The organism is Streptomyces sp. NRRL WC-3742, assembly GCF_000720635.1.
Lineage (GTDB): Bacteria > Actinomycetota > Actinomycetes > Streptomycetales > Streptomycetaceae > Kitasatospora.
Genome location: NZ_JOCF01000008.1, coordinates 1 through 114,712 on the forward strand (window position 1 = coordinate 1; position 114,712 = coordinate 114,712).

Below are 114,712 nucleotides of genomic sequence, written 5' to 3' on the forward strand. Positions count from 1 at the left end.
ACGGACGGCACCCTGCACCTCCAGACCCTGGTCGCCGGAAAGGTCTACGAGGACCAGCGCAACACCGACGGCACCTGGACCGGAGCCAACCTCCTCGACAACAACGGCCACATCACCGCCATCTCCGCCGGTGGCGTAACCGGCTGAACACCCTGCCGGCACGGGCCGGGTCCGTCGGCGATCGTCGACGGACCCGGCCCTGGGGTGCCCGGGAAGCTACTGGCCGACGCGGCCGCCGACGCATTCCCGCAGCAGGTCGGCGTGGCCGCAGTGGCGGGCGTACTCCTCGATCCGATTGCACCAGCAACTCGCGGACGGCGATCTCCCTGGCCGACGTACGCGCCGAGGCTGGTGGGACTCCAGCACGGCGTCCGTGGCGGCCTGTTGGTGCGCGAGGACGGCGAACACCTCGTCCACCACGGCCTGTTCGACGACGGCCTGGTAGACGTCCGCTGTCCCTCTTACCGTAGATCTTGGGCAGTTCCTCGCCATCGGTGATCCAGGTGCGCCACTGACGCTCGGCCTCGGCGAGATGCGGACCTGGCCGAGCAGGGGCATCGTCGACGGCGACACCGAGCGGGGCCAGCTTTTCGGGACTCAGACCCTCGCACCTGAGCGCCTGTTCGGCTCGCGGCGCGAAGTCGCCGTGGACTACCGCATCGCCGAGAGCGAGCGGGAGTTGAGCCGCACCACAATCCGCAGACTTCTGGCACCGCCCGTGCACCGGAGCGACCGCGGCCCAGGCAAGGGACACCGGTCAGGCTGCTGCCTGCCAGGCGGTGTAGCCGCCGATGAGGTCGTAAACGTTCCGGTGGCCGAGGTGGCGCAGGAGGCTGGCGGCGATGGAGGAGCGCACGCCGCCAGCGCAGTGGAGGACGAGGGGGCGGTCGGTGGGCAACTCGGTGTGGCGGGTGAGGAGTTCGGCGAGGGGGAGGTGGAGAGAGCCGGGGACGGCGCCGTTCTCGCGTTCGGCGGCGCCGCGGACGTCGACGACCAGCGGCGGGCGGCTGCCGGCGAGTTCGGTGCGCAGGGTGTGGACGGTCAAGCGGGCGCTGTGGCGCACGAGTTCGGGGTGGGCGAGGAGGAGGGTCTCGGGGTCGTCGAGGTGGCCGGTGACGCGGTCGAAGCCGATGCGGGCGAGGCGGGTGACGAGTTCGGCGCCGCGTCCGTCCGGGGCGATGACGAGGATCTCGCGGTCGGGGGTGACGACGGTGCCGGCCTGTTCGGCGAAGCGGCCGTCGGCGGCGACGTTGAGGGAGGCGTCGAGGTGGCCGGCGGCGAAGTCGAGCGGGTCGCGGCCGTCCAGGACGACGGCGCCCTCGGCGCGGCGGCGCAGGAAGTCGGTGGCGGTGAGGGCGCGGACGGCGGCGGGGTCGAAGAGGTCGCGGTCGCGGCGGTTGAGGTCGGCGTCGTAGCCGAAGTAGCCGGGCGCGGAGGGCTGGCCGGCGGTGACGAGGTCGACGAAGGCGTCCTCGTCCATGGGGGCACAGGCGTAGTTGGTGGCGCGCTCGCGGCCGATGGTGGACTGGCGGTCGGTGGAGAGGTTCTTGCCGCACGCGGAGCCGGCGCCGTGGGCGGGGAAGACGAGGGTCTCGTCGGGCAGGGCCATCAGCTTGCGGTGGACGCTGTCGTAGAGCATCGCGCCGAGTTCGGCGGCGGTGACGCCGACGGAGGCGAGCAGGTCGGGGCGGCCGACGTCGCCGATGAACAGCGCGTCGCCGGTGAGGACCCCGTACGGGACGGCGTCGTCGGGCTGCTCGTAGACCAGGATGCTGATCGACTCGGGGGTGTGCCCGGGGGTTTCCATGATCTGGAGGGTGACGTCCCCGAGTTCGATGCGCTCCCCGTCCGCGAGCTTGCGGATCGGGTACTCGGTCTCGGCGCGGCGCCCGTACCCGATCCACGCACCGGTCCGGTCGGCGAGTTCGAGGTGGCCGGCGAGGAAGTCCGCGTGGAAGTGGGTGTTGATGACCGCCTCGACGGTGAAGCCGTGCGCCTCGGCCTCGGCGACGTACTCGTCCACGTCCCGTCGCGGGTCGACGACGACGGCGCGGCCGGTGCGCTCGTCGGCGATCAGGTAGGAGGCATGGGAGAGGCAGTCGAGGTAGTACTGGTTGAAGATCACGGGGGTTTCTCCTGGTTGAGGTTCGAATAGTTGGGGCTTGACAACGAGGCCACGCATACAAATATACCCCTAGGGGTATTTCTTCCAGCGGAAGCATCCTTGGGCCCGACCTGCCGACAGGACGCTCCGGCTGCCCTATCACGCGGCGGCGGTCCGACCGAACCGCTCTTCCCCTCCGACACTCGGGCTCCGCAGATCCACCCGATCCCCAGGAGAAGCCCATGCCCGAGCAGTTCATGGACGTCAAGCAGACCGCCCAGTACCTGAACATGTCCGTCGCCTGGGTCTACCGGGAAGCGCAGCAGGTAGGACTTGTTCCCTACCGCTTCGGCAACGGTCGGAACGCGAAGCTTCAGTTCAAGGTCTCAGAGGTGCAGGCATGGGTGCGACAGCAGCGCCTGTCCTGCCGGTAAGTCCTTCGCCGCCCGTGAGGGGCCCGCTCGGAGGAGCGGGCCCCTCACGGGTTCACGCAGCCAGGCCGAGGTCAAGCAGCTGCGCCGCACGACTGATCGAGCCGGGCATGAGGTGACGGTAGATCTTGAAGGTGATCTCGATGTTGCGGTGCCCCATCCACTCCGCGACGTCGGTGATCGGGATGCCGCTGCCGAGGCAGTTCGACGCGAAGAAGTGACGCAAGCCGTAGAGGACCATGCCCTCCGGAATGTCGATCTGTCCACGGGCTTTGATCCTCTGCCACTGGTTCTGGATGATGTGGTGCGGTATGGCCCGGCCGATGTCCTTGGGGTCGCGCAGGAGGTAGCCGTCCACGGTGCCGTACGTCTCCGCGTACCGCTCGATGGCGTGCTTGGTTCGCGTCGGCAGCGGTACGTCGCGGTACTCGCCGACCTTTCGGTGCTTCAGGCGCGCGTAGGTCTTGGTCACCACGTTGACTTGCTCGGAGACGCGATAGACGTCGTCGGCCACGATGTTGTTGACGTTGACGGCGTACGCCTCGCCGTTGCGCAGGCCACAGCCGCTCATGAGCTCGGCAACCAGGCCGAAGGCATCGTCGCCGGCATTCCGGATCTCCTGTAGTTGACCGATAGAGGGGATCACCACCCGCTCCGGGTCGTACTGGGGAGGCTGGACACCGTCGAACGGGCTGTCCTCGTAGAGCCCGAGCTTGTGCGCATCCAGCAGGATCGTCTTCAGCCTGACGAACGCGTTGGTCTGGGCGGCCAGACCAACACCGTTCCGCTCCATGGTCGCGACGAAGGCTTCCACGACCTTGTGGTCGAACGTGCCCATGCGACGACTGCCGAAGGCGGGGAGGAGATGGTTCTGCAGGATGGAGTCGATGTTCCGCAGCGAGGTCGGGCTCTGGTGACGCTGGCCCTTGAGCCACTCGGCGGTGTAGGCCGAGAACGCCATCCCGCCGTACTGCTTGATGCGGTCCGCCTTGCGCTGACTCTGCGGTGAGTTCTTCCGCGCGTGGTAGACCTCGGCGAGGCGGGCCTTGGCCTTCTCCTGGTTGACGAAGCCGGACTCCTCGGTCTGCCGTCCAGCCGCGTTGCGGTACCTGATCTTGTACTCGTGTGGGCACCTGCTCCATCGGGACTCCGGGTGCTCGCACTCCTTGAAGAAGCTGCCCATGCCGCGGGTGAGGACTGTGGTCGCCATCTGTGCTGTGCCTCCGGGGGCCTTGCTGACGTTTTGCTGACCCCGGATGGTCGATCATGGCCCTGAGCTGGGGAGAACCCCCGAACTCGTGATAACTGGGCGAAGTACACGGGGAACCCTCCTGGTCGGCGCCGGGCGCCGCAACGCGGTCTTGATACCCCCCTCGGTATGTCGACCAGCATAGGGCCTGCACGGTCGATACGGGTGGGGGTATCGCGGAACGATTTCGATAATACCCCCGGGGGTACTATGGTGGCCGTCGAAGGGGGGATCGGCCGCTGAGCCGGACGTCGTCGTCCGGCCGCTTCGCACCACCGGAGAGACGCCCATGCACCCGCTGCCGCCCGCCGCTTCCCGCTGTCCCGATCCCGGGCACCTCATATGACCGCGCTGATCCTGGCCCTGATCGCCGGGGCCGTGGTCGGCCTCGCGCTCGGCGGGCTCGGTGGCGGCGGCAGCATGCTCGCCGTGCCCGCGCTCGTCTACCTGCTCGGGTTCACCCCCGCGACGGCCACCACCGCGAGCCTGGTGATCGTCGCCGCCACCTCGCTGACGGGCCTGCTCGCCCACGCCCGCGCGGGCCGGGTCCGCTGGCGCACCGGCGCGCTGTTCGCCGCCGCCGGGCTGCCCGCCGCGGCCGCCGCCGGGGCGCTGTCCGCGCACCTGCCGGGAGCGCTGCTGACCGGGGCGTTCGCCGTCCTGGCGGCGCTCGCGGCCTGGCGGATGCTGGCGCCTTCCGCGCCCAGGGAACGCGGCGCCGCCGGAACCGAGGGAGCCGCGCCGACCGGACGGGCGACCGCCGCGGGCGCCGGGCTCGGCGCCGTCACCGGGCTGCTCGGCGTCGGCGGCGGCTTCCTCGCCGTGCCCGCGCTGGTCTCCGTACTCGCGTTCACCATGGCCGAGGCGGTCGGCACCAGCCTGCTGGTGATCTCCGCCAACTCCTTCGCCGCCCTGCTCCCCCGCCTCGGCGCCACCGGGGCGATCGACTGGGCGGTGGCCGCGCCGTTCACCGGCGCCGCGATCCTCGGCGCCTGGGACGGCAAGCGGCTCGCCGACCGCCTCAACGGCCGCACCCTCCAACGGGCTTTCGCCGTCGCCCTGTTGGGCGTCGCCGCACTGATGCTCGTCACCACCTTCCTCTGACCTCCCCCTGCCCCCGTCGCGAAAGGCTTCCCCTCCCATGACCACGCCGCTGACCGTCGAGCAGCTCCACCCCCGCCTCGAGCAGCTCACCCTCATCGACGTCCGCTCCCCCGGCGAGTACGCGGCCGGGCACATCCCCGGCGCCCTGAACATCCCCCTCGACCAGCTCGACCGCGCCCTGCCCGCCCTCCTCCGGGCCGCCGAGCACGGCGAGATCGCCGTCGCCTGCGCCTCCGGCAACCGCTCGAGCGCCGCCTGCGGCCGGCTCGAGGCCGCCGGCATCACCACCTTCGACCTCACCGGCGGCACCACCGCCTGGGCCGGCTCCGGCCGCCCGCTGAACCGCCCGGCCGGCGGGCGCCCGGTGTGGGCGATGGACCGCCAGGTGCGGATGACGGCCGGCTCGCTCGTCCTCCTCGGCCTCCTCGCGGACCTCGCCCTGCCGGGCGCCCGCTGGTTCTCCGCCGCGATCGGCGCGGGCCTGGTGTTCTCGGCCGCCACCAACTCCTGCGCGATGGCCAGGGCCCTGAGCCTCCTGCCCTACAACCGCCCCCGCCCCGACGCCCCCACCCTCGACGACACCCTCGCCACCCTCCCGGGCGCGGCCCGCTGACCCAGCCGTCCCGGGCCCTGCGTCGGGCGGGGCCCGGGACGGGTGCGCGGGCGGGCACAACGTCGACCACTCCCCACCGTCACCGTCGTTCGCCGCCTACGCGGACGTGGTCTCGACGATCGTCCCCTGACCGACCTCGGCCGCGGGGGACGCCGGCTCCCGCAGACCCCGGAACAGCAGCCAGCTCAGCACTGGCATGGCCACCAGCGGCAGCAGCGCCGTACGCAGCGAGGTCGCGTCCGCCAGGGCGCCGATCGCCGGACTGGCCAGACCGCCGACGGAGACGGTCAGCCCGAGGGTGACGCCGCTCGCCGTCCCGATCCGCGAGGGCAGGTAGTCCTGCCCCAGCGTGACCTGCAGCGAGAACGGCACGTACAGGCCCGCCGAGGTCAGCGCCACGAACACGTACACCGCCGGGCCCGGCACCAGCAGCAGCCCCGCCACGGACACCGCCGCGACCAGGTACGACCACCGGGCCGCCGCGACCCGCCCCCAGCGGTCGGCCAGCGCGCCGCCCAGCACCGAGCCCACCGCGCCGCCCGCGTACAGCACCACCAGCGCCGCCGTCCCGGCCGAGGACGAGGAGCCCCCGCCCAGGCGCTCGGTGACGAACAGGGCCAGGAACGTGCTCAGCCCGGTGAACGCGATCGAGCGGAACACCACGGCCAGCGACAGCCGGACGAACGCGCGCACGTCGTCCCGCCCCGCCGCCGCTCCGGCTCCCGCGCCCGGCGCACCCGGCTGCCCCAGCGAGCGCAGCACCGGCAGGCAGAGCAGGGCCCCGGCGAGGGCCGGCAGCACCAGCAGCGGCGTCCCCCGCAGGCCCCCGCCCACCGCGACCACCGCCGAGACCAGCAGCGGCGCCGCCGCGAAGCCCAGGTTGCCACCCAGCGAGAACCAGGCCATCCCCCGGTGCCCGCCGCCCGCGACCGCCCTCGCCACCCGCGCCGACTCCGGGTGGTACGCGGCCACCCCGATCCCGGACAGCGCCACGCAGGCCAGCGTGAGCCCGTACGAGTCGCCGACCCCGCTCAGCGCCATGCCGACGCCGGACAGCAGGGTGCTGACGGGCAGCAGCCAGGGCAGCGGCCGCCGGTCGGTCACCACGCCGAAGAGCGGCTGGGCGACGGAGGAGAGCAGCGAGGCGGCGAGGACCACCCCCGACACAGCGGCGTAGCCGTAGCCGCGCTCGGCGACCAGGAAGGGGACGAGGGCGGCGACGGCGCCCTGGTAGACGTCGACGCAGGCGTGGCCCACGGACATCAGCGGAATCCGGTGCCGGGTCTGTCGGACCGGACGGGCCTGTCGAACCTGTCGTGTCTGTCGTGTCTCTCGAATCTGCACGCCGCCATGCTCGGGGCCGCGCCGAGTGTCGGGCTTCCGATAATCTGCCTGGCGATGCCGATTTACCGCCACACGGCCGTCCGCCACGAACCCGTCGCCCCGACCCGCGCCCAGCGGCTCGCGCCCGGGACCGGGATCGACGCCCACCGGCACGAGGACCACCAGATCGCCTACGCCGCGCGGGGCGTGCTCGCGATCACCACCGACGCCGGCTCTTGGGTCGCGCCGGGCAACCGTGCCATCTGGGTCCCGGCGGGGACGGTCCACGCCCACCAGGCGCACGGCACCCTCGAGCTGCACCTCGTCGGGCTGCCCGCCGCCGAGAACCCGCTGGGCCTCGACCGGCCGACCGTCCTCGCCGTGGGCCCGCTGCTGCGCGAGCTGATCGTCGCCTACACCCACGCGCCCGAGGACGACTCCCCCGAGCGCGCCCGGCTGCGCGCCGTGCTCCTCGACCAGCTGCGGGCCTCCCCGCAGCAGCCCCTCCACCTGCCGACGCCCTCGGCCCCGCTGCTCCGGTCCGTCTGCGCCCTGCTGCACGCCGACCCGGCGGACCACCGCACCCTCGCCGAACTCGGCCGCACGGTCGGGGCCGGCGAGCGCACACTGTCGCGACTGTTCCGCACCGACCTCGGGATGACGTTCCCGCAGTGGCGCACCCAGCTGCGGCTGCACCACGCGCTGGTCCTGCTCGCCGAGGGCGAGCCGGTGACGGCCGTCGCCCACCGCTGCGGCTGGGCCTCGGCCAGCGCGTTCATCGACGTCTTCCGCCGCACCTTCGGCCACACGCCCGGGCACCGCGCGGACCGCTCGGACCGCTGACGAGGGCGCCACTGACGAGGGCACCGCCGACGATCGTCCCGCGCACCCGGGCCGGCGCCACGAGCGGCACTCCGGCCCCGCGCGACCCGGAAACCACTCCCGTTGTCGGCGGCAGGTGGCAGGCTGGGGGCATGTGCGGCCGCTTCGTCTCCACGACCACGCCCCAGGACCTCGTCTCGCTGCTCGGTGAGCTGCGATGGGACGCGGCCGAGACCCTCGCGCCCAGCTGGAACGTGGCGCCCACCGACCCGGTGCCCGCCGTGCTGGAGCGCGTCGACCCGTCGACCGGTGAGCTGGTGCGCCGGCTGCGGCCGCTGCGCTGGGGCCTGGTCCCGTCCTGGTCGAAGGACCGCTCCGGCGCCGCCCGGATGATCAACGCCCGCTCGGAGACGGTCGACACCAAGCCCGCCTTCCGCCGGGCCTTCACCGCCCGGCGCTGCGTCGTCCCGGCGGACGGCTACTTCGAGTGGCGCGAGGTCCCCGCCGAGGCGGGCCGCAAGAAGTACAAGCAGCCCTACTTCCTCAGCACCGACGGCCTTCTCCTGATGGCCGGCCTCTACGAGTTCTGGCGCGACGCGACCCTCCCCGAGGACGACCCGCTGGCCTGGCTCGCCACCACCACGATCATCACCACGGACGCCACCGACAGCGCCGGTCGCGTCCACGACCGGATGCCGCTGACCGTCGCCCCGGACGACCTCGACGACTGGCTCTCCCCCGCCCACACCGACCCGGTTGAGCTGCGCCACCTGCTCCGCCGCCCGGCCGGGGGTGACCTCCGGGTGCGCGCCGTCTCACCCGCCGTCAACAGCGTCCGCAACAACGGCCCCGAACTGCTCGAGGACGCCCCGGACCCCCTGGGCCTGGCCGACTGAACCGTGCCGTCGAGCGGCTGAGCCGGTCACACCCCGGGGGCCGGGCGGCCACCGGCTCAGCGCTGCCGGATGGTGGCGAAGCCGCAGACCGGATTGCAGAGGGTGACGATCCCGCTGTAGCGGTGGGTGGTGCGGCCGTGGGTGACGCTGTGGACGGTCAGGTTCTCGCGCAGCGTCGGCTGGTGGCAGCGCGGGCAGGCGGCCTCGATGGGCTTGCCCCAGGGGCGCTTCGGGTCCAGCTTGGTGTAGGCGACCCCCATGAAGACGACCATCAGGCCGGCCGTGCCGAAGCCGATGTAGCGCCAGACCTCGCTCGAGGACTCCCGACGGTCGATCATCTCCGAGTACGAGTAGCTGCCTCCGCCGCTCCTGGAGATGATCCGGCAGACGTTCTGGTGGGTCATCGTCTTGCCGTCGCAGGTGGGCGGGGTGTCCGGGTCCGGGCTTCCGATCACCAGGGCGACGAAGAGGCCGACCGCGGCGATCACCCCGAGCACGATGATCGTGGTGACGCGGCTGCGTCCGCTGTTGCGATGGTCGCGCTGCTTGACCGCCAGGTCGATCACGGTCTGGGTCATGTTCCCGCTGCTGTTCGTCACGCGTTTCCCCCGAAGTTCGGTCGTCCGGGCCCGAATGCTCCCATCCGTCAAGAAAGTTGACAAGAAATCAACACCCACACGAACCGATCGTCCCCGAAGCGGTCGTTCGCGGGAAGGTCGTTCGCAGCACGATCGCTCGCGGCGCGACTCACCGAGCGGCAGCCGCCGCCGAGGCCAGGAAGTCCGCCGCGCCGCGCGGATCGAGGAACCACTCCCCGAGGTCGGTCGGATCGTCGAAGGCGTTGGCGAAGCGGTCGGCCACGGCCTGGATCCGGCCGCCCGCGCCGAGGATCTCCAGGACGTGCGGGGGCGGGGGCGCGAGCATCGCGTTGGTCCAGGCGGTGGACGGGCCGGCGGCGGTGTCCCAGTACCGGTCGAAGGAAGCCTGCATGAAGTCCCGGTCGAAGGGCTTCTCTCCGTGGGCGAGGATCGCCGCCAGGTAGACGGCCGCGCACTTGGCCGCGTTGTTGGCCCCCTGGCCGGTGATCGGGTCGTTGGTGACGACCACGTCCGCGACACCCAACACCGCTCCTCCGCCCGGCAGTTCGCCGACCGGTCGACGCACCACCGGGGTGAAGCGCCCGGCCAGGGTGGCACCGGCGTCGGTGAGTTCGACCCCGCCCCGGGCGCGCTCGTACTCCCACGGGACGTACCTGCGCATCAACTCCAGTGTCACCCGCAGGTGTTCGGCCGGGTCGCGCAGCCCGTCGAAGGCGTCGGCGGGGCCACCGGGCAGGGCCTCCCAGAACAGGATGTCGCACGGGCCCTCGGCGGTCAGCCCCGGGAGGACGAAGAAGTCCCCGATGCCGGGCACCAGGTTGCAGTTCGCGGCCCGCGCCTCCTGCCCGGCGCGCGGGCCGAGCCCGTGCACGTAGGCCGCCGCCAGCGCGCGCTGCGGCCGGTCGTACGGACAGCGCTCCTCGTCGCGCGCGAACAGCGACCTGAGCTCGCCCTTCCCGGTGGCGACGAGCACCAGGTCGTACGAGCTCGCCAGGTGCGCCACGTCCCCGGCACCCACCGGCTGGACGAGGACGCGGCCGCCCCGGTCGGAGAAGGTCTCCAGCCAGGCGGGCATCTTCAGGCGCTGGTCGACGGACTGCGCGGGGCTGCGCAGCCGCCCCAGCCAGTCGATCGCCGGAGCCCCGGCGCCGGACGCACCGGACGCCTCGGGCGGCCCTGCGACGGACACGCCGACGCCCGTGATCTGCGGCGCCTCCTCCGACCAGAAGTCCAGCCCGAGCGCGCGTTCGGTGCGCATCGCGGTGGCGAACATGCACTGGGTGGAGAGCACCCTGCCCCTGCGCACGGCCTCCGGTGAACGGTCGGTCATCACGGTCACGTCGTACCCGTGATGCTGGAGCCCGAGGGCCAGTTGGAGACCGGCCTGCCCGGCACCGACGATCAGAATCCTGCGCATCGTCCCCGCTTTCCTGGTTGTCCGCCCCGGCTCTCCGAGGCGGGCCCGCCATGCCAGTGGACTGGATACCAGCCCCGGCAGGCCGCGTCCACCGGTACACCCGGTCCCGCGGCGCGCGCCCGCGCCCCCGCGCCGGTCCCCTCCCCCGACGCGCCGTCCCGCCTCGTCGGCACGGTCGGAACGGTCGGGACGAGGACCGGGCCTCTCAGTCGGTGACCAGGCGCGGTCCGGCGGCGCTCTGCCCGGCCGGGGCGCCCGAAGGTCGCGGGCGGACGGCGACCGGGCCGCCGCCATCCAAGCGCCCGGCCCACCACAAGTCGAGGACTGCACGGGCGCCGTGGCGTGTCGGGGTCGACCGGCGGCCCGAGGGCGTGCACGTCATTGCCGCGCACGCCGCCAAGGGTGCTCAGGCACCGGCCGGTACGAGGGTGCGCGCCAGCCGGTGCAGGGCGCGCTCGGAGTCGGAGTCGGGCTCGGCCGTGTAGACGGGGATCAGCAGGTCCGGGTAGTCCGCGAGGTTCAGCACCGACACCGACAGCCGCAGCGGCCCGCCGGCCCTCGGGCAGAGCAGCTGCAGTGTCGCATGGCGGTCCTCCTGCACCACGTGCTCGCTCCAGAGCCGCCTGAACTCCGGGCTGTGCTCCCGCAGTTCGGCGATCTCCTGCGCGAGCGCCGCGTCGCGCGGCCGCTTGCCGACCTCGCTGCGCAGCAGGCCGACGGTCTCGCGCGCCTTGCCCTCCCAGTCGACGTAGAGCCGCCGCACCCGCGGGTCGGTGAACACGAGCCGGCCGATGGTGCGTTCCTCGGGACTCAGCCGCCCGAAGTCGAGGAAGACGGCGGTCGCGAGCCGGTTCCAGGCGAGGATCGCGCCGCCGGCGCCGACCACGTAGGCGGGGGTGAGGGCCATCGAGTCCAGCACCGACTGCAGGCCCCGCCATCGCTCCTGCGGAAGACCGGTGTCCTCGGCGTCGGAGGGCCGCGCGAGGGTGCGCAGGTAGCGGCGCTCCCCCGCGCTGAGCCGCAGGGCGTCGGCGACCGCGTCGAGGACGCCGTCGGAGACGCAGGAGGCCCGTCCGCGCTCCAGCCGGGTGTAGTGCTCCACGCTCATCGCCGCGAGGCCCGCGACCTCCTCCCGGCGCAGTCCCCTGACCTTGCGGACGCCGTGCACGGGGAGCCCGACCTCCTCGGGGCGCAGCCTGGCGCGCCGGGACATCAGGAAGTCGCGGAGGGTTTCGACCTGATCCATGCCCACGATTGTTTCCGCACCGTCGACCACGGTCCATACCTCCCGGGAAGGACCACCCCTCATCTCCAGGTCAGATCCCGACCTGTCTGACACTCCGTCATCAGGATGATGCTCGTTGCCGAAGCGCCGCCGGCGGCCCGTACCCCTGGACCGGCCGCCGGCGGTTTCACGTCCGTCACCCGCCCCGCTCGGGCCCGGGTGAAAGGCCCCCGTAAAAGCCCTGTCCCACCGGCCCGCCCGCGCGCATACTGTGCTGCGCGGCTCGCCGCCCGCGCGACAGGGCCAGTCCGGTCCCGGCGGGGCTGCGCCGCGTACGGGGGAGGCCGAACGACCATGGCAGCGCTCGTGATCGTCGTCGTGCTGGTGCTGTTCCTGCTGTCCACCGGGGTGAGGGTGGTGCAGCAGTACGAGCGGGGCGTGGTGTTCCGGCTCGGCCGGGTGCGCGGGAAGGTCCGCGAGCCGGGGATCACCCTGCTGGTGCCGGTGATCGACAGGATGCGCAAGGTGAACGTCCAGGTCATCACCATGCCGGTGCCGGCGCAGGAGGGCATCACCAAGGACAACGTCTCGGTGAGCGTCGACGCGGTGCTCTACTTCCGGGTGAACGACCCGATCCGGGCCACCGTGGACGTGCAGAACTACAGCTTCGCGATGCTGCAGGTCGCCCAGACCTCGCTGCGCTCGATCATCGGCAAGAGCGAGCTGGACGACCTGCTCTCCGGCCGGGAGAACCTCCACCAGGGCCTGGAGGTGATGTTGGAGAGCCCGGCGACCGGCTGGGGCGTGCACATCGACCGGGTGGAGATCAAGGACGTCAGTCTGCCGGACTCGATGAAGCGCTCGATGGCCCGCCAGGCCGAGGCCGACCGGGAGCGCCGGGCCCGGATCATCACCGCGGACGGCGAGTTCCAGGCCGCCTCGAAGCTCGCCGAGGCGGCGACGAGGATGGCCGAGACCCCGGCGGCGATGCAGTTGCGGCTGCTCCAGACGGTGGTGGAGGTGGCGGCGGAGAAGAACTCCACGCTGGTGCTGCCGTTCCCGGTGGAGCTGCTGCGCTTCTTCGAGGCCGCGGCCACCCGCGTCACGGACGGCGCGGCCGGGGGCGCCACCGCGGACACCGCCGACCCGCGTCCGTAAAGCCCCCACTCCATAGGCCCTCTCTATGGCCCCATAGACCGGTGCCCCCTACACCCCCGCCCGTCCTCCGGGTTTGCTGCGCAGGTATAGTCCATTACCCGTTGCGCCAGCCCGGAGGACCGTTCACATGCACCGCCCGATCAGGGTCGCGATCGTCGGAGCCGGCCCCGCCGGCATCTACGCCGCCGACGCCCTGCTGAAGTCCGACGCCGCCCAGAACCCCGGGGTCTCGATCGACCTCTTCGAGCGGATGCCCGCGCCCTTCGGCCTGATCCGCTACGGCGTCGCGCCCGACCACCCCCGGATCAAGGGCATCGTGACGGCCCTGCACCAGGTGATCGACAAGCCCCAGGTCCGCCTCTTCGGCAACGTCGACTACCCGACCGACCTCGCCCTGGACGACCTCCACCGCTTCTACGACGCCGTGGTGTTCTCCACCGGCGCGATGGCCGACCGCGCCCTCGGCATCCCCGGCATCGAACTGGACGGCTCCTACGGCGCCGCCGACTTCGTCTCCTGGTACGACGGCCACCCGGACGTGCCGCGCACCTGGCCGCTGGAGGCCGAGAAGGTCGCCGTCCTCGGCGTCGGCAACGTCGCCCTGGACGTCGCCCGCGTGCTCGCCAAGACCGCCGACGAGCTGCTTCCCACCGAGATCCCGCCGAACGTGTACGAGGGCCTCAAGGCCAACCGTGCCGTCGAGGTGCACGTCTTCGGCCGCCGCGGCCCGGCGCAGGCCAAGTTCAGCCCGATGGAGCTGCGCGAGCTGGACCACTCGCCGAACATCGAGGTGATCGTCAACCCCGAGGACATCGAGTACGACGACGGCTCGATCGCCGAGCGCCGCGCGGTCAAGCACGTCGACCTGGTCGCCTCGACCATCGAGAACTGGGCGATCCGCGACGTCGGCGACCGCCCGCACCGCGTCCACCTGCACTTCTTCGAGTCCCCGACCGAGGTGCTGGGCGAGGACGGCAAGGTCGTGGGCCTGCGTACCGAGCGCACCGAGCTGGACGGCACCGGCAACGTGCGCGGCACCGGCCGCTTCACCGACTGGGACGTGCAGTCCGTCTACCGGGCGGTCGGCTACTACTCGGACGAGCTGCCGAAGCTCCCCTTCGACCCGATCTCGGGCACCGTCCCGCACGAGGCCGGCCGCGTCCTGGACGGCGACGGCTCGCACCGCGCCGCCACCTACGTCACCGGCTGGATCAAGCGCGGCCCGGTCGGCCTGATCGGCCACACCAAGGGCGACGCCAACGAGACGGTCGCCTGCCTGCTCGACGACCACGCGCAGGGCCGCCTGCCCGGCGCCGTCGAGCCGGACCCGGCCGCCGTCGAGGAGCACCTGCGCGCCCAGGGCGTGCGGTTCACCACCTGGGACGGCTGGAAGCTGCTCGACGCCCACGAGCGCGCCCTCGGCGCGGCCGAGGACCGCGAGCGGGTCAAGGTCGTCGAGCGCGAGGAGATGCTGCGCCACAGCGGCGCCTGAGCACCCGATTCATCGCTGGGGCCCGGCTCCGAGGAGGAGCCGGGCCTCAGCGGTACCCGACGCTCAGGGCCGGACGACGGGCAGCAGCACCTCGTCCACGATCGCCTCGGGGTCGACGCCCTCGGTGTCCCCGCCGCACATCTTGATCCGGTAGAGCATCAGCGCCGGAACCAGGTCGACGACCAGCGGCGTCACCGCGCCGGAGCGGACCTCACCGCGCGCGGCGCCGCGCTCCAGCACCTCGGCGACCATCGCGGTGGTCGGCTGGACCACCCGCTCCAGCACGATCTCGAGGAAGGCGTGCGCCCGCCGCTGGTCCAGCTCGCCCATGATCGCGCGCACGGCCGCGCCGACCTCGCTGACCATCGCGGCGCGCAGCCTCTCCACCACCTCCAGCAGGTCGGCCCGCAGCTCCCCGGTGTCCGGGGCCGGCCCGGCGGGCGGCAGACTGGCGCGCAGCGCGTCCCGGACCAGTTCCTCCTTGCTGGACCAGCGGCGGTACAGCGCCGCCTTGCCGGTCTGCGCGGCGGAGGCGACGCCCTCCATGGTCAACCGCGCGTACCCGTCGGCGGTGAGCTGCCCGAGGACCGCCTCGTAGATGGCGCTCTCCAGCGCCTCGCCGCGCCGCCGCAGCGGGGCCCCGGCCGCCGGTCCGCACACGGTGCCGGTCTCTGCGGTCATGCTGCGCACCTTCCTCCGTCCCCGCCCCGCTCCCCCGGGGCACTGTGGATGTCACTGACATCCTCCCACCCCTGGTGGGAGGGGGTTCCCGGCTCACGCCACCCGATCGCCCCACGCACGCCGGAGACGCGGCGGATCGCGCGCGCCGCGCGTCCCCGCGACCACCACCCGCCGCGCGGTACCGCCCTGCCCGAGCAGCGCCCGGTGGTGGACGGTGCAACGCGGGCAGTTGCGGCAGGCATCGGGGTTCCGCCGCCATCCCACCGGGTCCGGCCGGGTGGCCGCGCGGGGCGGGGCGGGTTTGCATGGAGTGGCCCCGCCCCAGCGATCCGGAGGTCGAGCCGTGTACGAGATGTGGGCCGAGCACGACCCGGCGGTGTCCCCGCCGGCCGTGGTGTGGCACGTGGTGGCAAAGGACGACGCGTCCTCGTCCCTGTGCGGGCGGTTCCTGGAACCGTCCCAGCGGGTGATGCCGAGCCTGGACGCCCCGGCGGCCGGAACTCCCGACCGCTACTGCGATCCCTGCCTGCTCACCGTCCGTTCCGCGATCGCGGCGACCTCCCGCTGACGGCCCGCAGGCCGTACGCGCCCGCGCCGAGCGCGATCACCGCCGCGCCGGCGGCCACCGAGGCCACCGGCAGGGAGGCGGCCAGCGCCGCGCAGCCGACCAGCCCGACGGCGGGCACCGCGAGCGGCGGGCGCCCCTCCTGCTTCGGCAGCGTCCAGGCGGAGGCGTTGGCGACGGCGTAGTACGTCAGCACGCCGAAGGAGGAGAACCCGATCGCCCCGCGCAGGTCGGCCGTGGCCGCCGCGAGAGCGACCACCGCGCCGATCGCGATCTCCGCGCGGCGGGGCACCTGGCTGCGCGGGTGGACGGCGGCGAGGCCGCGCGGCAGATGGCCGTCACGGGCCATGGCGAGGGTGGTCCGGGAGACCCCGAGGATCAGGGCGAGCAGCGAGCCGAGCGCCGCCAGCGCCGCGCCGACCCGGACGACGGGCGCCAGCCACCCGGCCCCCGCCGCCCGTACCGCGTCGACCAACGGCGCTGCGGCGGTGGCGAGTTGGGTGGGTCCGAGGACGCTCAGCACGGCGACGGCGACCAGCACGTAGACGGCGAGCGCGATGCCCAGGGCGGTCGGGATCGCGCGCGGGATGGTGCGGGCCGGGTCGCGGACCTCCTCCCCGAGGGTGGCGATCCGGGCGTACCCGGCGAAGGCGAAGAACAGCAGCCCGGCCGCCCGCAGGACGCCCTGGGCGGTGGCGTCGCCGCCGAGGTCGAGCCGGGCCGGGTCGGCGGCGCCGGAGGTGAGGGCCGCGACGACGACGGCGGCCAGCACCGCCAGGACGACGGCGACGATCACCCGGGTCAGGGCCGCCGACTTCTGCACGCCCGCGCAGTTGACGGCGGTGAGCGCCACCACGGCGGCCACCGCCACGGCATGGGCCTGGCCGGGCCAGACGTAGCCGCCGACCGTGAGCGCCATCGCCGCGCAGGAGGCGGTCTTGCCGACCACGAACCCCCATCCCGCGAGGTGGCCCCAGAACGGCCCGAGCCGCTCGCGCCCGTACACGTACGTCCCGCCGGACTGCGGGTAGCGGGCGGCCAGTCGCGCCGAGGAGGTGGCGTTGCAGTACGCCACCACGGCGGCCAGGGCCAGCCCGAGCAGCAGCCCTGAGCCGGCGGCGCCGGCGGCGGGGGCGAGGGCGGCGAAGATCCCGGCGCCGATCATCGAGCCGAGCCCGATCACCACGGCGTCGAAGAGCCCCAGTCGGCGTTGCAGCCCGGGTTCCGCCGGTCGGCCCACGATTCACTCCCGTGCTCTGTCGGTGCAGCCTGTGCAGCCGGTGCAGTCCGTGCGCTCCGTGCACAGTCACTGCCGTCACTGCGGTCCGCGCAGGTGACGGGGCACCGTACCTCAGTCGGGTGACGGGCCGGTGGGCGGCGCGGGCCAGGCGCTCAGCAGGGCGTCGAGGCCGTCGATGATGCGCGCCCAGGAGTCGTCGGCGCTGCGCACGGTGTGGGAGAAGCCGCCGGAGCCCTCCAGCGTGGCGTAGCCGTGGAAGGTGCTGCCGAGCAGGCGGACGGCGTCGGTCTCGTCGGGTTCGCCGAGGTGGTAGCCGCGCAGGAGGGCCCTGGTCATCTGCGCGTGCCGGACGCCCGCGCTGGCCAGGGCGGTCTCGGTGTCCAGCGGGAGCTGCGCGGCGGCGTAGCGGCCGGGGTGCTCGCGGGCGTAGCGGCGGTAGGCGTCGGCGAAGGCGGCCAGGGCGTCCCGTCCGGCGCGCCCGGCGAGAGCGTCGGCGACGCGGTCGGCGAGTTCCTCCAGGGCGAGCAGGGCGATCCTGGTCTTTAGGTCCTGCGAGTTCCTGACGTGCGAGTAGAGGCTCGCGTCCTTGACCCCGAAGCGGCGGGCGAGCGCCGAGACGGTCACCTTGTCGAAGCCGACCTCGTCGGCCAGTTCCGCGCCGGCCCGGACGAGACGCTCCGTGTTGAGTCCTGCGCGTGCCATGCCGTCCTTCCCCGCTCCTCGATCTCCTAGGGCAAATATACATTTGCCTAGGTCTCCTAGGTAATTTACGTTGCCTCCTATGAAGCCGTTGACCGAAAAAGAGATCCGCGCCGCCTTCGTGAACTGTTCCAAGGGTGAGGCGTCGCGACTGAACGTCCCCCGCGACCTGCCCGAACTCCCCTGGGAGGACCTGGACTTCCTCGGGTGGCGGGATCCCCAGGCCCCCGACCGCGCCTACTTCGCGGTCGAGCTCGACGGGCGCCTGGTCGCCGTGACGCTGCGCTCCACCGCCGCCGCCTCCTGGCAGGCCCGCCGCAGCATCTGCTCCCTCTGCGTCACCCCGCAGACCGGCAACGTCGCCCTGCTGGTCGCCCCGCGCGCGGGGCAGGCCGGGAAGCAGGGCAACTCGGTGGGCGCCTACATGTGCGCCGACCTGGCCTGCTCCCTGTACATCCGGGGCAGGAAGGACAACGGGACCCGCTTCCACGAGTCCCTGACCGAGGAGGAGAAGGTCGAGCGCCTGCTCGGCAACCTCGCGGAGTTCGTCGGCAAGGTCACCGCGTAGACGCGGCAGTGGCGCCGCTGGAGGCGGCGCCACTGGTGTTCCGTGTGAGGTTGTTCAGCCGGTCGTCAGCTGTGGCGTCCCGGTCGGCGGTAGGCCATCACGCAGATGAGCAGACCGCCGAGGATCGCCAGCGCCCCGAAGGCCAGGAGCAGCGGGCCGTTGGTGCTGCTGCCGGTGTCCGGCAGCGCGGGGCTGCTCGATCCGGACGGCGTGCTCGGGGTGGTCGGCGGGGTCGGCGGGGTCGGCGGGGTCGGCGACGGGGAGACGGACGGCGAGTTCGACGGCGACGGGGACCCGCTCGGGCTGGGGGAGTTACTCGGCGACGGCGAGGGGGACGGCGACGGAGAGGGAGACGGAGACGGGGAGGGCGAGGTGTTCGGCAGGATCACACCCATGTCCAGGTCCAGGTACCGCTGCCCCCCGCTCAGCGTGACGCTCTGCGTGAGCCCGGTCCCCGGGTCCGCGTCCGAGTCCTTCGTCGGGTCCGTCCCGGCGCCGCGCTTGGTGACGGTCGCCCCCTTCGGCAGCGTCGCCAGGTCGAACTTCACCTGGTACGTCCCGTCCGGCAGGTTGTCGAACAGGTAGTGCCCACCGGCGTCCGTCACCGTGGTGACCGGCTTGCCGTCCTTGTCGCGCACGGGCTGCCCGTTGCCGTCCAGCAGGTTGACCGTGACGCCGGCGATCCCGGTGTCGCCGGGCTTCTGGACGCCGGACTCGTCCTTGTCCCACCAGACGAAGTCGCCGAGCGCGTTGTTGGTCGGGGTCGTCCGCTTGACGGAGACGCCGACCTTGGGCGGCTCGGCGGGCAGCAGCTGGCGGCCGGAGCCGTCGGTGGCGGTGAAGGCGAAGCTGTTCCAGGCGTAGTCGCCCTCGGGCGCGTCGTAGGAGGCGACCATCGGCCAGGTCAGGGTGAAGGACTCACCCGGGGCCATGCTGCCGGGGCGGTGGATGCGGAACCAGGTGGCCGTGCCGGGGCCGGGGAAGCTGCTGCTCCAGGCGGCGCCCGCGTTGCAGCCGGTGCGGTCGACGATCACCGTCTCGACGCAGGGGTTGGGGTCGGTGGTGTACTCGATGACCACGGTCGGGTCGCTGGCGGTGATCGGCTGGCTCAGCGAGGGCGCCCAGGCGCTGCCGCGCTTGGCGTCCTGGGTGAGGACGTAGTTGTCGCCCGGGGTGGGCAGCTTGTCGTAGGCGATGAACTGGGTGACCGGGTCCGGCGAGTCGTTGCGCACGGTCATGCGCCAGGAGGTCTGGCCGCCGGGGGTGGCGGTGCCGATGGTGACGTAGTCGGCGTCGAGGTCGCCCTTGACCTCCTTGTACGAGCGCAGCACGGCGGGCGCGTCGACCTGGATCTTGGACGAGGCGTGGCACATCAGCTCGCTGGTGTCGCCGTTGCCGTTGAGGTCGAGCACGTCCGGCGTGCTGCCGCTGTCGGAGCCGGAGAACATGCAGGACACCGGGTGGGTGGGCTGGTCGACCGTGACGTAGATGTCGTTGGTCAGCTCACCGGCGCGGATGCTGCTGGCGACCTGGACGTCGAAGAGCATCCGGTAGGCCAGCTGGTCGTGCAGGTACATCATGTCGGGAGCGCCGGCGGGCCACTCCATCCGGAGGATCTGGCGGCCGTCCGGACCGGGCTTCACCGTGATCGAGCTGGGCGCCTTGGCGTCCGGGTAGTTCGGGTCCGGGCGGGCGGAGCCGTCGATGTAGACGACGCCGACCGGGAGCACGTCGTAGAGGACGAGCGGGCGCTCGAGGTCGCGGGCGCTGCGGTTGTACGGGATGACCTGGAAGGTGGCCTTGCCGCCGGGGGCGGACAGCTCACCGGCGACGGTGGTCTTGGCGGCGCCGAGGTTGGTGGCCTGGGTGATGGTCGTGGAGGCGCAGGCGTTGGCGGAGGCGCTGTTGGAGCCGTCGCTGGCGGTGGTGTCCACGCAGTTGGTCAGCGGGGCCGGGGCCGGGCGGCCGTCGTGGCCGGGGGTGGCGACCTGGGTGACGATCTGGACGGCGTTGCCGGGGCTCCAGCCGGTGGGGATGGGCCCGTTCCAGGTGAACCTCAGGCCGTCCAGCCAGCGCCCGGCGGGGATGCCCAGCTCGTCGTTGGCCGGGACGCTCGCGCCCTGGACGAAGGTGACGCGGCGGGCGGCGGAGCCGTTGAAGGGGCTGGCGGGGGTGAAGGTCTGCCAGGTGGGGTCGCCGTTGAGGCGGTACTGCAGGGTGAGCTGGATGCTGGTCGGGTTCCAGGGCTCCAGCTGGATCGACTGCGGGTAGATCCAGTTGTAGACGCCGTCCGTGCTCCCGGCGCCGGGGTCGGTGATGGTCAGGCTGGTGGCCGGGCCGGCGGTGTTGGTGGCGGAGAGGCTGAGCGAGTTGAGGTCGCCGTTGGTGGTGTTCTCGCGCCAGGTCTTGCTGGCGGTCACCACGACGCCGGTCGCCGGCGGGCGGAACTGCCCGGTGGTGGTGGAGGCGCTGTCGAGCTTGCGCTCGGCCTCGGTCAGCGGCGCACCGAGCAGGTCGACGTGGTTGTCGGAGGTGGTGCCGTCGGGGAAGTCGGCCGCGGGGTAGTTGACGACCAGCGCGCCGGGCAGGCGGCAGCCGCCGCGCCCGTTGCCGGAGGTGAAGGCCCCGATGTCGAAGCCCCAGGTGTTGGGCCCGGGCGGGACCTTGGACCAGCCCGGCGAGCGGCTGGTGTCGACGACGGCGCCCGGCGGCAGGGTGTCGAGGAGGCGGCTGGTGTCGAGGTCGACGTTGGGCACGTTGTCGGTGGCGCAGGCGCTGAACTGGTAGGTGACGGTGCGTCCGTCGCTGCTGGTGGTCTGGATGCCCTTGGTCACCGTGTACTGCGGCTGCACGGCCGCCTTGGTGTCGGCGCTGGAGGACTGCGTCGGCTCGTTGGTGGCCGACATGGTCGCCGAGTTGGTGGAGGTCGCGCCGTTGGGGGTGGAGAAGTTCGGGTACTTCATCGCCACCGTGATGGTGGCGGTGGTGCCCGGGCTCAGGTTCTTGAGCTTGATGTCCATCGTGCCGCCCGTCGCCCCGGCGGCGGGCACGGTGGAGGCGGCCTCGTCCACGGTGGACGGGTCCGGGGTCCAGCCGAGGAACTGCATGTTCGGCGGGAGGGTGTCGAGGATGTTCCCGTTGGTGCACTCGGTCATCGAGCAGGTGTACTTCAGGGTGTAGGTGACGGTCTCTCCCGGAGAGGCGGTCGCCTTGTCCACGGATTTGGTGAAGGAGATCGCCGCTTGTGCCGGAGGCGCCAGCACGCTGCTGCTCAGCAGCGAGCCGGCCACCAGGGCCAGCACACCGGCGATCCTCCCGGTCCGGAATCGAAGTCGCATGGGCGAAGTCCACCCGACCGCGCATCAGACATTTGTACGCCACCAGCATGAATCGTCGAAGTTCATCCCTTTGGAGCAGTTTGTCCGCTTGGCGACCAGAGCCGGAAGGCGAGGTTCCAGCCACCTGACGCTGCGTTCAAGTCGCTTGTACGACCGGTCATTTCATAACCCCCTCTCCACCAAAACCCCACATGCCAGACTGACCGTCGCCCTGAGAGGGGCACGCGAAAGTCCAACGCCGCCCCGGGCCGACAGAGGCACCGGAGGCCGGCGTCCAGGCTCGTGGAAGGGGAACAGTGGCGCCTCAGGAATCCCTGCTCAAGACGTACGGGGACCGCTCCTACCGGCACGTGACGATGGCCCGGCACCAGGGCACGACCATCGCGTTCGCGATGGACTCCGCCCGCCGGATCGTCTACTCCGTGCTGGACCTGTCCAGCCAGCAGAAGAAGGGCGACGTCGACGCCGCGTACTGGAGCGAGAACCCGGCCGAGGTGGCCTTCCCCCGGGAGATCGCCGAGGTGGGCTACGCCGCCGTCGGGACGACGGCGATGCCGACGGTCAAGCGCGGCGGGGCCGAGGCGGGCTCCGACGAACGGCCGCTGCCCGCCGAGATCGACCCGTTCCTGTCCACGACGGCACGGCTGACGGCCGACGCCCCGTTCCACGTGGTCTCGGACGGCACGTACGTGCTGGTGCTGCGCCAGTCCATCAGCGGGACGGACCCCGGCGCGGTGTACAAGCTCACCGACCGTGGCTCCTCGGGCGACGCGGGCCGCACCGACTACCAGCTCGACGGCACCAAGAAGATCCCGCTGGTGCACAACACCCTGCTGTGCGACCGGTTCCTGCTCGTCGACGGCAAGCTCAAGCCCGTCCTCGAGGTGCGCTTCAAGCGCAGCCGACACGCCACCAACCCCGAGTCGGCCAAGGACAGCCTGGGTACCGAGGACATGGAGGGCCGCCCGTTCCACGAGCCGACCCAGGAGCTGTCCTTCGTCCGGAACCTGACCCGGGGCCGCTTCGCCGCCGTACTCGTGCCGACCGCGATCAGCAACGTGCAGCGATGGCAGCTCTTCGCGCACAACGACGCCACCGGCCGGGTCGACTGCTTCAACATCGAACAGGGTGCCCAGGGCCTGTTCAACATCCAGGGCACCCGCTTCTACACCAGCCCGGACGCGACCTACCGGGACGCGGTGTTCGAGCGCAGCCCGGGCACCTGTCCGTTCACCGGGCGCGAGCTGGTCCCGGTGACGGGCACCGAGGGATTCGCGGAGACGGCGCTGCGACTGACCGGCGCCGACCCGTACGTCGACCTGGGGGATCCGGCGGCGCTGCGCTTCGCGGGCGGGGCCTACTCGATCGAGGCATGGATCAAGCCGACCTCCCGCTACGGCCCGGTGCTCGGCCGCGACGGGGAGTACCGGCTGGCCGTGGACACCACCGGTGCGGTGACCCTCACCCACACCGGGGCGCCCTCCCCGCTGACCTCCACCGAGACCGTCCCCACCGACGTGTACACCCACATCGCCGCCACCTTCGACGGGAAGACGGCCAAGCTGTACGTCAACGGCAAGCCGGCCGGCAGCGGCGCGCTGCCGTTCACGGCGGCCACCGGCGCGAACACCCTGATCGGCAAGGACGGCGCGGGCGACCACTTCGACGGCGACCTCGACGAGCTCCGGATCTGGAACCGGGTGCGCTCGGAGGCCGAGCTCGGCGACAGCATGAACCACCGGCTGATCGGCAACGATCCCGGCCTGGTGGCCTACTACCGCTTCGACGAGGGCTCGGGCACCACCGCCTACGACCAGACGGACAACGCGCTGCACGGCACGCTCAAGGGCGGCGTGGAATGGACGGGCTCGGACGCCTCTGTCGGCGACCACCCGGGGGTGCGGCGCGACAGCTTCACCCTCGACGGGCGCACGGTCGAGTCCGGCATGTCGGCCGTGCTATACCACCAGCAGGAGAACGTGGTCGCCGGGTACCGCCCCGACCCCAAGCCCGCCAAGCGGCAGGCCCGGGTGATGCTGGCCTTCGTCGCCAAGGACGCCCAGGGCCCGTCCACGGCCGCCCTGGACTTCGCCGTCGGCCGCGACGGCCGGCTGGCCCAGGCCCCGGACGTGCTCGCCCCGACCTCGCTCAAGCGGCCGGTGAAGGGGCAGGACTCGGAGCAGCTCAGCGTCCTGCAGCAGACGATCAAGCGGCTGGAGCCGGAGATCGCCGACCTGCGGCAAAAGATCGCCCAGCTGGCCGGCGCTGCCGGCAAGGCGGACGAGTACGAGGCGGAAGAGGCCCGGAGGAAGCCGGACTTCGACGCCCTGGAGCGGAGCTACCTCGCCGAGAAGGACCTCCCGGGCGCCTACGCCTACAACCTGAGGCTCAAAACCGATCGTGTGATGCCGAACGGCTACCGGGCGCGGTGGCTGTTCTTAGCCGGAACCACCGGAAGCACCGGCGTCGCGATCTTCGCCGAGGACAAGGGCGACCAGCCGAACAAGACGGTCTGGCGGTTGGAGCCCGTCAGCAGCCGACCGGAGGACAGCTCCTACTTCCGGGTGGTCGCCGAGGCGACCAAGCAGGAGCTGCACGTCGACGGCGACTCGACGGCGGAGAACGCCCGGGTGAACCTGCTCAAGCCCGAGCTGAACAACCCTGCTTCGCAGTTCCAGCTGGTCACCACCAACAACGACGTCACCGTCACGCGCGAGATCCGCCTCGTCAACCGGAAGAGCCGGCTCGCGATCGGCTCGCCCTCCGCGGTCACGAACCCCACCGTGTGCCAGTCGAGCGAGTGCCTCACGGCGGAGTCGGGTCTGCTCATCCTGGTGAACCTCGGCATGCGGTCGGGGCTGGACAAGCAGTACCTCCCGCAGAAGGCGGAGATGGACGAGCTGCGCCGCAAGCTCCAGGAGGCGCGCACGGCCAAGGATCGCACCAACGAGCTGACCCGCGCGCTCACCGCCAGGCAGGCGGAACTGCAGGACGCCCAGAGCAAGTTGGCCGCCCTGACGAACGCGGCGCAGGGCGACGACGACCTGACGCTGGCCATGCCGCTGCTCGCGGTGGACGCCACCGGCCTGAGCCTGTCCGGCTGCCTGCTCGACTTCGCCCAGGGCACCGACCGGCCGGCGCTGATGGACAGCGGCACCGGCAACCTCGTGCTGTACTTCCGCGGGCTCAACGGGCAGTTCTTCGCCGTGTACTACGACACCGGCGTCATCCGCGGCACCCGGACGCTGGCCGGGGACGGCGGCACGCTCGCCTTCCTCGCCCGCGACCCCGCCGTCACCCTGGACAACTGCACCATCCGGATCGGCGACGGCGACGCCCCCGACCGGTGCGACCTGACCGTCACCGTCGGGACGGTCACCGAGACCTGGAAGTCCCTGCCGCGCAAGACCGACCAGCTGGCGGCCGCACTGGCCGGGAACCCCGGACGGCCGGTCACGGTCGGCGCGGTCGCGAAGGTGACAGGCAGCACGGTGGAGTTCACCTCCGCCACCACCGTCCGCGTCCCGGCCCGGGCCCACCTGCTCATCGGCAGCACCAACTACGCCGCGTCCGCCGAGGCCCCGGTCGGCTCCAAGAGCCTCACCCTCACCGCGGCGGGCACCGCGATCAAGCCCGGCGACAAGGTCAGCCTCGTCGTCTATGACTGGGGCCAGGCACAGTCCAGCCGCCCCGGGGTCCTGCTGTCCGGCGGGTCCCGGCTGATCGGGCTGACTCCGGGCGGGGTCGAATCCGTCCCCAACGGCACCGCCAAGGCGTCCGTCGCCGGTCGCGGCTGCCGCTGGCGGGCCGAAATGCCCGGCCGTGCCTTCCAGTTCGACGGCAAGGACCAGTACCTGACGCTGCCCGCCGCCAAGTACCCGGCCGTCACCCCGGTCGGCGACCTCAGCCTGGAGGCGTGGGTCAACCCCGCGGCCGGGCAGGGCCGGCTCGTCCACGGCCGGACGGACGGGGCGAGCTACTCCCTGGCGCTCGCCGCCGCCGGCCTCCCGGTGTGGCAGTTCCTCGGCAACTCCAAGGTCGAGCTGACCGGTTCGCTCGACCTGTCGAACCGCGACTTCACCGTCGAGCTGTGGGCCAAGCGGGACAACATCCGCGGCGTCCGGGAGCCGCTGCTGACCCATGGCGCCCTGGACGGCCAGAAGGACCGGACGCTCTGCCTGTACTTCGAGCCCGACAACACCTTCGGCTTCGCGCTGTACAGTGACGACCTGACCACCACTCAGGCGTACTCGGACCTGGAGTGGCACCACTGGGCCGCGGTGTACAGGAACGCCACCCGCGAGCAGATCCTGTACCGGGACGGCGTCGAGGTCGCCCGCCGCACCGCCACGGGGGCCTACACCGGCAGCGGGCCGCTGGTCCTGGGCCATCAGCAGTTCTCCGGCACCTCCCTCTACGGCCAGATCGACGAGGTCCGCGTCTTCGACCGGGTCCGCACCCCGCAGGAGATCCTCGCCCAGCGGTTCCAGCGGCTGGGCGGCCTGGAGCCCGGGCTGATAGGCCACTGGAACTTCGAGGGGTCGAACGACACGGCCTCGCCGATCAAGGGCTACCAGGTGGTCGCCCGGGTGGGCAACCAGGTGATGCGGTCGGCCGAGCGCTTCCCGTGCAACGAGTGGGGCCACGTCGCCGCGACCTTCACCCAGTCCTGGGCGGTGCGCCCGGAGGGCGGCGAGGGCCTGTCGGTGGCGTCGCAGGACTCGCTGAACATCCTGGAGGACCTCACCATCGAGGCGTTCGTCCAGATCGAGCAGCTGGGCAAACCCGCGGTCCTGGTCTCCAAGGGATCGGTGGTCGACGGCGGCCGGGACGGCGTCCCGTACCAGCTGAGCGTCCTGGCCGACGGCCGGCTGGAGTTCGCCTTCGCCGACGCCGGCGGCAAGGCCACGCGCTTCACCTCCACCGAGACCGTGACCCTGGGCGCCTTCCACCGGGTGACCGTGGTGAGGCAGCGCCAGCCCGACACCGCCGGCAACATCAAGGGGGGCGAGGCCGGCCCAGCCACGCAGGACGTCCGCATCTACCTGTACCTCGACGGCAAGCTGGTCCTCACCACCCTGTGGGGCGGGGCCACTTCGCAGGCCAACACCAGCCCGGTGGAGATGGGCCGGGGGCTGCGTGGCGTCCTGGGCGAGGTGCGGCTGTGGAACACCGCGCGCACCGCACCCCAGCTCGGGCTGCCCGTCGGCCCGCGCGACAAGGGTCTCCTGGCCTGCTGGCCCTTCAACGAGAACGCCGGAAACGTCACCCTCGACCTCGGCGGCTCCTTCCCGGCGAAGCTGCGGGGCGCCCGCTGGACCCGCGACCCCGACCCGAGGGCCAGCATCCTGCGGCTCTACCGCAACGGCGACCCGCTGTCCGAGGGCACGGCGACCGCCCAGGACCGCGACGCCTCGGGCGACCACCAACTCACCCTGGGCGCCCGCCTGGTGGGCGGCAAGCCGACGGAGCTGCTGACCGGCACCCTGGAGGAGGTACGGATCTGGCGCGCCGTCCGCACCCGGGAGCAGATCTCGGACAACCTGTTCACCCGCCTGCGCGGCGACAAGCAGGACCTGCTCGGCTACTGGCCGTTCGACAAGGACTCCACCGCGCCCGGCAGCACCTCCGTGCGAGACGAGGGGCTGCGTGGCAACGACCTGACCTTCTCCCCGACGCGGCCCCGCATCCTGCTCTCCACCGCGCCCGTCTCCGCCGACACCGCCCAGGTGCGCTCGGCCCTCGCCGACGTGCGCACGCCCTTCCACAGCACCATCGCCGGAGCCCCCGGCGCCACCGAGTACGCCGACCTCCAGTACGACGCCAGGGGCCAGGCGATCGGTGTGCTCAAGCGCTGCTACGGCTTCGTCCGCGACGGCCGCTGGCACCTCATCACCGGGTACAAGGTCGGCGACCTGATCACCGAATGGGTCGGCCAGGCCCAGTTCGACCCGCAGCTCATGGGCTACATCGAGGGCGCCCCGCCCGTGCCGTCCGAGAACCTCACCGACAGGTCCGACGGCTACGCCGGCGCCTCCTCGGTGGAGTTCACCGAGGCCGACCAGGTGCTGCAGAGCATGTCCGCCAGCAAGACCGAGAGCACCAACACCGCCTTCAACGCCTCGTTCGGCGCCGAGACCGACGCCGGAACCATGGCGGTCACCGCGCCGCTCGGTGTCGGCATCGCGACCCCGGCGGCCAAGGCCCAGTTGAAGCTCGCCGTGACGGGCAGCCTGGAGTTCTCCAACTCCTGGAGCGAGGACACGAAGATCAGCCAGGGCAAGAACACCGCCCGCAAGACCAAGCTGGCGCTGACCGGCTACGTCGAGGACCCGGCCAAGGTGCTGAACTCCGCCATCGGCCGCCGGTACGTGCCCGCCAACACCGGCATGGCGCTGGTGCAGTCGCAGACCGCCGACGTCTTCGCGCTGCGCCTGGCGCACACCGGCGCCCTGGTCGCCTACCGGATGATGCCCAACCCGGACATCCCGCTGGACTGGAACATCATCCACTTCCCGATCAACCCCCGCTACACCAAGCAGGGCACCCTCGACGGCGCGGTCGGCTTCAACGACCAGGGCAAGGTCACCGATCCCGACTACCCCACCGCCACCGGCTACGGCGAGTACAGCTACTTCAAGCCGCGGGACGCCTACGCGCTCAAGCGCCGGATCACCCGCGACCAGCAGCGGCTGCAAGCCTTCTACGAGTCGATCTCCACCGAGATCGACCGCAACACCATCGACGAGGCGGCCAAGGCCCAGGCCAAGTCGGCCCTGCACACGATGGGCGTGCTCATCGGCCCGGACACCCGCCGCAACACGGCCGGCAGCAAGACCGCCGGCGGCTTCGCGCGCCGGGACCTGGTCAACACCTACGTCTGGACGGCCCAGGGCGGCTTCTTCGCCGAGACCACCGAGGCCACCGACGCCGTCAGCGAGACCACCTCCGGCGCGTACAACATGAGCGCCACGGTCGGCGGCTCCTTCGACCTCAGCTTCGGCCTCGGCCCCTTCGGCTTCTCCATCCACCTCGACGCCTCGCGGGGCGGCAGCCTCAGCCTCACCAAGGCCAGGACCAAGGACTCCACCCGCACCTTCGGCCTCGACGTCCAGTGCGCGCCGAACGGGGACCTGCAACGCCGGGACAAGGACGGCAAGGCCGTCTACGACGCGGCGGGCAAGCCCGTCCTGGTGCCGGGCAAGGTGGACGCCTACCGCTTCCTCACCTTCTACCTCGGCGAGACCAGCGCCAACTTCGACGACTTCTACAACAAGGTCGTCGACCCGACCTGGCTGTCGAACAGCGACGCCCCCGACGCCGCCGCCCTGCGGCAGACCCGCCAGAGCTCCGCCAAGCCCCCGTGCTGGCGCGTCCTGCACCGGGTCACCTACGTCAGCCGGGTGCTCGCGCCCATCCCGCCGGCGGGAGCGCCGCCGCTGGAGAAGGCGATGCGCGCCGAGAACATCGACAGCAACTACGAGCTGATCAGGCGCCTCGAACCGTACGTCCGCCCCGCCGCCACCAGCAGCGCGGCCCTCGCCACCGCCACCCGCGCCGCCCTCGCGGCCCAGCTGCCCGAACTCGTCCCGCACGCCCCGGAGATCATCGAGTACCTGACCCGGTACTTCGGACTGGAGAACTGACCGCTCCTCCCCCTCGCCTGCCTGCCCGCCGCGCCGACGGCGGGCGGGCAGGCGCCTTCAATGCCCGTGCGATGCCCGTGCGATGCCCGGGAAGAACAAATACGTCCCTAATGAACGATTGTGTTCTCTATTTCCCGGAGATACCGTCTTCTGTAGTGGTGTACGAATCCGTCCCCTGCCTCTCGTCCGCCCCCGCGCACATTGGGGAAACCTGCCATGGCCACCTCACGTGCCCTGGCCGAGGCTCCGCCCGCGACCGCACGTCGGGGCCAGCACCCAGGGATAGCACTCACAGTCATCGCGGCCACCCAGCTCATGGTCGTCCTCGACATCACGATCGTGAACATCGCCCTGCCGCACATCCAGCAGGCGCTGAAGTTCAACACCACCGACCTGTCCTGGGTCATCAACGCCTACACCCTCACCTTCGGGGGCCTGCTGCTGCTCGGCGGCCGGGCCGGCGACATCCTCGGGCGGCGGCGGGTCTTCGTCGTCGGCGTCCTCGTGTTCAGCGCGGCCTCCCTGCTGGGCGGCGTGGCCCAGTCCTCCGCCTGGCTGCTCGCGGCCCGCTCGCTCCAGGGCCTCGGCGGCGCCATCGCCTCCCCGACCGCGCTGGCGCTGATCGCCACCAACTTCAGGGAGGGCCCGGCCCGCAACCGCGCCTTCGGGGTCTACTCCGCCGTGGCGGGCGCGGGCGGCGCGGTGGGGCTGCTGCTCGGCGGGATGCTCACCTCCTGGCTCTCCTGGCGGTGGGTGTTCTTCGTCAACGTGCCGATCGGCCTGGCCATCGCCCTGCTCGCGCCGCTGTACATCAACGAGTCCGAGCGCCACCCCGGGCGCTTCGACCTCACCGGCGCCTTCACGGCCACAACGGGCATGGTCTCGCTGGTGTACGGCTTCATCCGCGCCTCCGAACACGGCTGGTCGGACTCCGTCACCCTGCTCGCCTTCAGCCTGGCCGTCGTGCTGCTCGCGGCCTTCCTGCTGAACGAGCGGCGCGCGCCGCAGCCGATCACGCCGCTGCACCTGTTCCGCGACCGCAACCGCTCCGGCGCGTACGGGCTGATGCTCTGCGTGGCGGCGGCGATGTTCAGCATCTTCTTCTTCGTGACCCTGTTCGTGCAGGACATCCTGGGCTTCAGCCCGCTGCGCGCGGGCTTCGCCTTCCTGCCGATCAGCGCGGCGATCATCGCGGCCGCCCAGTTCGCCGCGCGCAACCAGATCCGCTTCGGCCCCAAGCCCTTCCTGATGGCGGGCTCGCTGCTGGTCCTGGGCGGCGTCCTGTGGTCCACCCGCATCGACTCCCACACCACCTACGCGGGCGGCGTGCTCGGGCCGACCCTGATGTTCGGCTTCGGCATGGGCTCGATCTTCGTCCCGGTGATGCTGACCGCCGTCTCGCACGTCGCCCCGCACGAGGCCGGCGCGGCCACCGGCATGCTCAACACCACGCAGCAGGTCGGCGGTTCGCTCGGGCTGTCGATCCTCGTCACCGTGTACGGCACGGCGAGCCGCAACGAGGCCCGGCAGCAGATCGCCGCGTTCCTGCGGCAGGCGACCCCGCAGCAGGCGGCCGAGTTCAGGGCGAGCGGGAGACTGCCGGCGCCGTACTCCTCGGAAGTGCTGGTGCACGGCATCGCGAGCGCCTTCCAGATGGGGCTGGTCTTCGCGTCGCTGGCGGTGCTGATCGCCGTCTTCGTCGTCAAGGTGCGCAGGCCGGAGGCCCCCTCCTCCGAGACCTCGCCCGGGGGCGCCGCTTGACAGGGCGTCAGGGAGCCCGGCACAGTCCTTCTTGTAATGGTTTTCATCTTCGATAACCAGGAATGAGGACACCCATGTCGCTCGACGTCTCCCCCGCCCTCCTCGCCCAGGCCCAGGAGGGGCGCGTCGCCCAGGACGACTTCCTCGAGACCGTCCGCACCTCGCTCCCGTACGCCTACCAGGTCGTCGCCGGGCTCAGCACCGAACTCGCCGCCACCGAGGAGGAGTTCACCACCGACAACACCACGCCCAGCGACGAGCAGCGCGCCCAGCTGCTGCGCGCCCTGGCGAGCAACGCGATCCGGGGCAGCCTGGAGGACCACTTCGGGGTGAAGCTCGCCTTCGTCAACTGCCACCGCGTCGGCGCGTTCCGGCCGGGCTCCGAGGAGAGCGAGGCGTACCTCGAGTTCACCTCGCTGCACAACCAGATCCGCAACCAGAGCCCCGAGCTGCGCAGCTGCTGAGCCCCCTCCCGCTGAACCCGCTCCCCCCGCGCCCGTTCGGCGAGCCCCGTCCCAGGCTCGCCGGGCGGGCTCGCGCGCTCCCCGCGTGAACCCCGATTGCGCCGTGTTGCGCGCCCGTTTCCGGATCGCGCGCCGATCTTGTGGCCCGCCGATACCGGTGCGTAGGTTCGACGGGCACCCCGGCCCCGGGCCCTCCCGGGCCAGCCCCACACCACGCGGAGCCGCCACCATGCCGTCGAACCCCCGCCCGCTGCGCAAGCTCGGCTTCCTCACCATCGGGCTCTTCGACGAGGCCGACCCGCGCCGGGGCCACGAGGACACCCTCGACCTCATCGCGTTCGGCGAACGGCTCGGCTTCGACAGCGCCTGGCTGCGCCACCGCCACCTCCAGTACGGGATCTCCTCCCCCGTCGCCGTGCTCGCCGCCGCCACCCAGCGCACCAGCCGCATCCAGCTCGGCACCGCCGTCACCCCGCTCGGCTGGGAGAACCCGCTGCGGCTCGCCGAGGACCTCGCCACCGTCGACGTGCTCTCCGGCGGCCGGCTCAACCCCGGGTTCAGCGTCGGCCCGCCCGTCCACTGGGAGAACGTGCGCGGCGCCCTCTACCCCGACACCTGGGAGCGGGAGGACTTCTCGCCCGCCCGCGCCGAGCGCTTCCTCGCGCTGGTGCGCGGCGAGGACGCCTCCGACGTCGAGGGCACCGAGGGGATCGAGCAGTACTCGCGGCGCGTCCAGCCGCACTCCCCCGGGCTCGCCGACCGGCTCTGGTACGGCGCGGGCAGCACCCGCTCCGTCCGCTGGGCGGGCGAGCAGGGGCTCAGCCTGCTCACCAGCAGCGTCGTCAAGGCCGAGGACCCCGAGCCGCCCCTCGACTTCGCCGCCATCCAGGCCGGGCTGATCCACACCTTCCGCAGCCACCACCCGCTGGGCGAGCGCGCCCGGGTCTCCCAGGGCCTCGTCGTCATCCCGACCGACTCCGCCACCCCCGAACAGCGCGCCAGGTACGAGGCGTACGCGGCCGCTCGCACCCCCCGTACCCTCACCCCGCAGGGGCCGGCGCGGCTGCTGTTCGCCCCGGACCTGGTGGGCACCACCGAGGAACTCGTCGAACGGCTGCACGCCCACGCGGGCTTCCGGGAGGTGGACGAGGTCGCGTTCGCCCTGCCGTTCACCTTCGGGCGCGAGGACTACGAGCAGATCCTCACCGACCTCGCCACCCGGCTCGCACCCGCGCTCGGCTGGCGCCCGGGCTCCGACCTGGGCTGAGGCGGGCGGCGCTGGCGCCCGCCCGTGCTCGAACTGCCCTGGGCCGCCGAGCGGAACGCCCACCTCGGCGGGCGCGGCCTCACCCTGCTGCCGCTCTTCTTCTGCGGGCCCACCCCACGCGCCCTGGTCAACGGCGTCGACCGGCCGACCCTCGCCTACCCGCTGCCGTACGACCCGCTCCAGGCGGATCCGTTCGCTCCGGCCCGGGACGACGGTGGGGACCGTACGGGCGGCAGGCTGGCCGCCGCCCTCGGCCGCACCCGCGCCGCCGTCCTGCGAGACGTGGCCGCCGGCCCGGGTGCCACCACCAGCGCCCTCGCGCACAGCCTGGACGTCGCGCTCGCGACCGCCTCGGAACACGTGGCCGTCCTGCGCGGTGCCGGGCTCGTGACGAGTCACCGGCACCGCTCGACGGTGCTGCACACGATCACCCCACTCGGGATGGACCTGCTGGACGCGGCCGGGTAGGGGCGGGGGCGGACGGGCGTTCTCGGACCAGGGACAGCCGACCAGGAGCCACCAGGCTGTGGCCACGGCTGCTGACGTCGTCACCGACCAGGGTTCTCCAATTTCCGGTCGGTCTTGCTCAGTTCGCGTGCAACCGGGCGTCGGGCGGTGGCGTCCCTGCCCATACGAACAGCCGTCAGGCTGTGAAACCGGGGGGACATCACCGCGCATGACGATCGACGACGCCGTACCCGCGCAGCCACGGGTCACGCTGCCGCCCTGCCCCAACTGCGGGCTCGCCGACGCCCTCCGGGGCGTGCCGGCCGTGCACCTCGCCGAGCACCGGACCGTCAGGGTCCGTGTGCGGGGCGAGAGGGGACGCCCGGATCACACCGAGACCCGGGAGGAACTCTCCGCGCTCGGGCGGGCGCTGGCGCCCAAGCCGCAGAGGCCGAGCATCCCCGTGACGCTGCTCGCGTTCGTGGGCGTCCCGGGCACGATCGCCGCGATCTTCACCCTCGTCCAGGGCACCATTGCGCGCAGCACGCCCGTCATGGAGAAGCCCGACCTGTCGCCGCCCGACTGGGTCACGCACCCAGCCCCGGGCAACGGCCCGTTCTGGCCGCCGAGCTCCCACGAGCCGACGCCCCACGTGCCCGGGCCCGTCAGGTACGAGGAAGGCATCGTCCCGCTGTGGGCGTCGATCCTGTTCATCGTCGCGGCCGTCGCCCTGCTGGTGGCCGCGGGCGTGCTCCACCGCTCCCGGCAGCGCCGGCTGGCGGACGGGTGGCCCATGGCCGAACGGCTCTGGCGCCAGAGCTGGTACTGCGACCGGTGCGGCAGCGTGCACTTCGCGGCCTCGGCCGGGCAGGGCACGCAGGCGCTCAGCCTGCCCGAGTTCCGGCTGGCGGTGTGGTCGGCGGGCGGGTACGGCGACCTCGCGGGGCGCCACCAGGTCTAGGGGGCCGGCGGGGTGGACCGCCGACAGTGAGTGTTGGGGCGCCGGTGCACACTGCGGTGGTCTTCGTGGTGGGTCGCGGCCGCGAAGACCACCGCGTGCTCAGGCGCTCCCGGCGACGATCGTCGCCGGGTCCTCCTCGGTGAGGCGGCGGAGGGCGGCTGCGGCCTGGGACTCGGGCGGGGTGCCGTCGTCCGGGAGCACCCAGCGGAGGCGGGCGGGATTCTCCTCCGGCAGCCGGTACTGCCAGATCGTCACCACGACGGTGTCGGGACGGCTGGGATTGACGCTGATCCAGCCCGGTTTGGCGTTCCAGCGTTTGAGCAGCTCGGGTTCCTGCGCCAGGCCCGTCCTGATCAGGTGGGCCATGGTGCGGGCCGGCCAGGACCAGGAGTCGTCCGTCTCCGCTCGGGTGATCTCGGCGTCGTACGCGGCGGCGTCGAAGCGGTGGGCGGGAAGTTCGGGTGCGGGTGTGCGGTAGCCGGGCAGCATGCTCGGGTATCGCCAGTTCTCCCACACCACCTCCGGCCCGTCGCGGCGGATGGTGACGTACAGCGCGCCGCAGCACTCCTCCGCGCAGTCGGCCACCGCGAGCTGCACCTCGCGCGGTTCGGCCGTTGCCCTCAACTGGCCGTCACTGAGCACGTGTTCGGGCCTGTTGGCGGCGCCGTGACCGAACACCTCCGGGACGACCGGGCGGCCGTCGACGAGGATGCGGGTCTCGACGCGCTGTCGGTCGGCGGGGTCACCGACCACCACCTCGATGCGCAACCCGCCGGGCGGGAGCGGGTGTTCGGGCAGCCGCCGCAGGGTGCGGCGCAGCCAGTCGGTGCGGTGCTGCTGGTCCGGCTCGCTCACCTCCGCCCAGCGGGGCTCGGCGAGGAGGTGGCGGAGGGTGTCCAGGAGTTCCGTGCGGCGGCCGGGTGGCCAGTCGAGCAGGACGGTGCTGCCGCTGCTCAGGTCCAGGGCGAGGGAGAGCAGGGTGGCGGCGTGGTCGAGGGTGGGTGGCAGTTCGTCGGCCCGGGTGACGACGCTCTCGTAGAGCCTGAGCGCGTCGCCGTAGGCGAGGAGGTCGCGCGCCGCATCCGGCGAGCGGCCCATCCGGGCGAGCAGCAGGCCCGCGCGGGCCAGGAGGCGGGTGTCGGCGGGCTGTTCGTCGAGCAGGTCCGCCAGCCTGGACGCGTCGGCGATGCGTCGGGCGACATCTCCGGACAGGAGTCGGCGCTCGGTGGGGAGCACAGGCAGTTCGGCGCGTACGGCGTCCCGGTCGTCCCGCCACAGGGCCTCGACGAGTGGACCCTGTTCGGGGCGGCTCGCGTTGACCGCCAGCCAGACGACGGCGGAGCGCCGCCGGTCGAGGGTGTCGAGGGCGTGGACCGCCAGGATGTTGAAGTCCCGGTACAGGCCGAGGACCGACAGGTACGGGACGTCCTCGGGTTCGCCGAAGCGGGCGAGCAGGGCGAGGCCGACGGCGACGGCGGGGACCGATGTGCCGGTGCGGGTCAGCTGCCGTCCGAGGGCGCGGGCCGTGTCCTCCTGGTCCGCGGGCAACGGGAGGCGGTCGACGACGCGCGCGATCCGGTACTTGTGGAGCGCGCCGAGGCCGAGGCGCTCGAAACGGCGGGCCAGGGCCTCGGCCTCGGGCGGCAGCGGGGTGAGCGCTTCCTCGGCGAGGGTGTCGACCTCGCCCCAGGGAGGCGTCTCCTCGTCGGCGTCCGGTTCTGCGGGCAGGTGGTAGCCGCGTCGTGCCGGAACTTCGCCCGGGGAGGCGCGCAGCAGGTTCAGCGCGCGGTCGTGAAGGGTGAGCGGGGGCGTGAGCGCAGGGCGCTCTTCCTGGGCGCTCACCAGGTCTGGGAGAACTCGTTTCCGTTGATCATGGGTGGCAGCCTGCCACAGTGATCGTCTTCTGTCGACCGGTTTTCCGGGCCGTCAAGCGGCCGTCAAGCGGCCGTCAGACGGCCGTCCAGCGGGCCAGGCCCGGGGTGGCGAGGCTGCGTCCGTCGGGGAGGATGGCGAGGGCCTCGAGGTCGGGGTGGGCCTCGGCCCAGGCGAGGGCACGGTCGGGGCCCATCGCGAAGGCCGCGGTGGCGTAGGCGTCGGTGTCGGCGATCCCGCGGCCGACCAGGGTGAGGGAGGCCAGGGCGGTGGCCGGGCGGCCGGTGTGCGGGTCGTGGATGTGGGCGCCGCGTTCGGCGGTGCCGGAGGTGGCGACGGCCAGGTCGTGGCCGGTGATCACGGTGGCCAGGACGCCGGGCTGCAGCGGCTCCGCAACGCCGATCCGCCAGGGGCCGCCGACGGTCTGCACGTCGCCGCCGCCGCTGACGCAGTGCTCGGTGGAGCCTGCGTCGCACAGGGCCCGGGAGGCTTCCTCGATGGCCCAGCCCTTGACCCAGCCGCACGGGTCGAGGCATCCGGCGGGGTGGTCGGTGAAGTAGCCGTCGGTCTCCTCCGCGATCCGGGCGCACTGGCGCAGCGCCTCGGCGATCTGCGGATCGCAGTCGGCGAGGGCGAGTTCGCCGCGTCCGAGGCGGCTGACGGGGCTGTTGGGCCGGTAGGGGGAGAACAGGGTGTCGAGCTCGTGCAGCCGGTCGGTGATGCGGCGCAGGGCTCCGAGCGCGGCGGGGGCCGGGTCGCGCACGGTGAAGGAGAAGACGGTGCCCATGACGTGCTCGGCGTGGCGCAGCGGGGGCGTGGTCATCCGCGGGCCTTGTCGAGGGCGCTCTGGAGGGAGCGGGTGTAGCCGTCGCTGGTGTAGCTGGCGCCGGAGACGACGTCGATCTCGGCGCTCTGGGCGGTGATGGCCTCCTGGTTGAGCTGGGGCAGGGCGTAGGAGTTGATGGAGCGGTCGCGGCCGCTCTCGCTGGGGTAGCGCACGACGTCGATGCGGGTGATCCGGGTACCGGCGAGGGTGACCTTGACCTGGACGGGGCCGTAGCGGGTGTCGGCGGCGTCGCCGGTGACGGTGCGGGTGGTGGTGGTCGGGGAGGTCGTTGAGCCGGGAGCGGCCGGCGTGGCCGTTGAGCCCGGGCCGGCCGGGGTGGTGGGCTGCGGGCCGGCGTCGGAGCTGATCGGCCGGGTGGCGGCGCCGCCCGCGCCCGCGTGGGGCTTCAGCGACAGCAGCAGCACCACCCCGGCGGCGGTGGCCGCGGTGGTGACGACGACTCTGCGCACGTTCGTACTCCTCCAGGGGTGAACGGTCTCGGGGGCGGCGGGGGTTCGAAGGTTCAGAGGGCGAAGGACTCGTGGTGCAGCCGGGAGCGCGGCACGCCTGCCGCCCGCAGGGCGCGGACGGCGTCGGCCGACATCGCCTCCGGCCCGCACAGGTACACCTCGTGGTCGGCGAGGTCCGGCACCAGGCGGGCCAGGGCCGTACCCAGGTCCCCCACCTGCTCGCGGGAGCCGACCAGGTGGTGCACCCGGCCTCCCCGCCGCGCCGCCACGGCCGCCAACTCCTCCTCAAACAGCAGGTCTTGGGGGCGCCGGGACCGCTGGACGAGCGTGACCTCGCCGGGCAGGGTCTCGAACAGCGCCCGCAGCGGGGTGATCCCGACGCCCGCGCCGAGCAGCAGCACCTTGCCCCGGCGCTGCAGCCTGCCGGTGAACGCCCCGTACGGGCCCTCGGCGTGCACCCGGGTGCCGGGCCGCAGGCGGGCGACGGCGGCGCTGTGCCCGCCGAGGGCCTTGACGGTGAAGCGCAGGAACCTCGGGTGCGGCGGCGCGGAGAGCGAGTACGGGTTGGCGGCCCAGCGCAGGCCCGGCGCCTGGAACTGGAGGCGGAAGAACTGCCCGGCCTGGGCCCGCAGTTCGTCGAGGCGCTCGCCGGTCACGTACACCGAGACCACGCCCGGCGCCTCCTCCCGCACCTCGGCGACGCGCAGCCGGTGGCGGCGGTCGCGCAGGGCGGGCGCGGCGAGCCGGAACCAGGCGATGAGCGCGGCGGTGCCGCCGTACAACAGGTACCAGAGCGCGAGGCCGGGGCCGTCGCCGAGGTCGGCGCCGGTGCTGAGCTGGTGGCCGAAGGCGAGGGCGACGGCCAGGTAGGTGGCCAGGTGGAGGTGGTACCAGGTCTCGTAGCCGAGGCGGCGGCGGGCGGCCCGGGCGGAGACGGCGCCGGTGCCGAGCAGGAGCAGGGTGCCGGCCGTGGCCTTGAGCATGTCGGAGAAGTGGAACACGATCTCCACGCCCTCGGCGAGGACTCCCCTGCCGTCGGTCAGCGCGTAGCCCCAGACGACCGTCAGCACGTGGGCCGTGACCAGGCCGACGAGCCAGCGACCGCCGAAGGCGTGCCAGCGGGCCAGGCGGTCGGCGCCGACCCCGCGCTCCAGCGGCGGGAGCCGGGCCATCAGGAGCAGCAGCACCGGCGCGGCGTACCCGGCGAGCAGGCCCGTGATCCGTCCCGCTCCGGTCAGCCACCCGGCGACTCCCGCGACGGCGACGGTGTCGCGCCACCACGGGAGGAGCACGGCGAGGGCCCCGGCCGCGATCGTGGCGAGCACGGCGGCGGGGAGCAGCCGCACGGACGGCGCCTTGCGGCCCGCGCCGGCGTGACGGGCCTGGGTGGCTGTGGCCACGGGCGGGCCTCCCCTCGGTCGGGTTCTTGATCAGGTACTCGGTCAGCCTGGCACCGGAAGCTCTGAGTTCCCTCTGAGTCCGCTGGGGACGAAGGGGCATCTTCGCAGGTCAGGGCAGGTATCCCGGACCGGGCGGGGCCTTGTGGATCTCACCGCTTTCTCATCGCGGGCTGGCAGAATCGGCGCCGCACCCGCCCCCTTCGCTCCCCGGAGTCCCATGGACCACAGCCCCGACCGGCAGCCCTGGCGCATCCTGGTCGTCGACGACGAGCCGGACCTGGTCGAGGTGCTCTGCGCCGCCCTGCGCTACGAGGGCTGGCAGACCCGCGCGGCCCGCGACGGCGCGTCCGCCGTCGCCACGGCCGCCGAGTGGCACCCGCACGCGGTGGTGCTCGACATGATGCTTCCGGACCTGGACGGCATGGAGGTCCTGCGCCGCATCCACCTGCAGCGGCCCGAGGTCCGGGTGCTGTTCCTGACCGCGCGCGACGCCGTGGAGGACCGCATCGCGGGCCTGGCCGCCGGGGGCGACGACTACGTGACCAAGCCGTTCAGCCTCGCCGAGGTGACCGTACGGCTGCGCAGTCTCCTGCGCCGCACGCCCGGCGGTCCCGTGGCGCCTCCCGAGGGCGCGCTGGTGCTCGGCGACCTGGTGCTGGACGAACGCGCCCGCGAGGTCACCCGGGGCGGCGAGGTGGTCGAGCTCAGCCCGACCGAGTACGCGCTGCTGCTCCACCTCCTGCGGCATCCCCGGCAGGTGCTCAGCAAGGCGCAAATCCTCGACGCGGTGTGGTCGTACGACTTCGGCGGGCGGGCGCACGTGGTCGAGCTGTACATCAGCTACCTGCGCCGCAAGCTCGACTCCGGCCGGCCGCCGATGATCCACACCGTGCGCGGCGCCGGGTACCTGATCAAGGCCGCGCCGTGAGGCGGCTCTCCCGGATGGCGCCCAGGACGCTGCGATCCCGGCTGATCGCCGGGGTGCTGGCGCTGCTGGTGCTGACCTGCGGCGGCGTCAGCCTGGCGACCACCGAGCTGCTGCGGCACTTCCTGCTCGGGCAGCTGGACCAGCAGCTCGTCCAGGCCGGCGGCCGCTACGCCGCCAGCCTGGAGCACACGGGCGGCGGCGGCCCCGGCACGGACACCCGGGCCCAGGCGCCCGGCACCTTCGGCGCCCGCCTGCTCGACGGGAAGGTCACCGCCGCCGGCGTCGTGGACGGCGACGCGGACGACGCCGACGTGGCCTCCGGCAACCGGCCCGCCGACACCGACGACCTCGTCGCCCTCTCCGCCGCCGACCGCCGTCACCTCGCCGCCCTGCCCCCGGACGGCTCGGCGCACGGCGTCCGCCTGGCCTCCCTCGGCGGCTACCGCGTCCGCGCGGTGGCCGGGCGGGACGGCGACGTGCTGGTCACGGGCCTGCCGGCCGGCCCGGTGGACGCGATCGTGCACAAGCTGGTGATGGTCGAGCTGCTGGTCTTCGGCGTGGCCCTCGCCGCCACCGGGATCGCCGGCGCGGTGTGGGTGCGGCTCTCGCTGCGCCCGCTGGAACGCGTCACGGGCACCGCCGAGCGGGTGAGCGCGCTCTCGCTCGCCAGCGGCGAGGTGGCGCTGTCGGACCGCGTCCCGGACGAGGACCCGCGCACCGAGATCGGGCGCGTCGGCTCGGCGTTCAACCGGATGCTCGGCCACGTCGAGGACGCCCTCGCCCGGCGCCACCGGGTCGAGGAGCGCCTGCGCGGCTTCGCCGCCGACGCCGGCCACGAACTGCGTACCCCGCTCGCCACGGTGCGCGGGCACGCCGAACTCGCCCTGCGCCACCCCGGCCCGGTACCGCCGGAGGTACGGCGCTCCCTCGGCCGCATCGAGGCCGAGTCCCGCCGGATGGGCGCGATCGTCGAGGACCTGCTGCTCCTCGCCCGCCTCGACGCCGGACGCCCGCTCGCCGACGACGAGGTCGACCTCACCAGGCTCGCCCTCGACGGCGCCGCCGACGCCCACGCCACCGCCCCCGGCCGGCACTGGCGCCTCGACCTGCCCGAACGACCCGTCCTCGTACGCGGCGACGCCGACCGCCTGCGCCAGGTGATCGCCAACCTCCTCGCCAACGCCGCCGCCCACACCCCCGACGGCACCGAGGTCACACTCCGCCTCGCCCCCACCGCCGACGGCGTGGCCATGACCGTCACCGACACCGGACCGGGCATCGACCCGGCACTCGCCGCCCAGGTCTTCGAACGCTTCGTCCGCGGCGACCCCTCCCGCTCACGCACCACCGGCAGCACGGGCCTCGGACTCGCCATCGTCCGCGCGGTGACCGAGGCCCACGGCGGCACCGTGAGCGTCGAGAGCCACCCGGGGAGAACGGTCTTCACCGTGCTCCTGCCCGGCACCGCCCCCTGAGCGGGCGGGCTCGGACCGGTGCTTCGATCACGCGGTCACGGCCGCCTCGTCGGGCAGCCAGGTGAGGCGGACGGCGCCGGCGGCCAGGGCGTTCGCCAGGAGCAGCAACCAGCCGCCGGGGAGCAGGACGAGGTGCTGGATGTAGCCCGGGGCGTCGGTTTCGACCGCCAGGCCGAAGGTCGTCACCACGGTGATCCCGCCGACGAAGACCACTCCGGCGATCCACATCCAGAACACCGTGCCGACCGCCTTGCCGAGGGCCCATACGTTCCCGCCTTCGGGGTGCCGCAGGATGCAGGCCGCGGCAACGGCCAGCGCGACCGTCGTGCCGACGATCCCCGCAGGCAGCAGCGCCCAGAGACCCTCGACTCCGGGTATGCCGCTGGACACCTTCTCGAACAGGTGGCTCGGGTCGAACTCGTAGACCTTCTCCACCAGTTGGACGTCACTTCCCTTCCTCGACCAGCTCTCCCTCAGGAACGGGAGCGCCGCCGCGGCCAGCAGCGCCAGACAGGCCCCGCCCAGAAAGAACCAGCGCCTGACCGCGGCCCGCCAACGCCTGCGCGGCACCGACGGAACCGTCCCGACCGTGGGAGCGGGTTCCGTCCGGACGGCCGTGGGTTCGGGCCGGTTCGCCGTCAGGCCGACCCGTACGGCGTGCAGGGCGTCCGTGCGGCGGCGGACGGCCGTGCTGGCGCCGGTGATGCGCATCCAGGTGCCGGGGCCGGGGGCGTCGCCGAGGGCCTCCTCGCACCACTCCCGGACGGCCTCCGGGGTGGGCCGCCGGTCGGGGCGCTTGCGCAGGCAGCGGGCGATCAGGTCGCGCAGGGGCTCAGGGACGGCGGACATGTCCGGCTCCTCGGCCATGATCCGGTAGCCGACGGCGATCTCGTTGTCGGCGCCGAACGCGTCCGCGCCCGTGGCGAGGTAGTAGAGGGTGGAGCCGAGGGCGAACACGTCGGAGGAGGCGCCGACCGGATCGCCCTTGGCCTGCTCGGGCGACATGTACAGCGGCGTCCCGATCCGGGTGGACTGGCTGCGGTGGACCGCCGTCTCCGCCAGGGACTTGACGATGCCGAAGTCGATGACCTTGGGCCCGGTCTCGTCGAGCATGATGTTGCCGGGCTTGAAGTCCCGGTGCACCACCTCGGCCCGGTGGATGTCGGTGAGCGCGTGCGCGATGCCCCAGGCGAGTTGCAGCACCTGGCCCGCGGGGAGTGCGCCGTGGTCGGAGACGAGCTCGCGCAGGGAGGGACCGGCGACGTAGGTGGTGGCCAGCCAGGGACGGTCGGCGTGCGCCTGCGCGTCGAGCAGCGGGGCGACGTACGCGCCGCGGACGCGCTGGGCGGCGGTCACCTCGTACGCGAAGCGGCGCTTGAACTCCGGTTCCTGGCCGAGGTCGTCGCGGATGACCTTGACCGCCGCCGGCTGGCCGCCGGGCGAGAGGGCGAGGAACACCTCCCCCATACCGCCGGTGGGAAGCCTGGCCACGAGCTGGAAGCCGCCGAGCTCGTCCGGGTCCTCGTCCCGTAGCGGACGGAACCGAAACTCCTCGCCGCCCAACGCGATCCTCCCCCTGCTCGGCGCGGCCGCTCCCCTCCCCGGGGGCGTGTGTCGCGCGTCACGATCCGTTTCCCGCAGCGTACTGGGGAGATCACCCCGTCGCACGCCCCGACTCCGTACTGTCACCATGGCGCGATCGGCGCCGACGCCTGCGCCCACGTACGGCCCGGTGGCGGTTCACAAGGAGCTCTCCAAGAGCTGGCGGACTGACTGAGCGCTTGCTTAGAATCGGCGCATCCGACCCTGCCGCGTGACCCAGGAGACGCCTTGACCGACGCCATGACCACCTCGAACCGCCAGATCCGCCTCGCCCGCCGCCCCGTCGGCGAGGTCCTCCCCGAGGACTGGGCGCACGGCGCCGAGCCCGTCCCGGCGCCCGGGGAGGGCGAGTTCCTCGGCCGTACGCGCTTCCTGTCGCTGGACCCGGCGATGCGCGGCTGGCTCGACGACCGGCCCTCCTACCTGCCGCCGGTGGGGCTGGGCGAGGTGATGCGGGCCGGCTCGGTGGTCGAGGTGGTGGAGTCCAACCACCCGGAGTTCCGGGTGGGCGACCACGTGGCGGGCGTGTTCGGCGTGCAGGAGTACGCGGTGTCGAACGGGCGGGGTGCGACGAAGGTCGACCCGGCGCTCGCGCCGCTGTCGACGTACCTCGGCGCGCTCGGGATGCCCGGGATGACGGCCTACTTCGGGCTGCTGGAGGTCGGCGCGCTGAAGGAGGGCGAGACGGTGGTGGTGTCGGGGGCCGCCGGGGCGGTGGGCAGCCTCGTCGGGCAGATCGCCAAGGTGAAGGGCTGCCGGGTGGTCGGCATCGCGGGCGGGCCCGCCAAGTGTGCCGTGCTGACGGAGGAGTTGGGCTTCGACGCGGCGATCGACTACCGGGCCGAGGACGTCCGCGAGGCCCTGCACAAGCACGCGCCGGGCGGCATCGACGTGTACTTCGACAACGTCGGCGGGGAGATCCTGGACGCCGCCCTCTCCCGGCTGGCGATGCGCGCCCGGGTGGTGGTGTGCGGGGCGATCAGCCAGTACAACAACGAGACGGCCGTGCAGGGCCCGTCCAACTACCTGGCGCTGCTGGTGCGTCGGGCGCGGATGGAGGGGTTCGTGGTGTTCGACTACGCGCGCCGCTACGCCGAGGCGGCCGCGGAGCTGGCGGGCTGGATCGGCGAGGGGCGGATCACGGTGAAGGAGCACGTGGTGGACGGGGGCATCGACGACTTCCCGGCGACTCTGGGGATGCTGTTCCGGGGCGAGAACACCGGGAAGCTCGTCCTGCGGCTCAACTGAGGATCTCGGGCGAGGGCGGCGCGCAGGCGTTCGCCCTCGCGGATCGTCTCGCGCTCACCCTGATCGGCCACGGCCTGACCAACCGCACCGATCGGCCGCCGAAGTTGAAGGCTCCGCCCGACCCCGCTCTCATCGGCGATCACCTCCCCGCCCCGCTCGTACACGAGGATCAGCAGCTCGAACGGGTCCGGCAGGTCCGGGAGTTGCACCGCTCCAGCCACTCCGCCAGGCTGCCTCGACCCATGCTCGCGGTGGCATCGATGTCGATCATCCCGGTTCCGTCGAGACTGAACCCACCGCCGTTCTCGAACAGGGAGACGACGGGCTCGTACGGGTCGGGAAGCCGGGGCAGGGCTGTGCCGGATTCCTTGAGGGCGGCGAAGTGCAAGGCTCCCGCGCAGCACTTCTGGACAGCCGCGCTCTGCGGCGCGCAACTCCTCCCGACCCGTTCGATCAGCTCCGTCGGTGCCCGCCGACCGTCCGTCCGAGTTGTCCTTCCCTCTCATTTCTGGTCGAGGGCGTCGAGAACGGCCGAGTCGAGCGCGATGACAGGGGCCTGGGAGAGGCGATCGGAATGCCGGCCCATGCGAACCGCGATGCCGTCGAGGTCGATGAACTCCTCGACGTGGAATCCGCCTCCCCGCTCGAACATGAGCAGCAGTGGATCGTAGGGATCGGGCAGGTCGGGGAGTTCGACCGTGGCCCGGTGCCGAAACGCGGGCCAGTGGACGGCACCGCGGCAGGATTCCCGGATGGTGGGACGTCGCATGGCGCCCGAGAGGTACGTCTCCAGCTCGGTGGCGACCTCGGGATCGGCGCGGATCGCAGGGTCGATGTACCGGGCGATGTCGAAGAACGGCCAGAGGTCCACGGCATCGAACGCATCGGCCCAGCAGGCAGACCGGCGCAGGTACTCGCGCATCAAGGCGGCCCGGGACCGGGTGTGGGCCTGTGCACCGTCCCAATCGTTCCACTCGACAGCCCGCAAGCGCTCCAGCACGACGCGCGACGAGTCATCCGTCACTTGAGCGCCACTCATTTCCTGTCAGCCGGTCGGGTTCTCGAAGCGGGCCCAGCCTGCCGCGTCCAGCACGTCGAGGGCCCGGTCGTCCAACTCGACGACCGGGTCCAGGGCCAGGTGCCCCCGCCAGCGGCCGCGCGGCACCATGATCATGCCGAAGTCGATGAACCCGTTGGCGAACTGGAAACTGGCGCCACCGCGCTCGTACAGGCGTAGCAGCGGCTCGAACGGATCCGGCAGCGGCGGGAGCTGCACGCCGGGCGCGCTGGTCAGGGCGGCCCACTGGACGGCGGCCGCACCGCTGTCCATGGCGTACGAGGAACCGCAGGCGTCGTCGATGAAGAGCTCGATGTCCTCGATCAGCACCGGGTCGACGCGGACAGAAGGGTCGACGATCTCCGCGAGGTCGAAGAACGGCCACATCTGCGGCTCTCCATAAGCGTCGAGCCAGAGAGCGGCCCGCCGGAAGTACTCCTCCATCAGCGCGGCGCGCGAGAAGCCCTTTTTGATGGCCGTGCCAGGCGCTTTCCACGCGATGGCCTTGAGCCGGTCGGCCATCGCTCCCACGGCATCGGGGCTTCCGCCCCGCCTCATTCCTGGTCGAGGGCGTCGAGAACGGCCGGATCGAGCGAGATTGCGGGCTCCGCCGAGAGGTGCTCCTGCCAGGGCTTGATCCGCACCGACCGGCCGCCGAAGTTGAAGGTCCGGCTCTCGTCGGCGATGACCTCCCCGCCGCGCTCGTACACGAGGAGGAGAGGCTCGAACGGATCGGGGAGGTCCGGAAGTTGCACCCCGGGCGTGTCCTGGAGAGTCGCCCACCGTACGGCGGCCATGCAGGCGCGCTCGGTTCCGATGCCGCCGACGTTCGCGACGAGGAAATCCTCGAGCTGCTCTGCGACCTCAGGGGCGATCCGCACCTCGGGAGCGACAGCTCCCGCGATGTCGAAGAAGGGCCACTTCGACGGACCACCCAGCACCTCGGCCCAGAGCGCGGCCCGACGCAGGTACTCGACCATCAGCATCGCCCTGGAAGCAACATGCGCGTTACGGCCCTCGACATTGGTCCACTTGATGTTGACCAGACGTTCCGTCATTTCATCAGTGAGACTCTTGCCTGTTTGCATGCCACCACTCCAGAGCCGATTGGGCCAGCAGGTCCAGATTTGAAAGGTTGTCAGCGATCGGAACGTCCGGCGGCGTGATTCCGAGCTTCTGCCAGTGCTTCAGCGTACCCTCAAGCGTGAGGGGAAATCCACTCATGGATTCCGGAGCCAACTCGTGTGCTCCGACGTTACTCGGGTGAAGGTCGTAGGGGTCCGCCCATGCACTCTCGACGGCCGTGCGATACGGCACGCCGGCTGCCATGAGGATGCTTTCCACGTATTCGTGAGCGATGATGCCCTTGACAATTCCCTTCGTCATATCCGTGGCATTCCAGTTCCTACTCCGCAGCCAGTAGTCGGCGATTTCTTCGTGGGCGTTGAAGTACTCCCCCTCCACAACCTTGTCGCCGGGGCCGAACTGAACCTTGTGCTTCGTCAGGAATAGGTGTTCCTTGGCCTTGGCGACGATGCTCTCGTCAATCTCCAGGTTGTCCGCGATTCGCGCCACATCGTCGGTCATCGCACGAATCTTCTCGTACTTCGGCAGTGCGTCCGGATCGCTCCTGGCGAGGTATTCCGCCCTGAGGTCACCCTCGGGAACGGCTGCTGCGGCGGACGCGACCCGGTCCGGAGCCGGGTTCGCGCCCGTGGTGCCGGGGTGCACTCCCCCGAGCGGCTGCGGCTCCTCGGGCATCGCGACCTTGGACCGCCCGGCCGGGCGCCGGGGCGCAGCGCCGGCGCCGGCGGCGGCGGCGATGAGGTCGAGGGGCATGACCGGGCCGGTTTGGAAGGTGGTGTCGTAGGCGTAGGTGAGGCCGGCGCCGACGGCCATGCGGCCGGGGAGGGTTTCGGCGGCGGTGGCGGCTTTGGCGAGGCCGGAGAGGGCGAGGGGGGCGGCGGCTTCGGCGCTGTCGGCGGCCCGGATGGCGACGCGGCCGCCGGCTCCGAGGGCGCCGCCGGCGGCGCCGAGGATCTCGCCGGACTTGGCGGCCTCGTTGACCTCGTCGAGGCTGTAGCCGCCGTCGCCGAAGAGTTCGACGCGGATGGGCTGGGCGACGGCGATGTCGACGGTGATGGCTTCGAGGCCACCGAAGGTGGCGCCGACCAGGACGGTGGCGGCGATGAGGGCGACGGTCTCGGAGACGGTGACGCCGACGGAGGCGGCGGTGGCGACGATGGCCGCGGAGGCGGCGAGCGCGGCGCCCTCGGAGAGGCTGAGGGTGACGAGGGCGAGCGCGGTGCCGACGAGGAGGGTGCCGGCGACGAGGGCGGCCTCCTCCTCCAGCTTCTCGATGGCCTTGTCGACCGCCTCGGCGAACTCGCGCAGGGCCTTGGCGAGGGCGCGGCAGGCGGCGGCGGTCTCGGGCAGCCAGCCCTTGTCCTTGCCGCCGTAGTAGCGGCCCCAGAACTTGCCGAAGGCGTCGATCGCCGGGCCGTGGTTGTTGGCGACGATGGCGGCGGCGGCCTTGTTGGTGGGCACCGTGACGTTGTCGAGGGCGGTGGCCATCGCGTCCCAGGCGTCGGCGACCTTGCGCAGCTTGCCGGGGTCGGCGTCGGGCCACCACATGCCGGTGACCTTCTGGACGGCCCTGGCGACCGAGGACTTGCTCACGGCGTCAGGTTCTTCCGGGCGTGGTTGTCCGTGTCGGTGTGGTTGTCGGCGTGGGCGATCAGGCCGTCGTGGATGCTGGTCAGCCCGGTGACCAGCACGTCGAGGGCCTTCAGTACGTTGTCGTGCGGACCGTTGTACGCCTGGGCGAACTCCTTGCCCTGCTTGTCACCTCCCCAGGGGCTCCCGGCGTCGGTCAGGGTCTTCCTGAGCTTGTCGACGGCCTCCTTGAGGGCCTTGCTCTGGGTCTCGAAGGTCGGCGCTGCGTCCTTCAGTTCTCCCGGCCGGACCTTGAACTCCGGTCCCCCCGCCTTCGCATCGTCACCTGACATGGCGACACCCCCGTGCTGTTCGTACTCCAATGGTGCGAACAGTGGGATGGCTGTGCAGGCTGACGCGGTTTCAGCGCGGGCGCGTGAGGTCGGTCACAGCTCAGAGCCAGCCCCGGTCGTCGGCGAGGCGCAGCGCCTCGGTGCGGTTGCGGGTGCCGGTCTTGGCGATGGCGGCGGAGAAGTAGTTGCGGACGGTTCCTTCGGAGAGGTAGAGCTTGGCGGCGATCTCGGCGACGCCGGCGCCGGAGCGGGAGGCGTTGAGGACGTCGCGTTCGCGGGCGGTGAGGGGGGAGGTGCCGGCGGCGAGGGTGGCGGCGGCGAGGTCGGGGTCGACGACGCGTTCGCCGGCGGCGACGCGGCGGATGGCGTCGGCGAGGACTTCGGCGGGGGCGTCCTTGACGACGAAGCCGACGGCGCCGGCCTCCATGGCGCGGCGCAGGTAGCCGACGCGGCCGAAGGTCGTGAGGATGACGACGCGGCAGTCGGGGGCCTGCTGGGCGAGGACGGCGGCCGCGGCGAGGCCGTCGAGTCCGGGCATCTCGATGTCGAGGAGGGCGACGTCCGGTGCGTGCTCGCGGGCGGCTTCGGCGACCTGGTCGCCGCGGCCGACGGCGGAGACGACCTCGAAGTCGTCCTCCAGGTCGAGCAGGGTGCGCAGCGCGGTGCGCACCAACTCCTGGTCCTCGGCGAGCAGCAGCCGGATCGTCATCGTGTGCCTTCCGGGAGAGTGACCAGCAGTCGCCAGCCGCGAGGGGTGAGCGGACCGGCCTCGACCGTACCGCCGGCGGCGGCGACGCGTTCACGCAGGCCCGTCAGTCCGCCACCGGCAGCGGTGCCCTCGCCGCCGCGGCCGTCGTCGCAGATCTCCGCGGAGGTGGCGGTGAGGGTGACGGTGCAGCGGGTGGCCCGGGCGTGGCGGACGACGTTGGTGATGCCCTCGCGTACGACCCAGCCGAGGAGTTCGCGCTGCCCGGGGGCGACGGCGTCGGTGGCGGTGGGCAGGTCGGCGACGATGCCGGCGGCGCGCAGCAGTTCGCGGGCGCGGGCGATCTCCCCGGCGACGGTGACCTCGCGGTAGCCGGTGACGGCGGCGCGGACGTCGGCGAGGGCCTGGCGGGAGAGCGTCTCGACGGCCTCCATCTCGGCGACGGCGTTGGGCAGGTCCTTGGGGGCGAGGCGCTGGGCGAGGCGGGCCTTGACGGTGATCGCGGTGAGGGAGTGGCCGAGCAGGTCGTGCAGGTCGCGGGCGATCCGGTTGCGCTCGGCTTCGGAGGCGAGCCGTTCGACCTCGGCGCGGGCGTCGACGAGGGCGGTGTTGGTGGCGGCGAGTTCGGCGAAGCCGCCGCAGGTGAGCGCGGTGAAGAGGAGGGCGAGCGCCTGGAAGCCGGCGGGGCCGGTCTGCCAGGGGCGTACCGCCCAGGGCACGAGCAGGGCTGCGAGCGTGGCGCCGACGACGAGGGGGCCGACGTGCCGTACGCGGAGCACGGCGACGAAGGAGACGACGACGGTGGCGAGGTAGAAGGCGTTCTCGTGGGTGTAGGGCAGCGCGGCGAGGAACAGCGCGGTCATCACGGCGAGCGTGGCCGTCAGCCAGCGGAGCGAGTTCCGGGCGAGGGCGACGGCCGCGCACACCATGCAGACGGTGAACGCGCCGACGACGGCGTAGCCGGCCGCCGCCGCGCGGCCGTGGACGGTGGTGCCGACGGCCGCGGCGGCGATGGCCGGGTAGATGAGCATCCCGGCTCCGAGGAGCATGCGTCGCGGGAAGCCGGCGCGGGCGCGGGCCCGGCCCCGCCGGAGGGCGGAGCCGGTGGTGCTGCCGGTCATGCCGCCCGTGGTGCTCTCGGTCGTGCTGTCGGTGGTGCTGTCGGTCGTACGGTCGTGCGGGCTCACCCGTCCCCCTCGTCAGAGCCTGGCGAACAGCGTACGCAGGTGGCGGCCGTTGAGCACCGCCGCCACCCCCAGCAGCGCGAGGCCGCAGAGGCCCTGCTCCGCCTTGAACCAGGCCGGGAAGGTGCCGGGCAGGGCGATGATCACCACGGTGGCGGCGAGCATCGCGCCGGAGATGATCCGCAGCCGCTGGAAGGCGCTGCGGGAGCCTCGGGCGACCCGGCCGGCGATCAGCACGGTGACGACCGCGCCGGCGGTGACGATGGTGCCGCGCACCCAGACCGAGGGGGTGACCAGGTCGGTGTGGTCGCGCAGGAGGAAGGCGACGGCGAGGGTGGCGGCGCTGAGGCCCGCGTACGCGAGCAGGAGGCCCCGGACGGTGCGGAAGGCCCGGCGGGTGTCGGAGGGGCTCAGCTCCGGGTGGTGAAGTTCGGTGGTGGTCATGGCATCCATGCTGCTCGCGGGGCCCGTGCCGGGGGCAGTGTGCTCGCGCACCGGTGCGGCATGACAATTGTCAGCTCCTCCGCGGGGCTCCCACCGACCCCGACCACCGACCCCGACCACCGCGCCCGACCATCACCCCCGGACTCACGCGGACTCACGCGGACTCACGCGGACTCACTCGGACGGGCGAGCGCACATGCCAGAGTCACGCGCCCCTAGCACGAACCCGCCCGCGCTCACGCGGAATTGGCCGAGAAACCCTTCGCACGAGCGAATCAGGCGCTACTTCCCTGTGCCCGCGCGCCGGGGCGAGAAGCCTTGGGGGCGGGGCCAGGACCGGCCTCCCGGTACAGATGTGCGAACGACCCGACATGTCGGGTCGTGTTGCCACAAGTCGGTTGTCGCGCAGTATTTTTGAGATTCGGTCAGGATTGTCCGGAACTTGGCTATGCTGCGGCGCACGCCTGCGGAGCCGGTCGACGCCCCGTCCCGTACCGCTCCCGATCAGTTGAGGATTCCCCGCATGCATCGAGCTGGATCGTCTTCCACCAGACGGCGCCCCGCGCCCCTGTTCGGCTGGCTGCTGCCCACCGTCGTCATGGCGGCGGCAGCGGGGGTCGCCGCAGCGCTGGTGGACGTCGGGGCCCGGGCCGCGGTGCTCTGGTGCGGGGCGACAGGCACCGTCCTGGTCGCCGTGGTGGCCGCCGAGTCCGCCCGCCGGGGTACCGCCCTCGCCGCCCTGCGCGACCAACACGCGCGCCAGATAGACGAGTTGAAGCAACAGGCGGCCGCCCAGGAGCGGGCCGTCGTCCGGATGGCCGAGCACGGCATGCCGCTGCTCGTCGCCGCCACCCGCAACGGCACGCAGTCGGACGAGCTGATGGGCCCCTACGACAGCCCCTCGGCCGCCTCCCCCGCGTTCCGCAAGGCGCTGCGGACCGTCGCCAAGAGCGTCTGCGTCGCCGTGGACGACGAGGTCAGCCGCCGCGACTCCGCCGAGCGCGCCTTCGTCAACATCGCCCGCCGTGTGCAGGCGATCATCCACCGCCAGGCCAAGGACCTGCGCGAGATGGAGGACCGGCACGGCAACGACCCGGCCGTCTTCGACGACCTGCTCCGCCTGGACCACGGCAACGCACTGACCGGCCGCCTGGCCGACTCCATCGCCGTCCTCTCCGGCGCCCGCCCCGGCCGCCAGTGGACCAGGCCCATCGCGCTGTACTCGGTGCTGCGCGGCGGCATGTCCCGCATCCTCGAGTACCAGCGCGTCGACCTGCACCCCGTGCCGCAGCTGTCGGTCAGCGGCCCGGCCGTCGAGCCGCTGATCCACGCCGTCGCCGAGCTCCTCGACAACGCCACCCGCTACTCCCCGCCGCAGACCCACGTGCACCTGAGCGCCTCCGAGGTGCAGAGCGGCATCGCCATCGAGGTCGAGGACGGGGGCCTCGGCCTGACCGACGAGGCCCGCAGCCGCGCCGAGCGGGCGATCCGCGACGGCATGGTCTCCAAGGACTTCGACGACCTCACCGAGTCCCCCCGCCTGGGCTTCGCCATCCTCGGCCGGCTCTGCCGCGCCTACGGCTACCACCTGTCGCTGCGCCGCTCCGCGTACGGCGGCGTGCGCGCGGTGCTGATCGTGCCGCAGGCCATGTTCACCACCGCTCCCCCGACCGGCCGGGCGCACGGCATCGGCGCCGTCTCCGGCCCGCGCCCGCTGCCCCCGGAGCCGCCGCGCCACGCGGCCCCCGCCTGGGGATCGCGCGCCTCGGCCGGTGTCGGCCCCTCCTACGGTTCCGGCAGCCCGTGGGGGCCGCCCCCCGGCGCCGTCGCCGCGTCCGCCGCCTCCTCCGGGGGTGACGACGAGTACGTGGTCACCGAGCGCACCCCCAACGGCCTGCCGCAGCGCCGTCGCCACCGGCCGACGGCCAGGGGCGGGTACGCCACCCCCGCGCGCGGCACCGCCCAGCCCTCCGGCCCGACCGCCGGGCCCGCCGCGGGCGGCGCCGCCGCGCCGGCTCCGCGCCCCCAGAAGGAGCCCGGCCTGTGGCTGGAGGCGTTCATGGACGGCTACAAGGGCACCGGCCCGTCCGCCGGTTCCTCCGGTCAGACCAGTGAAGAGACGGCAGGGAAAGGCGAGCAGTGATTCCTCACCGCAACAACATGGACTGGATTCTCAACGATCTCGCGCACAGCGTCCCGTACGTACGGCACATCATCGTGCTGTCCTCGGACGGCCTGCGGATCGCCCAGTACGGCGCGGACCCGGACACCGCGGACCGGCTGGCCGCCGCCTGCGCGGGGCTGCAGAGCCTGGCCGCCGCGGTCGGGCAGCAGTTCCCGCACGGGAACGGCGCGATGCGGCTGGTGGTGATCGAGGTGGACGGCGGCTACTTCTACCTGATGTCGGCCGGCGACCGCGCCTACCTCGCGGTGCTGGCCGACGAGGGCGTGGACGCGGGCCTCGTCAGCCACCAGATGCGCGACCTGGTGGCGCGGATCGGCGAGCACCTGGCCGCCCCTCCGCGCAATCCCGAAGCGGTCGCGTGAACCGGCACGGTCGCGCGAACCGGCGCGGCCGGAGGAACCAGCACCGGGTGAACCAGCACCGGGTGAAACGGCGCCGGGTGAACCAGCACAGTGAGGCGAGCACATGACGGCAGCGGACCAGGGCGACTGGGACGGTCCCAGCCCGGATCGCCTCTACGTGATCACGCGCGGCCGCAGCGGCCCGTCCGGGCCGGGCGTCTTCGACCTGGTCACCCTGATCGTCTCCCTCACGGAGCCGACGCCCACCATGCAGCCCGAGCACGCGGCCATCCTGCGGCTGTGCCGCTCCCCGCTCTCGGTGGCGGAGGTCTCCGCCTACCTGGAGCTGCCCACCAGCGTGGTCATCGTGCTGATGGCCGACCTGCTCGACGACGGCCGGATCGAGGCCCGATCCGCCGTCCCCCGGGCCGAGCTCCCCGACCGTGCCCTCCTGGAGGCGGTGATCCATGGACTACAGCGGCTCTGACACCGTGACGGGCCCGGCCCGGGAGGACCTGCTGCCGGACTCGATGACCATGGCCGTCAAGGTGGTGATCGTCGGCGGCTTCGGCGTCGGCAAGACCACCCTCGTCGGCTCGGTCAGCGAGATCCGCCCGCTGACCACCGAGGAGACGATGACCCAGGCCGGCATCGGGGTCGACGACCCGACCGGCGTCGAGCAGAAGACCGCCACCACCGTGGCCATGGACTTCGGCCGCATCAGCATCGACGACCGCCTGGTGCTGTACGTGTTCGGCACCCCCGGGCAGGAGCGCTTCTGGTTCCTGTGGAACGGCCTCTTCGAGGGCGCGCTCGGCGCCGTCGTGCTGGTCGACACCCGCCGGCTGGAGGTCAGCTTCGAGGTGATCGGGCGGCTCGAGGACCGGGGCGTGCCGTTCGTCGTCGCCGTCAACGGCTTCCCCGAGGCTCCCGACTTCGCCGTCGACGAGCTCCGCCAGGCGCTCGACCTGCCGCCCGAGGTGCCGATCGTCGACTGCGACGCCCGCAGCCGCGAGTCCAGCCGGGACACGCTGATGACCCTGATGCGCTACCTGTACGACCTCGCCGTACCGGCTCCGCGCTGAGCCTCCCCACTCCCCTTCTTCGGAGACCTTGTGACCACCCCGTACCGCGACGACGCCGCCCTCACCCCGCCGCCCGGCTGCCCGGCCCACGGGCGCCCCGCCGTCGACCCGATCGGCCCCGGCGGCCTGCGCCGCCTGTACGGCCCGGAGGCCGAGACCGACCCGGCGGGCCTGTACGAGAAGCTGCGCGCCGAGTACGGCGACGTCGCCCCCGTGCTGCTGCACGGCGACCACCGGGCCTGGCTGATCCTCGGCCACGCCGCCAACATCACCGCCATGCGCACCCCCTCGCTGTTCTCCCGCGACTCCCGGCGCTGGACGGCGTTCCGCAACGGCGAGATCCCGGTGGACTCCCCGCTGATGCCGGTCGTCGCCTGGCAGCCGATCTGCGTGTTCGCGGACGGCGAGGAGCACCGCCGGCTGCGCGACGCCCTGCTGGACGGCCTGAACGGCTTCGACCGGCGCGGCATCCGCCGGCACGTGCGGCGCTACACCACCGAGCTCGTCCAGGTGGTCTGCGGGACGGGCCGCGCCGAGCTGATCACCCAGTTCGCCGAGCACCTGCCGATGCTGGTGATGACCAGGCTGATCGGCATGCCCGTCGACGACGGCCCCCAACTCGTCAGCGCTGCCCGCGACTTGATGAAGGGCACCGAGACGGCGATCGCCAGCAACGAGTACGTGGTCGCCAGTCTGCGCCGCACCATCGCCCTCAAGCGCACCGACCCGGGCGACGACCTCACCAGCCGCCTGCTGGCCCACCCGGCCGGGCTGACCGAGGACGAGGTGATGGAGCACCTGCGGGTGGTGCTGCTCGCCGCCAACGAGACCACCATCAACCTCATCGCCGACTCGCTCAAGATGGTGCTCACCGACCCGCGCTTCCGCGCCCACCTGTCGGGCGGTCAGATGACCCTCGGCGAGGCGCTCGACCAGGTGCTGTGGGACTCCCCGCCGATGTCCCTGGTCGCGGGCCGCTGGGCGACGGCCGACACCGAGCTGGGCGGGCAGCAGATCCGCGAGGGCGACCTGCTCCTGCTCGGCCTGGCCGCCGGGAACGTCGACCCGGTCGTCCGCCCCGACCTGGCCGCGCCGCTCTACGGCAACCGCTCGCACCTGTCCTTCGGCGCGGGCCCGCACGAGTGCCCGGGGCAGGACGTGGGGCGGCACGTCGCCGAGGCGGGGATCGACATCCTGCTCACCCTGCTGCCGGACCTGCGCCTGGCCGTGCCGGAGGAGGACCTCGTCTGGTCCTCGGCCTGGATCTCGCGCCATCTGACGGCGCTGCCGGTCGAGTTCACCCCGTGCGAGGTCGAGGACGACCCGGACACGGTGGCGGAGCGAACCGTGCGGACCCGCGAGGTGCCTGCCGCCGAGGAAGCGCCCGCCGAGCCGGCGCCGGTACCGGAGGCGGCGCCCGTCGCCGAGCCGGTCGCCTTCGTCCCGGCGCCCCGCCGCAGCTGGTGGGACGTGCTCACCGGGTTCCTGCGCGGGCGCTGAGCCCCGGCAGGGGCGCGTAGCCGGGGCCGGAACACCGGCCCCGGCCGTCTGTCACCCGTCGGTCCGCCGCCGCTGCAGGGTGAAGGTGTCCACCGGGGTGAGGTCCCCGTGCGGGCCGTCGAAGGTGTAGTAGGTGACCCGCATCGTGGTGGTGCCGCCGCGCCGGTCGCCGGGGTCGACCTCGAAGGCGGCGAAGCCGTGGGTGTTCTTCCGGTCCTGGACGGCGGCCCAGGGCGCGTCCTCGGTGACCCAGATCGACTCGCGGTAGGGCACGCCCGGGGCCGGCTTGTCCTCCAGGCCGACGACCACCCGGCTCTTGGGCGTCTGGAACAGGTCGTCCTGGGTGGTCGCGGCGTTGCCGCCGGCGCCGATGACCATGTGGACGGTGCCGCGCCCGGTGTCGGCCAGGTTCGGGTCGGTGCCGGTGGGCACCGGGGTGCGGGTGTCGTTGGGCAGGGTGCCGCGTACGGGGTGGGAGCGCTCGTAGTAGTGCTCGTGGCCGCAGACCACCAGGTCGGCCCCGTAGGAGTCGAACAGCGGGCCCCACGCCTCGCGCAGGCCCAGGTCGCTGCCCGCGCCGTGCATCGAGGTGGAGATCATCGGGTGGTGCATGCAGACCACGATCCAGTCGATCCCCCGGTCTCCCCGCGCCGCCCGCAACTCGCGCTCCAGCCAGCGCCGTTGGGCGCCACCTGAGTAGCCGCGGATGTACCTCTCGCTGGACATCTGGATGGTCTCGTCGTCGTTGGCGAGGCTGATGAAGCGCACCGAGCCGACCGTGAAGGCGTACCACATGCCCCGGGTCTCCTCGTCGCGGTCGGCGGACGAGCCGGGGAGGGTGAAGTAGGTCTGGTAGCCGAGGGCGCCGATCGGGCCGTTGCCGAGCTCGTTCTCGTGGTTGCCGGCGCAGGGCATCCAGGGGCGCAGCCGGGTGGAGCGGCTGTTGTTGATGAACCAGTCGGCCCAGGTGGCGGTGCGGCTCTGGCCGTGGCGGCCGCTGTAGGAGGCGTAGCAGAGGTCGCCGTTGACGAGGTTGAACAGCGGGCCGACGCGTTCGACGGCGGCGACGATGTCGGCGGCGTGCGGGGTGCCGACCTGGCTGCTCATGTAGACGGGGTACTTGCCGAGCGGTGAGGGCATCCCGTCCGGGAAGACGACCAGGCGCCGGAGGTTGGGGGCGCCCTGGTCGCCGAAGCTGGTGAAGGTGAAGGGCATGCGTCCGCGCGGGGCGGTGGTGAAGCTGCCGGTCTCGTGGTTGGCGCCGTCGTGGCCGGCGCTGTAGAGGTAGGTGGCGTCGGGGCGCAGGCCCGTGAGCCGGGCGTGGTGGACGTACACCTCGACCTTGTCCAGGTCGTCGCGGTAGGTCCGGGTCCCGGCCTCGACGATCCGGCCGAGGCCGCCGTCCGGCGCGCCGAGCCGAACGTGGGGGCGGCGGACGGAGACCGGGGTGATCCAGGAGACGGTCATCTCGCTCGAGGCGTCGGTGCCGAACTGCAGGTGCAGGCCCGTGACGCTGGGGGTGCCGGTCCGGTGCGGGGTGGTCCGGAGCAGCGGGCTCGCCGGGGCGTCGCCCCCGCCCCCATCGTCGCCCTCGGCCGAGGCCGGCTGGGCGGCCGAGGTGCCCGCCACCAGCGCGGCTCCGGCCGCCGAGGTGCTCTTGAGGATGGACCTGCGTGCGATCGTCATGACAACTCCGCCTGCCGAGTGGGGGTTTCGACCCGGAGCACTGTAGATGACGTGCGCATGCGGAGGCTCGGCGCAGGCGACTCGATGTCAGCAAGCTGCCAAGGATTTACGGCTTGCGCCCGACGGCGCCGTACGCCGGGGTCTCCTCGCCGGGCGTGGGGCCCTCGCCCAGTTCCGGGTGCCAGTGGTTGATCAGCACCACGCCGGGGTCGTCGAGTTCGAGGCCCTCGAAGAACCGCTCGAACTCGGCGCGGGAGCGGGCGTGGACCTCGACGCCCGCCTCGGCGTAGCGGCGCGAGCCCTGGCGGATGCGCTCGGAGGTCACGTCGGAGGTGCCGGCGGTGAGGGCGAGGAAGCTGCCGGAGGGCAGGGCGTCCAGGATCTCGCGGACGGGCGGGTGCGCGGCCTCGTCGGAGAGGAAGTGCACGATGTTGATCAGCGTCAGCGCGATGGGCTGGGAGAAGTCCAGGGTGCCGGCGACGGCCGGGTCGTTGAGGAACTTGCCCGGGTCGCGCAGGTCGCCCTCGACGTAGGCGGTGCGGCCCTCGGGGGTGCTGGTGAGCAGGGCGCGCGAGTGGGCGAGGACGATCGGGTCGTTGTCGACGTACACCACCCGGCCGACGGGGTCGACGCGCTGGACGACCTCGTGCAGGTTGGGCGTGGTCGGGATGCCGGTGCCGACGTCCAGGAACTGGCGCACGCCGTGCGTCTCGGCGAGGCGGTGCACCATGCGGTGCATCACCGCGCGGGCGGAGGTGGCGGCGGCCCGAGCGCCGGGCCAGTCCGCGAGGACGCGGTCGCCGACCTCGCGGTCCGCCGGGAAGTTGGTCTTCCCGCCGAGCAGGTAGTCGTAGATCCGGGCGGGGTGCGCCCGGTCGGTGCGCAGGTCGGCCTGCGGCGGCGGCTCGAATCCGGCATCGGTGAGCCAGGTGTCCGGTGTCTGCTCGGTCATGGAAGCCCTCCCCGTCGGCTTGTCCAGACCACTGAATCACAGGGGGTGATCGTCCGTCAGGCGGTTCACGGTGTCCGCTGACGGCAGTGTTCGTCCGCCTCCCGGATCGCGGTCACGAAGGAGGGTACCCGCATCGCCGTGAAGAGTCCCACCAGGGGGCCCGCCGTGCACAGCGTCACGTACCCGGGGATCAGTCCCAGGCCGTTGTGGTGGCCCAGCCACTCGGCGAGCAGCGGGAAGGTGCCGCCGAAGGCGGCGATGGTGGCGGCGTTGACCACGCCCAGGCCCACGGCCCGGACCTCGGTCGGGAAGAGCAGGCCCGTGAAGACGTTGAGGGTGCCGAGCACCGTCGCGACGAGCATCCCCAGCACCACGGCGACGAGTTGGAAGGGCAGCCAGCCGCCGCGCAGCCCGTACAGGAGGACGGAGACCAGCGGGATCGGCAGGGCGTAGCCGATCCGGGCGACGGTCAGCAGGCCGAAGCGGTCGGCGGCGGCGCCGGTGAGCACCATGGTGACCAGCACCACCGCGAGGACGACCGTCATGAAGGAGGCCGCCGCCTCCTTGCCGATGACACCGTAGGCGGCGGCGTACTGGGGCAGGTAGACCAGGGCGAAGTAGTAACCGACCGTACCGCCCAGGGTGTTGAGGAAGACGGTGAGGGCCGCCCAGCGGTGGGTGCGCAGCATCCGCAGGAAGGGCGGGCGCTCGGCTCCGTGCTCGGCCCGGGCGCGGTGGAACTCCTCGCTCTCCGGGGCCGTGCGGCGCACCCAGACGGCGGCGAGGCCCAGCAGGGCGGCGACGACGAAGCCCCAGCGCCAACCGCCGTTCTCGAGGCCGGACTTGCCCACCGTGTGGATCAGCAGGGTGAGCACGCCGAAGGAGAGCAGCGAGCCGATGATCACCCCGCCGTAGGAGACCGCGCTGAACGCGAAGCGGTGCCGGGGCGGCGCGGTCTCGGTGACGTACGCGGCGACGCTGGGCGCCTCCCCGCCGAAGGCCAGTCCCTGCACCAGGCGGGCGACGACGGCCAGGACGGCCGCCCAGACGCCGATGGTCGCGCGGCCGGGCAGCGCGGCGAGGCCCAGGCTCGCGGCGGCGATGACGGCCATGCCGAGGCTGAGCGCGAAGCGCCGTCCCCGGGTGTCGCTGAGCCGGCCGATCAGGTACGAGCCGATCGGTCGGGCGACGAACCCCACGGCGAAGGTCGCGTACGCGGCGAGGATGCCGCTGAGGCCGCTCTTGCCATGGCCGAAGAGGTCGGCGGCGAAGTAGGTGGCGAGGACGGCGTAGATGTTCCAGTCGAAGGACTCGACCACCGAGCCGACCGTCGCGGCGGCCAACTCCCGCCGCCGGCCGGTGCTCTGCCGCACGTCGGGCGAGGTCCTGGCGGCGATTCCGTCTGTCATGCCCTCAGCATGGCACCGGGCGGGCCGGGGTGGAATCGGCGAGGCGTGGGTGCTCGGCGTTCGAATTGAGTACGACTACTCATGTGCGGGCCGGGCGCCGCCCGTCAGACTCCGGAGCATGATCAGCAGTGTTCCCCCGTCGTCCGACCGACAGCCGCCCGATCCGCTCGGATGTCCCGACTGCGCCGCCGCGCTGCCTCCGGGCACGCCCGGGCGGTGCCCGGCCTGCGGGCTGCCGTTGACCGGGCCGGTGGCGGCGCGACTGTGGCAGGTGGAGAAGGGGCTGCACGAGACCGAGAGGCGGCGGGTGACGCTGCTGCGGCTGCGCGAGGAGCTGCTCGCCGAACTGCGGGCGCTGCGCGGGGCGCCGGACGCGCCGCCGCCCGCGCCGGTGTGGCCCGCTTCCCCGGTCGCCCGGGCGGCGGGCGAGGTGTCCGGGCGCTCGGCGCAGACCGCGCTGCTGGTGCTCGGCGGTGTGCTGGTGAGCATCGCGGCGCTGGTGTTCACGGTGGTCAGCTGGGGCCGGATGGGTGTCGCCGGGCGGGCCGCCGTGCTGTTCTGCCTCACCGCCGCCGCGCTGGCCGCGCCGCTGGTGCTGCGCCGGCGCGGGCTCTTCGCGACGGCCGAGACCTTCGCCGGGATCGGTGTCGCGCTGCTCCTGCTGGACGGGTTCAGCCTGGAGCACCTCGGGCTGGGGAGCTCGGGCGCGCCCGGGTACTGGGCGGGCGTGACGGCCGTGGTGTCGGCCGGGTCGGCGGCGTACGGGTGGCTGCTGCGGATGCGGGTGCCGCTGTTCGCGGGCTACCTGCTCGGGCGGCTGCCGCTGCTGCTGGCGGCGCACGCGGCCGGGTTCGGTGACGTCACCGGGTCGGTGACGGCGATGGCGGCGACGGCGGCGCTGGACTACGCGTTCCTGCGGCAGGGCCCCGTTCGCTCGCTCTCGCCGCGGGTCGTCAACGTCTTCGCGGTGATGAGCCTCGTGTGGGCGGCGATGGCCGCCGCGTTCGCGTTGCAGGTCTCGCTGAACGCCGGCCTCGGGCTCGCGTCGGCCAAGTACGAGAGCCGGGTCGGGGCTTCGCTCGGCGTCTGGCTGCCGCTGGGGCTGCTGGCGCTGGCGGCCCTGGCGGTCTCGCTGCCCCGGGGTTACCCCGGGCTCGGTGTCGGTGGCCGCCGGATCGCCGCGCAGGCGGCGGGTCTGGCGGCGGTGGCCGCCGGGGGCGGGACGTTCGCGGCGCTGCTGCCCGGCGGCTGGGGCGCGGTGGGCTTCGGGGCTCCGGCGGTGCTGCTGGCGGTGGCGGGCGCCGCCCGGCTGGGGCGGGGCGCCGTGGAGGGCCGAGTGGTCCCCGTCGGGCTGCTGACGGCGGCGGGGGCGGTGCTGGTCGTCACCTCGGCGGTGTCGCTGGAGCAGCTGCTGCCCGGGCTGGTCGAGCCGGCGGCGCACTGGCGGGCGACCTGGGAGGGGACCCAGCCGCCGCGCGGGGACCGGTCGGCGCCGGGCGCGGCGCTGACGGCGCTGTGGCTGCTGCTGGCGGCCGGGGCGGCGGTGCGGGTGTGCGGGCTGAGGGCGGCCGCGACGGCTGCGGCGGAGGCCGTGGCCTCCGGGGTCGCGGCGGTGGCGCTGGCGCTGCTGCCGGTGGCGTTCGGGCTGTCGCCCGCGGTGGCGGTCGGGTTCGTCACCGCGCTGGCGCTGGCGGGCGGCTGGTTCCTCGACCGGCGCCCGGCGCTCGCCCCCGGGGCGCTCGTCGCGGGCGTGCTGGCACTGCTGTGGGCGCTGGCCGACCGGCCGTCCACGATCGTCGTGCTCGCCCTGGCGGCGGCGCTCGCCGTCCTGCTGACCGTCCGGGGGCGTCCGGCGCCGGCCGTCACCGCCGTGCTGGCGGTGGCCGCGCTGGGCGGGGAGGCGGCGGCGGTGGCCGTCACGGCGGGCCTGGAGCGGCCGGACCACCTGCTGGCGGTGCTCGCCGTCGCCCTCGCCACCGCGCCGGTGGCGGCCTGGCTGACGGGACGTACGGATCCGGCGGTTGCGACGGCGGTGGAGTTCGCGGGCTACGGCACGGCCGCGCTCGCCCTGCTGCTGAGCGCCGACGTGCCCGGGCGACTCTCCTTCGAGCTGGCGGTGACCGGGACCGCCGCCCTCGGCGTGGCCCTGCGGGCGGACCGGCGGCGCAGCGCCCCGGTGGCCGGGGTCGCGCTGCTGATCGCCGCCTCCTGGATCTGGCTGGCGCGGCTGGACGTGGGCACGCCCGAGGCGTACAGCCTGAGCCTGGCCGTGGCCGCCCTGGTCTTCGGCCACCTGCGGCGCAGGCGCTTCGCCGAGGAAGGTCTCGGCTCCTGGGCCGTGTACGGGCCCGGGCTGGCCGTGGGGCTGTTGCCGAGCCTGTGGGCGCTGTTCCTGGACGGGCACTGGCTGCGGCCGCTGCTGCTGGGCCTCGCGGCACTGGCGGTGACGGTGCTGGGGGTGCGGCTGCGGTTGCAGTGCCCGCTGCTGCTGGGCGGCGGGGTGCTGGTGCTGGTGGCGGGGCACGAACTCGCCCCCACGGTGGTGCAGGTGCTGGGCCTGCTCCCCCGCTGGGTGCCGCTGGCCGTGGCCGGGGCACTGCTGCTGGCGCTGGGCGCCACGTACGAGCAGCGGCTGCGCGAGGCCCGTCGGCTGACCGGGGCGCTGCGGCGGCTGGGCTAGGCCGTGTCTTTCGGCTCACGCCGGGCGGTGGGGCCCCGCCCGGTGCGCGGGGCCCCACCGACGGTGTCAGCAGCCGAAGTTGATCACGCGGAAGGTCGCGTAGTGGTCGCTGGTGTAGTAGTCCTCGTGGTACCGCTGGCCGGTGATGATGCGGCGGGTGCCACGGGTCGGGGCGCCCGGGGTGACCACGGTGTACTCGTGGTAGTAGCCGGAGGACTGGGCCGGGAGCACGGTGCCCCTGTTCTGGAACACGATGCCGTCGTGCGGGTACGGGAACGGCCCGTTGGAGGCGATCAGGTTCAGGGTGGTGCGGGCCTGGGACGGGAGGGCGGTCAGGCACACCGAGCCCGTGACGGACGCCTGCGCCTCGGTGGCGACGGCGACGGGTGCGAGGGTGGCCAGGGCGAGGGTGGCGATGACGGCGGCGGCGCGGGTCTTCGCGCGTAGAGTGCGGGTCATGTCAAACAGGATGGCGACCGTGCCGGTTCACCGGAAGCCCCTGAACCGACTCTTCATCTCCGGTCAACTCGACGTACCTGCCGACGACTTGATCCCGCCCCGCCGGAGCCCCGGACGGGCCCGCCACGCCCGGCCGTGACCGACCGTCACGAGTTGTCACACCCTCCCGCTAGCGTGGGCGCCGAGCACCATCGAGCACCACGAGCACTTCCGAGTGCTACCGCGCATCACCGAGCAGAGGAGGCACGCCATGTCCCTGGTCCGGGTCCACAACTTCTCGATCTCCCTCGACGGCTACGGCACCGGCGAGGACCAGACCCTCGAGGCGCCCTTCGGCCACGCCGGCGGGCGGCTGACGAACTGGTTCACCGGGACCAGAACCTTCCGCCGGATGATCGGCCAGGAGGGCGGCGACACCGGGGTCGACGACGCGATGGCGGCCGCCTGGGGCCCCGGCATCGGCGCCGAGATCATGGGCCGCAACAAGTTCGGCCCCCAGCGCGGGCCGTGGGAGGACGAGTCCTGGCGCGGCTGGTGGGGCGAGGAGCCGCCCTTCCACACGCCGACGTTCGTCCTCACCCACCATCCGCGCCCCTCCGTGGAGATGGAGGGCGGCACCGTCTTCCACTTCCTCGACGCCACGCCCGAGGAGGCGCTGCGCCGGGCCCGGGAGGCGGCCGGCGGGCTGGACGTGCGGATCGGCGGCGGCCCGAGCACCGTCCGGGCGTTCCTGGAGGCCGACCTGATCGACCATCTGCACCTGGCCGTCGTGCCGATCGTGCTCGGCCGGGGCGTCCCGCTCTGGTCGGGCCTGGAGGGCCTCCAGGAGCGCTTCGACGTCGAGGCGGTGAGCAGCCCGAGCGGGGTCACCCACCTCACCTTCACCCGGCCGCGCAAGCCCTGACGGGCACAACGGCAACGCAGGCGCGGGCGGCCTCCCCTCTCCGCAGTTCGCGAGGGGAGGCCGCCCGTACGGATGCGCCCGAAGGGTCGGACGACTCAGACGCGGTCGGCCGCGATCAGCACGTACTGGAAGGAGCCGTCCTTGTAGGACTCGATGAACGCCTCCTCGATGCCGGTGACCAGCGAGGTGGTGTTGCGCAGCTCCCAGTAGGGCAGCGTGTCCGGGGTCAGGTCGATGACGGCCTGGGGCACCAGGCGGTTGTCGGCCATGGCGCGCAGGTACTCGCGGCGGGAGTGGATGTTGCACTCGAAGTGCGCGTTGATCTGCGAGACCCACTTCGACGGCTGGCCGTAGCGCGGGTTCCAGCAGCCGGTGATGGTGACGTAGCGGCCGCCGACCGCGAGCACCCGGGAGTGCTCGGCGAACAGGTCGTGCAGGTCCACGTACATGCTGGACTCGTTGTTCCAGGAGCCGGCGATGGTGCCGTTCTCGATCGGCATGTCGAGCATGTTGGCGACCCGCGAGCGCACCGACTCGCCGATGCCCAGCTCGCGGGCGCGGTTGTTGCCGAAGTCGGCCTGCTGCACGGAGAGGGTCAGGCCCTCGACCTTGGCGCCGAAGCGCTGGTGGGCCATCACCATCGAGCCGCCGCGGCCGCAGCCGGCGTCGAGGAGGGTGTGGTCGGCGCGGATCTCGCCGAGGTGGTCGAGCAGCACGTCGGCCTGGGCGGACTCCAGGCGGTGCAGCTCGGCGATGACCTTCTTCTCACGCTCGCTGTCGGCCGGGTCGCCGATCGCGGCCTCGTCGATCGCACCGATGCCGTAGTGGTGGTGGTACAGGCCGTCGACGTCGCCGAGACGCAGGTTGACGGGGCGAGCCTCGTTGTTCCAGTAGCGCGCGATGTCGCCCTGGTAGGGGGTCGCCGGGCCGGGGATCGCGGCGTCGTTGGCGGTGAGGTCGTCGGTCAGGGACATGCGGGTCAACTCCAGGATTCTCAGCGTTGGTTACGGGACAAGGTGGGACGACTGCCGACGGCTGGTCACCAGAAGTCGGGCAGGCTGTAGCGGTGCGTGTTGGTCTGGTGCCAGTAGTGGTTGCCGTCGAGCCATGCGGCCACTCCCTGAAGGAAGCGCACGAGCGTCGGCACCGGGCAGGCGACGGCCAGCGCGGCCGACTCGGCCTCGAAGGCGCGCATCAGGTCGTTGTGGACCTCGACCGCCTTCAGATAGCCCTCCTGGCGTGAGACGTTCTCGCGCTCGGAGATCACCACCGGCAGGTTCAGGTGCAGTCCGGGACTGGACAGCTCCTTGGTGTACGAGTACAGGTCGTTGACGATCGTGGTGGCGTTGCCGGCCAGCGCGATCACCCGCTGCATGGCGGGCAGCGCGTGGAGCTCGACGGGCAGCTCGTAGCCGCCGACCGTGTCGGTGATCGTCGGGCAGGGGCGGAAGTTGTTGAACTGGCGCATCGCCAGGTACTCCCACACCTCCGGGACGTAGTCCGTCTCCGTCCAGGCCGCCTCGGCCAGGTACCCCAGGTGCAGCCGCGCCATGTCGTGGCGGAAGCGGTCCGCCTGCGAGGGCGTGGAGGCGCGGACGAAGTAGTCCATCGCCGAGCGGTACGAGCGCCGGGGCGCGTCCTCGGAGAGCGAAGCCTCCCAGGCAGAGTGGTACTCCGGCGTGGTGTGCAGCGGGTCCAGCGCGGTGTGCGCGAGCAGCAGGCGGCCGCCCAGGCCGACCGGCGAGCCGCCGAGGTCCTCGCAGTAGCAGTCGTCCACCGCGTTCTCGGCGACCATCAGGCGGGCGGCGATCATCAGGTGGTCGATGCTCGGCGCGTCCGGGTGGCAGGCCACCATGTAGCGCCCGGTGGAGAACCCGTCGAAGTCCTTCTCCCACTCCGGCGGGTAGAGCTCGATCTCGTCCATCGCCCACGCCTTGATGCGCAGGCTGAGCGCCTCCACGCGGACGGGGTCGGGCTCGGCGATCGGGTGGTGGTAGAGGCCGGGGATGGGGTCACCGGACTTCGGCTTGCCGCCGGTGGGCGCCGCGGCGGCCGGAGGCGGGGCCAGGGACAGGCCGGGGACGGAGAGGCCGGGAAGGTAAAGGCCCGATACGGGCGGCGCCTGGGCCTCGGGCGCTTCGACCTCGGGCATCTCGGCCGCGGGCGTTTCGACCTCGGCGACCTGAGCCTCGGGGGCCTCGACCTCGGGGATCCGAGCCTCGGGGACGCCGACCTCCGGGGCCTCGACCTCCGGCGCTGCGGGCGGTGACGTCAACTGGAGTCCTGAGGTGCCCAGTCCACTGGGCCCGCGCAGGATCCTTTCCATAGCGGTGGTGCTCACGGATGGGGAGTCCGGTGTGGTGCTCAGGGGCATGGAGCCTCCTCCGAGAGGGATCGCAAAATATGACGGGACCTCATCTCGCCCGCCGCGAGGGGAAACTCCACGCTGCGGACCCCGTCTCGCTCGGTCCCCAACCGTATGCGCGAAAGCCCGTTCCGCATCGCAACGGACGATCTTCTACACCCGATCAGGTGAACGTTCATGCTGTCCGGTGTGGACGCGCCCTTGTCATGCATCGGCGCACCCCCTGCGGCGTCAACCGCGCGCATTCACCCGTGTCCTGACCCGAGCGGGCGCGTTGAGCCCGTCGCGGCGGGGGCTGTTCGAATGCGCACCTCGCCGCGCATTCGCATCCTCCGAGGAGAACACGCCGTGACGAAAATGCCCGACTTCTACATGCCGTGGCCCGCACGCCTCAATCCGCATCTGGAGACCGCCCGCGCGCACAGTCTGCTCTGGGTACGGGAGACGGGGATGCTCGAACCCGTCTGGGACGAGGAGCGCTTCACCGCGATGGACTTCGCGCTGTTCGCCGCCTGGACGCACCCCGACGCCTCCCCCGACGAACTGTGCCTGATGAGCGACTGGTACGTCTGGGGCTGGTACGTCGACGACTACTTTCCCCAGGCGTTCACCGACGTCGAGCAGCTCGGCGCGGCCAAGGAGTACCTGTTTCGCCTGCGGGGCTTCATGCCGACCGACGGCACTCCGTCCGGCCTCACCCCGGAGAACCCGCTGGAGCGCGGGCTGGTCGACCTCTGGTCCCGCACCGCGCCCGGCAAGTCGGAGCCGTGGCTGCGCCGTTACGTCGAGGTCATCCAGGACATGGCGGAGGAGGCGCTGCGCGAGCTGTTCAACCTCGCGTGCGGCGGCGACCGCGTCCTCGACCCGATCGAGTACCTCGAAGTCCGGCGCTCGGTCGGCGGAATCCTCTGGTCGGCCCAACTGCTGGAGCACGCGCTGGGCCTGGAGCTGCCGCCCCGGCTGCTCGACGAGCGTCCGCTCAACGTGCTGACCGCCGCGTTCGCCGACTCCCAGGGCCTGCAGAACGACATCATCTCCTACGACATCGACATGGCCGAGGGCAAGGTCAACAACGGTGTGACGGTCCTGGAGCACTTCCTGCGCTGCGATACCCAACGCGCGGTCGAGCTCCTCAACGACCTGGTCACGGACGGACTCCGGCACTTCGAGCACACCGCCGCGACGGAACTGCCGCCGGCCTTCGACGAGTACCTCGTGAACCCGGCCGAGCGGACCGGGGTACTGAGGTACGTCCAGGGCCTGAAGGACTGGATGGCCGGGAACCTCGAATGGGCGCTGCGCCCCGGCGGACGCTACCTGCCCGAGGGCGCGGCCGGGTCGGGAACGGGCTCACCACTGCGCGGTCCGACCGGCCTCGGCACCGCCGCCGCCCGGATCGGGCTCGCCCCCGCTCAGCTGCGCCTCGCGACGAGGAGTCACACCCACAATCCCCGTCCGCCGTTCGAGCAGCTGGTCCTCCCGGATTTCTACATGCCCTTCCCGGTCCGGGTGAACGAGAACCTGGAGGCGGCCCGCGCGCATTCCCTGGCCTGGATGCGGTCGATGGGCGTACTGGACGCGCCGGGGCTCGGCATCTGGACCGAGGAGAGCGTGAAGTCGGCGGACCTCGCGCTGTTCACCGCGCTCACCCATCCGGGTGCGACGCCCTCGGAGCTGGACCTGCTCACCGACTGGTACACCTGGGGCATCGTCCACGACGACTACGTCCTGGAGGTCTTCAAGCGGTCGCGCGACTTCGCCGGCGCGAAGGCGTACACCGACCGGCTCGTGCAGTTCCTCCCAGCGGACGGCCTCACCATGCCGGTGCCGCTGAACCCGTCGGAGAGGGGCCTGGCGGACGTGTGGACCCGTACCGCGCCGGCGGTGCCCGCCGACCCCCGGCGAAGGTTCGCCGGTGCGGTGGCGGAGTGCATCCGGGCCGGGATGTGGGAGGTCTCCAACCGGATGCAGAACCGCGTCCCCGAACTGGTCGACTACGTCACCATGCGACGCATCACGCTCGGCGCCGGCCTCTTTCCGGACATGATCAACTACACCTCGGGCGCCACCGTCCCGGACGCCGTCCTCCACAGCCGACCGATCAGCAGGCTGCAGGCCGCCGCCGGTGACTGGGCGGGCTGGTCCAATGACGTCACCTCCTACCAGCTCGAAGTGGAGTTCGAGGACGAGGTGCACAACGGAATCATCGCCCTCCAGCGCTTCGCCGACTGCGGTCTGCCCCGGGCGGTGGGTGTGGTGAACGACCTCCTGACGGCACGTCTGCGCGAGTTCGAGCACATCTGCGACACCGAACTGCCGGCTCTGGCCGACGAACTGGAGCTGTCCGCCGATGACCGCGCGGCTCTGGACGGACACGTCCGGGCCTGGCAGGACTGGATCGCAGGGTGGCTCGAATGGCACCTGCGGACGGGCCGCTACACGGACTTCCGCACTCAGAGGACTCTGCCCACCCTGTTGCGACGCGGCCCGGTCGGGCTCGGCACCGCCGCCGCCCGGGTCGGGGTGAGCGCGTAGCACGCCGCGCGTGCGGGTCGGGGCGCGCCCCGGCCCGCACCTTCGCTCGCGCTCCGTGTAAGGAGGAGAAGAATGGCGGGTGGCACCGCCGCAGAGGGCGGGGCCGAGAAGGAGGACCAGCGCATGCAGAGTCAGACCGGCAGCCGTACCGCACTCGTCGAGGACCTGATGGGGCGCTTCCCGGACGTGCCCAGGGAGGCGGTGATCAAGGAGGACCTGCTGCGCGGCGGCATGGCCTTCGACGAGTCCGCGCTGAGCGGCAGCTCCGGGACCGGGGGCGGCGAGGTCAAGCCGAAGTCTTACTTCATCTTCTCCTTCGACCACCGCACCCTGCCCGAGCTGGGCGCGGCCGCGCTCAACCGGCCGCCGGAGGAGATCGTCCTGACCGGCGGGCCGTACGAGCTGCGCCGCACGGTGGTGTCGGTGCGGGTCAACCCGGACTCCCCGTACCGGGTCGGCGCGGGGGACGACGGCACGCTCGGGCTCTACCTGGACGGCGTGCGGATCGCGGACGTGGGCCTGCCGCCGATGCCGGACTACTACCGGCACACCCTGGCCAACGGGAAGTCGGTGATGGAGGTCGCCCCGACCATCCAGTGGGGTTACCTGATCTACCTCACGGTCTTCCGGGTCTGCCAGTACTTCGGCGCCAAGGAGGAGTGCCAGTACTGCGACATCAACCACAACTGGCGCCAGCACAAGGCCGCCGGCCGCCCCTACACCGGCGTCAAGCCCGTCGAGGAGGTGCTCGAGGCGCTGGCGCTGATCGACGAGCACGACACCGCCCGCGCCTCCAAGGCGTACACCCTCACCGGCGGGGCGATCACCTCGCAGGTCGGCGGGAAGGACGAGGCCGACTTCTACGGCCAGTACGCCAAGGCCATCGAGGAGCGCTTCCCCGGCCGGTGGATCGGCAAGGTCGTCGCCCAGGCCCTGCCGCGCGAGGACGTCCAGCGCTTCCACGACTACGGCGTGCGGATCTACCACCCCAACTTCGAGGTCTGGGACAAGCGGCTGTTCGAGCTGTACTGCCCCGGCAAGGAGCGCTACGTCGGCCGCGACGAGTGGCACCGCCGCATCCTCGACTCCACCGAGGTGTTCGGGCCGGAGAACGTCATCCCGAACTTCGTCGCGGGCGTGGAGATGGCCGCGCCGCACGGCTTCACCACCGTGGACGAGGCCATCTCCTCCACCGAGGAGGGCCTGCGCTACTTCATGTCGCACGGCGTGGTACCGCGCTTCACCACCTGGTGCCCCGAGCCGACCACCCCGCTCGGCAAGGCCAACCCCGACGGCGCGCCGCTGGAGTACCACATCCGGCTGCTTCAGACCTACCGGGGGACGCTCGAGGAGTTCGGGCTCTCCTCCCCGCCCGGGTACGGGCCGGCCGGGCCGGGCAACGCGGTCTTCTCTGTCAGCTCGTTCATGGACTCGCTGACCGGGTGAGGTCTCCTACGTCCGTGACATCCATGACGCCCACCACATCCGTCACGTCCGTTTGAAGAACTCCACCTCGGCCAGGGCGATGCTGCGGCCGGGGCCCGTGCCCGCGGCCTCGCGGACGGTGAGTTTCACCTGGGCCACGTCGCTGATCCCGGTGGCCACCGTCTGCGGGCCCGGGCGGTCCTCGAGCGTGACCTGCCGGCGGTCCGTCCCGCCGTCCTTGTCCGTGACCTCCAGGGTCAGGACGATCGGGCGGGCCTGCTGGCGGAACTGCTCCGGGACCGGGGAGGGGCCGGTGTGGACGATCAGGTCCACCAGGCGGAACGGGGAGCGGAAGGAGAAGGTGAGGGAGTCCCCGACCGCGGGGGCTCCCCAGTAGGTGTTGGTGACGCCGTCGTCGGCGGCCGTGGCGGGGTGGCCCTCGACGGCGGCGCTCGCCGAGGTGGCGGAGGGGGCGACGGGCGCGGTGCCGCCCAGCTTGTCCAGCACGTCCTGGAACGCGCGCTCCCCGGTCGGGTAGAGCAGCACGCCTGCGACGACCAGCGCGACCAGGACCAGCAGCGCGATCGTGCGGCGCAGCGCGGTACCCGAGCCTCCGATGCGCACCCGGCGGCGGAACGGCCAGCGGGTACGCCACCAGGGCAGGGCGGGCGGCGGGGCGGTGACGGTCAGCGGGGCGGCGCAGCGGCGGCAGAAGCGGCGCTCGGGCAGGTTGGGGGTGCCGCACCTGGGGCAGGGCGGGCCGTCCTGGGTGTCGTCGGGGCCGGTGGCGCGGACGACGGGGCGGGGCGGGAGGGGCTTGGCGGGCTGGACGGCGACGGGGTCGGGTTCTGCGGGGGCGGGCACCCGGGGTTCGGGGGCCTTGGGCTCTCGGGCCTTGGCTTCGGGGCCCTTGGGCGGTTGGACGGGCGTCGCGGGCTCCAGTGGTGTCGCGGGCTCCGGTCGCGTCGCAGGCCGGGCGGGCTTCGGCGGCGCGGGCTCCTCCCGTACGGGCTCCTGTCGTACGGGCTCTTCCCGTACGGGCTCGGCGGGCGCCGTCACCTTGGGCGTCACCTTGGGCGTCGCCTTGGCCGCCGCCTGGCTGTCGCCGCTCGACCAGGCGAGGTAGGCGCCGCAGTTGCCGCAGAAGTCGTCCCCCTGGGCGTTGATCGTTCCGCACTCCGGGCAGACCGGCATCCGTCATCCCTCCGTTCGGCCGGGGAGGCCGGGCGGGCCGGGCAGGATCTCCACCCGGCAGGTCAGGTGGACCGGGCAGCCGGCCCTGACGACGGCGAGCACCTGGTCCTCGTCCAGGGCCGCGCCGCGCAGGGGCCAGGCCCGGACCAGCAGTTCGCCGCTCGGCGCGGGCGGCAGGGCGGCTCCGGCGGTGGTGGACCAGGCGGCCCCTCCCCCGTCCACGATCTCGGCACCGGCGCCCAGCACCAGGCGCAGCCGTTCGGCGAGCCCGCGCCGGGTGCCGCGCCAGCGGTGCAGTTCGACCGCGCGTCCGACGACGGCGCGGCGCACCTCCAGGGGCCAGGCCGGGTCGGTCTCGACCGCGACCCAGGAGGCCAGCCAGTCAAGGAAGTCCGGTGGGGCGAGGCGGGGTTGGAGGTAGGCGGGCAGGTTGTCGAGGGTGGAGAAGACGGGGGCGAGGACGGTGTCCAGGCCCGCCGTGAAGCGCTGGGCGAAGTCGTCGTCGGCGAAGAGGGCAGGCAGCAGGTCGCCGATCGGGTGCGGGCTGGGCAGCCCCGGTACGGCCGCACGCGTCATGCTTCACCGTCCTCGGCCGTGGTGACGATGACCTGGTGCTGGTGCGAGAAGGCCAGGGCGTCCGGGGGGACCTCGATGCGTTCGGCGGGTGCGCCCCGGCGGCCGGTGATCGGGTCGGCGGGGAAGAGCCGCAGTTCCTCGACGCCGGCGACGGCGGCCACCCGCTGGAGGACGGCGAACACCTCGCCGTACCGCACCGCCCGGCCGAAGGGCCAGCCCGTGCCGTCCGCGCCGCCGCGCAGCGGGTTGAGGTGGCGGTAGAGCGCGGCGAGGGCCGCCTCCCGGACGCGGTCCGGGTCCGGGGAGCGGGTGGTGAGTCGGGCGACGACCGTCACTCCCTGGTAGGCGGGCGGCTGGACGAGCAGGCGGGTGCCGATCAGCCTTCGCTCGTCGAGGGCGGTGGCGACGGCGGCGAGCACCTGCTCGTCGGGGATCAGCTGCTCGAAGCGCAGCCGGTCGCCGTCGTCCGCGACGGCCTCGGGCACGACCAGCACCCGCACGGCGCCCGGCTCGCCGGGGGCGGCGGGCACGCAGCTGATCCGGGCGGCGGAGGGCGCGGCCTGGCGGGCGATCAGCTCGTAGTCCCCGGCGGTCACGGCGCGTTCCTGGAGGCGCAGTTGGTGCGGGGCGCGCTGCTTGGCGTTGTCGACGCTCTCTCCGTCCACCCCTCCCCTGGCCGCCTCGCGGTTGTCGACCCGGGCGATGTACGGGACGGAGCTGCGCAGCACGGTGATCGTGCCGCGCGCGACGTTGCCCGCCGTTCCGCCGCCGGTGCGGTACTGCGGCACGCGCAGCCGGGCGCCCTTGGGCGGGACGGCGCCGAAGGCGCGCAGGGTGCCGTCCGGTTCCCGTACGGCGGGCGGGAGGTGGAACTCGCCGGTGGTGGCGTCGAGCACCACGTGCCGGTCGGTGGGCGAGGAGTCGCCGAAGTGCTCGACGACCGTCCAGCGTTCCCAGCCGTCGCCGGCCGCGACCTCGAGGACCGGGGGCCCGGCGTCGAGGAGGACGGGCGGCCGGGCGAGGCGGTAGCGCTGGCCCGCGACGCCTTCGGAGGTGCCGAGCTGCGCGTCGGTGACGGTCTGGGCGTGGGCGGCGGTCGCGGTGCCGCCGACGGTGAAGACCTCGGCGCGGCGGATGGTCGGGGATTCGGAGTAGAACGGCTGGCCCGGGTGCGGTTCGGTGACGCGGCAGCGCAGCCAGCCGGCGCGGCGGCCGGAGACCACGGAGGCGGTGTGCCCGGCGGGGACGAAGACCACGACCTCGCCGGGCCGGTTGAGGCCGCCGGTGGTGTCGGTGCCGGTCTCGCAGGGGAGCCAGCGTGCGCCGTCCCACGCCTCCCAGACCAGCGGGGGCTGGCGGGGGTCGACGCCGACGCCCTCGACGCGGCTGTCCAGGCGGACGGTCAGGATGCAGCGCGGGACGGCCGCCGGGAGGGCGAGGAGCATGGCGTCGTCGGCCTGCGGGCGCGCCTGGAAGCAGGGCACGTCGGCGCCGTCGGCCAGGCGGGCGGTGCGGTCGCTCTGTTCCCCGGTGGCGGTGACGGTGATCAGCCGCTCCAGCGTGCTGGGGACGATGGGGAGGTCCTCGGCGGTGGCGAAGACCACGGCCTCGTCGGTCTCGGTGCGCAGGGTGGAGACCTCGGTTCCGGCGCGCAGCAGGACGGTTTCGGGCTGGGGCGCGGAGAGCCAGAAGTCGACCTCGGCGCGGGCGGCGGCGGGCGGGAAGAGGCGCACGCCGAGGAGGTCGAGGAAGGCCGCGTAGTTCTTCTCCGGGACGCGGTTGAGGCGGTAGAGGAGCTGGTCGACCAGGTAGGCGAAGGTCTCGATGAGGGTGACGCCGGGGTCGGAGACGTTGTGGTCGGTCCACTCGGGGGCGCGCTGCTGGACGTAGCGCTTGGCCTCGTCGACGAGTTGCTGGAAGCGGCGGTCGTCCAGGTTCGGGGAGGGCAGGGCCATCAGTTCGCGCCGCCTTCCGCCGTCGCCAGGGCCGGCTCGGCGCCGGAGGAGTGCTCGGGGTGCTCGGGGATCGTGTAGAAGGGGAAGACGAGGTTGCGGCGATCGTTCGTGGAGCGAACCGTGTAGTGGAGATCGATGTAGAGCGTGCCCTCGTCGACGCCGTCGAAGGCGATCACCACGTCGTCCAGCTCGATCCGGGGCTCCCAGCGCTCCAGGGCGAGCCGCACCTCGCGTGCGATCCGCCCGGCGGTGGTGCCGTCGCCGGGGGCGAAGACGTACTCGTGGATGCCGCAGCCGAACTCGGGCCGCATGGGCCGCTCGCCCGGGGCGGTGCCGAGGATCAGCCGGATGGCCTCGGCGATCTCCCGGTCCCGCTCCACCATGCCGATGCCGCCGGTGGCGTTGACCCGCAGGGGGAAGGCCCAGCCCCGGCCGATGAATCCGCCGGTCGTCATATCGCTCCCCCGATCAGCACGTTGAACGCGCCCGTGATGATGGTGGCGCCGCAGACGGTCTTGTCGCCCACCCTGGCCGCCGGCAGGCCGCCGATGAGGACCAGTCCGCCGGTCACGCCGCCGAGTTGGGGCTCGACGAGGTTGGCCGGGCCGAGTTCGACGTGCGGGACGCAGGCGTGCAGGGTGCCGACCACGGCGGCGGGGCGGCCGCCGATCAGCACCGTCGCCACCTTGAGGGCGGCGCCCGGCGGCGGGGTGGTGAGGGCGCCGCCGTGGTCGGTGGGGTCGCCGGTCCGGGCTGCGGGGGGCATGTGCGGTTCTCCGTTCCAGAGGTGAGGTAGGCGTCGACGTGATGTCAGTTGATGCGGACGATGGCGGCCTTGAGGACGGCTTCTGCTCCGCCCTCGACGTTGACGGCCTGTGTTCCGCGCACGGTGACCGAGCCGCCGCGCACGTTCACTTCGCCGGTGCCCGCGTCCAGGGTGATGCCGGAGGAGGACAGGCGTACGGTGCTGCCCCCGGCGGCGCCGAGGCCGTGGACGGTCAGGACGATCTCCCCGGCGCGCTGGTCCAGCTTGACCTCCAGCTTCCCGTCGCCGCTCGCCAGCCGGACCCCGGAGGCCCCGGCCGGGACGTCGAGCAGCTCCAGCCGGTGGCCCGAACGGGAGGCCACGGAACGGCGGTTGATGGTTCCGGTGGCCGCGTCGACCAGCGGAACGTCGTGCGGGGAGGGCCTGTCCACGCCGTTGTAGAGGCCGCCCAGGACGTACGGGCTGTCCAGGTCGCCCTGCTCGAAGCCGACCAACACCTCGTCGTTGACCTCCGGGGCGATCACCCCGCCTCCCCCGGCGCCGCCCCACTGCACGGTGCGCACCCAGTCGGAGACGTAGGCGTCGTCCAGCCAGGGGAACCTGAGCCGCACCCAGCCTCGCTGCCCGTCCCCCGGCTCCCGGACGTCGGTGACCACGGCGACGGCCAGCCCCGGCATCCGGGGCCCGCGCGGCGGCGCGTTGCCGCCGGTGACCAGCCCGGTCAGCGAGCGGTCGGGCGCGGCGCTGACCACCACGGTGGTGCGGTAGCCCCGGAAGGGTTCGAGGAGGTGGCGCACCCCGGTGGCGGTGTAGCGGCCGGAGAAGGCGGCGCCGACGTTGCCCAGGGCGACGGCGGTGCCCGCCCGCAGCCTCGGGTTGCCCTCGACGACCGCCTCCAGCTCGCCGAACCCGGCGGCCACGGAGGCCGCCAGCGAGCGGGCGACGGCGGCGGTCTCCGCCTGGGTGCGGTACGGGGTGTCGGCGACCGTCAGCCGCGCCTGGCCGGGGAAGGCGGAGGCCGCGACGGAGGGGCTCATACCCGGCTGAACGGTCCGGGAGGTCACGGACGGTTCGGTGGCCACGAGCGCCCTCTTGGTGGTGACGTTCCAGCCCCTCGCCTCGACGGTGTCCGCCCCGGCGGTGCCGGTCAGCACCCCGCGCAGCTCCACCAGGTTGCGGCCGTACTCCAGCACCAGCGGGCTCTGCGGCGCGGGCGTGGACGGCGCGGGCGCGCCCGAGGCCGGATCGGGCCGGACGAACTCCAGCCGTCCGTCGTCGTCCACCCGCACCTGCGCGCCGCTCTCCTGCGCCAGGAAGGTCAGGAACTCCCAGTCCGGGACGTTCGCCTGGGAGAGCTGCTGGTGGACGACCGGGAACGAGTCCACCTTCCCGCACGCCAGGCCCGCGCCCGCCGCGACCTCGCGGACGATGTCGGCGGTCGTCATGTTGCGGAACGCCTTCACCCGGCGCCCTCGCATCAGGCGGTGCGACACGGCGGAGGCCCGCACCACGGTGTACGAGCCGGTCCCGTCGACCTCCAGCTCCAGCGCCGTCACCTCGCCGGTGAACAGCCGCACCCGGGTGTTGCCCTGGACGGTCACCACGGACACGCTCAGCCGGGTGCCGATGGTGATCCCGGTCGCGGAGAGGAAGGTGTGGTCGGCGTCGCGGAAGGCCAGCACCGCCGTGTCGGGCAGCCCGACGCTCTCCTCGATGTCGCAGGAGACCAGTTGGGTCGCCCAGACCGGCGGCAGCGGGCCCGGCGCCTCGACCACCGGGTCGGCGGCGAACGCCCGGCCGCCCCGGGCCTCGGGGGTCGTCATCGCCGCCCTCCCCGGGTGAGTTCGTCGATGCCCGGCACGATCAGCTCCGCGCCGGGGATAAGCACCATCGGGTCGTCGATGTCGTTGGCCTCCGCGATGGTCCGCCAGGCCGTCGCGTCCCCGTACGCGCGCCAGGCGAGCAACGGCAGGCTGTCGCCCGCGATCACCCGGTGGGTGCTGCGGGCCTCCGGCGAACCGGAGGTCGGGTTCTGGCCGGCCGGGTCGACGCTGGCCTCGTCGATGCTGAGCGAGCAGGTCGCGCGCAGCGGGTTGCCGTCCACGTCGAAGAGCGAGTAGGTGACGGACAGGCTCGACAGCACGCCGTTGAAGGAGGTCGTGGTCGAGGTGCCCCAGTCGAGGCGGATCCACGGGCTGGCGGGGGTCTTGCGCGCCAGGCTGGTGGGAGTGGGCACACAGGCCGTCATCAGCTGCTCGACGGCGCGCTCCACGGAGTTGTCGTGCGTCGCCGTCGCGTCCAGGAACACGTCCAGGGAGAGGGAGCGCGGGCCGCTGCCGACGAACTCGGGCAGGGCCGACTGCCCCGCCATCCGGGAGGGCGTCCGGCGCCACTCGGTGCTCTTGCGCAGCACGAGGGAGGCCGGGTTGAACTGCAGCCGCAGCCGCGCCAGCGCACCGCCGGGCTGGGCGCCGACCGTGGACGGGGGCTCCATGATGGTCAGTTGGGCCCGGGTGACGCTCGCGGGGACGCTGGCGGACATCGGGGTGCTTGCTCCTCTCTGGGCTCTCTCGGCTCTCTGGGCCGTCCGGGGCTGTCCGGCGGTCGGGGCGGGGATCCCTACGACGGGCGCAGGCCCGCGTGGGCGATCTCCAGGGTCTCGGTGGCCGCCTGGGAGTTGGACGGGTCGAAGGACGGGCCGTCCCAGCGCACCGGGACGATGCCGAGCACCTGCCAGCCGACGATCCGGCTCAGGTCCGGCCGCAGGGCGACGATCTCGCCGTCCTTCGGCTCCACCTTGCGGACGATCTCGCTCAGCCAGCGGGTGATCTTCGCGGTGTCGGAGGTGACGGCGCGGGTGAGCGTGATGTTCGACCAGGTGATGCGGCCCGGGAGCTGCCAGGAGAAACCGTTGTTGCCGCCCTCGGCGTACTGCTCGATCTCGACCTGGGCGCCGAGGCCCGAGCAGGTGGTGAACTCGCCGAGGTCGTTGCCGCCGATGGTGAGGCTGAAGAACACGCTGGTGGCGAAGATGTTGTCGGTCATCGGTTCCGTTCGTATCCCTTGCGTTCGGTTCCCAGGCGTTCCGTTCCCAGGCGTTCGTTCTCAGCGGCGGCCGTCGTACGGGCGCCCGGTGCGCTCCCTGCCCCTGCGCAGCTCGGTGCGCAGAAGTCGGCTCAGGGGCTCGACCAGGCGGCGGGCGAGCTCGTCGAGGTCGGCGGGCTCGGCGGGCTCGTTGGGGTGGGGCGGTGGGGCGGGTTTCGCCGAACCGGTCGAAGCCGAGGTCGAGGTCGAGGTCGAGGTCGAACGGCGCGCCTGGACGGCGGTCAGCGGCACCCCGGTCAGCCCCGCTTCCTCGGCGACACGTTGCAGCACGCGGGCGGTGGCGGCCGACGGGGTCGGGGTACGCGCCGGGGCGCCGGGCGCGCTTGCGGCGTCAGCGACCCGCTGCACCGTGCGGGCAGCGGTGGGCAGGGGCGACGTACGCGCCTCGACCCCGGGCGAGCCCGCCACTTCGGCGACCCGCTGCACCATGTGGCCGGCGGCGGGCAGGGGCGAGGTACGCGCCGGGACCACCGTCAACGGCCCTCCGACCAACGACCCCCCGACCAGCGGCCCCCCGACCGGGCGTGCCTCCCCGGCGGCACGTTGCACCACGCCGCTGGTGGCCGGTGATGCGAACTGTGCTGCGGGAGAGATCGGTTGGGGTCGGGGTACGGCCGAGAGCGGAGGAGGCGGCAGGTCCCGTGGGCGTGCGGGCCGGACGGCCGCCGGGGTGGCGGCGCTTCGGGCTACCGGCTCGAGACGCTGGGGAGCCGACCCGCCGTGCGGCGCTGCCGCCTGCGGGGGCGGGGACGAGGCACTCGCCTTCCGCTCGGTCACCGGGCCAGCGGCACGCTGGACGACGCCTCCGCCCGGCTCAGCCGCCGACCGCTCTCCAACCGATCGTCCCTCCGACGAACGCTTCCCAGGCGAACGTTTCCCAGGCGAACGCTGGAACACCGCCCTGAGGCCGCCACTACCCTGCTCGGCCACAGCCGATCCGACGTTGCCGACCTGCCCGTCCGAGGCCACCGGCCCACCGACCGATCGCCCCTGTGACGATCGCTCCCGGGTCGAGCGTCGGGACGCCGCCGTGGAGCCTCGCCCCTCCTGCTCAGCCACGCCCGGCTGCCCACCTGGTGTCGGCGACTCACCGATCGACCGTCGGACCGACGGTCGGTTCCGGGCCGAGCGCTGAACCACCGCTCCGAGGCCCCCGCCCGATGCGGACGGTCCACCGACCGATCGTCCTTCCGACGAACGGTTCCCGGTCGAACGCTGACGTACCACTCCCCTGTCGGCTGCTTCGGTTGACGAACGGCCGGACGTCGGAACGGCCGTCCCATCAACCGACCGTTCCTTCGGCGAGCGCTTCCGAACCGAACGTTGGAACACCGACGCGATGCGGCCCGGAGCCGAAGGTGCCTTCCCGTTGCCGGACCGGGCGTCGTCCGCAGCACCCGAGCGCTGCGCAGCAGCCGCTCGGCCGTGCGGGCCGCCCTCCGGGACGGAGCCCCCGTCCGCATCCGGCGCGACCGCCCTGCGGCGGACGACCGGGACGGGCGGCGGCCCGGCGGCCGGCTGGGTGCCCGTACCGGCCGGAGACGGGGAGCCCGCGAGGGCGACCTTCATCGGGCGCTCGCCGATCAACCCAAGCCTCCGACCCGTCAGGTCAACGGCTCGTTGCACGCCCCGACTGCCGGGAACAGGGCGCGCGGAAACCACCGGACGCGCACCGGTCGACGGCGAAGCGCTCGTCGGACGCGGGTCGGTCGGCTCCCCCGGAGGTGACGCGACCGTGCTCGGTGCCTCGGGCGGCCCCCCGGTTCCGGTGCCCCCGAGGGGGGACGCGGGCGCGACGGACGGGCCCGCAACGCGTCGCTGCACCGGCCGGCGACCGCTCTGCGTCGGGGCCGTGCTACCGGCAGCGGCCGCAGTGGGCGGCAGTGCGTCGAGCGGGGCGCCGAGGCCCGTGCGCCGGGGAGCGGCAGAGCTGCTGGCCCGTGGCGGTGGCGGCGGCGTGGGCCGACGACCGGAGCCGGAGGCTGCCGGGCCGCTCGGCTCGGCAGCCGTACGGGCTCGGCGCCCACCGGCCGTGTCGCCGGTGGTGTCCCGGTCGGGCGTCGCCGGGCCGGGCTGGGACGCCGTCTGGACGACCGGCAGGGCCGGTCCCCTCGCCGGGGCTTCCGGAGCCTTCCGGCTGCCACCCGCCACGGGTGAGGCGCCGGCGGGCATCGCCGTCAGCGGCGCGCCGAGGACCGGGCGGGTCGTCGGCGGCGCAGCGGCGCGCTGCACCACGGCGTCCCCGGTCGCGTGCGCGGGTTCGGCCACCGGCTCCGGCGGCACGGCGAAGGGCTGCGCCTCCTCGGTGGCCCGGCTCGGCGTCTCGCCGGGCTCCCTAACCACTGGCTCCCGGACCACAGGCACCGGGCGGGCGGGCAGCGTTCGGGGGCGGCGCGCCACGATCAGCGGTTCGCCGACCGGTCGCGGCCGCGACGAACGGCTCTGACTCGTACGTTGGACCTGCGCCTGCCCGGCCGGTTCCGACGGCGTGCGCGGGGAACCCACCGGGGCCTGGACGCCCGGTTCACCGGCCGCAGGAACGTCACGCTCGGACGAAACCCGTCCCTCAGTCGCCCGTTCAGGGCGAGAACTCGCCACGGCTCGGCTATCCGGCCCGGACGCCCGGCGATCCCCGCGCGTGGCCGGTTGCCGTTCGGGGCGAGCGGGAACCTCAGCGGCCGTACGGGCCAGGCGCTCGGACGGAACGTTTCCCTTCCCGGTCGCCTCGGACGTCCCGTGCGAGACCGGGTCGCGTTCCGAGCGAGCGGGAGAGGTAGCAACCGTACGGGCCGCTCGCACCGGGAGTCGTCGCCTCGCGACCGATCGCTGAACGGCCCGACCCGGCTCCCCCGGTTCCTCCGCCTCCTCCACTCCGGCCGGGCGCGTCGCCACAGGCAGGCCGTGCCCGTCGCCACCCGTGAACGCGGGCGATGCCAGCGGCAGCGCCACCGCCCGCAGGATCCCCGCCGGGGCGGACGGAAGGACGGCGTGCCCCAGCGGCCCGGACAGCGACGGGTCCTGCCAGGACGCGAGCCGCGACCGGAACCGGAGGCCGTCGCTGACGCCCGGCGCCGCCCCGGCCAGGGTCGGCGCCAGCGGCCGCACCTCGCGCCAGCCGTCGGCGGGCGGTGCCGGGCGCGGCCGTTCGCGCCCGGGCACACTGCCGTCAACTCCCTCGGCGACCGGCCCCGGCCGCCGACGGGACATCCACTCCCGCAGCCCCATCTACCTCACCGGCCTTCGCCGACGGGGCGGACGGCACAGACGGCACGGCTGGGGCGCACGGTCGCCGACCACCCGGTCATCCGCCCTCCCCCACCCGCGTGTTGAGGCGCGCGATCTCGCGCACCCACTGCCCGCGTTCGTGGTGGGTCAGGTCGAGGACGTCCTCGCGCTGCCAGTGGAAGTAGTACGCGATGTACGCGACCTCCTCGTACAGCCGAGCAGGCGCGTACGTCACGATTCCCCCAGGCGCCCACCGGCGAGGTCGACCTCGAAGGCGCCGTCGCAGTGCGGGCAGGTCACGGCGGCGCGTGTGTGGCCTTCACTGTTGATGCGCTGGTACAGGTCCTGCAGGAACGCCACGTCCGTGGCGTACATCCGCTCGACGATGCCCGCGTGGACGTCCGGGACATCGCCGAGGCGGGTGATGACGTGGCTGAGGAGCACCACGCTCAGGTAGGCCGGGTTCTCCTTCACCCGCAGGTCGATCTGCGGCATCAGCTCGTCGCGCGCGGTGGCCAGGCGCATCGCGCCGTAGCGGTGGACGGTGCCCTCGTCGTCGACGTAGCCGATCGGCAGCTCGAACTCGAACTCCGTGTGCGGCGAACGCCCCTGTGCCTGCGACGGCTGCGAGGGCGCGGCAGCCGGCGGCGGCGCTGCCGCCGCCGGTGCCCGTTCCAGCAGCTCGTCGAGGCCGATGCGCCGCCTCATCGGGGACCTCCGTGGATACCCCCGGCTTTGGCCGGGGGTAGAAACGGACTGCGTGCAGAGCAGATCAGGTGGCGGCGTTTCACCGTCACGCCAGATCGCCGTGCAGGTGGCCTCGCATGATTGTCAGTACCTGCCGGTACGTTGATTTCGTGCACCTCAGATACTCCTATCGCCTCTACCCGACGGAGGGTCAGCAGCATTTGCTGGCCCGTACGTTCGGGTGTGCGCGGGTGGTGTACAACGATGCGCTCGCCCTGCGCAAGGCCGCGTGGAAGGCGGACAGGTCGAGGATCCCGACGGCGTCCGCATCGTGCCCCGCGCGTTCCCGTCCTCCCAGCTCTGCTCGCAGTGCGGGCACCGCGACGGACCCAAGCCCCTCGCCGTCCGCGAGTGGACCTGCGGGGCGTGCGGTGTACTCCATGACCGTGACCTCAACGCTGCTCGGAACATCCTGGCCGCCGGGCAGGCTAAACGCCTGCGGAGGGCCGGTGAGACCCGGCGTGGCAATCCCACGCCGGGCACGGCCCGTTGAAACAGGAACCCACCGGAACGCCGGCCGCACAGGGCGCAGACCCCGTGCCGCAGGCGCGGCCGGAATCCCCGCGCCCCAGCGCGGGGAGGATGTCACTCGACGCTGATCTCTTCGAAGACGATGGTGACCGTCTCCGTCGCCGCGCTGGACTCGCCCGCGCTCAGCGTGGGGCCCTCCCAGCGGCTGGCCCAGGCGTTGGTGAGCTGGATGCGCCGCAGGGTGGCGCCGGTGGTGTCCTTGACCTCGATGGTGAGGTTCTGGCGCGCGGTGTTGATGGCCCCGTTGTTGAGGGTCTCCTTGATCCAGTCCGTGAACGCGCCGCTCTTGTCGAGGCCACGGGTGATCGTGACCTCTCCGGGCAGTCGTGCGCCGGGCTGCTTGCGGACGATCAGCTTGCCCTCTTGGGTCACCTGCTTGTACTCGACGACGTCCTGTTCGACCGTCAGGTTGCTGATCTCCTTGACGGACTCGACGTTGTAGCCGCCGAGCTGGACGCCGAATATGTGTGTGGAGAGCGGATCGCCTTCAGCCATGGCGCGGTGTCACCTTCCGGTTTACGAGGGGATGGATGCGGATCACTCGTCGACGAGGCTCGTGCTGTCGGAGAACTGCGACAGCCGGAACACCACGAACTCGGCCGGCTTCACCGGCGAGACCCCGATCTCGCAGACGACCTGGCCGAGGTCCACGGACTCCGGCGGGTTGTTGTCGCGGTCGCACTTGACGTAGAACGCCTCGGCGGCGGTCTGGCCGAACAGGGCCCCTCGCCGCCACTCCTCGGTGAGGAAGGCGGTGATGTTGCGGCGGATGCTGGACCAGAGCCGGTCGTCGTTGGGCTCGAAGACGACCCACTGGGTGCCCAGGAGGATCGATTCCTCCAGGTAGTTGAACAGTCGGCGCACGTTGAGGTAGCGCCACGCGGGGTCGGAGGAGAGAGTGCGCGCGCCCCAGATGCGGATGCCGCGCCCGGGGAAGGCCCGGATGCAGTTGACGCCGATGGGGTTCAGCAGGTCCTGTTCGCCCTTGCTGAGCCGCAGTTCGAGGTCGACCGCGCCCCGGATGACCTCGTTGGCGGGGGCCTTGTGCACGCCGCGCTCGGCGTCGTTGCGCGCCCAGACCCCGGCGGCGTGGCCGCTGGGCGGGACGAGGACGTTGCGGCCGCCGGCCGGGTCGAAGACCTTGATCCACGGGTAGTAGACGGTGGCGTAGCGGGAGTCGTAGCCCGCCTCGTCGTTGCGCCAGGTGCGCATCCGCTGGGCGCTGAGGCCGGGCGGCGGGTCGAGGACGGCGATCCGGTCGCCCATCTGCTCGCAGTGGGAGATGACGGCGAGCTGCACGGTGCGCAGGCCCTCGTCGTCGAGGTCGCCGCGCTGGTAGGCGCTCATCAGGTCGGGGACGGCGACCATGGTGATCTCGTCGATCGCCTCCAGGCCGGAGAACCCGGTACGGGCGGCGGCGTCGCCGACGTACTCGGCGGCGTCGAGGCGGCCTGCGGGGGCGGCGACGGGGGCGGGCGCGGCGGGCAGCGCGTGGGTCTGGCGCTCGGGGCGGCTCGGCGCGATGCCGGGCTGCTCGGTGACGGCGACGAGCTTGGACTCCCGCAGCTGGGTGACGACGTACCCCTTGGTGTTCTTCCGGGTCGACACGTCGTACGTCTCGGCGACCTCGGTGCCCTTGCGCACCAGGACGCGGAAACGGTCCTCGGGGACGTTCTCGCCCTCGACGTCGGCGATCTCGACGCTGACCTCTCCGCCCGCGCCCGGCAGGGCCGCGAACAGGAAGCCCGCGAGGGCGACGGGCTGCGGCGCGGCGGCGACCTGGGCACTGCCCGCCGCACCGCCCGCCGCCTGCCGCGCGGCCGGGTCGCCGACGCGCACGACGTACGCGGAGCCGCCGCCGTTGGCGAAGTAGCCGTAGACGGCGTGGGCGAGGTAGGTGCCCTCGGTGAAGCCGCCGAACCGCTGGACGTACTGGTCCCAGTTGGTGACGAGCGTGGGCTCGTGGAAGGGGCCGGACTCGGCGAAGCCGACGAACGCGGCGACGGCCGTGCCGACGCCCTCGATCGGCCGGGCACCGGACTGGACCTCCTCCACGTACACGCCCGGGGTGAGGTACGACGGCATATACGCGCTCCTTCGGGTGGCCGGTCGTTCGCCCCCGAGTCTGCTGTGGCGCGCGGCCCGGGGACATGTCCCGGAGTCCCGGACCGGGGGCAAGGTCAACTGCCCCGCCGGGCACCTGCGGGGCAACCTCCGGCGCACCCGTCAGCCGTCCTCCAGGACGCCGAGCCACGGGCCGAACTCGCTCTCCAGCACCAGCCGCCCGAGCTTGCGGTACTCGCCGACGATCGCGGCGACCAGCTGCGCCATGCCCAGCGGGGTGCCCGTTCCGGCGGCCAGGTAGGCGGCGGAGACGGCGCAGGCGCGGATGGAGCCTCCGCTGAGTTCGAAGGCGCGGGCGCAGAAGTCCAGGTCGAGGTCGTCCTTCCTGGGCAGGTGGGGGCCCAGGCACCGGTCCCACAGCAGGCGCCGCTGGGTCTCGTCGGGCAGCGGGAACTCGGCGATGACGTCGATCCGGCGGGTGAACGCCTCGTCGAGGTTGGCGCGCAGGTTGGTGGTGAGCACGGCGATGCCGTCGAAGGACTCCAGGCGCTGGAGCAGGTAGGCGGTCTCGACGTTGGCGTGGCGGTCGTGGGCGTCCTTGACCTGGGAGCGCTTGCCGAAGAGGGCGTCGGCCTCGTCGAAGAGGAGCACGGCGTTGACCTGGGCGGCCTCGGTGAAGACGCGTTCGAGGTTCTTCTCGGTCTCGCCGACGTACTTGTCGACGACGGTGGACAGGTCCACCACGTAGAGCTCCATGGCGAGTTCGGCGGCGACGACCTCGGCCGACATGGTCTTGCCGGTGCCCGACTCCCCGGCGAACAGGGCGATGACGCCGTGTCCGCGCCCGCCTCCGGGGCGCATCCGCCAGCTGCCGAGCACCTGGTCGCGGTGGCGGGCGCGCAGGACGAGTTCGCGCAGGCGGCCGGCGGTGGGTGCGGGGAGGACCAGGTCGTCCCAGCCGACGCCGGGTTCGATGCGGCGGGCGAGGCGGGCCAGGCCCGCGGCGTTCTGGGCGCGGACGGCGGCGCGCAGGTCGTCGGGGCGCAGCGCGCGGCCTTCGGCGGCGGCGGTGCGGACGGCCAGGGAGGCGGCGCGTTCGAGCTGCTCGCGGTCGAGGCGGTGGGCGGCCACGGCCTCGGCCAGCTCGTCGGTCAGTTCGTCGGTGAGCCCGACAGTGGGTTCGTCGGCGCGTTCCTCGCCGGGCTCGGCTCCGGCGGCGGCGAGGGCGTGGGCCCACTGCCGGGCGCGTTCCCGGGTGTCGGGCGGCGGGAGGGTGAGCGTGACGGGGCTCCGGTGCGCCCAGGCCGGGTCCCAGGTCTGGGGACCGTGCACGATCAGCGGGACACCGGCGAGTCGGGCGCACAGGTCGCGCAACAGGGCTGCGCGCTCGGGGCGTTGGGGTTCGAGCCGGTCGAGCGGGCCGAGCACCACGCCGGCGCCGGTGAGGCGCGCTTCGCGGGCGAGTGCCCGTACGAGGTCGCGGTGGCTGTGGGCGGCGAGGGCGGCGGCGTCGACGACCAGGGGCGGCGGGCCGTCCGCCGCGAGGGCGGCGAGGGCGTGCGCGGCGGCGTGCCCGGAGCGGTCGAGGAGGTAGGTGAAGCCGCTCACGGCCCGTAGCCCGCCCTCGGTCGCCGCCGGGGCGGCCCGGCGGGCGATCCCGGCGAGCGCGGCGTCCGGTTCGTCGTCGCCGAGCAGGTGCGCCGCCACCCGGTCGGGCACCCGCAACTCCCGTGAGAGCAGCGGGCGTTCGGGGTCGGCCACCTCCAGCAGGCCCCCGACGACCAGCGGCGCCCGGGCCGCGAGGCGGAAGCGGCCGGCTCCCGCGCTCGGCAGGGCGCAGAGTGCGAGGGCCAGGCCGATGGTGGGCCGGCGTCGGGTGAGGTCGTCGTTGAGGTAGCCGTAGAGCTGCTCGAAGCGGCTGTCGAGGTCGGGGGCGAGGGCGACCGTCAGGAGGTCGAGGTCGACGGGGAGCAGGCCGAAGGCGTCGGCCAGCCGGGCGAGGCGTGAGCCGGGGGGCGGTGGCTCGGTCGACGTCGCTCCGGCTGCCGGTCCGGCCGTCGCTCCGGCCGTCGCTTCGGCCGTGCGGAGGGCGGCGTCGGAGGCGAGGATGCGCTCGACGGCCTCCGGGGCGAGGTACTGGCCCCGGTACGGGTCGTCCGGGTCCGGGTCGTCGGCGCGGCGTGCGCGCACGGCCTCGCGCACCCGCCGTTCGACCTCGCGCAGCCGCTCCCACAGGCTCGTGTCGGGGCTCACCACTGGGCCTTCCCGCGCGGGCGGCGGCCGGGCGGCAGCGGGCGTTCGCGGGGCGCGGCGAAGCCGTCCGCGCCGGGGTCGGTGGCGCCGTCGTAGCGCAGCCGGCGCCCCGGAGCCTCCGTACCGGCGGTACCAGCGGTGTCTGCGGTACCGGCGGTGTCTGCGGTACCGGCGGTGTCGGAGACCCGGGCGACGAGCCCCTCGGTGACCGGCGGGCCCACCGGCATGCGGGCACCGGCCAGCGGGGCGAGGACCCGGAGGTCGATCGAGGGCCGCAGCTCGCCGCCGAGCGCGGACCACACGTCGGGCACCGAGGGCAGGCCCGTGTCCCGGCCCGCGATGTCGAGGGTGACGGTGAGGCCGAGGCGGGCGAGGGTACCGGTCAACAGCCGGGCGGGCAGGGCGTCGACGGCGGTCAGGCACTGCAGCACCTCGGCCAGCAGCCGGTGTTCGTCCTGGGCCCGGTTGGTCCAGACGGTGACCAGGTAGGCCAGTTCGAACCAGCGGGGCGCGCCGTGGTGGGCGAGGACCAGACCGTCCGCGTCGTGCTCGGCGACGGTGCCGGACTGGCGGCGGCCCGTGTCCTCGCGCAGCCCGTAGAGGAAGGCGCTGACGGTCGGTGCGTTGCGCCGGGCGGCGAAGTCCCGGGTGGGCGCGTCGAAGACGATCTCGACGCCGCGCTCGGGCAGCCCGGTCTCGGCGAGCAGGAGGCGTAGCGCCTCGTCGACCTCGTGGATCACCGCCGCTCCACCTCCCCGGGCGGGCCGATGCTGCCCTCGACGACGAGGAAGGGGCAGGTGACCGGGGAGAACCCGGGGCCGCTGGCGGTGATGGTGCGCGGGCCCGTCTCGTCCTTGGGGAGGATCAGGAGCTGGCCCGCGAAGGTGCCGTCGCCCTTGGGGCGGGTGGGCGCGGCGGAGGCGGTGATGCCGGGCTGCCAGGTGAGGGTGACGGGGGCGCCGGGCGGGAAGTCGATGCCGCGCACGGAGGTCACGAAGCCGGGCTTGCCGATGGGCGGTACGGCGACGATGCGGGGCTGGAGGATGCGCAGCGGGGTGCTGGCGCGGTGGGGGCCGGGGGTGGCGTCGGTGCCGGTGGTGGTGAGTTCGGCGGTGATGGTGGTGTCGAGGGCGGCCTTGGGCGAGAGGACGACCTGGACGCTCTGGCTGCGGCCGGGGGCCAGGTCGGCGAGGCGGCAGCTGCCGTCGGTGCGGCAGTCGGGCGGCAGGGCCTCGGTGGGGACGCCGCGCGGCAGGCCGAGGGTGAGGCGCAGGCCCGTGGCGAGGGCCTGGCCGTCGTTGCGGACGGTGTAGGTGACGGTGACGTGGCCGCCGACGTAACCGGGGTTGGGCTGGGCCTCGACCGTCACACCCGGGCCCGCCAGGGGTACGGGCGGCGGCGGGAGCGGCGTGGTCGTGGGCGGCGCGGGCGGCGTGGGAGGGGGTGTCGTCGTGGGCGGGGGTGTCGTCACCGGCGGCGAGGTCGGCGGATCGGCGATCACGGGCAGCACCGTCCGCGCGGCCCCCTCCCCCGGGTCCGGGTCGACGACCGCCCCGGTGACGCCCCATCCGAACTCCCGGGGCCCGACCAGGGTCCCGATCAGCGTGGCGCCGATCCGGACCTCCTGGCCCGGCCCCAGCAGGCCCAGTTCGCAGCGCAGCGTCCCGGCGTCGCAGCGCCCCACCGGGGTGGTGAGCCGCCCGAGCCGGGCGCCGGTGGGCACCGAGACGGTGAGGACGGTGCCGGGCGAGGGCGCGGGGCCCTTGTTGACGACGGTGACGGTGACCTCGGTGCCGTTGTCGACGCGCACCTCGGGCGTGCGGGCGGGTGCGGCGAGCGCCAGGTGGACGGACTGCTGGACGGACGGCTCCTTCTGGCGCCCGGGCAGCCGCTGCGTGATCGGGGTGAGGGTGCGGGCGCCGAAGTCGTAGACCGCCAGCTGCTCGGGCGAGTTGGGCGCCAGGGCCCGGCGGGTGGTGAGCACCAGCCGTGCGCCGTCGGCCGTCCAGGCGGTGTCACGGGGCTGGAAGGGGCCGGTGTCGGGCGTCTCGGGCAGCGGCCGGGTGCAGGCGCCGGGGCCGAGGCCCGTGGGCAGGACGACGGTGCAGTCGGTGCCGGTCGGCGAGGTGACGACCAGGCCGTCCTGGCGGTTGTTGCCGCCGTTGCCGGCCCGGCGGTTGAAGGCGAGGCGGTGGCCGTCCGGGGAGAAGACGGGGCTGTCGTCGATGACGGCGCAGGTGCCGGGGCAGATCGCCCGGCTGAGGTCCTTCTGGCGGGCGGGGTCGTCGGCGGGCACGGTCCAGATGTGCAGGTTGCCGGCGTTGCCGTCGACGACGGCCGTACGGGCGAAGGCGATGAGCTTCCCGTCCGGGGACCAGTGGGGTTCGGCGTCGGAGGCCGCCTCCTGCCCGGCGGGCGGGGTGACGGTGGCGAGGATCGCGCCGGTGGAGGCGTCGGCGATCAGCAGGCGCCCGGGGCCTGTGGGGCTGCTGCGGCTGAAGACGACGCGCCGGCCGTCCGGGGAGAGGGCGGGGTCGGTGTCCCGGTCGAGCGGGCCCCGGCCGGCGAGGGCCATCGGCTCGGGACCGGTGCCGTCCGCGTCGGCGCGCCAGATCCGTTCGGTGCGGCCGCCGCCGGGCGCGTCCTCGTAGCGGGTGGCCACGAGGCGGCGGCCGTCCGGGGTGTAGGACTGGCGCTCGAACCAGGGGTCGAAGCCGGGGCGGGGGTGGAAGAGGGGGTCGGCGGCGGGGTTGGGGTCGGTGTTGGTGGCGGCGGCCGGGTCCTCCTTGAGGACGGTGATGCCGAGGTCGCGCGGGTCGCTGCCGTCGGGGCGGATGTCCTCCACGTTCGCGACGTTCGCGGCGGAGGCGCTCGTCTGCTCGACGACGGGTCCGCCGCCGTTCTGCGGGCCGAGCCAGGCCGGGGTGGCGATCAACCGGTCGGCGCTGTAGAGGACTTTCGGCGCCTCGCAGGAGCAGGTCGGCGCGCGGTAGAGGTTCACCACGGCGGACGGCGGCCCGGGGGTGAGCTGGTCGGCGCTGAGGAACAGGACGCCCGTGCCGTCCGCGAGCCAGGCGGCGGAGCCGGTCTTCCAGGTGGAGCCGGTGGCGCGGAAGAAGGGCTTGTCGCCGCCGGTGGGCGAAGTGACCATCAGGGTGCGGCCCTGGCCGGGGCCCTGGTCCCAGGTGTAGACGATCTCGTTGCGGTGCGCGTCATCGCCGACGGGGTTCCAGGCCGGGTCGACGGCGTCGCCGGTGGGCACGTTGGTGATCCTGACGGGCGCGCCGCCGGTGAAGGGGCGCAGGTGGATCTGGCGGTGCTGCGGGTCCCCGGTGCAGGAGTAGGCGATCCAGCGGCCGTCCGGGGAGACCGTCGGGTGCGTCTCGTCGGCGTTGCCGTCGGTGATGCGGCGCAGGCCCGTGCCGTCGCGTTCGACGGCCCACAGGACGTGCTGGGGCCCGCCGCCGGGGCCGGTGGGCTCGACGGCCTCGAAGACGACGCCCTTGCCGTCCGGGGCGAGGGCGGGGTGGGCGGTGTCCATGCCGGTGGTGAGCCTGCGGACGGAGCCGGTGGCGTCGCGCAGGTAGACCTGCGGGAGGGGGCTGTCGCGCAGGCTGGTGAAGACCAGGTCGTCGCCTCGGGCGGACGGGTCCCGGTCGAAGTGGACCGGGCCGGGCCCGAACAGCGGGGCACTGTCGGCGGCCCCGGTGACGCGGGCCAGGCCCCGGTGGTCGGTGCCGGCGAAGACGATCCGCCCGGCGTCCTGGTCGGCGCCCGCCTGGACGGTGGGCGCCGGGCCCGCCGGGGCGGCGATGCCCAGGACCGGCAGGGCCGCCGCGAGGGCGAGCAGGACCGCGCCGATGACCCGGGCCGGACGCCGCCGGACGGAGCGGACGGGGCGGGGGGCATCGGTGGCGCGGACCACGCTCGACCTCACAGGGTGTCAGGGGCAATCTCCCCGCAGTCTCCCCGGCCCGGGCGCCCGGCGGCAGGGCCGGGGCGCCCGAGCCGGGGGAAACGATCGCTGGCCCCCCAGGGCAATCGGGCAGGGCGGGTCGGGCCCGGGACGGAGCCGGACCGGGCGGGGCGGCCTGGGCGGCCGGGCCTCAGATGAGGCCGCGCCGCAGCGCGTACCCCACGGCGTGCGCCCGGTTGCGCAGGCCGAGGCGGGTGATGATCTCGTGCAGCACGTTCTTGACGGTCCGCTCGGAGTAGGAGGTCTTGGCGGCGATCTCGCTGGTGTCGAAACCCTCCGCGACCAGCCGCAACATCTCCGCCTCCCGGGCCGTCAGAGTGGACAGGGTCAGGCCCCGCCCGTCGAGCATGGTGCGCTGGAGGGTGCCGATCCGGTCGAGCAGTTCACCGAGGAGGTCCCCGGGCATCACGCCCTCCCCCGCGGCGAGCGCCGTGATGAGGTGCACCAGCCGGTCCTGGTCGGCCTCCGCGCGGCGCAGCACCGCGGCCACCCCGCACTCGACGATCGTCTGCAGCCCGCCCGCCTCGAACTGGCCCACCACCAGGCCGATCCGGCCGCTGGTGGCGAGCCGCAGCCGGCGCAGGTGCTCGGTCACGGCCTCGGTGAGGGCGTCGACCACCAGCAGGGAGACCTCCGCCCGGCCGGCCTGCGCCTCGGCCTCGCTGAGCAGTTCCACTTCGGGGCGCTGGCGCAGCTGCTGGACCACGCCGGTCTGCAGGATGAGGTCCTCGGCGTACACGGCCACCCGTATCTGGGCCTGCCGGCCGCGCAGTTGGACGGGTACGCGCGGGCTCGCGGTCCGGGTGGCGGCTTCCTCGCGGGAGGTGTCGATCTGCGTCATTCGTCTACTCCGTTATCCAGGGGACATGTGCTGGCGGCGGCCCGCCGCCGGACGGTGGCGCGGGCCGCACGGTAGGGCGGGGGTCATTCGGGTCTGTGCGGTCTTCGCGGCTCGCGCGGGCAAGGGGATGTGCCCGCGGCTTGCCCGCGCGGGCCTCTCGCCGGGCCGGGCGGCGGCCCTACCGTCGCGCTATGACCGCATCCGCATCCGCCGAACTGGCCCTGGCCGCACTGACAGTGGCGCCCGGTGGCACCGCCACCACGACCCTGACCGTGCGCAACGACCTCGACATCGTCGAGGCGTACACGCTGGAGGTCGTCGGCGACTGCGCCGCGTGGACGACGGTCGAGCCCGCCCGGGTGTCGCTCTACCCGGGCACCTCCGAGACGGTGACGGTGCGTCTGGCGCCCCCGCGCTCGCCCGAGGCGCGGGCCGGGGACTTCCCGCTCGGCGTGCGGGTGCTGCCGGTGGAGCACCCGGAGCTGGCCACCGTGCCGGAGGCCACGGTCACCGTGCTGCCCTTCCAGGAGCTGCGGGCCGCCCTGGCGCCGCGCCGCCGCCGCGGCTGGCTGCGCGCCCGCTACCGGGCCACGGTGCGCAACCTCGGCAACGCGCCGACCACCGTCGTCCTCACCCCCGGGCAGGCCGGTGAGGACCTGCGCTTCCGGGTCACCCCCGAGAAGCTGCGCCTGGAGCCGGGCGCTGCGGGCGAGGTGCGGGTGCAGGCGCGGGCCCGCAAGCTGATCTGGTTCGGGAAGCCGAGCACCTGGCCCTTCGAGGTCAAGGCCGGTCCGGAGGCTCCCAAGGCGAAGGAGGGGGACTCCCCCGCCGGGGCCCCGGCGTCCGCCCAGGCCCCGGTGTCCGCACAGACTCCGGAGTCCGCACAGACGCCGGTGGCTGCCCTGGACGGCGAGTTCGTCCAACTCCCGGTGTTCCCCAGGTGGCTGCTCGCGCTGCTGGCGGCGCTGATCGCCCTGCTGCTGGCCTGGTTCGCCCTGGTCCGCCCGGCGGTGCGCAGTTCCGCGAAGCAGGCCGCCGAGCAGGCCGTCGCCCAGAAGACCGCCGCTCCGGTGCCCGCCCCTCCCGCCGAGGGCGCGCCGCCCGTCCCGTCCGCCGGTGCCACTCCGGGCAGCGCGGGCAAGCCGGCCGCCGGGCAGCCGACTCCGGGCGGCCGAGGCTCCGGCCCGGGTTCGCAGGGGGGCGGCGGCGGGGCACAGATCAACGGGACGATCGACGTGCAGACCGCCAACGCCGGTACGGCGGCGGGGAATTACCCGGTGCCGCACGGCAAGGTCCTGGACATCACGGACATCGTCGTGGCCAACTTCCAAGGCGACCAAGGACTGTTGACCATCAAGGCGGGCGATCTGACGATCACCACGATCGCCTTGGAGACCTTCCGCAACCAGGACTACCACTGGGTGACTCCCATCCGGGTCTCCGAGGACCAGGCCGTGACGGCGAACGTGACCTGCGAGTCCCCCGGTACTCCCGCCTCGGGAGCCCAGGCGGCGTCCTGCCACGAACTCGTCAACATCAGTGGAACGCTGAGCGACCTCCCCCGGGGCAACTGAGCGTTCCACCGGTATCTCCCCCTACATCCTGTGACCATGTCAACACGCGATCATCCCTACATCACCTCCACGCATCCCTCCAAACCGCCCCAACCCGCCCACCTGCCCTCCGGGGCTACCCGCCACTGCCCTTGAGGGCCAACAACTCTGCCCTACCCGGCAGTAACCCTGCCCCCGTCCGAGAGCGGGCTCGGTCGCGAGTGACACCGCGAACGGCACCGGCGGATGGCACCGCGAATGGCAGCAGGAATCACAGCCGCACCCGGTCTTCCGGCAGCCCGGGTGCGGCGGCACACTGTGCTGTCCCAGCTCACGCACCACCCGACGGGGAACAGCCATGGCGAGCAGACCGAACCGCAAACGCAAGCGACCGCTCGCCGAGGGCGTCGTCCGCCCGCCCAAGCGGCCCCGGCGGCCGAAGGGCTGGGAGCCGGCGCCGCGCACCGTGCTGCGCACCGCGCTGGTGACGGCGCTCGGCGCGCCCGTGCTGATCGTCGGGCTGATGGCGGTCGGCACCAATCCCGACTACCTGCCGGTCTGCGCGATCACCGCCGTCCTGGTGCTGATGGGCTCGCTGATCGCGACCATGCTCGTACGGGCCAAGGGCTGGCTGCTCTGGCCGGCGGTGGCGCTGGGCGTGCTGATGCTGGCGCTGCCCACCACCGCCCTGCGCGCCCAGCTGATCGAGCACCGGGGTGAGAGGACGGCGGTGGTGATCACGGCCGCCCACCGCGCGACGGACCGCAGTGGGCGGGTCAGCTGGTCCTGCGACATCCGCCGCGAGGACGGGCTCCCGCTGCCGCACGCCCGCTTCAGCGGCGACGGCTGCTCCTCCGAGCGCTCGGTCGGGCAGAGCGGCCAGGTGCTGGTCGACCCCTCCGGCTGGGTGCCGCCGGTGAGCACCGGCGAGGACACCTCGTTCAGCGGCGCGGCACTGTGGGCCGTCCCCGGGCTGGCCGTGCTGTGGGCGGCGCTCATCCTCGGCGCCGCCCGACGGACGCTCAGCGGGCGCTAGGAGAGCAACTCCCGCCCGCAGCGCAGGTTCCAGCGCCCCGAGCGGCCGGTGAGCTCCGTCGCCGACAGCGGCCGGACGTCGAGCCGCCAGAAGGCCGCCGCCGGCAGGCCGAGGGCGTGCACCACGGCGGCGCGCACCACCGCCGGTTCCGCGACCGCCGCCGAGCGGCCGCCCTCCGCCGACCGCTCCTCCAGCCAGGCGCCGACCCGCGCGCACAGCGCACCCACGGACTCGCCCCCGTGCGGCGCGGCGTCCGGATCGGCGAGCCAGGCTGCGAGTCCGGCGGGGTCGCTCGCGGCGACCTCGTCCAGGCGCAGCCCGCGCCAGCGCCCGGTGTCCAGGTCGGAGAGCGCGCCCGCGGGTTCGGCTTCCAGGCCGAGCGCCTCGGCGGTGCGGCGGCAGCGCTCGGCGGGCCCCGTCCAGGCCCGGGCGACGGGTGCCAGGGCGCCCGCGGCCGTACGGGCGGCGGCGAGCGCGGCGGGTTCGGGCGGGCCGTCGCCGCCGAAGCGGGCCTCGCGCAGGTCGGCTCCGATCGCCGGTGCGATCAAGATCACGTGTGCGGTCATCAGCCGTCCTCCCGGGCCCCGGGATGCGGCCCTCGTCCGTGTGCACAGGAGATTTCGCGCCCCCGGCGAGCCCTTCGGACCTGCTCAGCGCCGGCGCGGGGCCCCTTGGCAGTGTGCCCGCGACACGGTACCTTCCGGGCGACAACTCAAGACGACGGTGTGTGGAAGTCCGGTGGGAAACCGGCACGGTCGCGCCACTGTGAGTCCGGTCCGTTCGCGGTCCGGTGAGTCAGACCCGCCCCCGTCGTCCGTGCTCCAACGAACGGGACGCGTGTTCCCGAAAGGAGATCCACCATGGCTCACCCCATTGCGCCCGCCGCCCCGGCGATCGCCCCCATCTCGGTCAAGGCGATCCTGCCCTGGGCCGTGTTCTTCGGCATCCTGCTGATGGCCGTCCTCTACTTCATCGGTGCCGAGCAGGGCGCCACCTCCCTCATCTCCGGCGAGGACGTGCACGAGTGGGTGCACGACGGCCGGCACCTGCTCGGCTTCCCCTGCCACTGACCGGGGGCCGTCAAGTGAACTCCGCAACCGTCAGATCCCTGCTCGTGCGCGGCATGCTCGCGGGCCTGGGATCCGGGGTCGTCGCCCTGATCGTCGCCTACCTGCTGGGCGAACCCAGGGTGGACTCCGCCATCGCCTACGAGGACGGGCACGCCGCGCACGACCACGGCGACGGGCCGTCCGTCGAGGTGTTCAGCCGCACCCTCCAGTCGACCGCCGGCCTGGCGACCGGCGTGCTCTTCTACGGGCTCGCGCTCGGCGGCATCGCCGCGCTGGCGTACTGCTTCGCGCTGGGCCGCGTCGGCCGCTTCACCCCCCGGGCCACCGCGGCCCTGCTCTCCGGGGCGGCGCTGGTCGCCGTGTACGTGGTGCCGTTCCTCAAGTACCCGGCCAACCCGCCGTCGGTGGGCGACCCGGACACGATCGGTCAGCGCACCACGCTGTACTTCCTGATGATGGTGCTCAGCGTGCTGCTGGCGGTCGCCGCGGTGATCGCCGGCCGGTGGCTCGCGCCGCGCCTGGGCAACTGGTACGCGACGGTCGTCGCCGTGCTCGGCTTCGCCGTCCTGGTCGGGATCGCGTACGCGTTCCTGCCTGCGGTCAACGAAGTCCCCGCGGACTTCCCCGCCACGCTGCTCTGGCAGTTCCGCCTCGCGGCGCTCGCCATCCAGCTCACCCTCTGGGCCTCCTTCGGCCTGCTGTTCGGCCACCTCGCCGAGCGGCTGCTGAACCCGAAGCCCGCCGCCGCCACCCGGGAGACCTCCCAGGAGGCGGCCGCGCCCGTCCACTGAGGACGGTGCGCACCCGCACGACCGGGCCGGCCGGGGCGACCACCTCGCCCCGGCCGGCCCGCTCCTTCTTAACGCCCACCCCCCTTCCAGGGGTGGAGAGTCCGGGCGTAGTGTGCCTGGCGTGAACGAACCGATCTACCGGGGGAAGGATCTGTTCCGTCCCTCCGCCTTCGTGACGGCCGCCGCCCTCCTGGCCGTCGAGGGCGTCTTCGCCGCCATCAAGCTCGGCGCCGCCGGGCTCTTCTTCGTCGTGGGCCTGACGGCACTGCTCGCCTTCCCCGCCATGTACCTCAGCTACCGCAGCTGGACCTCGGTCGGCCGGGCCGGTATCACCCTGAACTGGGGCTTCGGGCAGGGCCGCACCTACCCGTGGCACGAGATCCGGTGGATCGACGTCCGCGAGACCAGGTCGCGCGGCAGTTCCTCGTACGCCGCCCGCATCCACCTTCCGGCCGGCAAGCGCCGCACGCTGCCCGGGGTGGCCAGCAGCGGCATGTACCCGAACCCGAACTTCGGACAGCAGTTCCAGGAGGTCGTCCAGTGGTGGGAGCACAGCACCCACCCGGGCAGCCGGATCCAGCCGCCGCGGACGCTCCGGGACAAGCTGTCGCCGCAGGTCATCGGCCTGATCATCGGGCTCGTGCTCGCCCTGGGGATATTCGTCGCCGTCGCGCTCGCCAGTGCTGCCTGAGGGGGCGGCCAACTCGGTTCCGGTACACGATCGTTAAAATCCGGGCCAAAAATTCGCACGCCATCTTGTTGGTAGTGTGATCACATGTGTACGGCGCTGCACGCGCTGCACATCCAGGGGAGGGGTGGCCGGGCCCGTCGGGTCGGGCCCGGCAGCACAGGAGTCACCATCAACACCGCCATCCGCAAGACCGTTCGCGGTGCGACACCCGTCGTGGCCGTCGCCGCGACACTCGTCGCAGGACTCACCGCCTGCGGCACCGCCAAGGAACTCAGCGCCGCCGAGAAGGCGTCCGGCGCCTTCGACAGGATCGGCGAGGCCAAGTCCCTCGGCGTGACGTTCTCCGTCGAGGCGACGCCCGAGCAGGTCCTGGCCTTCGGCCGGGCCACGGACGCGCCCACCGAGCCGGAGGCCGCCCAGCAGCTCTCGGGGCTCAAGCTCACCGTCGCCATGTCCGCCGACAAGCCGCTCAAGGACCTCGACGCCTTCCGCAACGCCCGTACCAAGGGCAAGGAGTTCACGCCCGACAAGTCGCTGCGCGTCTCCTACGCGCTGGCCGACCGCACCGGCACCAAGCTCGTCGAGTACCGCCAGGTCGACGCCCAGGCGTACCTGCACGTGGACGCCAAGGGCCTGGTCAAGCTGGTCGGCGGGGACGAGTCCACCGTCGACGAGTTGAGCCGGAACCTGAACTCCGACCTCAAGGCCGCACGGGACGTGCTGGCCGGCAAGTGGGTCACCTTCGACCTGCAGGAGTTCGCGAACGAGGCCAAGAAGTCGGACGCGGCCAAGGGCGGCGCCGGCGCGAGCGAGGCTCCCACCGTCGACCCGGAGGCGTCCAAGGAGCTGTTCAACACGCTCAAGGACGTCTTCCAGCGCACCGTCACCGTCGAGGACAAGGGCAGGAAGGACGGCAAGGACCACCTCTGGGTGAGCGCCCCCGGCCGCCAGGTCCTCGACGAGATCTCCAAGGCCGTCAAGCCGCTGACCGCCAAGTTCCCCGGGCAGCTCGACAGGCTCCTGGCCCTCGACCCGACCGGCGTCCCCGAGGGCAAGGTCGGGGTCGACCTGTACCTCAAGGACGGCACGCTGTCCTCCGTCGACTTCGACGCGGCGCAGCTGGAGCCCAAGGCCGGCCCGGGCGTCACCTTCCCGGTGCGGCTCGCCTTCGACCGGACCTCGCCGGCCGTCGACGCCCCCGCCGGGGCGACGAAGATGAGCGTGGCAGAGTTCCGGAACACCCTCATGACCCTCGCGATGGACGGCTTCCGCACGCCCCGCGGCGGGGAGTTCCCCGGCTCGGGCCCCGCGTTCGGCAGTGGCGCGGACCAGCCCACGCCACTGACCGACGCCCAGCTCAAGGAACTGTCCGCGGCCGGGATGCAGCAGGAGCAGGCCATCATGTACAACAGGTTCGGCCTGACCTTCGCCGAGATCAAGGAGATCGCGCAGAAGAAGGGCGACGCCTCCGCCGCCTGATCCGGCCCCGGCCGACCTCCGGGGCCGACCCATCGGGGCTGACCGCCCCCTCCCCTCCCCCGCCCCCCGTGCCACGGCCGGCCGCTCCCCGCGGCCGGCCGTGCTGCGTGCGGGACGGGTCCGTACGGAAGGACCATCGGTGGACGACATCCACCTCGCCGCCGCGCCCGGCACCCGTTGGTACCTCGGACTCGACGAGGTCGAGGCGTACCTGCGCGAACGGCTCCCCGGGCTGCGCGTCAGCCGGCCCTGCTCGGCCGTCAGCGAGCAGACGTACCTGAGCTTCTCCGTCGACCTCGACGGGATGTGCCGCCAGGGCTGCTACTTCGGGGACGGCCACCTGCTCCTGGAGGACGGGGACCCGGAGGTGTGGGCCGCCACCCTCGCCGGGTTCCTGCGGCTGCTGCCGGCGGGGGCGCGGGTGGTGACCCTGCTCTCCTCCGACCCGGAGACGGTGCTGGAGGTGTCGCCCCTCGCCGACGAGCGGGGCGTCCGGGAGCTGCTGGAGCCGCTGTTCGCGGCGCTGTGAGCTCCCGGACTCCGGCGGATCGCGCGGGCTCAGGCGTGGGCGGCGGCGCACTCCGGGTGGCCCCAGCTTGCGCCGACCTTGGTGATCCTGTCGCCCTTGGCGTACGGGCGGGCGCAGGGGCAGGTGCCCGGGAAGCGGGCGGAGAGCGTACGGGAGCCTCCGCCGCCCTTGCTGCCGGCCGGCTTCGTCGTCGTACCGGAGGAGGCGCCGCCGGACGGACGGGCGGCGCGCCGGGCGGGGGCGGCCGCCGCCGGGTCGGGCACCGGCAGGTCCGCGTCGGTGCCGCCCGCGCCCTCCTGGGTGCGGGCGGCGTCGCTGGCGGCCTTGTCGGCGATGGCGTTCAGCGGGTCGCCGTCCACCTGGTGGGCGGGCACGTACACGAAGGTGACGTCCCGCCCCTCCAGCAGGGCGTCGATCGCCTGGATCAGCTCCTGGTTGGCGACGGGCTTGCCCGCCGCCGTCTTCCAGCCGTTGCGCTTCCAGCCCTTGAGCCACTTGGTGACCGAGTCGCGGGTGTAGGTGCTGTCCAGGCGCACCTCGAGCGGCGCCGCCGGGTCGGTGGCCGCGAGCAGCTCCCGCAGCGCCGTCAGCTCGCCGACGTTGTTGGTGCTGTGCCCGAGCGCCCCGGACTGCCAGCGCCGGGGCACCCCGGCGGCGTCCGCGACCACGTAGGCCCAGCCCGCCGGGCCGGGGTTGCCCTTGGCTGCTCCGTCACACGCTGCAATGACTCGTTCGACCATGCCCCCGATCATGCCTGGCCGGGGCACCCGGAGACAAAACCCGCCGGCTCACCCCGTGGTCACCGCCCACTCGTCACCGCCTACTCGCGCAGCAGCGGCAGCAGCAGGGCCGCCGACCAGCTGAAACCCCGGGAGTTGCGGCCCTCGCCCGTCAGCGGATCGTAGTTCTCCCGGATCGGGGCGTCGCCCGTCAGGCCGCCGGCGGTGGCCAGCAGGCGCTCCACCGCGCGGCGGGCGTCCTGGTTCCAGCCGTAGCGGCGCAGCCCCTCGATCGCGAAGTGGCTCTGGTCGAGCCAGACCAGCCCGCGCCAGTACCCGGCGGCGTCGAAGTAGGGCGAGCTGCGGGCGACGGTGGGGAACGGCATCGGGGTGCCGAACTCGGCCGCGTCGAGCAGCAGCCGGCGCACGGTGCGGGCCTGAGCAGAGGTGGCGGTGCCGGACCAGAGCGGGATCGCGCCCTCGATGCCCCGGCCCCGGGCGGTGAGCCGGGCGCCGGTGGTGAGGTCGGTGTCGTGGAACCAGCCGGTGGCCGGGTCGTACATGGTGTCGCGGACGGCGGTGTCGATGCGCTCGGCCGCTTCGCGCAGGCGCTGGGCGGTGGCGCGGTCGCCGAGTTCGGCGGCGATCAGGGCGAGGTGGCGGTGGTCGGCCGCGAGGTAGGCGTTGAGGTCGACGGAGCGCTGGGTGAGGGACCAGCCGACGGTGCGCCCGGCCGGGTCGGTGTTGGCGACGACTCCGCAGCCGAGGGCGGCGTCGAAGCGCGGCGCGTTGTCCATGCCGGACTCCCAGGCGGCGGCCTGGCGGCAGTCCTCGGGGGTGGCGTTGGCCGGGTCGACGGTGGCGCCGTACTGGCACAGGCCCTCGCCGTGGTGGTCGCGGGTGCGGTACCACCACGCCTGGTAGGCGGTCAGCTTGGGCAGCATCTCGCGCAGGAAGGCGCGGTCGCCGCTGCGACGGTAGACCTCCCAGACGGCCCAGGAGGCCAGCGGGGGCTTGGAGTTGCGCTCGTTCCAGTTGCCGCCGCCGGTGCTCGGGTCGTTGTAGAAGACGCAGTCGGGGACCATTCCGGCGTCCTGGGGGCGCTCGGCGGAGCCGGCCGGGACCTGGTGGTCGAAGACGGCGCGGATCTGGTCGGCGGCCAGGCCCGGGGCGAAGACGGCGGTGCCGACGGCCTGCTTCCAGGTGTCCCAGGCCCAGACGCCGCTGAACCACTTGTAGGCGAGCGCCGGGGTGACGGCGTCGTGGAGGATCCGGCCGGCGGGGCTGCGCCAGTTGGTGACGAGGGTCTGGACGCACTTGACGGCGGTGCGGCGGCGCTCGGCGGGGACGCCCTCGGTGGCGCGGGCCACGTACCCGGCCCAGCGGGCGGCGCCCGCGGCGGCCACGCGGGCGGGGTCGCGCAGGGCGGCCTCGGACTCGGCGGCGGCGCGGGCGTAGTCGGCCTCGGTGAACGTGTAGCTCTCCGTCCAGTGGAGGCTGCGGGCGGCGCCGGGCGAGAGCTGAACGGGGTCGGCGAGCTCGGTGCGGTGGCCGTCGCCGGTGGCGTCGAGAGCCACACGGACGGGCTGGGCGTGGCGGACGGCGAAGCGCTCGGTGCCGTCGGTGAGGTAGTCCCAGGTCTTGCGGACGCGGGCGAAGCGGACCTCGATGCCGCGCTCGGCGGCGGTCAGCCGCGGGGCGTCGTGCTGGGGGCCGGAGGCGGGGCGCAGCAGGGTGCCGGTCCAGGCGAGGCGCAGGGTGCGTGCGGCGGGGCCGGCGTTGGCGAGGCGGGCGTGGAGGAGGGCGGTGCGGTTGCCGGCGAAGCGCAGGTCGAGGGTGAGGGTGAGGCCCGTGCCGAGGTCGTAGCGCTGGCGCAGCAGGCCGGGCAGGGCGGTGAGGCGGGGGGCGCCGCCTGCGGTGAGGTCCAGGGGGTGGGAGTCCTCGGTGAGTTGGAGGCGGGTGAGGCCGTCGCTGAGCCACCAGGGGTATTCCTGGGCGAGGTGGAGGGGGCCGGTGAAGCCGCCGAGGCGGTCGCCGGGGCGGGGCAGGGCGTAGGCGTGCCAGGCGCCGAGGTCGGCGAAGACGGTGATGGGGTTGTGGCCGTCGGCGTCGCCGGGGTAGGCGAGGGCGGGGGTGCCGTGCTGGTCGAGGATGTCGGCGTAGCGGTCGTCGGCGGCTTGTACGTCCACGGGTGGTGCGTCCGCGAAGGCGGGGGTGGCGGCCAGGGTGGCGGTGGCGGTGAGGGCCGCGGAGGTGGCGAGGAAGTGGCGGCGGGTCAGCGGTGTCATGCGCGCTCCTCGGTGGGCGGGATGCGGAGGACGGCCGCGCCGAGCGGGGCGAGGGTGAGGCCCGTGGCGGCGGTGCCGGTGAGCAGGTCCGTGCCGGGCCGGTCGAGGGCGACGTAGCGCTCGACGCTGCCGTGGTTGAGCAGGAACAGGTACTCGGTGCCGTCCGCCGCGCGCCGGCGCGTCGCCTCGACGCCTGCGGGCAGGCCCGGCAGCTCGGCACCGACCCCGGCCTCGGCGAGGGGCAGGTCGAGCACCCGGCCGGTGTCGGCGGCGTCGAGGTGGCAGCTGAGGTACCAGGCGGTGCCGTCCCCGTGGCGGCGGCGGGTGACGGCGGGTCGGTTCGCGAGGGGACCGCTCGTGTAGTGGGCGATCGTTTCGGCGCCGTTCGTTTCGGTGTCGCTCGCTTCGGCGTCGCTCGTCTCGATCCACTCGCTCCAGCGCAGCGCGCTCAGCCCGACTCCGTCGAGGTCCAGCGCGGTGCTCTCCCCGTCCGGGATCGGCCAGGGCTCGTCGACGACGACGCCGAGCAGCTCCCGCAGCGGCCCGGGCTGGCCGCCGGGGTGGATGTGGTCGTGCCGGTCGGTGACGCCGCTGAACGGTCCGCAGACCAGGTGCCCACCGCCCCGGACGTACGCGTCGAGCCGGTCGGCGTCGGCAGTGTCCAGCAGGTAGAGGTTGGGCGCGAGCGCCAGCGGGTAGCGCGTCAGCTCGCCTCCGGGCGGGAGGAAGTCGACGGTGACGCCCCGCTCGTACAGCGCCGCGTACCAGGGCCGGAGGAGGTCCAGCCAGCGCATCCGGGCGGAGGGGTGGTCGTCGAGCTCGAGGGCCCACCAGCTGTCCCAGTCGAGCAGCACGGCGGCGCGCCCGCGCATCCGGCTGCCCGCGACCTCGCCGAGGCGGCGCAGCTCGGCGCCCAGGGCGACGGTCTCGCGCCAGCCCCGCCCGGCGGTGCCCCGGTGCGGCAGCATCGCGCTGTGGAACTTCTCGGCCCCGGCGACGGAGGCCCGCCACTGGAAGTGGAGCACGCCGTCCGCGCCGCGTGCGAGCGCCTGGAGCGACCAGAGCCGGTAAAGTCCCGGCGGCTTGGGCACGTTGACCGGTCGCCAGCTGACGGCGGAGGGCGCCTGTTCCATGAGCAGCCAGGGCCGGCCGGCCTTGAGGGAGCGCATCAGGTCGTAGTTCATGGCGGCGTTGACGTGGGCGCGCGGGTCGGCCGGGTCGGGGTAGGCGTCGTCGGAGACGAAGTCCTCGTGCCGGCTCCACTCCCAGTAGTCGAGCGCCTTGAACATCGACATGAAGTTGGTGGTGACGGGCACCCCGGGCGAGATCTCGTCGAGCGCGGCCTTCTCGGCGCGGTGCAGGGCGAGCAGCGCGTCGGAGCAGAAGCGCCGCCAGTCGAGCAGTTGGGTGGGGTTGACGGGCCCGGGCGCGGTGCGCGGCGGTTCGACCTGGTCGAAGGAGTTGTAGCGCTGGGACCAGAAGGCGGTGCCCCAGGAGCGGTTCAACTCCTCGACGGTGCCGTGCCGTTCGCGCAGCCAGCGCCGGAAGTCGGCGGCGGAGGCGGGGCAGAAGCACTCCTGCACGTGGTCGCCGTACTCGTTGTGGACGTGCCACAGGACGAGGGCCGGGTGGTGGCGGTAGCGGGTGGCCAGCGCCCGGGTGAGGCGTACGGCGGCGGCGCGGTAGGCGGTCGAGGAGGGGCAGTAGTGCTGGCGGGAGCCGAACTCCAGCCGTACGCCGTCCGCGGTGACGGGCAGCAGTTCGGGGTGGGCGCGTACCAGCCAGGCGGGGGGCGAGGCGGTGGCGGTGGCGAGGTCGACGGCGATGCCGTGGGCGTGGACGAGGTCGAGGAGGCGGTCGAGCCAGCCGAAGTCCCAGCTGTGGGCGGCTGGTTGGAGCCGCGCCCAGGAGAAGACGCCGACGGTGACGAGGTTGACGCCCGCCTCGGCCATCAGCTTCACGTCCTCGGCCCACACCTCCTCGCTCCACTGCTCGGGGTTCCAGTCCCCGCCGTACAGCAGCCCCGGCACCCGGGTGAGGTTCATGGTCATCCCTTCAGCGCTCCGCCCAGGAGCCCGGAGACGAACTGCCGCTGGAAGAGCAGGAAGAGCAGCACCAGGGGCAGGGTGGCGAGCAGCGAGCCGAGCATCAGGCCGGAGTAGTCGACACGGGTCAGGCCGGTGAGGGTGTTCAGGGCGACCGGGACGGTGTACGTCTCCTGCTTGTTGAGCATCAGCAGCGGCCAGATGAAGCTGTTCCACTGCCCCATGAAGGTGAAGATCACCAGCGCTCCCAGCTGCGGCCGCACGCAGGGCAGGACGACCTGGTAGAAGGTGCGCAGCTCGCCGGAGCCGTCGATGCGGGCGGACTCGAGGAGTTCGTCGGGGAAGTCGAGGAAGCTCTGGCGCATCAGCAGGATGCCGAAGGAGTTGGCGAGGAAGGGCAGGATGACGGCCTGGTAGGTGTTGATCCAGCCGAGGTTGGCCATCATCTGGAACAGCGGGACGAGCAGGACCTGCAACGGGATCATCATCGTGGCGAGGACGAGCCCCAGGAGCAGTCCGCGGCCGCGGAAGCGGTACTTGGCGAGCCCGTAGCCGCACATGGCGGAGAGCAGGGCGCTGAGCGCGGTGTAGACGACGGCGATGCCGAGGCTGTTGAGCATGACCCGGCCGAAGCCGATGGTCTCCTGGAGGTGTGCGAGGTTGCGCAGGAGTTCGCCGCCGGGCAGGAACGGTGGTGGGGAGTGGAAGAGTTCGGAGCTGCTGTGGGTGCCGGCGATCACCATCCAGGCGAAGGGCACCAGGCTGACGACGGCGCCTGCGGCGAGGACGGCGGTCACGGCGGCGCGGCCGATCCTGGCGGGCAGCGGACGGCGCGTCCGGGGCGTCATCGGCGTTCCCTTCCGTAGAGCCGGAACTGCAGCAGCGAGACGGCCGCGATGATCAGCACGACCACCCAGGCGATGGCGGCGGCGTATCCGAAGTCGAACTGCTGGAAGCCGACCTTGTAGAGGTAGACGACCGGGGTGAGGGTGGCGTCGCCGGGGCCGCCCCTGGTCAGCACGTAGTTCTCGTCGAAGAGTTGCAGGGTGCCGATGGTGGAGGTGATGACGCAGAAGAGCACCACCGGGCGCAGCTGCGGCAGGATGACGCCGGTGTGGGTGCGCAGCGGCCCGGCGCCGTCGAGGGCGGCGGCCTCGTACTGGTCGCGGCCGATGGCCTGGAGTCCGGCGAGCAGGATGACGGCGTTGTAACCGGTCCAGCGCCAGGTGACCGAGCCGACGACGGAGATCCGGGCCCAGGTGGGCGAGTTGAGCCAGTCGACGCCGCCGAGGCCGAGGGCGTGCAGCAGCTGGTTGGCGAGGCCGCCGTCGGTGCGCAGCAGGACCTGGAAGACGACGGCGTAGGCGACGAGGGTGGTGACGGCGGGCAGGAAGAACACGGCCCGCCAGGTGGCGCGGAAGCGCAGCCAGGACTGGTTGAGCAGGACGGCGAGGACGAGGGCGAGGCCGATCATCACCGGTACCTGGACGGCAAGGATGAGTCCGGTGTTGACGAGGGAGTGCAGGAAGGCCGGGTCCTCGAGCAGGCGCCGGTACTGGTCGAGGCCGACGAAGACGTCGGCGCCGTCGCGGCGGGCGGTGAAGCTCTGGTAGAGGCTGGCGACCAGCGGATAGGCGAAGAAGGCGGTGAACAGGGCGGCGGCCGGGCCGGCGAAGATCCAGGCTGCGGTGTTCGGGGTGCGCCGTCGCCGGGCGGGTGCGGTGGCACGGGTGCGGGTGGCGGCGGGCTTGCGCAGGGAGGCTGGTGGGCTGGTCACGTCGCTCGCCTACGCGGCCGTCTGGCGGCCGGTCGCGGTGGCGATCTGGCGGGCGGCGGAGCGCAGCGCGGTGCCGGGGTCGGCGCCGTTGTGCAGGACGGTGTTGACGGCGGTGGTGACGATGTCGCCGGCCTTGGTGTCGTCGGTGGTGCGCTCGATGACGGGGATGGAGCGGGCGAGTTCGGCGAAGAGCTTCATGGCGGGCTGGTCGGCGTAGTAGGGCGCGGGCTGTTGGAAGTAGGGGTCGTCGAGGGCGGGGAGGTAGGCGGGGAAGAGTCCTTCGTTCTTCATCATCGAGACCTGGTTGGCCTTGTCGGCGAGGAGGAACTCGAGGAAGGCCCAGGCCAGTTCGGGGTTCTTGGTCTGGGAGGGCACGCACAGGGTGGAGCCGCCGCTGTTGGAGGTGCGGCAGCCGCCGGGGGTGAAGGCGGGCAGGGGGACGACGCCGTACTTGCCGCTGAGGTCGGCGAGGTCGCCGCTGAGGGTGCCGTCCCACCAGGCGGCGGTGGGGGTGGTGGACGCCTTGCCGTCGTGGGTGGCGGAGACGAGGCCGTCCCAGCCGTCCTCGAAGTCGACGAGGTCGTGGTCGACGAGCTGTCTGAGGAGGGTGAGGGCGCGTTCGGCGGCGGGGGTGGCGACGGCGACCTTGCCGTCGACGAACCAGCCCTGGCCGAGCTGTTGGAGCAGGAGGGAGAAGGTGCTGTCCTTCTTGGAGTCCAGGATGAGCAGCTTCTTGCCGGTGGCGGCCTTGAGCTTGGCGCCGGCGGTGACGTAGTCGTCCCAGGTGGCGAGGGTGGCGGGGTCGACGCCCGCCTGCTGGAAGTGGTCGCGGCGGTAGAAGAGGGCGCAGGGGCCGCTGTCCCAGGGCAGGGCGAAGACGCGGCCCTTGAAATCACTGACGGACCGCCAGATGGACTGGGGGTACTTGTCCTTGAGTCCGTCGGCGCGGCCGGTGAGGTCGACGAGGGCGCCGGGGAAGTTGCCGATGTAGCCGGGCACCTTGTGCGCTTCGAGGGTGAGGACGTCGGGCAGGCCGCTGCCGGCGCCGAGGCCGACGGTGATCTTGTCGTAGGCGTTCTCGTAGCCGATGTCCACGACCTCGATCGTGGTGCCGGGGTGAGCCTGTTCGAAGGTCCTGCCCAGGCGCTTCATGGCCTTGGCGGCGACGTCCCAGGACCAGATGCTGATCTTCCCGGCGAGGGTGGCGCTCGCGCTCCCGCCGAGTTTCCTGGCGTCGGCGCCGCCGCTGCCGCCGGTGGCGCAGCCGGTCAACAGCAGGGCGCCGCCTGCGAGTCCGGCGGTGAGCAGGCTGCGCCGGGTGGGGGACGGCCCGTGGGTGCGGGGGAGATTTCCGAGCCGGGTTTTCGCTGACATCTTGCCTCCCGACGAGTGAATGCCGAATGCTGTATACAGAACTCAGCATGCACAGCGCCGTCAAGGTCTACGACTGAAATCGCGGAAGGTGCCCGATGAGCGCACGCGTCCCCCGAACCCATCCGTACGTCCCCAACTCCGCGCCCGAGGTGAGGAAGGCGATGCTCGCCGAGGTCGGCGCGGGCAGCGTCGAGGAGTTCTACGCCGACATCCCCGCCGGGCTCAGGCTGGACCGGCCGCTGGACCTGCCCGAGCCGCTGCACTCGGAGGCCGAACTGGCCGCCCACCTGGAGGAGTTGCTCTCCCGCAACACGGCGGTGCCGCCCGGGCGCAGCTTCCTCGGCGCGGGCTGCTACCGCCACCACGTGCCCGCCGTGGTGGACGAGGTCGTCAACCGCAGCGAGTTCCTGACCGCCTACGCGGGTGAGCCGTACGAGGACCACGGGCGCTTCCAGGCGCTGTGGGAGTACCAGTCGCTGATGGCCGAGCTGCTGGACGTCGAGGTGGTCAACGTGCCCACCTACGACGGCTTCCAGGCGGCCGCCACCGCGCTGCGGATGGCCGGACGGGCGACGGGCCGACGCCGGCTGCTGCTGGTCGGGGACATCGACCCGGACCGGCTCTCCCGCATCGGCGACTACGTGCGCGGCGTCCACGACCCGGAGCGGCTGCCCGCCGAACCGCAGGCCGTCCGGGCGGCGCTGGCGGGCGGTGACGTGGCCGCCGTGTACGCGCAGCTGACCGACCACAGCGGCCGGGTGGACCCGCAGCTGCCCGCCTACGTCGAACTCGCCCACGAGGCGGGGGCGTTGGCCGTGGTCCACGTCAACCCGATCAGCCTCGGCGTGCTCGCCCCGCCCGCCTCCCTCGGCGCCGACCTCACCTGCGGGGACCTCCAGCCGCTCGGCATCCACCCGAGCTTCGGCGGCGGCAACGCGGGCTTCATCGCGAGCCACGACGACCCGCGCCTGGTCGCCGAGTACCCGAGCCGCCTGTTCGGCCTGGCGCCCACCGAGGTGCCCGGCGAGTACGGCTTCGGCGACGTCGCGTACGAGCGCACCTCCTTCGCCCTGCGCGAGGAGGGCAAGGAGTGGGTCGGCACCGCCGCCGCCCTGCACGGCATCGCCGCCGGGGTCTACCTCGCGCTGATGGGCCCGCACGGCATGCGCGAGATCGGCGAGACGATCCTCGCGAACACCGCCTACGCCCGCGCCCGCCTCGCCGAGGTGCCCGGTGTGGAGCTCGCCGACCCCGAGGCCGTCCACTTCGCGGACTTCACCCTGCGCTACACCGGCGCCCTCACCGCCGCCGAGATCAGCGCCGCCCTGCTGGAACGGGGCCTGCACGCCGGCACCCCGGCGGGCCAGGGGCGGACCGACGAGCGCGAGGGCCGCTACTGCGTCACCGAGCTGCACACCCGGGCCGACATCGAGAACCTCGCCACCGCTCTTGAGGAGATCGTGAAGTGACGAACCATCAGACTGCTGGCGCGGACCCCGTCGACCCGAGGATCGCCGCGAAGCCGCCGCTGCGCCGCTTCCACCAGGCCCGCTGGGACGAGAAGCTGATCTTCGAGCTGGGCGCCCCCGGCGAGCGCGGCATCCTGCCGCCGCTGCCCGACCTGGCCGTCACCGCCGCCGTCGGCTCCCCCGCCGACCGGCTCCCGGCCGCCCTGCGCCGCAGCACCGCGCCCGGCCTGCCCGAACTCGGCCAGCAGCAGGTGCTGCGCCACTACCTGCGCCTGTCCCAGGAGAACCTGGGCGCCGACCTCAACGTGGACGTCGGCCAGGGCACCTGCACCATGAAGTACAGCCCCAAGGTCAACGACACCTTCGTCCGCGACCGCCGGATCGCCTCCCTGCACCCCGCGCAGGACGCCTCCACCGTGCAGGGGGTGCTCGAACTCGCCCACCGCCTCGAGCAGATGCTCAAGGAGATCTCGGGCATGGACCGGGTGAGCCTCCAGCCCGGGGCCGGTTCCGCCGCGATCTGGACCAACGTCTCCGTCATCCGCGCCCACCACGCGGCGCGCGGCGAACTGGAACAGCGCGACGAGATCATCACCACCGCCTTCTCCCACCCCTCCAACGCCGCCTGCGCCAAGACCGCCGGGTTCAAGGTCATCACCCTGCACCCCGACGCGGACGGCTACCCCGACATCGAGGCGCTGCGCGCCGCCGTCGGCCCACGCACCGCCGCGCTGCTCATCACCAACCCGGAGGACACCGGCATCTACAACCCGCGCATCGGCGAGTTCGTCGAACTCGTGCACCGCGCGGGCGGGTTGTGCGCCTACGACCAGGCGAACGCCAACGGCATCCTCGGCATCACCCGGGCCCGCGAGGCCGGATTCGACCTGTGCCACTTCAACCTGCACAAGACCTTCTCCACCCCGCACGCCTGCGGCGGTCCGGCCGCCGGCGCCTGCGGCGTCACGGCCGAGCTGGCGCCCTACCTGCCGCGCCCCACCGTCGAGTTCGACGGCGAGCGCTACCGCCTGGACGAGGGCGGGCCGCAGTCCGTCGGCAAGATCCGCCCCTACCTGGGCGTGGTGCCGAACCTGGTCCGCGCCTACGCCTGGATCATGGCGCTGGGCGCCGAGGGCCTGCGCGAGGTCGCCGAGACCGCCGTCCTCAACAACAACTACCTGCTGCACAAGGTGCGGCAGATCCGGGGCGTCTCCGTCCCCTACGCCGAGGGCCGCCCGCGCGTGGAGCAGGTGCGCTACAGCTGGGAGCGGCTCAACGAGGACACCGGGCTGCACAGCGAGGACCTCGGGTACCGGGCCGCCGACTTCGGCACCCACTACTGGACGAGCCACCACCCGTACGTGGTGCCCGAGCCGATGACGCTGGAGCCCACCGAGTCCTACTCCCGCGCCGACCTCGACGAGTACGCCGCGATCCTCGCCGAGGTCGCCCGCGAGGCGTACGAGGAGCCGCAGACCGTCCGCACCGCGCCGCATAACTCGACGGTGCACCGCATCCGGCACGAACCGCTGGACGATCCGCAGGTGTGGGCGGTCAGCTGGCGCGCCTACCGCCGCAAGGTCCTCGGCGAGCGGCCGTGACACCGCGGCCCCGCGTCGGGCTGGTGGTCAACCCGGTCGCCGGGCTCGGCGGCCGGGTCGGGCTCAAGGGCAGCGACGGCGCCGAGGCCCAGCGGCGGGCGCGCGAGCTCGGTGCTCGGCCGTCGGCTCCCCATCGCGCCGAACTGATGGTCCGTCAACTCTTGGTGCTCGTCCCCGAGGTGGAGCTGTTGACGGTCGGCGGTCCGATGGGTGTCGAGGGTGTCGGCCGGGTGGTGCACCGGCCGCACGGGGAGCCCACGAGCGCGGCCGACACCCGGGCGGCGGTGCGGGTGCTCGTCGAGGCGGGCGCGCAGCTGCTCCTGTTCTGCGGCGGCGACGGCACCGCCCGCGACGTCCTGGACGCGGTCGGCCCCGCGTCCGCCGTTCCCGTCCTCGGCATCCCCGCCGGGGTGAAGATGCACTCCGCCGTCTTCGCCGTGCACCCCCGCGCCGCCGCCGAGGTCGCCGCCGCCTGGGCGCGGGGGGCGGGAGTTCGGCTGGCCACCGCCGAGGTGGTCGACCGGGACGAGGAGGCGCTGCGGGCCGGACGGGTCGGCGCCCGCCTGTACGGGCACCTCACCGTCCCGGTGCTGCCCTCCCGCGTTCAGCAGCGCAAGACCGGAAGCTCGACGGCCGACCCTGCTTCACTCGCCGGGATCGCCGGGATCGCCGCCGAGATCGCCGACCGGGTCGGCCCCGGCGCCCTGCTCGTGCTCGGCCCCGGCACCACCACCCACGCCGTCGCCGCCGCCCTCGGCGTGCCCGACGCCAGCCTGACCGGCGTCGACGTGCTGCGCGTCAACGGCGACGGCACCGCCCGCCTCGACCTGCGCGACGCCCGCGCCGACCAACTGCTCGCCCTGCCGCACACCCCCTGGATCGCCCTCTCCCCCGTCGGCGGCCAGGGATTCCTCCTCGGCCGCGGCAACCAGCAGCTCTCCCCCGAACTGCTGCGCGCCGCAGGCCCCGAGCGCCTCCTCGTCCTCGCCACCGAGGCCAAACTCGCCGCCCTCGCCGGTCGCCCGCTGCTGCTGGACACCGGCGACCCCGCCCTGGACCGTGCCCTCTCCGGGCACACCCGGGTCATCACCGGCCGCCACGCGAGCGCCGTCTACCGCCTCACCGACTGAGCCGTACCGCCCGAGCCGTACCACCTGCCACCCCTTCCGCAGAGGAGTCCCCCATGATCGACCTCACCGGCAAGCGCGCCATCGTCACCGGCGCCGCCTCCGGCATCGGCCGGGCCACCGCCGCCCTGCTGGCCGAACTCGGCGCGTCCGTCCTGCTCGCCGACCTCGACGCCGAGCGCGGCGAGCAGGCCGCCAAGGAGGTCGGCGGCGTCTTCGCCCGCTGCGACGTCTCCCGGCGCCCCGACTGCGAGCAGGCGGTGCGCAGCGCCGTCGACCACTTCGGCGGCGTGGACGTGCTGTTCAACAACGCCGGGATCATCCGCCGCTCCACCGTCACCGAGATCACCGACGAGGACTGGGACCTGGTGATGGCCGTCAACGTCCGCTCGATCATGCTGATGAGCGGCCTGGTGGTGCCGCTGATGGCCGCCGCCGGCGGGGGCAGCATCGTCAACACGGGCTCCGGCTGGGGCATCAAGGGCGGCGGCCGGGCCGTCTCGTACTGCGCCTCCAAGGGCGCCGTCGTCAACATGACCAGGGCGATGGCCATCGACCACGGGCCCGACAACATCCGCGTCAACTGCGTCTGCCCGGGCGACACCGACACCGGTATGCTCGCCGAGGAGGCCCGCCAACTCGGCGAGAGCCCGGACGCCTTCTACGCCGACGCCGCCGACCGACCGCTCGGCAGGATCGGCCGCCCGCGAGACATCGCGCAGACCGTCGCCTTCCTCGCCAGTGACGCCGCCGCCTTCGTCAGCGGGGCGGTCATCCCCGTGGACGGCGCCGGCACCGCCTGACACCCACCCGGGGCGCCCGGTCACCAAGGCGCGGCGCCCCGGCCGGTAGGCTTTCGGACCGAGGAAGAAAGAGGGATGTTCCGATGGCGATCGAGCGGCGTCCGCTGCGCGAGCAGGTGAAGGACGAGCTCCTGGAGCAGCTCGGCCGTGGCCGGTTCACCCCCGGCGAGTCGATCAACGAGGTGCAGCTCGCGGAGGAACTGGGCGTCAGCCGTACTCCGCTGCGCGAGGCGCTGATCAGCCTGGAGCGCGAGGGCATCATCACCAGCGAGCGCGGCAAGGGCTTCCGGTTCGCGCCCACCGGCAAGCAGGAGTTCCGCGACCTCACGGCGATCGTGATCGCCCTGGAGTCGCTGGCGCTGCGCACCTCCGACCCGACGCACCTGTCCGCGATCGCGCCCCGGCTGCTCGCCGAGGCCCGCGCCTTCTCCGCCCCGCAGGCGCCGCACGAGACGATAGAGCGCTCCGACGACGCCTGGCACGCGCTGCTGCTCTCGGGCTGCGCCAACGCCCGGCTGCGCGACATGATCGACTCGCTCAAGCTCACCCTGCACCGCTACGAGCGGGTGGTCGTGGGCGACCACGAGATCCTGGCGCGGGCCGCCGAGGAGCACGAGCGGATCGCCCAGTGCCTCCTGGAGGGGGACGTGGAGCAGGCCGTCACGGCGCTGGAGGCCAACTGGACCAGTGGCATGGAGCGCATCCTGGAGCGGCTCCCCTCCGTCGGCGCGCACTGACCCTCGCGCGCTGACCCGTCGCACACTGACCTGTCACACCCTGACCTGCCACACACCGGCCCGTCGCACCCTGGCCCCTCACGCACCGGCCCTCATCCCGGGCGGTGCCGTTCGCGCACCGACCGTGCGTACCGATCGATTTTCCGACATTTCGTCAGAAGTCTTGTACCGCACGGTCGGTCTCCTCATACTTCCGGACAGCGCCTGTCAGGAGCAGAACACCTGCCACCGCCTCCCCGACGGCGTCGGCGGGTGCCCCGCGACGCACCGCCTGACCGCGCCTCACGGCCCCCCGACGCTCAGGGGGCCTTCTCACTCCCAGGAGGAGACCGGTGAGGACCAAGCGCCCGACCCCCCACTCCCGACGCATCCGTCTGCTCGCCGTCACGCTCGGCCTGCTGTCCGCCACCGCGGTCGCCGCGCCGGGCGCCGCGGCCGCACCCGAAAGCCCGTCCGCCGCCGAGCAGTTGACGGCGGTGGACAACGCCGTCCTCAACGCCCAGGTCGACGGCACCGCGTGGTACGTCGACCAGGCCACCGGCCGCGTCGTGGTGACGGTGGACAGCACCGTGAGCCCGTCCGCCGTCACCGGGATCGTCCGCGCCGCCGGCACCGCCGCGCCCAAGCTCACCATCCGTCACGCCCCCGGCCGCTTCACCCCGCTGCTCGCCGCCGGCAACGCCATCTACGGCGGCAGCTACCGCTGCTCGCTGGGGTTCAACGTGGTGAGCGGCAGCACCCACTACTTCCTCACCGCCGGGCACTGCGGCAACGTCGCGAGCACCTGGTACACCGACAAGGCCCACAGCACGCTGATCGGCGCCACCGTCAACTCCAGCTTCCCGGGCACCGACTACGCCCTGGTCCGCTACGACAACGCCGCCGTCTCCCACCCGGGCGGCTTCACCTCCGCGCCCAACGCCTACGTCGGCGAGTCCGTCACCCGCACCGGCTCCACCTCCGGCACCCACTCCGGCACCGTCACCGGCCTCAACGCCACCGTCCGCTACTCCGGCGGCGGCACCGTCCGCGGTCTGATCCAGACCAACGTCTGCGCCGAGCCCGGCGACTCCGGCGGCCCGCTGTACGACGGCTCCAAGGCCATCGGCCTCACCTCCGGCGGCAGCGGCGACTGCACGGTGGGCGGCACGACCTTCTTCCAGCCCGTCAACGCGGCCCTCGCCAAGTACAGGGTGAGCGTCTACTAGCCCGGGCGCGCCCCTCAAGGCCGTCCTCCCCGGAAGCCGTGTCTTCCGAGGAGGACGGCCTTCCGTTTGTGGATCCCGACAGGACTTGAATCCTTCAGTCCTGTGACCTGCACCATCATCCTCGTGCGTTCACAGGAGTACGCCCTTGGCTTCAGGAATATAACGAATGAGTCCGAGATGATCTCTCATTGAATTTACTTCTTGACTGCATCAGGCGGATGCAGGTTGACTCCCTTCCACTCCGCCGCACCGTCGCGGCGACGTCAGGGAGGCACCCCCAACATGAACGCAACGATGCGTCGCGCCGTTATCGCCACCGCGGCCGTCTCGATGGCCCTGTCCATGGCCGCGTGCGGCAAGGCCGGCAGCGACAAGAAGGACTCCGCCGCCTCCGGCGACACCAAGTCCATCGGCCTGCTGCTGCCCGAGAACGCGTCCTCCTCGCGCTACGAGTCGTTCGACCGCCCGTTCATCGAGGCCAAGGTCAAGAGCCTGTGCGCCGACTGCAAGGTGCTCTACAACAACGCCGAGGGCAGCGCCGCCAAGCAGAAGCAGCAGTTCGACACCCTGATCGCCCAGGGCGTGAAGGTGATCGTCCTGGACGCCTTCGACGCGACCTCCACCCAGTCCTGGGTCAAGGAGGCCGCCGCCAAGGGCGTCAAGGTCGTCGCCTACGACCGCCTGGCCACCGGCCCGGTCGCCGCCTACGTCTCGTTCGACAACGAGAAGGTCGGCGAACTCCAGGGCCAGGCCCTGGTCGACGCCCTCGGCGCCAAGGCGTCCGACGCCAACGTCGTCATGATCAACGGCGACGACGCGGACCCGAACGCCGGCCAGTTCAAGGCCGGTGCGCACAAGGTCCTCGACGGCAAGGTCAAGAAGGTCGTCTACGAGCAGTCCGGCGAGTGGAAGCCCACCGTGGCCGGCCAGAAGATCGGCGCCGCGATCACCCAGCTCGGCAAGGACGGCTTCCAGGCCGTCTACTCCGCCAACGACGGCATGGCCGGCGCGATCATCACCCAGCTCCAGGGCGCGGGCGTCAAGGTCCCGGTCGGCGGCCAGGACGCGGGCCTCGACGCCGTCCAGCGGATCGTCAACGGCGACCAGGCGTACACCATCTACAAGGCGTACCGCCCGCTGGCCGACAACGCCGCCGAGCTGGCCGTCGACCTGCTGCAGGGCAAGGACGTCAAGTCCGTGGCCACCGCCAGCGCCGACAGCGCCACCGACAAGGGCATCCCGGCCAAGCTCCTCGACCCCAAGATCGTCACCAAGGACAACATCAAGGACACCGTCGTCGCCGACGGCCTCTACAAGGCGTCCGACATCTGCACCGCCGACTACGCCGCCGGCTGCGGCGCCCTCG

97 protein-coding genes, 2 pseudogenes and 1 riboswitch (1 of these 100 cut by a window edge) are annotated in these 114,712 nt (G+C 73.0%); of the genes and pseudogenes, 44 read left to right on the top strand and 55 right to left on the bottom strand.

Going from position 1 to position 114,712, the window contains the following annotated elements:
- Positions 1–216: 216 nt before the first annotated feature.
- Positions 217–616: pseudogene (locus IH61_RS44275) on the bottom strand (DUF664 domain-containing protein); the annotation flags it as partial.
- Positions 617–757: 141 nt separating this feature from the next.
- Positions 758–2,125 (bottom strand): MBL fold metallo-hydrolase, encoded by a 1,368-nt coding sequence (locus tag IH61_RS0106830; RefSeq protein WP_031066463.1) that lies wholly within the window; start codon positions 2,123–2,125, stop codon positions 758–760.
- A gap of 221 nt (positions 2,126–2,346) precedes the next feature.
- Here IH61_RS0106830 and IH61_RS0106835 point away from each other — a divergent pair, with 221 nt between their 5' ends.
- A complete protein-coding gene (locus IH61_RS0106835) occupies positions 2,347–2,538 on the top strand; it encodes a helix-turn-helix domain-containing protein (RefSeq protein WP_051836422.1) in 192 nt (63 codons plus the stop codon).
- 52 nt (positions 2,539–2,590) lie between these two features.
- Here the strand turns inward: IH61_RS0106835 and IH61_RS0106840 are convergent, their stop codons facing one another.
- Positions 2,591–3,745 carry a tyrosine-type recombinase/integrase gene (locus IH61_RS0106840; protein ID WP_234327062.1) on the bottom strand — a complete coding sequence of 385 codons (1,155 nt, stop codon included), beginning with the start codon at positions 3,743–3,745 and terminating at the stop codon, positions 2,591–2,593.
- A 381-nt stretch (positions 3,746–4,126) separates the two neighbouring features.
- Here IH61_RS0106840 and IH61_RS0106845 point away from each other — a divergent pair, with 381 nt between their 5' ends.
- Positions 4,127–4,888, top strand: coding sequence for a sulfite exporter TauE/SafE family protein (locus IH61_RS0106845; protein ID WP_031066471.1), 762 nt, complete (start codon positions 4,127–4,129; stop codon positions 4,886–4,888).
- A 37-nt stretch (positions 4,889–4,925) separates the two neighbouring features.
- A complete protein-coding gene (locus IH61_RS0106850) occupies positions 4,926–5,501 on the top strand; it encodes a rhodanese-like domain-containing protein (protein ID WP_031066474.1) in 576 nt (191 codons plus the stop codon).
- 96 nt (positions 5,502–5,597) lie between these two features.
- On the opposite strand, the gene IH61_RS0106855 is transcribed toward IH61_RS0106850, so the two are convergent.
- Positions 5,598–6,764: an MFS transporter gene (locus IH61_RS0106855; RefSeq protein ID WP_051836425.1), complete on the bottom strand. Its 1,167-nt coding sequence runs from the start codon at positions 6,762–6,764 to the stop codon at positions 5,598–5,600.
- A 135-nt stretch (positions 6,765–6,899) separates the two neighbouring features.
- Between IH61_RS0106855 and IH61_RS0106860 the strand changes: the two genes are divergently transcribed.
- Both IH61_RS0106860 and IH61_RS0106865 read left to right on the top strand, forming a co-directional pair.
- Positions 6,900–7,667, top strand: coding sequence for an AraC family transcriptional regulator (locus tag IH61_RS0106860; RefSeq protein WP_037971838.1), 768 nt, complete (start codon positions 6,900–6,902; stop codon positions 7,665–7,667).
- Between the two features lie 131 nt (positions 7,668–7,798).
- Positions 7,799–8,542, top strand: a complete 744-nt coding sequence (locus tag IH61_RS0106865) for an SOS response-associated peptidase (protein ID WP_031066482.1) — start codon at positions 7,799–7,801, stop codon at positions 8,540–8,542.
- 56 nt (positions 8,543–8,598) lie between these two features.
- Here the strand turns inward: IH61_RS0106865 and IH61_RS0106870 are convergent, their stop codons facing one another.
- The 3 genes from IH61_RS0106870 to IH61_RS0106880 all read right to left on the bottom strand — a co-directional run bounded on the left by IH61_RS0106870 (position 8,599) and on the right by IH61_RS0106880 (position 11,804).
- On the bottom strand, positions 8,599–9,120 hold the full coding sequence (locus tag IH61_RS0106870) for a hypothetical protein (RefSeq protein ID WP_031066484.1): 522 nt from the start codon (positions 9,118–9,120) through the stop codon (positions 8,599–8,601).
- Between the two features lie 169 nt (positions 9,121–9,289).
- Complete coding sequence (locus IH61_RS0106875) at positions 9,290–10,558, bottom strand: styrene monooxygenase/indole monooxygenase family protein (RefSeq protein ID WP_031066487.1); 1,269 nt, start codon at positions 10,556–10,558, stop codon at positions 9,290–9,292.
- 406 nt (positions 10,559–10,964) lie between these two features.
- Positions 10,965–11,804, bottom strand: a complete 840-nt coding sequence (locus tag IH61_RS0106880) for a helix-turn-helix domain-containing protein (protein ID WP_031066490.1) — start codon at positions 11,802–11,804, stop codon at positions 10,965–10,967.
- A gap of 333 nt (positions 11,805–12,137) precedes the next feature.
- Between IH61_RS0106880 and IH61_RS0106885 the strand changes: the two genes are divergently transcribed.
- The gene (locus IH61_RS0106885; RefSeq protein WP_051836429.1) at positions 12,138–12,941 is read left to right on the top strand and encodes a slipin family protein; all 804 of its coding nucleotides are present in this window, start codon (positions 12,138–12,140) and stop codon (positions 12,939–12,941) included.
- Positions 12,942–13,068: 127 nt separating this feature from the next.
- Positions 13,069–14,433, top strand: coding sequence for an FAD-dependent oxidoreductase (locus tag IH61_RS0106890; RefSeq protein ID WP_031066494.1), 1,365 nt, complete (start codon positions 13,069–13,071; stop codon positions 14,431–14,433).
- Positions 14,434–14,496: 63 nt separating this feature from the next.
- On the opposite strand, the gene IH61_RS0106895 is transcribed toward IH61_RS0106890, so the two are convergent.
- Positions 14,497–15,114 carry a TetR/AcrR family transcriptional regulator gene (locus IH61_RS0106895; RefSeq protein ID WP_031066499.1) on the bottom strand — a complete coding sequence of 206 codons (618 nt, stop codon included), beginning with the start codon at positions 15,112–15,114 and terminating at the stop codon, positions 14,497–14,499.
- A gap of 343 nt (positions 15,115–15,457) precedes the next feature.
- Between IH61_RS0106895 and IH61_RS0106900 the strand changes: the two genes are divergently transcribed.
- A complete protein-coding gene (locus IH61_RS0106900; protein ID WP_031066502.1) occupies positions 15,458–15,682 on the top strand; it encodes a hypothetical protein in 225 nt (74 codons plus the stop codon).
- On the opposite strand, the gene IH61_RS0106905 is transcribed toward IH61_RS0106900, so the two are convergent.
- A complete protein-coding gene (locus IH61_RS0106905; RefSeq protein ID WP_199823279.1) occupies positions 15,645–16,919 on the bottom strand; it encodes an APC family permease in 1,275 nt (424 codons plus the stop codon). The two genes, IH61_RS0106900 and IH61_RS0106905, sit on opposite strands and share 38 nt — an antisense overlap.
- Positions 16,920–17,030: 111 nt before the next feature.
- A complete protein-coding gene (locus tag IH61_RS0106910; RefSeq protein WP_031066507.1) occupies positions 17,031–17,621 on the bottom strand; it encodes a TetR/AcrR family transcriptional regulator in 591 nt (196 codons plus the stop codon).
- A gap of 79 nt (positions 17,622–17,700) precedes the next feature.
- Here IH61_RS0106910 and IH61_RS0106915 point away from each other — a divergent pair, with 79 nt between their 5' ends.
- Positions 17,701–18,186 (top strand): FBP domain-containing protein, encoded by a 486-nt coding sequence (locus IH61_RS0106915; RefSeq protein WP_031066510.1) that lies wholly within the window; start codon positions 17,701–17,703, stop codon positions 18,184–18,186.
- Between the two features lie 65 nt (positions 18,187–18,251).
- Here IH61_RS0106915 and IH61_RS0106920 read toward each other — a convergent pair whose 3' ends face one another.
- Complete coding sequence (locus IH61_RS0106920) at positions 18,252–21,524, bottom strand: SdrD B-like domain-containing protein (RefSeq protein WP_078910901.1); 3,273 nt, start codon at positions 21,522–21,524, stop codon at positions 18,252–18,254.
- Positions 21,525–21,820: 296 nt separating this feature from the next.
- Here IH61_RS0106920 and IH61_RS0106925 point away from each other — a divergent pair, with 296 nt between their 5' ends.
- The 6 genes from IH61_RS0106925 (at position 21,821) to IH61_RS0106950 (ending at position 34,070) form a co-directional block, all read left to right on the top strand.
- Complete coding sequence (locus IH61_RS0106925; RefSeq protein WP_051836431.1) at positions 21,821–29,170, top strand: LamG domain-containing protein; 7,350 nt, start codon at positions 21,821–21,823, stop codon at positions 29,168–29,170.
- Positions 29,171–29,386: 216 nt separating this feature from the next.
- Entirely contained in the window at positions 29,387–30,931 is a 1,545-nt protein-coding gene (locus IH61_RS0106930; protein ID WP_031066519.1) for an MFS transporter, read from the top strand.
- A gap of 74 nt (positions 30,932–31,005) precedes the next feature.
- A complete protein-coding gene (locus IH61_RS0106935) occupies positions 31,006–31,395 on the top strand; it encodes an SCO5389 family protein (RefSeq protein ID WP_031066521.1) in 390 nt (129 codons plus the stop codon).
- A 229-nt stretch (positions 31,396–31,624) separates the two neighbouring features.
- Entirely contained in the window at positions 31,625–32,662 is a 1,038-nt protein-coding gene (locus IH61_RS0106940) for an LLM class flavin-dependent oxidoreductase (RefSeq protein WP_031066523.1), read from the top strand.
- Between the two features lie 24 nt (positions 32,663–32,686).
- Positions 32,687–33,130, top strand: coding sequence for an ArsR/SmtB family transcription factor (locus tag IH61_RS0106945; protein WP_051836434.1), 444 nt, complete (start codon positions 32,687–32,689; stop codon positions 33,128–33,130).
- A 208-nt stretch (positions 33,131–33,338) separates the two neighbouring features.
- On the top strand, positions 33,339–34,070 hold the full coding sequence (locus tag IH61_RS0106950; RefSeq protein WP_031066529.1) for a hypothetical protein: 732 nt from the start codon (positions 33,339–33,341) through the stop codon (positions 34,068–34,070).
- Between the two features lie 99 nt (positions 34,071–34,169).
- Here IH61_RS0106950 and IH61_RS0106955 read toward each other — a convergent pair whose 3' ends face one another.
- The 4 genes from IH61_RS0106955 to IH61_RS0106970 form a co-directional block, all read right to left on the bottom strand.
- The gene (locus tag IH61_RS0106955) at positions 34,170–35,912 is read right to left on the bottom strand and encodes a hypothetical protein (RefSeq protein ID WP_037971841.1); all 1,743 of its coding nucleotides are present in this window, start codon (positions 35,910–35,912) and stop codon (positions 34,170–34,172) included.
- Positions 35,913–36,018: 106 nt separating this feature from the next.
- Positions 36,019–36,765, bottom strand: coding sequence for an FAD:protein FMN transferase (locus tag IH61_RS0106960; RefSeq protein WP_031066536.1), 747 nt, complete (start codon positions 36,763–36,765; stop codon positions 36,019–36,021).
- Positions 36,762–37,238, bottom strand: coding sequence for an FMN-binding protein (locus IH61_RS0106965; protein WP_031066538.1), 477 nt, complete (start codon positions 37,236–37,238; stop codon positions 36,762–36,764). Before IH61_RS0106965 ends, IH61_RS0106960 begins: the two co-directional genes overlap by 4 nt.
- A 53-nt stretch (positions 37,239–37,291) precedes the next feature.
- Positions 37,292–38,638: a ferredoxin reductase family protein gene (locus IH61_RS0106970; RefSeq protein ID WP_031066544.1), complete on the bottom strand. Its 1,347-nt coding sequence runs from the start codon at positions 38,636–38,638 to the stop codon at positions 37,292–37,294.
- A 217-nt stretch (positions 38,639–38,855) separates the two neighbouring features.
- Here IH61_RS0106970 and IH61_RS0106975 point away from each other — a divergent pair, with 217 nt between their 5' ends.
- Together IH61_RS0106975 and IH61_RS0106980 are read left to right on the top strand one after the other, a co-directional pair.
- Positions 38,856–39,566 (top strand): response regulator transcription factor, encoded by a 711-nt coding sequence (locus IH61_RS0106975; protein ID WP_031066545.1) that lies wholly within the window; start codon positions 38,856–38,858, stop codon positions 39,564–39,566.
- Between the two features lie 14 nt (positions 39,567–39,580).
- Positions 39,581–41,041 carry a sensor histidine kinase gene (locus IH61_RS0106980; RefSeq protein WP_031066547.1) on the top strand — a complete coding sequence of 487 codons (1,461 nt, stop codon included), beginning with the start codon at positions 39,581–39,583 and terminating at the stop codon, positions 41,039–41,041.
- Positions 41,042–41,068: 27 nt separating this feature from the next.
- Here the strand turns inward: IH61_RS0106980 and IH61_RS42635 are convergent, their stop codons facing one another.
- The gene (locus IH61_RS42635) at positions 41,069–42,604 is read right to left on the bottom strand and encodes a serine/threonine-protein kinase (protein ID WP_051836436.1); all 1,536 of its coding nucleotides are present in this window, start codon (positions 42,602–42,604) and stop codon (positions 41,069–41,071) included.
- 279 nt (positions 42,605–42,883) lie between these two features.
- On the opposite strand from IH61_RS42635, the gene IH61_RS0106990 reads away from it, so the two are divergent.
- The gene (locus IH61_RS0106990; protein ID WP_031066551.1) at positions 42,884–43,891 is read left to right on the top strand and encodes an NADP-dependent oxidoreductase; all 1,008 of its coding nucleotides are present in this window, start codon (positions 42,884–42,886) and stop codon (positions 43,889–43,891) included.
- Positions 43,892–44,060: 169 nt separating this feature from the next.
- Here the strand turns inward: IH61_RS0106990 and IH61_RS0106995 are convergent, their stop codons facing one another.
- The 9 genes from IH61_RS0106995 to IH61_RS0107035 all read right to left on the bottom strand — a co-directional run bounded on the left by IH61_RS0106995 (position 44,061) and on the right by IH61_RS0107035 (position 50,290).
- Positions 44,061–44,279, bottom strand: coding sequence for a hypothetical protein (locus IH61_RS0106995; RefSeq protein WP_031066553.1), 219 nt, complete (start codon positions 44,277–44,279; stop codon positions 44,061–44,063).
- Between the two features lie 114 nt (positions 44,280–44,393).
- On the bottom strand, positions 44,394–44,915 hold the full coding sequence (locus IH61_RS0107000; protein WP_051836437.1) for a hypothetical protein: 522 nt from the start codon (positions 44,913–44,915) through the stop codon (positions 44,394–44,396).
- 21 nt (positions 44,916–44,936) lie between these two features.
- Positions 44,937–45,470, bottom strand: coding sequence for a hypothetical protein (locus IH61_RS0107005; protein WP_051836439.1), 534 nt, complete (start codon positions 45,468–45,470; stop codon positions 44,937–44,939).
- A 32-nt stretch (positions 45,471–45,502) separates the two neighbouring features.
- Positions 45,503–46,036 carry a hypothetical protein gene (locus IH61_RS0107010; RefSeq protein ID WP_234327063.1) on the bottom strand — a complete coding sequence of 178 codons (534 nt, stop codon included), beginning with the start codon at positions 46,034–46,036 and terminating at the stop codon, positions 45,503–45,505.
- Positions 46,011–47,627, bottom strand: coding sequence for a hypothetical protein (locus IH61_RS0107015; RefSeq protein ID WP_031066561.1), 1,617 nt, complete (start codon positions 47,625–47,627; stop codon positions 46,011–46,013). Before IH61_RS0107015 ends, IH61_RS0107010 begins: the two co-directional genes overlap by 26 nt.
- Positions 47,624–47,956 carry a WXG100 family type VII secretion target gene (locus IH61_RS0107020; protein ID WP_051836441.1) on the bottom strand — a complete coding sequence of 111 codons (333 nt, stop codon included), beginning with the start codon at positions 47,954–47,956 and terminating at the stop codon, positions 47,624–47,626. Before IH61_RS0107020 ends, IH61_RS0107015 begins: the two co-directional genes overlap by 4 nt.
- A 100-nt stretch (positions 47,957–48,056) precedes the next feature.
- Positions 48,057–48,665: a response regulator gene (locus IH61_RS0107025; protein WP_031066569.1), complete on the bottom strand. Its 609-nt coding sequence runs from the start codon at positions 48,663–48,665 to the stop codon at positions 48,057–48,059.
- Positions 48,662–49,849: a sensor histidine kinase gene (locus IH61_RS0107030; protein ID WP_234327064.1), complete on the bottom strand. Its 1,188-nt coding sequence runs from the start codon at positions 49,847–49,849 to the stop codon at positions 48,662–48,664. The genes IH61_RS0107025 and IH61_RS0107030 overlap by 4 nt, the downstream gene beginning before the upstream one ends.
- 12 nt (positions 49,850–49,861) lie before the next feature.
- A complete protein-coding gene (locus IH61_RS0107035) occupies positions 49,862–50,290 on the bottom strand; it encodes a hypothetical protein (protein ID WP_031066572.1) in 429 nt (142 codons plus the stop codon).
- A 523-nt stretch (positions 50,291–50,813) separates the two neighbouring features.
- On the opposite strand from IH61_RS0107035, the gene IH61_RS0107040 reads away from it, so the two are divergent.
- The 5 genes from IH61_RS0107040 (at position 50,814) to IH61_RS0107060 (ending at position 55,401) form a co-directional block, all read left to right on the top strand.
- Entirely contained in the window at positions 50,814–52,433 is a 1,620-nt protein-coding gene (locus tag IH61_RS0107040) for an ATP-binding protein (protein WP_031066574.1), read from the top strand.
- Between the two features lie 17 nt (positions 52,434–52,450).
- A complete protein-coding gene (locus tag IH61_RS0107045) occupies positions 52,451–52,837 on the top strand; it encodes a roadblock/LC7 domain-containing protein (RefSeq protein WP_199823280.1) in 387 nt (128 codons plus the stop codon).
- A gap of 103 nt (positions 52,838–52,940) precedes the next feature.
- Positions 52,941–53,303 (top strand): DUF742 domain-containing protein, encoded by a 363-nt coding sequence (locus IH61_RS0107050; RefSeq protein ID WP_031066579.1) that lies wholly within the window; start codon positions 52,941–52,943, stop codon positions 53,301–53,303.
- Positions 53,284–53,901 (top strand): GTP-binding protein, encoded by a 618-nt coding sequence (locus tag IH61_RS0107055; protein WP_031066580.1) that lies wholly within the window; start codon positions 53,284–53,286, stop codon positions 53,899–53,901. Before IH61_RS0107050 ends, IH61_RS0107055 begins: the two co-directional genes overlap by 20 nt.
- A 30-nt stretch (positions 53,902–53,931) precedes the next feature.
- Complete coding sequence (locus IH61_RS0107060) at positions 53,932–55,401, top strand: cytochrome P450 (RefSeq protein ID WP_051836443.1); 1,470 nt, start codon at positions 53,932–53,934, stop codon at positions 55,399–55,401.
- Positions 55,402–55,452: 51 nt separating this feature from the next.
- Here IH61_RS0107060 and IH61_RS0107065 read toward each other — a convergent pair whose 3' ends face one another.
- The 3 genes from IH61_RS0107065 to IH61_RS0107075 all read right to left on the bottom strand — a co-directional run bounded on the left by IH61_RS0107065 (position 55,453) and on the right by IH61_RS0107075 (position 59,448).
- On the bottom strand, positions 55,453–57,087 hold the full coding sequence (locus IH61_RS0107065; RefSeq protein WP_031066584.1) for a purple acid phosphatase family protein: 1,635 nt from the start codon (positions 57,085–57,087) through the stop codon (positions 55,453–55,455).
- Positions 57,088–57,193: 106 nt separating this feature from the next.
- Positions 57,194–58,039: an SAM-dependent methyltransferase gene (locus IH61_RS0107070; RefSeq protein WP_031066585.1), complete on the bottom strand. Its 846-nt coding sequence runs from the start codon at positions 58,037–58,039 to the stop codon at positions 57,194–57,196.
- Positions 58,040–58,104: 65 nt separating this feature from the next.
- Entirely contained in the window at positions 58,105–59,448 is a 1,344-nt protein-coding gene (locus tag IH61_RS0107075) for an MFS transporter (RefSeq protein WP_078910903.1), read from the bottom strand.
- 118 nt (positions 59,449–59,566) lie between these two features.
- On the opposite strand from IH61_RS0107075, the gene IH61_RS0107080 reads away from it, so the two are divergent.
- Entirely contained in the window at positions 59,567–62,128 is a 2,562-nt protein-coding gene (locus tag IH61_RS0107080) for an SCO7613 C-terminal domain-containing membrane protein (RefSeq protein ID WP_158844741.1), read from the top strand.
- A gap of 66 nt (positions 62,129–62,194) precedes the next feature.
- Here the strand turns inward: IH61_RS0107080 and IH61_RS0107085 are convergent, their stop codons facing one another.
- Positions 62,195–62,587: a ribonuclease domain-containing protein gene (locus IH61_RS0107085; protein ID WP_031066591.1), complete on the bottom strand. Its 393-nt coding sequence runs from the start codon at positions 62,585–62,587 to the stop codon at positions 62,195–62,197.
- A 250-nt stretch (positions 62,588–62,837) separates the two neighbouring features.
- Between IH61_RS0107085 and IH61_RS0107090 the strand changes: the two genes are divergently transcribed.
- Positions 62,838–63,491: a dihydrofolate reductase family protein gene (locus IH61_RS0107090; RefSeq protein WP_031066594.1), complete on the top strand. Its 654-nt coding sequence runs from the start codon at positions 62,838–62,840 to the stop codon at positions 63,489–63,491.
- A 95-nt stretch (positions 63,492–63,586) separates the two neighbouring features.
- Here IH61_RS0107090 and IH61_RS0107095 read toward each other — a convergent pair whose 3' ends face one another.
- A complete protein-coding gene (locus IH61_RS0107095; protein WP_031066597.1) occupies positions 63,587–64,465 on the bottom strand; it encodes a geranyl diphosphate 2-C-methyltransferase in 879 nt (292 codons plus the stop codon).
- A gap of 65 nt (positions 64,466–64,530) precedes the next feature.
- Positions 64,531–65,766, bottom strand: a complete 1,236-nt coding sequence (locus IH61_RS40470) for a family 2 encapsulin nanocompartment cargo protein terpene cyclase (RefSeq protein ID WP_420713855.1) — start codon at positions 65,764–65,766, stop codon at positions 64,531–64,533.
- A gap of 447 nt (positions 65,767–66,213) precedes the next feature.
- Between IH61_RS40470 and IH61_RS0107105 the strand changes: the two genes are divergently transcribed.
- Positions 66,214–68,391, top strand: a complete 2,178-nt coding sequence (locus tag IH61_RS0107105) for a terpene synthase family protein (protein WP_031066602.1) — start codon at positions 66,214–66,216, stop codon at positions 68,389–68,391.
- A 123-nt stretch (positions 68,392–68,514) separates the two neighbouring features.
- The gene (locus IH61_RS0107110) at positions 68,515–69,837 is read left to right on the top strand and encodes a radical SAM protein (RefSeq protein WP_031066605.1); all 1,323 of its coding nucleotides are present in this window, start codon (positions 68,515–68,517) and stop codon (positions 69,835–69,837) included.
- Between the two features lie 42 nt (positions 69,838–69,879).
- Here IH61_RS0107110 and IH61_RS0107115 read toward each other — a convergent pair whose 3' ends face one another.
- The 9 genes from IH61_RS0107115 to IH61_RS44280 form a co-directional block, all read right to left on the bottom strand.
- On the bottom strand, positions 69,880–71,010 hold the full coding sequence (locus IH61_RS0107115; protein WP_031066608.1) for a zinc ribbon domain-containing protein: 1,131 nt from the start codon (positions 71,008–71,010) through the stop codon (positions 69,880–69,882).
- Positions 71,011–71,013: 3 nt separating this feature from the next.
- On the bottom strand, positions 71,014–71,586 hold the full coding sequence (locus IH61_RS0107120) for a phage tail protein (RefSeq protein ID WP_031066610.1): 573 nt from the start codon (positions 71,584–71,586) through the stop codon (positions 71,014–71,016).
- Entirely contained in the window at positions 71,583–73,541 is a 1,959-nt protein-coding gene (locus IH61_RS0107125) for a putative baseplate assembly protein (protein WP_031066612.1), read from the bottom strand. The genes IH61_RS0107120 and IH61_RS0107125 overlap by 4 nt, the downstream gene beginning before the upstream one ends.
- On the bottom strand, positions 73,541–73,996 hold the full coding sequence (locus tag IH61_RS0107130) for a GPW/gp25 family protein (RefSeq protein WP_031066614.1): 456 nt from the start codon (positions 73,994–73,996) through the stop codon (positions 73,541–73,543). The genes IH61_RS0107125 and IH61_RS0107130 overlap by 1 nt, the downstream gene beginning before the upstream one ends.
- Entirely contained in the window at positions 73,993–74,307 is a 315-nt protein-coding gene (locus IH61_RS0107135) for a PAAR domain-containing protein (RefSeq protein WP_031066617.1), read from the bottom strand. The genes IH61_RS0107130 and IH61_RS0107135 overlap by 4 nt, the downstream gene beginning before the upstream one ends.
- 44 nt (positions 74,308–74,351) lie before the next feature.
- On the bottom strand, positions 74,352–76,130 hold the full coding sequence (locus IH61_RS0107140) for a VgrG-related protein (protein WP_031066620.1): 1,779 nt from the start codon (positions 76,128–76,130) through the stop codon (positions 74,352–74,354).
- Positions 76,127–76,849, bottom strand: coding sequence for a LysM peptidoglycan-binding domain-containing protein (locus tag IH61_RS0107145; RefSeq protein ID WP_031066623.1), 723 nt, complete (start codon positions 76,847–76,849; stop codon positions 76,127–76,129). Before IH61_RS0107145 ends, IH61_RS0107140 begins: the two co-directional genes overlap by 4 nt.
- A gap of 77 nt (positions 76,850–76,926) precedes the next feature.
- Complete coding sequence (locus IH61_RS0107150; protein WP_031066627.1) at positions 76,927–77,352, bottom strand: phage tail protein; 426 nt, start codon at positions 77,350–77,352, stop codon at positions 76,927–76,929.
- 60 nt (positions 77,353–77,412) lie between these two features.
- Entirely contained in the window at positions 77,413–77,889 is a 477-nt protein-coding gene (locus IH61_RS44280) for a hypothetical protein (protein WP_158844747.1), read from the bottom strand.
- 1,564 nt (positions 77,890–79,453) lie between these two features.
- On the opposite strand from IH61_RS44280, the gene IH61_RS46795 reads away from it, so the two are divergent.
- The gene (locus tag IH61_RS46795) at positions 79,454–79,858 is read left to right on the top strand and encodes a hypothetical protein (RefSeq protein WP_158844750.1); all 405 of its coding nucleotides are present in this window, start codon (positions 79,454–79,456) and stop codon (positions 79,856–79,858) included.
- An 855-nt stretch (positions 79,859–80,713) separates the two neighbouring features.
- Here the strand turns inward: IH61_RS46795 and IH61_RS47650 are convergent.
- Entirely contained in the window at positions 80,714–80,872 is a 159-nt protein-coding gene (locus IH61_RS47650) for a DUF6760 family protein (protein WP_199823281.1), read from the bottom strand.
- Positions 80,869–81,345, bottom strand: a complete 477-nt coding sequence (locus IH61_RS0107170; RefSeq protein ID WP_031066631.1) for a hypothetical protein — start codon at positions 81,343–81,345, stop codon at positions 80,869–80,871. The genes IH61_RS47650 and IH61_RS0107170 overlap by 4 nt, the downstream gene beginning before the upstream one ends.
- A gap of 116 nt (positions 81,346–81,461) precedes the next feature.
- Between IH61_RS0107170 and IH61_RS50200 the strand changes: the two are divergent.
- A pseudogene (locus IH61_RS50200) lies at positions 81,462–81,614 on the top strand (helix-turn-helix domain-containing protein); the annotation flags it as partial.
- A gap of 41 nt (positions 81,615–81,655) precedes the next feature.
- Positions 81,656–81,877: a zinc ribbon domain-containing protein gene (locus IH61_RS48265; protein WP_324607584.1), complete on the top strand. Its 222-nt coding sequence runs from the start codon at positions 81,656–81,658 to the stop codon at positions 81,875–81,877.
- A gap of 92 nt (positions 81,878–81,969) precedes the next feature.
- Here IH61_RS48265 and IH61_RS0107175 read toward each other — a convergent pair whose 3' ends face one another.
- From IH61_RS0107175 to IH61_RS0107200, 6 genes are all read right to left on the bottom strand, one after another.
- Positions 81,970–82,410 (bottom strand): phage tail protein, encoded by a 441-nt coding sequence (locus IH61_RS0107175; RefSeq protein ID WP_030290301.1) that lies wholly within the window; start codon positions 82,408–82,410, stop codon positions 81,970–81,972.
- Positions 82,411–82,452: 42 nt separating this feature from the next.
- The gene (locus IH61_RS0107180) at positions 82,453–84,000 is read right to left on the bottom strand and encodes a phage tail sheath family protein (RefSeq protein WP_031066633.1); all 1,548 of its coding nucleotides are present in this window, start codon (positions 83,998–84,000) and stop codon (positions 82,453–82,455) included.
- Between the two features lie 141 nt (positions 84,001–84,141).
- Positions 84,142–86,232, bottom strand: coding sequence for an AAA family ATPase (locus IH61_RS0107185; protein WP_234327065.1), 2,091 nt, complete (start codon positions 86,230–86,232; stop codon positions 84,142–84,144).
- On the bottom strand, positions 86,229–86,972 hold the full coding sequence (locus tag IH61_RS0107190) for a DUF4255 domain-containing protein (RefSeq protein WP_031066638.1): 744 nt from the start codon (positions 86,970–86,972) through the stop codon (positions 86,229–86,231). The genes IH61_RS0107185 and IH61_RS0107190 overlap by 4 nt, the downstream gene beginning before the upstream one ends.
- Complete coding sequence (locus IH61_RS0107195) at positions 86,969–90,157, bottom strand: DUF11 domain-containing protein (protein WP_051836450.1); 3,189 nt, start codon at positions 90,155–90,157, stop codon at positions 86,969–86,971. The genes IH61_RS0107190 and IH61_RS0107195 overlap by 4 nt, the downstream gene beginning before the upstream one ends.
- Before the next feature lie 181 nt (positions 90,158–90,338).
- Positions 90,339–91,049, bottom strand: a complete 711-nt coding sequence (locus IH61_RS0107200) for a helix-turn-helix transcriptional regulator (protein WP_031066643.1) — start codon at positions 91,047–91,049, stop codon at positions 90,339–90,341.
- A gap of 191 nt (positions 91,050–91,240) precedes the next feature.
- Between IH61_RS0107200 and IH61_RS0107205 the strand changes: the two genes are divergently transcribed.
- Entirely contained in the window at positions 91,241–92,623 is a 1,383-nt protein-coding gene (locus IH61_RS0107205) for a hypothetical protein (RefSeq protein ID WP_031066645.1), read from the top strand.
- A 337-nt stretch (positions 92,624–92,960) separates the two neighbouring features.
- Positions 92,961–93,638 (top strand): hypothetical protein, encoded by a 678-nt coding sequence (locus IH61_RS0107210; RefSeq protein WP_031066646.1) that lies wholly within the window; start codon positions 92,961–92,963, stop codon positions 93,636–93,638.
- Here IH61_RS0107210 and IH61_RS0107215 read toward each other — a convergent pair.
- A complete protein-coding gene (locus IH61_RS0107215) occupies positions 93,635–94,204 on the bottom strand; it encodes a histidine phosphatase family protein (protein WP_031066649.1) in 570 nt (189 codons plus the stop codon). The two genes, IH61_RS0107210 and IH61_RS0107215, sit on opposite strands and share 4 nt — an antisense overlap.
- A gap of 119 nt (positions 94,205–94,323) precedes the next feature.
- A riboswitch (cobalamin riboswitch) is annotated at positions 94,324–94,462 on the top strand.
- Between the two features lie 36 nt (positions 94,463–94,498).
- Between IH61_RS0107215 and IH61_RS0107220 the strand changes: the two genes are divergently transcribed.
- From IH61_RS0107220 to IH61_RS0107240, 5 genes are all read left to right on the top strand, one after another.
- The gene (locus tag IH61_RS0107220) at positions 94,499–94,708 is read left to right on the top strand and encodes a CbtB domain-containing protein (RefSeq protein WP_031066652.1); all 210 of its coding nucleotides are present in this window, start codon (positions 94,499–94,501) and stop codon (positions 94,706–94,708) included.
- Positions 94,709–94,722: 14 nt separating this feature from the next.
- Complete coding sequence (locus tag IH61_RS0107225; RefSeq protein ID WP_031066654.1) at positions 94,723–95,499, top strand: CbtA family protein; 777 nt, start codon at positions 94,723–94,725, stop codon at positions 95,497–95,499.
- A gap of 121 nt (positions 95,500–95,620) precedes the next feature.
- Entirely contained in the window at positions 95,621–96,190 is a 570-nt protein-coding gene (locus tag IH61_RS40480; RefSeq protein WP_037971843.1) for a PH domain-containing protein, read from the top strand.
- A gap of 84 nt (positions 96,191–96,274) precedes the next feature.
- Complete coding sequence (locus IH61_RS0107235) at positions 96,275–97,669, top strand: hypothetical protein (protein WP_158844753.1); 1,395 nt, start codon at positions 96,275–96,277, stop codon at positions 97,667–97,669.
- 139 nt (positions 97,670–97,808) lie between these two features.
- On the top strand, positions 97,809–98,198 hold the full coding sequence (locus tag IH61_RS0107240) for a hypothetical protein (RefSeq protein WP_031066657.1): 390 nt from the start codon (positions 97,809–97,811) through the stop codon (positions 98,196–98,198).
- A 29-nt stretch (positions 98,199–98,227) separates the two neighbouring features.
- Here IH61_RS0107240 and IH61_RS0107245 read toward each other — a convergent pair whose 3' ends face one another.
- From IH61_RS0107245 to IH61_RS0107270, 6 genes are all read right to left on the bottom strand, one after another.
- Entirely contained in the window at positions 98,228–98,950 is a 723-nt protein-coding gene (locus IH61_RS0107245; protein WP_031066659.1) for a ribonuclease H family protein, read from the bottom strand.
- A gap of 68 nt (positions 98,951–99,018) precedes the next feature.
- The gene (locus IH61_RS0107250) at positions 99,019–101,205 is read right to left on the bottom strand and encodes an MGH1-like glycoside hydrolase domain-containing protein (RefSeq protein WP_051836453.1); all 2,187 of its coding nucleotides are present in this window, start codon (positions 101,203–101,205) and stop codon (positions 99,019–99,021) included.
- Positions 101,202–103,256 carry a beta-galactosidase gene (locus IH61_RS0107255; protein WP_234327066.1) on the bottom strand — a complete coding sequence of 685 codons (2,055 nt, stop codon included), beginning with the start codon at positions 103,254–103,256 and terminating at the stop codon, positions 101,202–101,204. Before IH61_RS0107255 ends, IH61_RS0107250 begins: the two co-directional genes overlap by 4 nt.
- Entirely contained in the window at positions 103,253–104,098 is an 846-nt protein-coding gene (locus tag IH61_RS0107260; protein ID WP_051836455.1) for a carbohydrate ABC transporter permease, read from the bottom strand. Before IH61_RS0107260 ends, IH61_RS0107255 begins: the two co-directional genes overlap by 4 nt.
- The gene (locus IH61_RS0107265; protein ID WP_234327067.1) at positions 104,095–105,027 is read right to left on the bottom strand and encodes a carbohydrate ABC transporter permease; all 933 of its coding nucleotides are present in this window, start codon (positions 105,025–105,027) and stop codon (positions 104,095–104,097) included. The genes IH61_RS0107260 and IH61_RS0107265 overlap by 4 nt, the downstream gene beginning before the upstream one ends.
- A gap of 9 nt (positions 105,028–105,036) precedes the next feature.
- Positions 105,037–106,401, bottom strand: a complete 1,365-nt coding sequence (locus IH61_RS0107270; protein WP_051836456.1) for an ABC transporter substrate-binding protein — start codon at positions 106,399–106,401, stop codon at positions 105,037–105,039.
- 95 nt (positions 106,402–106,496) lie between these two features.
- Between IH61_RS0107270 and gcvPA the strand changes: the two genes are divergently transcribed.
- The 7 genes from gcvPA to IH61_RS0107305 form a co-directional block, all read left to right on the top strand.
- Positions 106,497–107,870 (top strand): aminomethyl-transferring glycine dehydrogenase subunit GcvPA, encoded by a 1,374-nt coding sequence (gene gcvPA / locus IH61_RS0107275; protein WP_031066670.1) that lies wholly within the window; start codon positions 106,497–106,499, stop codon positions 107,868–107,870.
- Positions 107,867–109,471, top strand: coding sequence for an aminomethyl-transferring glycine dehydrogenase subunit GcvPB (gene gcvPB / locus IH61_RS0107280; RefSeq protein WP_078910906.1), 1,605 nt, complete (start codon positions 107,867–107,869; stop codon positions 109,469–109,471). Before gcvPA ends, gcvPB begins: the two co-directional genes overlap by 4 nt.
- Entirely contained in the window at positions 109,468–110,601 is a 1,134-nt protein-coding gene (locus IH61_RS0107285) for an ATP-NAD kinase family protein (RefSeq protein WP_031066675.1), read from the top strand. Before gcvPB ends, IH61_RS0107285 begins: the two co-directional genes overlap by 4 nt.
- A gap of 53 nt (positions 110,602–110,654) precedes the next feature.
- On the top strand, positions 110,655–111,401 hold the full coding sequence (locus IH61_RS0107290; RefSeq protein WP_031066678.1) for an SDR family NAD(P)-dependent oxidoreductase: 747 nt from the start codon (positions 110,655–110,657) through the stop codon (positions 111,399–111,401).
- 83 nt (positions 111,402–111,484) lie between these two features.
- Positions 111,485–112,138: a GntR family transcriptional regulator gene (locus tag IH61_RS0107295; RefSeq protein ID WP_031066680.1), complete on the top strand. Its 654-nt coding sequence runs from the start codon at positions 111,485–111,487 to the stop codon at positions 112,136–112,138.
- A gap of 332 nt (positions 112,139–112,470) precedes the next feature.
- The gene (locus IH61_RS0107300; protein WP_031066682.1) at positions 112,471–113,346 is read left to right on the top strand and encodes a S1 family peptidase; all 876 of its coding nucleotides are present in this window, start codon (positions 112,471–112,473) and stop codon (positions 113,344–113,346) included.
- A 282-nt stretch (positions 113,347–113,628) separates the two neighbouring features.
- Positions 113,629–114,712, top strand: the 5' portion of a protein-coding gene (locus IH61_RS0107305) for a sugar ABC transporter substrate-binding protein (RefSeq protein WP_031066684.1). 11 nt of this gene lie beyond the right edge of the window; the window shows 1,084 of its 1,095 coding nt (coding positions 1–1,084); the start codon lies at positions 113,629–113,631; its stop codon lies off the right edge, out of view.

Coding starts and splice junctions, on each gene's coding strand:
- IH61_RS0106835 (WP_051836422.1), top strand. CDS start 2,347: ATGCCCGAGCAGTTCATGGACGTCAAGCAGACCGCCCAGTACCTGAAC.
- IH61_RS0106840 (WP_234327062.1), bottom strand. CDS start 3,745: ATGGCGACCACAGTCCTCACCCGCGGCATGGGCAGCTTCTTCAAGGAG.
- IH61_RS0106845 (WP_031066471.1), top strand. CDS start 4,127: ATGACCGCGCTGATCCTGGCCCTGATCGCCGGGGCCGTGGTCGGCCTC.
- IH61_RS0106850 (WP_031066474.1), top strand. CDS start 4,926: ATGACCACGCCGCTGACCGTCGAGCAGCTCCACCCCCGCCTCGAGCAG.
- IH61_RS0106855 (WP_051836425.1), bottom strand. CDS start 6,764: ATGTCCGTGGGCCACGCCTGCGTCGACGTCTACCAGGGCGCCGTCGCC.
- IH61_RS0106860 (WP_037971838.1), top strand. CDS start 6,900: ATGCCGATTTACCGCCACACGGCCGTCCGCCACGAACCCGTCGCCCCG.
- IH61_RS0106865 (WP_031066482.1), top strand. CDS start 7,799: ATGTGCGGCCGCTTCGTCTCCACGACCACGCCCCAGGACCTCGTCTCG.
- IH61_RS0106870 (WP_031066484.1), bottom strand. CDS start 9,120: ATGACCCAGACCGTGATCGACCTGGCGGTCAAGCAGCGCGACCATCGC.
- IH61_RS0106875 (WP_031066487.1), bottom strand. CDS start 10,558: ATGCGCAGGATTCTGATCGTCGGTGCCGGGCAGGCCGGTCTCCAACTG.
- IH61_RS0106880 (WP_031066490.1), bottom strand. CDS start 11,804: ATGGATCAGGTCGAAACCCTCCGCGACTTCCTGATGTCCCGGCGCGCC.
- IH61_RS0106885 (WP_051836429.1), top strand. CDS start 12,138: ATGGCAGCGCTCGTGATCGTCGTCGTGCTGGTGCTGTTCCTGCTGTCC.
- IH61_RS0106890 (WP_031066494.1), top strand. CDS start 13,069: ATGCACCGCCCGATCAGGGTCGCGATCGTCGGAGCCGGCCCCGCCGGC.
- IH61_RS0106895 (WP_031066499.1), bottom strand. CDS start 15,114: ATGACCGCAGAGACCGGCACCGTGTGCGGACCGGCGGCCGGGGCCCCG.
- IH61_RS0106910 (WP_031066507.1), bottom strand. CDS start 17,621: ATGGCACGCGCAGGACTCAACACGGAGCGTCTCGTCCGGGCCGGCGCG.
- IH61_RS0106915 (WP_031066510.1), top strand. CDS start 17,701: ATGAAGCCGTTGACCGAAAAAGAGATCCGCGCCGCCTTCGTGAACTGT.
- IH61_RS0106920 (WP_078910901.1), bottom strand. CDS start 21,524: ATGCGACTTCGATTCCGGACCGGGAGGATCGCCGGTGTGCTGGCCCTG.
- IH61_RS0106930 (WP_031066519.1), top strand. CDS start 29,387: ATGGCCACCTCACGTGCCCTGGCCGAGGCTCCGCCCGCGACCGCACGT.
- IH61_RS0106935 (WP_031066521.1), top strand. CDS start 31,006: ATGTCGCTCGACGTCTCCCCCGCCCTCCTCGCCCAGGCCCAGGAGGGG.
- IH61_RS0106940 (WP_031066523.1), top strand. CDS start 31,625: ATGCCGTCGAACCCCCGCCCGCTGCGCAAGCTCGGCTTCCTCACCATC.
- IH61_RS0106950 (WP_031066529.1), top strand. CDS start 33,339: ATGACGATCGACGACGCCGTACCCGCGCAGCCACGGGTCACGCTGCCG.
- IH61_RS0106960 (WP_031066536.1), bottom strand. CDS start 36,765: ATGACCACGCCCCCGCTGCGCCACGCCGAGCACGTCATGGGCACCGTC.
- IH61_RS0106975 (WP_031066545.1), top strand. CDS start 38,856: ATGGACCACAGCCCCGACCGGCAGCCCTGGCGCATCCTGGTCGTCGAC.
- IH61_RS0106980 (WP_031066547.1), top strand. CDS start 39,581: ATGGCGCCCAGGACGCTGCGATCCCGGCTGATCGCCGGGGTGCTGGCG.
- IH61_RS0106990 (WP_031066551.1), top strand. CDS start 42,884: ATGACCACCTCGAACCGCCAGATCCGCCTCGCCCGCCGCCCCGTCGGC.
- IH61_RS0107005 (WP_051836439.1), bottom strand. CDS start 45,470: ATGGCCGACCGGCTCAAGGCCATCGCGTGGAAAGCGCCTGGCACGGCC.
- IH61_RS0107010 (WP_234327063.1), bottom strand. CDS start 46,036: ATGCAAACAGGCAAGAGTCTCACTGATGAAATGACGGAACGTCTGGTC.
- IH61_RS0107020 (WP_051836441.1), bottom strand. CDS start 47,956: ATGTCAGGTGACGATGCGAAGGCGGGGGGACCGGAGTTCAAGGTCCGG.
- IH61_RS0107025 (WP_031066569.1), bottom strand. CDS start 48,665: ATGACGATCCGGCTGCTGCTCGCCGAGGACCAGGAGTTGGTGCGCACC.
- IH61_RS0107035 (WP_031066572.1), bottom strand. CDS start 50,290: ATGACCACCACCGAACTTCACCACCCGGAGCTGAGCCCCTCCGACACC.
- IH61_RS0107040 (WP_031066574.1), top strand. CDS start 50,814: ATGCATCGAGCTGGATCGTCTTCCACCAGACGGCGCCCCGCGCCCCTG.
- IH61_RS0107045 (WP_199823280.1), top strand. CDS start 52,451: ATGGACTGGATTCTCAACGATCTCGCGCACAGCGTCCCGTACGTACGG.
- IH61_RS0107050 (WP_031066579.1), top strand. CDS start 52,941: ATGACGGCAGCGGACCAGGGCGACTGGGACGGTCCCAGCCCGGATCGC.
- IH61_RS0107055 (WP_031066580.1), top strand. CDS start 53,284: ATGGACTACAGCGGCTCTGACACCGTGACGGGCCCGGCCCGGGAGGAC.
- IH61_RS0107065 (WP_031066584.1), bottom strand. CDS start 57,087: ATGACGATCGCACGCAGGTCCATCCTCAAGAGCACCTCGGCGGCCGGA.
- IH61_RS0107070 (WP_031066585.1), bottom strand. CDS start 58,039: ATGACCGAGCAGACACCGGACACCTGGCTCACCGATGCCGGATTCGAG.
- IH61_RS0107075 (WP_078910903.1), bottom strand. CDS start 59,448: ATGACAGACGGAATCGCCGCCAGGACCTCGCCCGACGTGCGGCAGAGC.
- IH61_RS0107080 (WP_158844741.1), top strand. CDS start 59,567: ATGATCAGCAGTGTTCCCCCGTCGTCCGACCGACAGCCGCCCGATCCG.
- IH61_RS0107085 (WP_031066591.1), bottom strand. CDS start 62,587: ATGACCCGCACTCTACGCGCGAAGACCCGCGCCGCCGCCGTCATCGCC.
- IH61_RS0107090 (WP_031066594.1), top strand. CDS start 62,838: ATGTCCCTGGTCCGGGTCCACAACTTCTCGATCTCCCTCGACGGCTAC.
- IH61_RS0107095 (WP_031066597.1), bottom strand. CDS start 64,465: ATGTCCCTGACCGACGACCTCACCGCCAACGACGCCGCGATCCCCGGC.
- IH61_RS0107105 (WP_031066602.1), top strand. CDS start 66,214: ATGCCCGACTTCTACATGCCGTGGCCCGCACGCCTCAATCCGCATCTG.
- IH61_RS0107110 (WP_031066605.1), top strand. CDS start 68,515: ATGCAGAGTCAGACCGGCAGCCGTACCGCACTCGTCGAGGACCTGATG.
- IH61_RS0107115 (WP_031066608.1), bottom strand. CDS start 71,010: ATGCCGGTCTGCCCGGAGTGCGGAACGATCAACGCCCAGGGGGACGAC.
- IH61_RS0107120 (WP_031066610.1), bottom strand. CDS start 71,586: ATGACGCGTGCGGCCGTACCGGGGCTGCCCAGCCCGCACCCGATCGGC.
- IH61_RS0107125 (WP_031066612.1), bottom strand. CDS start 73,541: ATGGCCCTGCCCTCCCCGAACCTGGACGACCGCCGCTTCCAGCAACTC.
- IH61_RS0107130 (WP_031066614.1), bottom strand. CDS start 73,996: ATGACGACCGGCGGATTCATCGGCCGGGGCTGGGCCTTCCCCCTGCGG.
- IH61_RS0107135 (WP_031066617.1), bottom strand. CDS start 74,307: ATGCCCCCCGCAGCCCGGACCGGCGACCCCACCGACCACGGCGGCGCC.
- IH61_RS0107140 (WP_031066620.1), bottom strand. CDS start 76,130: ATGACGACCCCCGAGGCCCGGGGCGGCCGGGCGTTCGCCGCCGACCCG.
- IH61_RS0107145 (WP_031066623.1), bottom strand. CDS start 76,849: ATGTCCGCCAGCGTCCCCGCGAGCGTCACCCGGGCCCAACTGACCATC.
- IH61_RS0107150 (WP_031066627.1), bottom strand. CDS start 77,352: ATGACCGACAACATCTTCGCCACCAGCGTGTTCTTCAGCCTCACCATC.
- IH61_RS0107170 (WP_031066631.1), bottom strand. CDS start 81,345: ATGAGGCGGCGCATCGGCCTCGACGAGCTGCTGGAACGGGCACCGGCG.
- IH61_RS0107175 (WP_030290301.1), bottom strand. CDS start 82,410: ATGGCTGAAGGCGATCCGCTCTCCACACACATATTCGGCGTCCAGCTC.
- IH61_RS0107180 (WP_031066633.1), bottom strand. CDS start 84,000: ATGCCGTCGTACCTCACCCCGGGCGTGTACGTGGAGGAGGTCCAGTCC.
- IH61_RS0107200 (WP_031066643.1), bottom strand. CDS start 91,049: ATGACGCAGATCGACACCTCCCGCGAGGAAGCCGCCACCCGGACCGCG.
- IH61_RS0107205 (WP_031066645.1), top strand. CDS start 91,241: ATGACCGCATCCGCATCCGCCGAACTGGCCCTGGCCGCACTGACAGTG.
- IH61_RS0107210 (WP_031066646.1), top strand. CDS start 92,961: ATGGCGAGCAGACCGAACCGCAAACGCAAGCGACCGCTCGCCGAGGGC.
- IH61_RS0107215 (WP_031066649.1), bottom strand. CDS start 94,204: ATGACCGCACACGTGATCTTGATCGCACCGGCGATCGGAGCCGACCTG.
- IH61_RS0107220 (WP_031066652.1), top strand. CDS start 94,499: ATGGCTCACCCCATTGCGCCCGCCGCCCCGGCGATCGCCCCCATCTCG.
- IH61_RS0107235 (WP_158844753.1), top strand. CDS start 96,275: ATGTGTACGGCGCTGCACGCGCTGCACATCCAGGGGAGGGGTGGCCGG.
- IH61_RS0107245 (WP_031066659.1), bottom strand. CDS start 98,950: ATGATCGGGGGCATGGTCGAACGAGTCATTGCAGCGTGTGACGGAGCA.
- IH61_RS0107250 (WP_051836453.1), bottom strand. CDS start 101,205: ATGACACCGCTGACCCGCCGCCACTTCCTCGCCACCTCCGCGGCCCTC.
- IH61_RS0107255 (WP_234327066.1), bottom strand. CDS start 103,256: ATGACCATGAACCTCACCCGGGTGCCGGGGCTGCTGTACGGCGGGGAC.
- IH61_RS0107260 (WP_051836455.1), bottom strand. CDS start 104,098: ATGACGCCCCGGACGCGCCGTCCGCTGCCCGCCAGGATCGGCCGCGCC.
- IH61_RS0107270 (WP_051836456.1), bottom strand. CDS start 106,401: ATGTCAGCGAAAACCCGGCTCGGAAATCTCCCCCGCACCCACGGGCCG.
- gcvPA (WP_031066670.1), top strand. CDS start 106,497: ATGAGCGCACGCGTCCCCCGAACCCATCCGTACGTCCCCAACTCCGCG.
- IH61_RS0107290 (WP_031066678.1), top strand. CDS start 110,655: ATGATCGACCTCACCGGCAAGCGCGCCATCGTCACCGGCGCCGCCTCC.
- IH61_RS0107295 (WP_031066680.1), top strand. CDS start 111,485: ATGGCGATCGAGCGGCGTCCGCTGCGCGAGCAGGTGAAGGACGAGCTC.